The 115343-nt window shown below is 41.7% G+C and carries 93 protein-coding genes, 6 tRNA genes and 3 rRNA genes (2 of these 102 only partly in view); 62 read left to right on the top strand and 40 right to left on the bottom strand.

What is annotated here, in order from left to right:
• From VCASEI_RS12395 to rrf (VCASEI_RS12380), 4 genes are all read left to right on the top strand, one after another.
• Positions 1-942 (top strand): 23S ribosomal RNA (locus VCASEI_RS12395) (it extends 1946 nt beyond the left edge of the window).
• 119 nt (positions 943-1061) lie between these two features.
• Positions 1062-1177, top strand: a 5S ribosomal RNA gene (gene rrf / locus VCASEI_RS12390).
• A 70-nt stretch (positions 1178-1247) separates the two neighbouring features.
• A tRNA-Thr gene (locus tag VCASEI_RS12385) sits at positions 1248-1324 on the top strand.
• A gap of 47 nt (positions 1325-1371) precedes the next feature.
• Positions 1372-1487 (top strand): 5S ribosomal RNA (gene rrf / locus VCASEI_RS12380).
• Positions 1488-1528: 41 nt separating this feature from the next.
• Here rrf (VCASEI_RS12380) and ilvY read toward each other — a convergent pair.
• Positions 1529-2419: an HTH-type transcriptional activator IlvY gene (ilvY, locus tag VCASEI_RS12375; protein WP_086960474.1), complete on the bottom strand. Its 891-nt coding sequence runs from the start codon at positions 2417-2419 to the stop codon at positions 1529-1531.
• A 163-nt stretch (positions 2420-2582) separates the two neighbouring features.
• Between ilvY and ilvC the strand changes: the two genes are divergently transcribed.
• Entirely contained in the window at positions 2583-4067 is a 1485-nt protein-coding gene (gene ilvC, locus VCASEI_RS12370) for a ketol-acid reductoisomerase (protein ID WP_089110600.1), read from the top strand.
• 169 nt (positions 4068-4236) lie between these two features.
• Here ilvC and ubiK read toward each other — a convergent pair whose 3' ends face one another.
• The 4 genes from ubiK to VCASEI_RS12350 form a co-directional block, all read right to left on the bottom strand.
• Positions 4237-4491: a ubiquinone biosynthesis accessory factor UbiK gene (gene ubiK / locus VCASEI_RS12365; RefSeq protein ID WP_086960472.1), complete on the bottom strand. Its 255-nt coding sequence runs from the start codon at positions 4489-4491 to the stop codon at positions 4237-4239.
• 135 nt (positions 4492-4626) lie between these two features.
• Positions 4627-7707: a multidrug efflux RND transporter permease subunit gene (locus tag VCASEI_RS12360; protein ID WP_086960471.1), complete on the bottom strand. Its 3081-nt coding sequence runs from the start codon at positions 7705-7707 to the stop codon at positions 4627-4629.
• Positions 7708-7718: 11 nt separating this feature from the next.
• Positions 7719-8825, bottom strand: coding sequence for an efflux RND transporter periplasmic adaptor subunit (locus VCASEI_RS12355; protein WP_086960470.1), 1107 nt, complete (start codon positions 8823-8825; stop codon positions 7719-7721).
• A gap of 18 nt (positions 8826-8843) precedes the next feature.
• Positions 8844-9473, bottom strand: coding sequence for a TetR/AcrR family transcriptional regulator (locus VCASEI_RS12350; protein WP_086960469.1), 630 nt, complete (start codon positions 9471-9473; stop codon positions 8844-8846).
• A gap of 103 nt (positions 9474-9576) precedes the next feature.
• On the opposite strand from VCASEI_RS12350, the gene rep reads away from it, so the two are divergent.
• The gene (rep, locus tag VCASEI_RS12345) at positions 9577-11598 is read left to right on the top strand and encodes a DNA helicase Rep (protein ID WP_089110601.1); all 2022 of its coding nucleotides are present in this window, start codon (positions 9577-9579) and stop codon (positions 11596-11598) included.
• A gap of 78 nt (positions 11599-11676) precedes the next feature.
• On the opposite strand, the gene VCASEI_RS12340 is transcribed toward rep, so the two are convergent.
• Positions 11677-12090 carry a c-type cytochrome gene (locus tag VCASEI_RS12340; protein ID WP_086960467.1) on the bottom strand — a complete coding sequence of 138 codons (414 nt, stop codon included), beginning with the start codon at positions 12088-12090 and terminating at the stop codon, positions 11677-11679.
• Between the two features lie 288 nt (positions 12091-12378).
• Here VCASEI_RS12340 and VCASEI_RS12335 point away from each other — a divergent pair.
• From VCASEI_RS12335 to VCASEI_RS12290, 10 genes are all read left to right on the top strand, one after another.
• Positions 12379-12455: transfer RNA gene (locus VCASEI_RS12335), tRNA-Arg, on the top strand.
• 44 nt (positions 12456-12499) lie between these two features.
• Positions 12500-12575: transfer RNA gene (locus VCASEI_RS12330), tRNA-His, on the top strand.
• Positions 12576-12671: 96 nt separating this feature from the next.
• Positions 12672-12748, top strand: a tRNA-Pro gene (locus tag VCASEI_RS12325).
• A 38-nt stretch (positions 12749-12786) separates the two neighbouring features.
• Positions 12787-12862 (top strand) — tRNA-His (locus VCASEI_RS12320).
• 197 nt (positions 12863-13059) lie between these two features.
• Positions 13060-13136 (top strand) — tRNA-Pro (locus VCASEI_RS12315).
• Between the two features lie 405 nt (positions 13137-13541).
• Positions 13542-15257, top strand: coding sequence for a dipeptide ABC transporter ATP-binding protein (locus tag VCASEI_RS12310; RefSeq protein WP_086960466.1), 1716 nt, complete (start codon positions 13542-13544; stop codon positions 15255-15257).
• A 128-nt stretch (positions 15258-15385) separates the two neighbouring features.
• A complete protein-coding gene (locus VCASEI_RS12305; RefSeq protein WP_089110602.1) occupies positions 15386-16939 on the top strand; it encodes an ABC transporter substrate-binding protein in 1554 nt (517 codons plus the stop codon).
• 168 nt (positions 16940-17107) lie between these two features.
• Entirely contained in the window at positions 17108-18091 is a 984-nt protein-coding gene (locus VCASEI_RS12300) for an ABC transporter permease (protein WP_089110603.1), read from the top strand.
• Between the two features lie 2 nt (positions 18092-18093).
• Positions 18094-19038 (top strand): ABC transporter permease, encoded by a 945-nt coding sequence (locus VCASEI_RS12295; protein WP_086960463.1) that lies wholly within the window; start codon positions 18094-18096, stop codon positions 19036-19038.
• A gap of 125 nt (positions 19039-19163) precedes the next feature.
• Entirely contained in the window at positions 19164-20144 is a 981-nt protein-coding gene (locus VCASEI_RS12290; protein ID WP_089110604.1) for a Gfo/Idh/MocA family protein, read from the top strand.
• A gap of 102 nt (positions 20145-20246) precedes the next feature.
• On the opposite strand, the gene VCASEI_RS12285 is transcribed toward VCASEI_RS12290, so the two are convergent.
• The 5 genes from VCASEI_RS12285 to VCASEI_RS12265 all read right to left on the bottom strand — a co-directional run bounded on the left by VCASEI_RS12285 (position 20247) and on the right by VCASEI_RS12265 (position 25986).
• The gene (locus tag VCASEI_RS12285) at positions 20247-21344 is read right to left on the bottom strand and encodes a hypothetical protein (RefSeq protein WP_086960461.1); all 1098 of its coding nucleotides are present in this window, start codon (positions 21342-21344) and stop codon (positions 20247-20249) included.
• 213 nt (positions 21345-21557) lie between these two features.
• The gene (locus VCASEI_RS12280) at positions 21558-22199 is read right to left on the bottom strand and encodes a hypothetical protein (protein WP_086960460.1); all 642 of its coding nucleotides are present in this window, start codon (positions 22197-22199) and stop codon (positions 21558-21560) included.
• A gap of 105 nt (positions 22200-22304) precedes the next feature.
• Entirely contained in the window at positions 22305-23507 is a 1203-nt protein-coding gene (locus VCASEI_RS12275; protein WP_086960459.1) for a hypothetical protein, read from the bottom strand.
• A gap of 201 nt (positions 23508-23708) precedes the next feature.
• A complete protein-coding gene (gene gorA / locus VCASEI_RS12270; RefSeq protein WP_086960458.1) occupies positions 23709-25064 on the bottom strand; it encodes a glutathione-disulfide reductase in 1356 nt (451 codons plus the stop codon).
• Positions 25065-25149: 85 nt separating this feature from the next.
• Positions 25150-25986 carry a 23S rRNA (adenine(2030)-N(6))-methyltransferase RlmJ gene (locus VCASEI_RS12265; RefSeq protein WP_086960457.1) on the bottom strand — a complete coding sequence of 279 codons (837 nt, stop codon included), beginning with the start codon at positions 25984-25986 and terminating at the stop codon, positions 25150-25152.
• A 319-nt stretch (positions 25987-26305) separates the two neighbouring features.
• Between VCASEI_RS12265 and prlC the strand changes: the two genes are divergently transcribed.
• The gene (gene prlC, locus VCASEI_RS12255; RefSeq protein WP_086960455.1) at positions 26306-28360 is read left to right on the top strand and encodes an oligopeptidase A; all 2055 of its coding nucleotides are present in this window, start codon (positions 26306-26308) and stop codon (positions 28358-28360) included.
• 94 nt (positions 28361-28454) lie between these two features.
• Here the strand turns inward: prlC and VCASEI_RS12250 are convergent, their stop codons facing one another.
• Entirely contained in the window at positions 28455-29342 is an 888-nt protein-coding gene (locus VCASEI_RS12250) for an ArgP/LysG family DNA-binding transcriptional regulator (protein WP_086960454.1), read from the bottom strand.
• Positions 29343-29480: 138 nt separating this feature from the next.
• Here VCASEI_RS12250 and VCASEI_RS12245 point away from each other — a divergent pair, with 138 nt between their 5' ends.
• Positions 29481-30104, top strand: coding sequence for a LysE/ArgO family amino acid transporter (locus VCASEI_RS12245; RefSeq protein ID WP_086960453.1), 624 nt, complete (start codon positions 29481-29483; stop codon positions 30102-30104).
• A 386-nt stretch (positions 30105-30490) separates the two neighbouring features.
• Here the strand turns inward: VCASEI_RS12245 and VCASEI_RS12240 are convergent, their stop codons facing one another.
• Both VCASEI_RS12240 and VCASEI_RS12235 read right to left on the bottom strand, forming a co-directional pair.
• Positions 30491-32107: an isocitrate lyase gene (locus VCASEI_RS12240; protein ID WP_086960452.1), complete on the bottom strand. Its 1617-nt coding sequence runs from the start codon at positions 32105-32107 to the stop codon at positions 30491-30493.
• A 206-nt stretch (positions 32108-32313) separates the two neighbouring features.
• Entirely contained in the window at positions 32314-34485 is a 2172-nt protein-coding gene (locus VCASEI_RS12235) for a malate synthase G (protein ID WP_197709593.1), read from the bottom strand.
• Between the two features lie 201 nt (positions 34486-34686).
• Here VCASEI_RS12235 and VCASEI_RS12230 point away from each other — a divergent pair, with 201 nt between their 5' ends.
• On the top strand, positions 34687-36246 hold the full coding sequence (locus VCASEI_RS12230) for a DUF3612 domain-containing protein (RefSeq protein WP_086960450.1): 1560 nt from the start codon (positions 34687-34689) through the stop codon (positions 36244-36246).
• A gap of 125 nt (positions 36247-36371) precedes the next feature.
• On the opposite strand, the gene VCASEI_RS12225 is transcribed toward VCASEI_RS12230, so the two are convergent.
• Both VCASEI_RS12225 and asnC read right to left on the bottom strand, forming a co-directional pair.
• Complete coding sequence (locus VCASEI_RS12225) at positions 36372-38258, bottom strand: PhoX family protein (protein ID WP_089110605.1); 1887 nt, start codon at positions 38256-38258, stop codon at positions 36372-36374.
• 142 nt (positions 38259-38400) lie between these two features.
• A complete protein-coding gene (asnC, locus tag VCASEI_RS12220; RefSeq protein ID WP_086960448.1) occupies positions 38401-38865 on the bottom strand; it encodes a transcriptional regulator AsnC in 465 nt (154 codons plus the stop codon).
• Positions 38866-39181: 316 nt separating this feature from the next.
• On the opposite strand from asnC, the gene VCASEI_RS12215 reads away from it, so the two are divergent.
• From VCASEI_RS12215 to VCASEI_RS12200, 4 genes are all read left to right on the top strand, one after another.
• Entirely contained in the window at positions 39182-41509 is a 2328-nt protein-coding gene (locus VCASEI_RS12215) for a putative bifunctional diguanylate cyclase/phosphodiesterase (protein ID WP_162621050.1), read from the top strand.
• A gap of 46 nt (positions 41510-41555) precedes the next feature.
• A complete protein-coding gene (locus VCASEI_RS12210; protein ID WP_086960446.1) occupies positions 41556-42338 on the top strand; it encodes a class I SAM-dependent methyltransferase in 783 nt (260 codons plus the stop codon).
• A 35-nt stretch (positions 42339-42373) separates the two neighbouring features.
• Complete coding sequence (locus tag VCASEI_RS12205) at positions 42374-42883, top strand: ATP-dependent zinc protease family protein (RefSeq protein WP_226983330.1); 510 nt, start codon at positions 42374-42376, stop codon at positions 42881-42883.
• 232 nt (positions 42884-43115) lie between these two features.
• Positions 43116-43826, top strand: a complete 711-nt coding sequence (locus VCASEI_RS12200; RefSeq protein WP_089110607.1) for a hypothetical protein — start codon at positions 43116-43118, stop codon at positions 43824-43826.
• Between the two features lie 107 nt (positions 43827-43933).
• On the opposite strand, the gene VCASEI_RS12195 is transcribed toward VCASEI_RS12200, so the two are convergent.
• The gene (locus VCASEI_RS12195; protein ID WP_089110608.1) at positions 43934-44797 is read right to left on the bottom strand and encodes a carboxylate/amino acid/amine transporter; all 864 of its coding nucleotides are present in this window, start codon (positions 44795-44797) and stop codon (positions 43934-43936) included.
• An 80-nt stretch (positions 44798-44877) separates the two neighbouring features.
• Positions 44878-45303 carry a universal stress protein gene (locus tag VCASEI_RS12190; protein WP_089110609.1) on the bottom strand — a complete coding sequence of 142 codons (426 nt, stop codon included), beginning with the start codon at positions 45301-45303 and terminating at the stop codon, positions 44878-44880.
• Positions 45304-45541: 238 nt separating this feature from the next.
• Here VCASEI_RS12190 and ftnA point away from each other — a divergent pair, with 238 nt between their 5' ends.
• From ftnA to VCASEI_RS12165, 5 genes are all read left to right on the top strand, one after another.
• The gene (gene ftnA / locus VCASEI_RS12185; protein ID WP_089110610.1) at positions 45542-46072 is read left to right on the top strand and encodes a non-heme ferritin; all 531 of its coding nucleotides are present in this window, start codon (positions 45542-45544) and stop codon (positions 46070-46072) included.
• A 74-nt stretch (positions 46073-46146) separates the two neighbouring features.
• Positions 46147-46470, top strand: a complete 324-nt coding sequence (gene uspB, locus VCASEI_RS12180) for a universal stress protein UspB (protein WP_086960437.1) — start codon at positions 46147-46149, stop codon at positions 46468-46470.
• A 158-nt stretch (positions 46471-46628) separates the two neighbouring features.
• Positions 46629-47816, top strand: coding sequence for a BaiN/RdsA family NAD(P)/FAD-dependent oxidoreductase (locus VCASEI_RS12175; RefSeq protein ID WP_089110611.1), 1188 nt, complete (start codon positions 46629-46631; stop codon positions 47814-47816).
• A 157-nt stretch (positions 47817-47973) separates the two neighbouring features.
• Entirely contained in the window at positions 47974-48447 is a 474-nt protein-coding gene (locus VCASEI_RS12170) for a Dps family protein (protein ID WP_197709572.1), read from the top strand.
• Positions 48448-48821: 374 nt separating this feature from the next.
• Positions 48822-50285, top strand: coding sequence for an SLC13 family permease (locus VCASEI_RS12165; RefSeq protein WP_086960434.1), 1464 nt, complete (start codon positions 48822-48824; stop codon positions 50283-50285).
• Positions 50286-50417: 132 nt separating this feature from the next.
• Here VCASEI_RS12165 and VCASEI_RS12160 read toward each other — a convergent pair whose 3' ends face one another.
• The 3 genes from VCASEI_RS12160 to VCASEI_RS12150 all read right to left on the bottom strand — a co-directional run bounded on the left by VCASEI_RS12160 (position 50418) and on the right by VCASEI_RS12150 (position 53151).
• Complete coding sequence (locus tag VCASEI_RS12160; protein ID WP_086960433.1) at positions 50418-52169, bottom strand: lysophospholipid acyltransferase family protein; 1752 nt, start codon at positions 52167-52169, stop codon at positions 50418-50420.
• 35 nt (positions 52170-52204) lie between these two features.
• Positions 52205-52741, bottom strand: coding sequence for a hypothetical protein (locus VCASEI_RS12155; RefSeq protein WP_086960432.1), 537 nt, complete (start codon positions 52739-52741; stop codon positions 52205-52207).
• Positions 52742-52842: 101 nt separating this feature from the next.
• The gene (locus tag VCASEI_RS12150; RefSeq protein ID WP_086960431.1) at positions 52843-53151 is read right to left on the bottom strand and encodes a DUF4870 domain-containing protein; all 309 of its coding nucleotides are present in this window, start codon (positions 53149-53151) and stop codon (positions 52843-52845) included.
• Between the two features lie 163 nt (positions 53152-53314).
• On the opposite strand from VCASEI_RS12150, the gene uvrD reads away from it, so the two are divergent.
• The 3 genes from uvrD (at position 53315) to pfkA (ending at position 57691) form a co-directional block, all read left to right on the top strand.
• Positions 53315-55486 (top strand): DNA helicase II, encoded by a 2172-nt coding sequence (gene uvrD / locus VCASEI_RS12145; RefSeq protein ID WP_089110612.1) that lies wholly within the window; start codon positions 53315-53317, stop codon positions 55484-55486.
• A gap of 37 nt (positions 55487-55523) precedes the next feature.
• Positions 55524-56423, top strand: a complete 900-nt coding sequence (gene fieF, locus VCASEI_RS12140; RefSeq protein ID WP_086960429.1) for a CDF family cation-efflux transporter FieF — start codon at positions 55524-55526, stop codon at positions 56421-56423.
• 305 nt (positions 56424-56728) lie between these two features.
• The gene (gene pfkA / locus VCASEI_RS12135; protein ID WP_086960428.1) at positions 56729-57691 is read left to right on the top strand and encodes a 6-phosphofructokinase; all 963 of its coding nucleotides are present in this window, start codon (positions 56729-56731) and stop codon (positions 57689-57691) included.
• Positions 57692-57867: 176 nt separating this feature from the next.
• Here pfkA and tpiA read toward each other — a convergent pair whose 3' ends face one another.
• A complete protein-coding gene (gene tpiA / locus VCASEI_RS12130; RefSeq protein WP_089110613.1) occupies positions 57868-58641 on the bottom strand; it encodes a triose-phosphate isomerase in 774 nt (257 codons plus the stop codon).
• A 255-nt stretch (positions 58642-58896) separates the two neighbouring features.
• Here tpiA and VCASEI_RS12125 point away from each other — a divergent pair, with 255 nt between their 5' ends.
• Complete coding sequence (locus VCASEI_RS12125) at positions 58897-59247, top strand: 5-carboxymethyl-2-hydroxymuconate Delta-isomerase (protein WP_089110614.1); 351 nt, start codon at positions 58897-58899, stop codon at positions 59245-59247.
• Positions 59248-59359: 112 nt separating this feature from the next.
• Here the strand turns inward: VCASEI_RS12125 and VCASEI_RS12120 are convergent, their stop codons facing one another.
• The 4 genes from VCASEI_RS12120 to glpX form a co-directional block, all read right to left on the bottom strand.
• The gene (locus VCASEI_RS12120) at positions 59360-60685 is read right to left on the bottom strand and encodes an MATE family efflux transporter (RefSeq protein WP_174208760.1); all 1326 of its coding nucleotides are present in this window, start codon (positions 60683-60685) and stop codon (positions 59360-59362) included.
• 152 nt (positions 60686-60837) lie between these two features.
• A protein-coding gene (locus tag VCASEI_RS12115) for an IS3 family transposase (protein WP_110957783.1) occupies positions 60838-61988 on the bottom strand; the annotation gives its coding sequence in 2 pieces (ribosomal slippage) (positions 60838-61745 and positions 61745-61988; 1152 coding nt in all).
• A gap of 33 nt (positions 61989-62021) precedes the next feature.
• The gene (locus VCASEI_RS12110; protein WP_089110410.1) at positions 62022-62645 is read right to left on the bottom strand and encodes a helix-turn-helix transcriptional regulator; all 624 of its coding nucleotides are present in this window, start codon (positions 62643-62645) and stop codon (positions 62022-62024) included.
• Positions 62646-62793: 148 nt separating this feature from the next.
• On the bottom strand, positions 62794-63801 hold the full coding sequence (glpX, locus tag VCASEI_RS12105) for a class II fructose-bisphosphatase (protein WP_086960424.1): 1008 nt from the start codon (positions 63799-63801) through the stop codon (positions 62794-62796).
• A gap of 343 nt (positions 63802-64144) precedes the next feature.
• Here glpX and zapB point away from each other — a divergent pair, with 343 nt between their 5' ends.
• Positions 64145-64387, top strand: a complete 243-nt coding sequence (gene zapB / locus VCASEI_RS12100; RefSeq protein WP_086960423.1) for a cell division protein ZapB — start codon at positions 64145-64147, stop codon at positions 64385-64387.
• Between the two features lie 99 nt (positions 64388-64486).
• Here zapB and rraA read toward each other — a convergent pair whose 3' ends face one another.
• The 7 genes from rraA to priA all read right to left on the bottom strand — a co-directional run bounded on the left by rraA (position 64487) and on the right by priA (position 72528).
• Positions 64487-65011, bottom strand: a complete 525-nt coding sequence (gene rraA / locus VCASEI_RS12095; protein WP_086960422.1) for a ribonuclease E activity regulator RraA — start codon at positions 65009-65011, stop codon at positions 64487-64489.
• A 126-nt stretch (positions 65012-65137) separates the two neighbouring features.
• A complete protein-coding gene (locus VCASEI_RS12090) occupies positions 65138-66049 on the bottom strand; it encodes a 1,4-dihydroxy-2-naphthoate polyprenyltransferase (protein ID WP_086960421.1) in 912 nt (303 codons plus the stop codon).
• Positions 66050-66165: 116 nt separating this feature from the next.
• Positions 66166-67506: an HslU--HslV peptidase ATPase subunit gene (hslU, locus tag VCASEI_RS12085; RefSeq protein ID WP_086960420.1), complete on the bottom strand. Its 1341-nt coding sequence runs from the start codon at positions 67504-67506 to the stop codon at positions 66166-66168.
• A gap of 111 nt (positions 67507-67617) precedes the next feature.
• Positions 67618-68136: an ATP-dependent protease subunit HslV gene (gene hslV / locus VCASEI_RS12080; protein WP_086960419.1), complete on the bottom strand. Its 519-nt coding sequence runs from the start codon at positions 68134-68136 to the stop codon at positions 67618-67620.
• Between the two features lie 207 nt (positions 68137-68343).
• The gene (locus VCASEI_RS12075) at positions 68344-68919 is read right to left on the bottom strand and encodes an SPOR domain-containing protein (protein WP_086960418.1); all 576 of its coding nucleotides are present in this window, start codon (positions 68917-68919) and stop codon (positions 68344-68346) included.
• A gap of 159 nt (positions 68920-69078) precedes the next feature.
• Positions 69079-70083: a DNA-binding transcriptional regulator CytR gene (cytR, locus tag VCASEI_RS12070; protein ID WP_086960417.1), complete on the bottom strand. Its 1005-nt coding sequence runs from the start codon at positions 70081-70083 to the stop codon at positions 69079-69081.
• Positions 70084-70326: 243 nt separating this feature from the next.
• On the bottom strand, positions 70327-72528 hold the full coding sequence (priA, locus tag VCASEI_RS12065; protein WP_086960416.1) for a primosomal protein N': 2202 nt from the start codon (positions 72526-72528) through the stop codon (positions 70327-70329).
• A gap of 275 nt (positions 72529-72803) precedes the next feature.
• Here priA and rpmE point away from each other — a divergent pair, with 275 nt between their 5' ends.
• Together rpmE and VCASEI_RS12055 are read left to right on the top strand one after the other, a co-directional pair.
• A complete protein-coding gene (gene rpmE / locus VCASEI_RS12060; protein ID WP_017025369.1) occupies positions 72804-73022 on the top strand; it encodes a 50S ribosomal protein L31 in 219 nt (72 codons plus the stop codon).
• A gap of 160 nt (positions 73023-73182) precedes the next feature.
• Positions 73183-74439: a malic enzyme-like NAD(P)-binding protein gene (locus VCASEI_RS12055; RefSeq protein WP_089110411.1), complete on the top strand. Its 1257-nt coding sequence runs from the start codon at positions 73183-73185 to the stop codon at positions 74437-74439.
• A 115-nt stretch (positions 74440-74554) separates the two neighbouring features.
• Here VCASEI_RS12055 and metJ read toward each other — a convergent pair whose 3' ends face one another.
• On the bottom strand, positions 74555-74872 hold the full coding sequence (gene metJ, locus VCASEI_RS12050; protein ID WP_086960414.1) for a met regulon transcriptional regulator MetJ: 318 nt from the start codon (positions 74870-74872) through the stop codon (positions 74555-74557).
• A 249-nt stretch (positions 74873-75121) separates the two neighbouring features.
• Between metJ and VCASEI_RS12045 the strand changes: the two genes are divergently transcribed.
• The 3 genes from VCASEI_RS12045 to metF all read left to right on the top strand — a co-directional run bounded on the left by VCASEI_RS12045 (position 75122) and on the right by metF (position 79877).
• Positions 75122-76288, top strand: coding sequence for an O-succinylhomoserine (thiol)-lyase (locus tag VCASEI_RS12045; RefSeq protein ID WP_086960413.1), 1167 nt, complete (start codon positions 75122-75124; stop codon positions 76286-76288).
• Entirely contained in the window at positions 76289-78694 is a 2406-nt protein-coding gene (locus VCASEI_RS12040; protein WP_089110412.1) for a bifunctional aspartate kinase/homoserine dehydrogenase II, read from the top strand.
• Between the two features lie 295 nt (positions 78695-78989).
• A complete protein-coding gene (gene metF / locus VCASEI_RS12035) occupies positions 78990-79877 on the top strand; it encodes a methylenetetrahydrofolate reductase (RefSeq protein ID WP_089110413.1) in 888 nt (295 codons plus the stop codon).
• Positions 79878-79968: 91 nt separating this feature from the next.
• On the opposite strand, the gene VCASEI_RS12030 is transcribed toward metF, so the two are convergent.
• From VCASEI_RS12030 to argE, 3 genes are all read right to left on the bottom strand, one after another.
• Entirely contained in the window at positions 79969-80517 is a 549-nt protein-coding gene (locus VCASEI_RS12030; protein WP_086960410.1) for a PadR family transcriptional regulator, read from the bottom strand.
• Positions 80518-80769: 252 nt separating this feature from the next.
• On the bottom strand, positions 80770-83400 hold the full coding sequence (gene ppc / locus VCASEI_RS12025) for a phosphoenolpyruvate carboxylase (protein ID WP_089110414.1): 2631 nt from the start codon (positions 83398-83400) through the stop codon (positions 80770-80772).
• Between the two features lie 238 nt (positions 83401-83638).
• Positions 83639-84793, bottom strand: coding sequence for an acetylornithine deacetylase (argE, locus tag VCASEI_RS12020; RefSeq protein WP_086960408.1), 1155 nt, complete (start codon positions 84791-84793; stop codon positions 83639-83641).
• Positions 84794-84990: 197 nt separating this feature from the next.
• Here argE and argC point away from each other — a divergent pair, with 197 nt between their 5' ends.
• The 8 genes from argC to oxyR all read left to right on the top strand — a co-directional run bounded on the left by argC (position 84991) and on the right by oxyR (position 94837).
• A complete protein-coding gene (gene argC, locus VCASEI_RS12015; RefSeq protein WP_086960407.1) occupies positions 84991-85992 on the top strand; it encodes an N-acetyl-gamma-glutamyl-phosphate reductase in 1002 nt (333 codons plus the stop codon).
• Between the two features lie 9 nt (positions 85993-86001).
• A complete protein-coding gene (argB, locus tag VCASEI_RS12010; protein WP_086960406.1) occupies positions 86002-86781 on the top strand; it encodes an acetylglutamate kinase in 780 nt (259 codons plus the stop codon).
• A 157-nt stretch (positions 86782-86938) separates the two neighbouring features.
• On the top strand, positions 86939-88174 hold the full coding sequence (locus tag VCASEI_RS12005) for an argininosuccinate synthase (protein WP_086960405.1): 1236 nt from the start codon (positions 86939-86941) through the stop codon (positions 88172-88174).
• A 97-nt stretch (positions 88175-88271) separates the two neighbouring features.
• On the top strand, positions 88272-90146 hold the full coding sequence (argH, locus tag VCASEI_RS12000) for an argininosuccinate lyase (protein ID WP_089110415.1): 1875 nt from the start codon (positions 88272-88274) through the stop codon (positions 90144-90146).
• A gap of 414 nt (positions 90147-90560) precedes the next feature.
• Positions 90561-90797, top strand: a complete 237-nt coding sequence (locus tag VCASEI_RS11995) for a DUF1656 domain-containing protein (protein ID WP_086960403.1) — start codon at positions 90561-90563, stop codon at positions 90795-90797.
• A 1-nt stretch (position 90798) separates the two neighbouring features.
• Complete coding sequence (locus tag VCASEI_RS11990; RefSeq protein ID WP_226983329.1) at positions 90799-91653, top strand: efflux RND transporter periplasmic adaptor subunit; 855 nt, start codon at positions 90799-90801, stop codon at positions 91651-91653.
• Between the two features lie 6 nt (positions 91654-91659).
• Positions 91660-93741: an FUSC family protein gene (locus VCASEI_RS11985; protein ID WP_089110416.1), complete on the top strand. Its 2082-nt coding sequence runs from the start codon at positions 91660-91662 to the stop codon at positions 93739-93741.
• A 208-nt stretch (positions 93742-93949) separates the two neighbouring features.
• A complete protein-coding gene (gene oxyR / locus VCASEI_RS11980) occupies positions 93950-94837 on the top strand; it encodes a DNA-binding transcriptional regulator OxyR (RefSeq protein WP_089110417.1) in 888 nt (295 codons plus the stop codon).
• Between the two features lie 95 nt (positions 94838-94932).
• Here the strand turns inward: oxyR and VCASEI_RS11975 are convergent, their stop codons facing one another.
• Positions 94933-97497 carry a penicillin-binding protein 1A gene (locus VCASEI_RS11975; RefSeq protein ID WP_086960400.1) on the bottom strand — a complete coding sequence of 855 codons (2565 nt, stop codon included), beginning with the start codon at positions 97495-97497 and terminating at the stop codon, positions 94933-94935.
• 171 nt (positions 97498-97668) lie between these two features.
• Here VCASEI_RS11975 and pilM point away from each other — a divergent pair, with 171 nt between their 5' ends.
• From pilM to trpS, 12 genes are all read left to right on the top strand, one after another.
• Positions 97669-98694, top strand: coding sequence for a type IV pilus assembly protein PilM (pilM, locus tag VCASEI_RS11970; RefSeq protein ID WP_086960399.1), 1026 nt, complete (start codon positions 97669-97671; stop codon positions 98692-98694).
• On the top strand, positions 98684-99286 hold the full coding sequence (locus tag VCASEI_RS11965) for a PilN domain-containing protein (protein WP_086960398.1): 603 nt from the start codon (positions 98684-98686) through the stop codon (positions 99284-99286). Before pilM ends, VCASEI_RS11965 begins: the two co-directional genes overlap by 11 nt.
• Complete coding sequence (locus tag VCASEI_RS11960; protein WP_086960397.1) at positions 99286-99870, top strand: type IV pilus inner membrane component PilO; 585 nt, start codon at positions 99286-99288, stop codon at positions 99868-99870. The genes VCASEI_RS11965 and VCASEI_RS11960 overlap by 1 nt, the downstream gene beginning before the upstream one ends.
• Positions 99867-100379 carry a pilus assembly protein PilP gene (locus tag VCASEI_RS11955; RefSeq protein WP_086960396.1) on the top strand — a complete coding sequence of 171 codons (513 nt, stop codon included), beginning with the start codon at positions 99867-99869 and terminating at the stop codon, positions 100377-100379. The genes VCASEI_RS11960 and VCASEI_RS11955 overlap by 4 nt, the downstream gene beginning before the upstream one ends.
• Positions 100380-100415: 36 nt before the next feature.
• A complete protein-coding gene (locus VCASEI_RS11950) occupies positions 100416-102251 on the top strand; it encodes a type IV pilus secretin PilQ (RefSeq protein ID WP_089110418.1) in 1836 nt (611 codons plus the stop codon).
• 250 nt (positions 102252-102501) lie between these two features.
• A complete protein-coding gene (aroK, locus tag VCASEI_RS11945; RefSeq protein ID WP_086960394.1) occupies positions 102502-103020 on the top strand; it encodes a shikimate kinase AroK in 519 nt (172 codons plus the stop codon).
• A 29-nt stretch (positions 103021-103049) separates the two neighbouring features.
• Entirely contained in the window at positions 103050-104135 is a 1086-nt protein-coding gene (aroB, locus tag VCASEI_RS11940; RefSeq protein ID WP_086960393.1) for a 3-dehydroquinate synthase, read from the top strand.
• A 100-nt stretch (positions 104136-104235) separates the two neighbouring features.
• Positions 104236-105645 (top strand): AAA family ATPase, encoded by a 1410-nt coding sequence (locus VCASEI_RS11935; RefSeq protein ID WP_086960392.1) that lies wholly within the window; start codon positions 104236-104238, stop codon positions 105643-105645.
• Between the two features lie 139 nt (positions 105646-105784).
• Positions 105785-106612, top strand: a complete 828-nt coding sequence (locus tag VCASEI_RS11930) for a Dam family site-specific DNA-(adenine-N6)-methyltransferase (RefSeq protein ID WP_086960391.1) — start codon at positions 105785-105787, stop codon at positions 106610-106612.
• 152 nt (positions 106613-106764) lie between these two features.
• Entirely contained in the window at positions 106765-107436 is a 672-nt protein-coding gene (rpe, locus tag VCASEI_RS11925; RefSeq protein ID WP_086960390.1) for a ribulose-phosphate 3-epimerase, read from the top strand.
• 106 nt (positions 107437-107542) lie between these two features.
• A complete protein-coding gene (locus VCASEI_RS11920; RefSeq protein ID WP_086960478.1) occupies positions 107543-108229 on the top strand; it encodes a phosphoglycolate phosphatase in 687 nt (228 codons plus the stop codon).
• Between the two features lie 179 nt (positions 108230-108408).
• Positions 108409-109425, top strand: a complete 1017-nt coding sequence (gene trpS, locus VCASEI_RS11915) for a tryptophan--tRNA ligase (protein ID WP_086960389.1) — start codon at positions 108409-108411, stop codon at positions 109423-109425.
• A gap of 100 nt (positions 109426-109525) precedes the next feature.
• Here the strand turns inward: trpS and VCASEI_RS19890 are convergent, their stop codons facing one another.
• A complete protein-coding gene (locus tag VCASEI_RS19890; protein ID WP_353681905.1) occupies positions 109526-109624 on the bottom strand; it encodes an IS3 family transposase in 99 nt (32 codons plus the stop codon).
• A gap of 142 nt (positions 109625-109766) precedes the next feature.
• On the opposite strand from VCASEI_RS19890, the gene VCASEI_RS11910 reads away from it, so the two are divergent.
• The 4 genes from VCASEI_RS11910 (at position 109767) to VCASEI_RS11895 (ending at position 113919) form a co-directional block, all read left to right on the top strand.
• A complete protein-coding gene (locus VCASEI_RS11910) occupies positions 109767-110345 on the top strand; it encodes an aminodeoxychorismate/anthranilate synthase component II (RefSeq protein WP_086960388.1) in 579 nt (192 codons plus the stop codon).
• A 232-nt stretch (positions 110346-110577) separates the two neighbouring features.
• The gene (locus VCASEI_RS11905) at positions 110578-111789 is read left to right on the top strand and encodes an aspartate aminotransferase family protein (protein WP_089110419.1); all 1212 of its coding nucleotides are present in this window, start codon (positions 110578-110580) and stop codon (positions 111787-111789) included.
• A 190-nt stretch (positions 111790-111979) separates the two neighbouring features.
• A complete protein-coding gene (gene astA / locus VCASEI_RS11900) occupies positions 111980-112996 on the top strand; it encodes an arginine N-succinyltransferase (protein WP_089110420.1) in 1017 nt (338 codons plus the stop codon).
• Positions 112997-113121: 125 nt separating this feature from the next.
• Positions 113122-113919, top strand: a complete 798-nt coding sequence (locus tag VCASEI_RS11895) for a DUF1338 domain-containing protein (RefSeq protein WP_089110421.1) — start codon at positions 113122-113124, stop codon at positions 113917-113919.
• Positions 113920-114069: 150 nt separating this feature from the next.
• Here the strand turns inward: VCASEI_RS11895 and spoT are convergent, their stop codons facing one another.
• Positions 114070-115343 carry the 3' portion of a bifunctional GTP diphosphokinase/guanosine-3',5'-bis pyrophosphate 3'-pyrophosphohydrolase gene (gene spoT, locus VCASEI_RS11890; protein WP_089110422.1) on the bottom strand. 844 nt of this gene lie beyond the right edge of the window, so only the last 1274 of its 2118 coding nucleotides appear in the window; its start codon lies beyond the right edge, outside the window; it ends in the stop codon at positions 114070-114072.

Raw genomic sequence — 115343 nt, 5'->3', positions numbered from 1 at the left:
TGCACGAATGGCGTAATGATGGCCACGCTGTCTCCACCCGAGACTCAGTGAAATTGAAATCGCTGTGAAGATGCAGTGTACCCGCGGCTAGACGGAAAGACCCCGTGAACCTTTACTACAGCTTGGCACTGAACATTGACCCTACATGTGTAGGATAGGTGGGAGACTTTGAAGCATTCACGCCAGTGGATGTGGAGTCAACCTTGAAATACCACCCTTGTAGTGTTGATGTTCTAACTTAGCCCCATTATCTGGGGTGAGGACAGTGCCTGGTGGGTAGTTTGACTGGGGCGGTCTCCTCCCAAAGAGTAACGGAGGAGCACGAAGGTGGGCTAAACACGGTTGGACATCGTGTGGTTAGTGCAATGGCATAAGCCCGCTTGACTGCGAGAATGACAATTCGAGCAGGTGCGAAAGCAGGTCATAGTGATCCGGTGGTTCTGAATGGAAGGGCCATCGCTCAACGGATAAAAGGTACTCCGGGGATAACAGGCTGATACCGCCCAAGAGTTCATATCGACGGCGGTGTTTGGCACCTCGATGTCGGCTCATCACATCCTGGGGCTGAAGTCGGTCCCAAGGGTATGGCTGTTCGCCATTTAAAGTGGTACGCGAGCTGGGTTTAGAACGTCGTGAGACAGTTCGGTCCCTATCTGCCGTGGGCGTTGGAAGATTGAAGGGGGCTGCTCCTAGTACGAGAGGACCGGAGTGGACGAACCTCTGGTGTTCGGGTTGTCATGCCAATGGCATTGCCCGGTAGCTAAGTTCGGAATCGATAAGTGCTGAAAGCATCTAAGCACGAAGCGAGCCCTGAGATGAGTCTTCCCTGGCGCTTTAAGCGTCCTAAAGGGTTGTCGGAGACTACGACGTTGATAGGTTGGGTGTGTAAGCGCTGCGAGGCGTTGAGCTAACCAATACTAATTGCCCGTGAGGCTTAACCATACAACACCTAAAGGGTTTTGGTTGGACTTAATAGATATATAAGACATGCTTGAATGAGTGTGAGAACGAACAGCTTTCCGAATTAAGTTAAACGCTTTTGCGTTTAACCAAAGAATTTGCTTGGCGACCATAGCGCTTTGGACCCACCTGATTCCATGCCGAACTCAGAAGTGAAACGAAGTAGCGCCGATGGTAGTGTGGGGTTTCCCCATGTGAGAGTAGGACATCGCCAGGCTTAATTTTGAAAGAGCCCGTGCTAAACGGGCTTTTTTATGTTCGAAGCAAAATTATTGCTGAGAATATATGCTGATATAGCTCAGCCCGGTAGAGCGCACCCTTGGTAAGGGTGAGGTCCCCAGTTCGAGTCTGGGTATCAGCACCATTATTTAGCATTATAACGGCATCATCAAATTAGCCGTAACAGTTTTGCTTAGCGACAATAGCACTTTGGACCCACCTGATTCCATGCCGAACTCAGAAGTGAAACGAAGTAGCGCCGATGGTAGTGTGGGGTTTCCCCATGTGAGAGTAGGACATTGCTAGGCTTATATTTTAAGGCCTCCCAACATTGGGAGGCCTTTTTCGTTTAAGCTTTAATAAATTTATTTTGCGATACTTGCCATAATGCTTTTATCAACGGATTTTGTAGTTGAGACCGTTGACAACAAATCCCTAATTTAAAAGATTTAATAGGTGCAACTTTCAAGCGTTGAATTTTATCTTTAACCGGACTGTTATTGATCACTACATCAGGTGCAATCCCTACACCTAAGCCTAGTGCCACCATACTGACGACACCTTCATGGCCTGATGTTTGAGCGTAAATATTAGGCTTAAATTTCATATCTCTAAACCAAGTATTGCTTCTATCTCGAGCTGTACCGGCTTCAGGGATGATAAAAGGGATTTGAGTCCAATCTGGCGTTTCTTTTTGTAACTCTGAAGTAAAGCTACTATGAGCATTTGGAGCGATAACTGATAGCGGAATTTCACCTATAGTCTCAAATTTTAATCGAGCAGGTAGCTGCGCAGGTAAAGCACTTATTACAATATCTGCTTCATTATGTAATAGTTTATCAATGGCTTTTGCTGGATCTCCTGTAGATAGTTTAAGCTCGATTTTTGGATAGGCTAGTCGGAAGTCTGTCAAAATTTCAGGTAAATGACTGAAGCTTGCTGTTACTGAGCAAAACAGCCGAATCTCACCACTTAATTGTTGTTTATTACCTTGAATGCTATGACAAAATTCTCTCCATTGCTGAGTCATCTTGGTTGCAATTGGAAGGAGTTTCTTTCCAGCTTCCGTTAACTCAACACTTCGGTTATCTCTAACCAGCAGTGACTGTCCGACCTCTTCTTCTAACTTTTGGATCTGCCTACTTAAAGCGGACGGACTAATATGCATCGCGGATGCCGTCTTACTGAAGTTTTGACTACTGCATAGATGGACAAATAAGTGAAGGCTTCTAATATTCATTGTGATCCTATTAACGTTATTGCATTTTTCGCAATGATTACTTGTGAATATATCACTTTGAGCAATTTGATTCGTGTTTTAATATCAGTTTATCGAGTAACATCATGATTACATCTACGCTTACTCATTTTTATGGATTAATTAAAAACAGGATTTTTAGATTATGGCTAACTATTTCAATACCTTGAATCTACGTGAGCAATTAGACCAACTTGGTCGATGTCGCTTTATGGACCGTGAAGAATTTTCTCAAGAAGCTGATTACTTAAAAGGTAAGAAAGTCGTAATCGTGGGTTGTGGTGCTCAAGGCCTTAACCAAGGCTTAAATATGCGTGATTCCGGTCTAAATGTATCTTATGCGCTTCGTCAGGATGCAATTGATGAGCAGCGCCAATCATTTAAAAATGCTAAAGATAACGGCTTCGATGTAGCGAGTTATGAAGAACTTATTCCTCAAGCGGATCTTGTGGTAAACCTAACTCCAGACAAGCAGCACACTAATGTTGTAGATACAGTTATGCCGCTGATGAAGCAAGGTGCGGCATTAGGTTATTCACATGGTTTCAATATTGTTGAAGAAGGCATGCAAATTCGTAAAGATATCACCGTTGTGATGGTTGCGCCTAAATGTCCAGGAACAGAAGTGCGTGAAGAATATAAGCGTGGCTTTGGTGTGCCAACCTTAATAGCAGTGCACCCTGAAAATGATCCTCAAGGTGATGGTTTAGAAATTGCCAAAGCATGGGCGGCAGCAACAGGGGGCCACCGTGCTGGTGTTCTAGAGTCATCTTTTGTTGCTGAAGTTAAATCTGATCTCATGGGTGAACAAACGATTCTTTGTGGCATGCTACAAGCTGGCTCTATCGTTTGTTATGAAAAAATGATCGCCGATGGTATCGATGCTGGTTACGCAGGTAAATTACTACAATTTGGTTGGGAAACGATTACAGAAGCATTGAAGTTTGGTGGTGTGACTCACATGATGGACCGCCTTTCTAATCCAGCTAAAGTAAAAGCATTCGAACTCTCTGAAGAGCTTAAAGATTTAATGCGTCCACTATATAACAAACACATGGACGACATCATCTGTGGTGAGTTCTCACGCACTATGATGGCAGACTGGGCTAATGATGATAAAAACCTATTTGGTTGGCGTGAAGAGACTGGCCAAACTGCATTTGAAAATTACCCAGAGTCCGATGTTGAGATCACGGAGCAAGAATACTTTGATAACGGTATTTTGATGGTAGCAATGGTTCGAGCTGGAGTTGAGCTTGCATTTGAAGCGATGACTGCATCTGGCATTATTGATGAGTCAGCTTATTATGAATCTCTACATGAACTTCCATTGATTGCGAATACTGTTGCGCGTAAGCGTCTATATGAAATGAACGTGGTTATTTCTGATACGGCTGAATATGGCAACTACCTATTTGCTAATGTAGCAACGCCACTTCTTCGTGAAAAATTTATGCCTAATGTTGGTACTGATGTTATTGGTAAAGGCTTGAAAGAAGAAAGTAATCAAGTTGATAATGGTCAATTGATCGAAATTAATGATGCACTTCGTAACCATCCGGTTGAGTGGATTGGTCAAGAGTTACGTGGGTATATGAAGGATATGAAACGCATTGCCGTTGGAGGCTAAATTTCTTTGTGATAGTGGGACATTCGTTGTCGTAAATACTTATTTGCTCGCGCAAACTCCGTATTTTCTCCTAGAATATCCCATCAATCACTTCGAAATTCTGTTCTAGATAAAACAAAAAGGCTTGCCTATTAACGGGCAAGCCTTTTGTTTTTGTTGGGCTACTAATTTATTTTTTTTCGCTTAATTTACTTTCTAAGTCAGCCAGTTTTGCTTCAAGGTCATTCAGTTTTTGACGGGTACGCAGCAGAACTTGGGTTTGTACATCAAACTCTTCACGTGAAACCACATCTAACTTGTTGAGTTGTCCTTGGATCACTTGGCGAACTTTTTGATCAACGTCGGAACCAAGGTTTTTTACTGGTTGAGGCATTGATTCGTGAATTTGTTTGGCAATTTGCTCAATTTTCTTAGCATCAAACATCGGGTTAGCTCCTAAATAGTATTACTTTATTTTATTCAAATATGGTCGAAATGTCTCGGTTAGTTATCGATAAATATAATAAAGGCCACCAATATGGCAGCCTTTTTTATGCTAAATCGATATTTAGATTTAGATTTAGTTTTTTGGTTCTTCTATTGCAGGAACACTTTCATCAAACTCTGGTAATGGCTTGTGCACACTTGCTAAATAACTATAAATAACTGGCAATACAAATAGAGTAAAGATAGTCCCTATTGCAAGGCCTGAAACAATAACAATACCTATACTAAAACGTTGAGCGGCACCTGCTCCACTGGCGTATAGCAATGGAATCAAACCTGCGATCATGGCAGCAGTAGTCATTAGTATTGGACGTAATCGTATTTTTGCCGACTCCATAACGGCTTCCATACGTGATTTTCCATGATGCAGTTGCTCTTCTTTGGCTACTTCACAAATCAGGATACCGTGCTTAGTAATAAGGCCAACTAAGGTGATTAACCCGACTTGAGAGTATATGTTCATAGTTGCAGCGCCCCAAGCTAAAGCAATTAATGCACCACAAATCGCAAGAGGAACGGAAACCATAATAACCAGTGGATCACGAATTGACTCAAATTGGATCGCTAGCACTAAAAATATAATGGCTAATGCAAGAGCAAAAGTACCATATAAAGCACTGCCTTCGGTTACAAATTGGCGAGCTTCACCAAGATAATCGTGGTTATAACCAAGCGGTAATTTAGTCTCTGCAATATTCTCGAACCAATCAACGGCCTGACCCATTGATGCAGTTGGTGCTGGAACTGCCCCAATCGTTGCAGAATTCAACTGATTTAAGTGAGGGAGAGTTCGAGGTTCTGCAATTACATCAATGGAGACTAATCCACTTAAAGAGATAGCCTCACCACTATCTGAGCGTACATAATAATCATTCATGGATTCAGGATTTAAACGATATTTACGTTCAACTTGAGGAATAACTTCATATGAACGGCCATTAAGATCAATACGGTTTACATAACCATCTGACATCATTGTTCCTAAAGTGACGGCAATATCTTGCATGGTAACGCCGTAAGCTCCAGCTTTATCCTTATCAATATTGATCTTCATAGTGGCAGAATCATAGTTAAGATCTAAGTTTGAATAAACAAACAATGGACTCTTACTTGTTTCAACTAAAACATCGCTCGCGATTTGGAATAAACTTTCAAAGCTATTGGGTGTGGTTATCACAAATTGCATTGGTAAGCCTGAACCCGCCCCCGGAAGCTCGGGCATTTGGAAGGCGGTAACCGCCATTCCTGGGATATCTTTTACCAATGTACCAACACGATTGGTCACCTCTGACTGACTAGCTTCACGCTCACTCCAAGGCTTCATTGATGCAATACCAAAAGCTTGATTAGATGCTGGAATGCCTGTAAATACCTGAGCATATTGAATCTCAGGTTGCTCCGTTAAGACCTCATTGACGTCATTCATAGTGTTTTGTAAGTAATCTAGGTTGGCATTAGATTGACCAGTACCGATCAAAACGACAACACCTTTATCCTCAGATGGAGCTAATTCACTAGGGATAAATTTAAACAGTAAAGGCAAACTTGCAAATACAATGATAGCAAATACGATAAAGACAGGACGATGCTTCATAACGGCATGTAACATTCGATCATAACGGTTGGTCATGCGGTCAAGTATATTATGCACAGCCGTTTCAAATCGGCTTGGCTTAACATGTTCTTTGAGCATTTTTGAACACATCATCGGTGATAGTGTTAATGCAACAATACCAGACACGAATACCGCACCAGCTAAGGTTAAAGCAAACTCTTTGAAGAGTGAGCCGGTGATCCCACCCATCAAGGCTATGGGCGCATATACGGCACCTAACGTTACTGTCATTGCGATTACGGGTAACGCTATTTCACGAGTACCAATAATGGCCGCCCGAAATGGTGTTTCGCCGAGTTTTATATGCCGGTCAACGTTCTCAAGGACAACAATCGCATCATCTACCACCAAACCGATAGCCAAAACCATCGCCAATAGTGTCATTAAGTTCCAAGAAAAACCCATCATTTGCATGACCATTGCAACACCGATAAGCGATAATGGAATAGTAATGATAGGAATTATAACCGCACGGAATGACCCTAAGAATAAGGTAATTACGATGAGTACAATTAACGCCGCTTCTAAAATAGTATGAATTACTTCATTGATAGATTCATTAATTGCGACGGTTGAATCATACATTACCCGCATAGTGATATTGCTAGGAAGGTTCTTTTCTAGTTCAGGTAAAAGTTCTAGGACATCATGTGCAATATTGATGGGGTTAGCGGTTGGTGTCGCATCAATGGCGGCAACAACAGCCTCGTTACCATTGGCGGTTGCACGGTAAGTATCGTGGCTTTTCGCTAATGTTACTTTGGCAATATCACTTAAACGAACGACATGTCCTTTGTCTGATTTAACTATAAGCTTTTCAAGTTCTTCAGTATCTTTTACTTGTGTGTTTGCACTACCATTATAAAGAACAAATTCACCAGTTGATTGACCCGCAGCTGATTGATAGTTATTGCTATTTAAGATCGACATAACATCTGTAGCTGTTAAGTCGAATGCTGCCATTTTGGCCGGATCAAGCCAAATACGCAAAGCGTATTGTAAGCCACCATATAGATTAACTTTAGATACACCATTTACTGTAAATAGCTGAGGATTGATAACACGCTCAAGGTAATCGGTGATTTGACTTGAAGATAGTTCATCAGAAGTAAAGCCAATATAAAGTACCGATGTGGTTGAGCCGGTAGACATTGTTACCGTGGGATCTTCAGCTTCTTTTGGCAGTTGAGAGCGAACAGAGTTCGTCTGAGCTAAAATATCAGCCAAGGCTCCATTGGGATCAGTATTAAGCTTCATATTAACGGTAATGGTTGAAGAACCTAAAACCGAAGAAGAGGTCATGTAATCAATGTTGTCAGCTTGTGCGATAGCTTGCTCCAAAGGCTGAGTAATAAAGCCTTGAATTAAGTTAGCACTTGCTCCGTAATAGCTTGTAGTTACGGTAACAACAGTATTCGTCATTTCAGGGTATTCACGTACTGACATCTTGAAAATTGCCTGGAAACCAAGCAATGCAATCAATAAGCTAATGGATACCGCTAAAACTGGACGTTTAATAAAAACATCAGTAAAGCGCATGGTGCCTCCAGTTACAGCATAGGGGTAGTTTCTGGAGGTGTTGTTGCATCACTCTCCACAACTTTAACTTTTGAGTTATTGCTCAAACGAACTTGACCAGATGTTATGATCGTTTGTCCATCTTCAATTCCTTTTAGAATATGGGCAATGCTGCCCTTACGTTCACCAACTTTAACAACTTGTTGTTTTACACGCTTTACACCATCTTTCTCTTCTATCACATAAATACTATCGCCGTATAATGTGTAAGTAATGGCAGTTTGAGGAACAATAATTTGATCTTTTAGCGTAGGCATAATAATGCTTGCACGAGCGAACATACCGCTGCGTAACTGGCCATCATTATTTGGAATGTCGGCTTGAACTTGGATCAAACCACTTTGGGCATTGACGGCTGGTTCAATCGCACTGATTTTCCCTTCAAACGTTTTACCAGGATAGGAATCAGCAAGAATATTGATCTGTTGATCAACATGGATTTTGGATATGTCTGTTTGAGGCACAGTAAAACGCAGACGCATAATACTGGTGTCTTCCAACCTAACTACTTTATCACCCGTGGCTAAATACTGACCTAAAAATACATTGCGTAAGCCTACTATACCGTCAAAAGGTGCAGTAATAGTGCGTCGTTCAATCGAGGCTTTGCTACTCTCAATATCGGCTGATAAAGAGTAATAGTCGGCTTGTGCATTATCATAAGATTCTTGAGAAATTGAACCTTTTGAATACAAACCTTTGTAACGTAAAAACTTCGCTTTTGCGGCAGGTAGTTTTGCTTGAGAGCTTTTCAGTTCAGCAATTTCTACTTTTGAATCAACTTGGACGAGTACTTGGCCTTTTTTAACCTGATTGCCAGACTCGAAATCAATTTTTTCGATTTGACCGCTGTCTTGAGCCATTAAAGTGACACCTTGGTTTGGTTCAACAAAACCAATTGCATTAATGGTTGGCACCCAGTCTTGCGGCGAGACTTGTACAATCGTAACTGGAAATTCAGGTTCAGGCATATTTGCCATATATTCTGCGATTTTTTTCTGCTTAAACATGTTGAAACCAATGACGCTGCCAAAAAGCAACACAGCGATTAGTAGCATGAAGAAAGTCCACTTTTTCATTCTGTTTTGAACTCCAAATTAATGTTGAATAACGGCATCCCAGCTAGCATCAATAGCTGCCTCTAATGCTGATTCGGTGACAATATAGCAGCCAAGAGCGTGTTTTCTAGCAAGTGCTAGACTAACATCTAAACTCAAACTAACTAATAAGTGATTATCAAGCGGTTTAAATATACCAAGGGCCTTACCTTCATTAAACAACGCTTCAATTTTGTAAAACATTTTACGTTCAAGTTCTAAATTACGAGTACCGGCTATTGGTAAAGACTCGTATTGAATCCGGTTTAAAATCATATCCACTTCAGACTGAGTTGAAGTGAATGTGGAAACATTTTTCCAAATCAATACAAATCTTTCTTTTAAAGACATGTGGTCTTCAACGCCATGTTGTACCATATGGGCAATTCGTTGAAGTACATGCATTCGAACTGCTTCCATCAAATCATTTTTATCTTGGAAGTAGCGGTATATAGTCCCTGCAGCCACTCCAGCTTCTTGGGCGAGTTTAGACATTGATAATCCTTGGAAACCTTTTTGAGCGATTAGGTGCTCAGCGGTATCAAGAATAAGCTGTCTTTTATCCAAGTTTGAATTGTCTTTTAAGTTGACCATATTAAGAAAGACTATCGTGAATGAACGTTCATTCATTATGAGCCTGACTTTATAATTCTCCAACTTAATTCATCAGTATTATTATTTTGTTACATATGTGCAATGTGGCAATACGAACAATAGAAATGTTGAGATCATAATGAAGTTAAATCCAAGGCAAGATGAAGCCGTAAAATTCGTGTCTGGTCCTTGCCTTGTTTTGGCTGGGGCAGGCTCTGGCAAGACGCGTGTGATTACCAATAAAATGGCTTACCTTGTTCAACAGTGTGGTTATAAGGCTCGCCATATTGCAGCTGTAACTTTTACGAATAAAGCGGCTCGAGAGATGAAAGAGCGAGTTGGACAGACTTTAGGTAAAGCTGAATCCCGAGGCTTGATGGTGTCGACGTTTCACACTCTTGGTTTGAATATTATTCGCCGTGAATATAAATCGTTGGGTTTGAAAGCAGGATTTTCTCTTTTTGACGATCAAGACCAACTAGCCTTGCTCAAAGAGCTCACTGAAGAGCAATTAGACGGTGATAAAGATTTATTACGCCAGTTGCTAAGTTGTATTTCAAACTGGAAAAACGACATGTTAACTCCATATCAAGCAGTTGAACTGGCTCAGTCTGAACAAGATCATGTATTTGCACTTTGTTTTGACATGTATCAAAAACAAATGAAAGCATATAATGCGCTAGATTTTGATGATTTGATTGCTATGCCCGTTTTATTGCTTCGTACTAATCAAGAAGTACGTGAGCGTTGGCAGTCGAGAATTCGTTATTTGCTGGTGGATGAATATCAAGATACCAATACAAGTCAGTACGAACTTGTACGCTTAATTGTGGGTGAAAGAGGGCGCTTGACGGTTGTAGGGGATGACGATCAGTCCATTTATTCTTGGCGAGGTGCTAAACCTCAAAATTTGGTGTTGTTAAGCCAAGATTATCCAAGTCTAAAAGTGATTAAGCTTGAGCAAAATTATCGCTCAACTAGTCGAATTTTACGATGCGCTAATATTTTGATTGCGAATAATCCCCATGTATTTGAAAAAACGCTATTCTCTGAAATTCCCGATGGAGAAAAGCTTAAATTGCTTACTGCAAAAAATGAAGATCACGAAGCCGAGAGAATAACTGGGGAAATTATTGCTCATAAGTTTCTAAACCGTACGGATTATAAGCACTACGCTATTTTGTATCGAGGTAATCATCAATCTCGTTTGATTGAAAAATCACTGATGCAAAATAGAGTGCCGTATAAAATCTCTGGTGGTACTTCATTTTTCGCTCGAGCAGAAATTAAAGACATCATGGCTTACTTAAGAGTATTGGTGAATCCTGACGATGATAATGCTTTTTTACGCATAGTGAACACCCCAAAACGTGAAATTGGACCTGTAACCTTAGAGAAGCTTGGTTGTTATGCCAATATGCGCGGTAAGAGTTTATTTGAAGCCAGTTTTGAATTAGGTTTGGAGCAACATCTTTCAGGTAGAGGACTTGAATCCTTGCGTCGATTTACTTCTTGGATTGTGCAGATTTCAGATAATGCTGAGCGAGGCAATACAGTTGAAGCTGTTCGATCGTTAGTCCGTGATATTCATTATGAAGATTGGTTATATGAAACGTCACCAAGTCCCAAAGCGGCCGAAATGAGAATGAAAAATGTCTCGGACCTGTATTCTTGGATCACGGCAGATTTAGAGGGTGATAATTATGACCAAGAGGTGAAAACTTTAAAAGAGGTAGTGCAAAGATTAACGTTGCGAGACATGATGGAACGCGGCGAAGGTGATGATGATGCTGATCAAGTTCAATTGATGACATTGCATGCGTCAAAAGGCCTTGAATTTCGTTATGTTTTTTTGATGGGAGCTGAAGAAGGTATCTTGCCACATCAAACCAGTATTGATGAAGATAATGTCGAAGAAGAACGCCGTTTAATGTACGTAGGCATTACACGAGCTCAAAAAGAACTCACCTTTACCATGTGTCGTGAGCGTCGCCAATATGGTGAATTACTGAAACCCACACAAAGCCGTTTTTTAGATGAACTACCGTTTGATGATGTGGAGTGGGAATTACAGAAAAAATCAGAAAGCCCCGAAGAAAGAATGGAAAAAGGGCAAGCTCATATTGCGAATCTAAGAGCGGCTATGTTTAAGAATAAATAGAAAAATTACTCATGAAATAAAGCCCCAATATATTTATCGGGGCTTTATTACTTTGAGACAATGGTTTGCTAAATCAAATTACAAACCTGCGGCCATGTGTTCGATAGCGGCTTTGATTTCGTCATCAGAACAATCCATGCAAGTTCCTTTAGGTGGCATGGCATTGAATCCTTCGATAGCATGCTTGATTAAAGTTGCTTCTCCTTGAGCGATACGAGGAGCCCAATCACCAGCGTTATCTTTTTTAGGAGCCCCACTGACTCCGGTACCGTGACAAGCAATGCAGAACGTTCCATATACGGTAGCGCCATCTCTTGGTCCAGTTGGTTCTGCTGATACAGGTTCACTACCCGCGAGGTAAACATCACCAACAGGCTTGATACGCTCAGCTATGGCTGAATGTTCACTATCACTTATTCCTGAAGCAAAAGCGAACGATGAAAAGGTTAATGTTGCAGTTAATATCATTAAGGTCTGGCGAATCATATCCATAAACTCACTATATGCTTAGGTAAATATAAAGCGTAATGACTCAGAAGAGCCTGTTTATCTTAAAGAGTTGATAAATCAATAGTTATAAAATTGTAAATAGGACGTGATTATATCCTTTTAATATGTAGCCATAAACCATAAGATCTCTGTGACATGGTTTTCGTCACATCCTAATTGTGTTAATTTAAGCTCAATTGATGAAAAACGCATCAAACAGTAAAAAAAGTTCAAAAAACACTAGACGACATACAGTGATGTACGTATTATTCCACTCCGCCGATAGGGCATGCGCCCGTAGCTCAGCTGGATAGAGCGTTGCCCTCCGGAGGCAAAGGTCGAAGGTTCGAATCCTTTCGGGCGTACCATCTCTGGAATGCTTTTGAAAGGGATTATCGGTAAAGAAACATTGGTGGCTGTAGCTCAGTTGGTAGAGTCCCGGATTGTGATTCCGGTTGTCGCGGGTTCAAGCCCCGTCAGCCACCCCATATTAAGGTAACGATACGTTTCCTGTTTTGATTAAGTCGAAACAAAATGCTTAGGTTAGTTACCCAGCTAACATCAAATAAGCAAATAGAAAATTTCGGTGAATAGCGCAGCTTGGTAGCGCATCTGGTTTGGGACCAGAGGGTCGGGGGTTCGAATCCCTCTTCACCGACCATATTTTAAAGCCTCACACAGAGTGAGGCTTTAACTTTGGTGGCTATAGCTCAGTTGGTAGAGTCCCGGATTGTGATTCCGGTTGTCGCGGGTTCAAGCCCCGTTAGCCACCCCATATAAAGGTAACGATATGTCTCCTGTTTTGATCAAATTCGAAACGAAATGCTTAAGTTAGTTAACTATCTAGCATCAAATAAGCAATAAAGAAATACGGATGATAGCTCAGCTTTTATAGCGCATCTCCGGCTTTTGGAAATAGCGGAACCAGAGGGCGACCCTCTGTACGATAATCTAAAAGTAAACAAAAAATCTCGGTGAATAGCGCAGCTTGGTAGCGCATCTGGTTTGGGACCAGAGGGTCGGGGGTTCGAATCCCTCTTCACCGACCACTTTTAAAAGCTCTGCAGAAATGTAGAGCTTTTTTTATTTATCCTGTCTTTCACCGAGAAACAACACTTACCCGCTCTCTTTATTGCTCTACAAATAACAATCTCACTAGTCTAATAAAAAATAATGACAAATCTATCTTGTTCGGTTTTTAACCATACTCACAATAATAAAGTTTGATTAGTTATACTAATGTTAATCAATTGTTCTTTTTGTTAGTGTTGAAGCCAATTTTTATACTGTAGCAATTGCTTTTTTTTTCTTTTTTTGCCAAATTGGTTCCACTTATGTGTGCTTGTTGAGCATGAGATTGAATGGAATCATTGATATTGGCCTGCTGGAATGGCAGTGATAACCAATATTTTTAAGACAGGGCAGAAAACTGTCACAGCAGTAGAGGTCTGGTAATGCCACTTTTAGAAGTAAGAGATCTTCGGATTGAATATCCGTCGCGACATGGTGTACATGCCGCAGTGAAATCTTTGTCATTTAGTATTGAGCGTGGAGAAATCGTTGGTGTTGTTGGCGAATCTGGCGCAGGTAAATCAACGGTTGGTAATGCAGTTATTGATTTATTAAGTCCTCCAGGGCGAATTGCTGGTGGTGAGGTCTTTCTCGATGATGAGAAAATTTCAGGGTTAACTGCAGAACAAATGCGCTCAGTACGTGGCTCGAAAATTGGATTCATCTTTCAAGATCCAATGACGTCTTTGAACCCTCTTTTTACGGTTGAGCATCAACTTACCGAAACGATTCATGCTAATATGAACGTTTCTGACCAAGAAGCTTATGATCGTGCATTGTCCTTAATGAATCAAGTTGGGATTCCTCAGCCTGAAAATCGATTGAAACAATACCCTCACCAGTTTTCTGGTGGCATGCGTCAACGTGTGGTAATTGCCATTGCGCTTGCAGGTGAACCTGATTTGATCATTGCTGATGAACCGACCACAGCATTAGATGTTTCGATTCAAGATCAGATCTTGACGCTTATTCGTGAGTTATGTATTAAGAATAATGTAGGTTGCATGTTAGTTACTCACGATATGGGTGTGGTTTCGAATGTGACTGATAAAATCGCCGTTATGTATCGCGGTGATTTAGTTGAGTTTGGTGAAACAGCGAAAGTGTTAGGTACGCCTGAACATCCATATACTCACAGTTTAATTTCTGCAGTACCGCGTTCAGATAAAAAGTTCGACCGTTTTCCCTTGGTCAGTTATATCGAAGAAGCGCATGAGCTTGAGCCGTTGGATGTCAAAAATCATTGGCTTGGTCAAAGCCAAGATCAGCGTGACTATACGGGTCCACTATTGAACGTAGAGAATGTCAGCCTTCGCTTTACCACCAAGGATTCTTTTTTTGAGTCTCGTCGTGAATATGTGCAAGCATCAAACAATGTAAGCTTTCAAGTTAACGAAGGTGAAACCTTTGGTTTAGTCGGTGAGTCAGGTTCAGGTAAATCGACCATTGCGCGTGTTATTGCAGGATTGTACGCACCAAATGAAGGCAAAGTCACTTTTGAAGGCATTGATTTAACCGCGATTAAATCTGAGCGTGAACGTCGTCCGTTTAGACGCCAGATGCAAATGGTATTTCAAAATCCTTATACGTCAATGAATCCTCGTATGAAGGTGTTTGATATTATTGCCGAACCGATTCGTTTCCATAAATTAACTCGCAATGAGGCCGAAACCCGCCAGATCGTACATGACCTTTTAGATCACGTTGGTTTAGGGCGTATGGCTGGAGTTAAGTACCCACATGAATTCTCAGGTGGTCAGCGTCAGCGTATCTCTATTGCTCGTGCATTAGCGACTCGTCCACGGCTATTAATTTGTGATGAACCTACTTCAGCGCTCGATGTGTCGGTTCAGGCACAGATCTTGAATCTATTAAAAGATCTACAAGATGAATTAAATCTTACTATGCTGTTTATCAGTCACGATTTGCCGGTTATTCGTCAGATGTGCGATCGCATTGGTGTGATGAAAATGGGAGAGTTACTGGAAGTGTCTCCGACGGAACAATTATTTACCAGCCCCCAACATGCTTATAGTAAACAGCTAATTTCTTTAATGCCTGAATTTACGGGCCTTAGAGAAGAGGCAAAAATAGCGTAATAATTATCTAATTTAGAAGAAGTACACAGAGTCACAGATGCAAATACAACCGCTTATTATCGTTAAGTTAATGAATAAGCAATATAACAATAGATAGGGAGATTAATCCCGCATGAAGGAGTTATGCAATGAAAATTATGAAGACCAAACTGGCTATCGCGTTGATGGCTGCTGGCCTAAGCTTTAATGCACTTGCTGCTGATATTACCGTTGCTTATGATGCCGATCCAGTATCACTTGATCCACAAGAGCAACTATCTGGTGGCACACTTCAACTATCCCACATGGTGTTTGATCCTCTTGTTCGTTATACCCAAAAATTAGAGTTTGAAGCACGTTTAGCCGAGAAATGGGAACGTATTGATGATGAAACAATGCGTTTTCATTTACGTAAAGGCGTGAAGTTTCATTCTGGTAATACCATGATGGCAGATGATGTGGTTTGGACTTTCCATCGTTTACAAAACTCACCAGATTTTAAAGGTATTTTCACACCGTTTACGGATGTCGTTAAGGTTGATGATTACACTATTGATGTTAAAACCGAAAAAGGTTTTCCATTAGTATTGCAAACAGCGACCTACATTTTCCCAATGGACAGTAAGTTCTATTCTGGCAAAGATGAAAATGGTAACGACAAAGGTGCGATTGTTAAACATGGTAATTCATACGCTTCAACTCACCTTTCAGGGACAGGGCCATTTATTGTTACTTCTCGTGAGCAAGGCGTAAAAGTTGAATTTGAACGCTTTAAAGATTACTGGGATAAAAATTCAAAAGGTAATGTTGATCATTTAACACTGAAACCCATTAAAGAAAATGCCACTCGTGTTGCAGCTCTTCTCTCTGGTGGTGTTGATATGATTGCGCCGGTTGCACCCAATGATCAAGCTCGAGTGAAAGAGAATAAAGGTACAACATTAGTTACTTTACCAGGTACTCGTATTATTTCTTTCCAGATGAACCAAGACAGTAACCCAGCGTTAAAAGACAAACGTGTTCGTCAAGCGATCGTTTATGCCATTAATAACGAAGGTATTGCTAAGCGTATTATGAAAGGTTTTGCGACGGCTGCTGGTCAACAAAGCCCTGAAGGTTATGCTGGTTACAATCCTGATCTAAAACCTCGTTATGATCTTGCTAAAGCAAAAGAGCTGATGAAAGAAGCCGGTTATGAGAAAGGTCTGAGCTTGACCATGATCGCGCCAAATAACCGTTATGTAAACGATGCAAAAATTGCACAAGCTGCCGCCGCGATGCTGTCTAAAATTGGTATCAAAGTTGATCTAAAAACCATGCCAAAAGCCCAATACTGGCCTGAGTTTGATAAATGTTCAGCAGACTTGTTGATGATCGGTTGGCACTCAGACACAGAAGATTCAGCGAACTTAACTGAATTCTTAACCATGACGCGTGATGAAAAGACAGGTAAAGGCCAATACAACTGTGGTCATTACTCAAACCCAGAAGTGGATGGTTTGATTGCCAAAGCGAACGTAGAAACTGATCCAAAAACACGTGCTCAAGAGCTGCAAAAAGTTGAGAAGATCTTATACGATGACGCGGCGTTTGTTCCTCTGCATTGGGAAAACCTAGCGTGGGGCGCGAAATCTAATGTGGATATCGCCCCGATTGTTAACGGTATGAACTTCCCATACTTTGGTGACTTAGTGGTTAAGTAAAAGTAACAGAGTGATTTGTTACGACAGTGCTTTTAAAGGTTAAAGGCATAAATATTGGCCGTATCCTTTTCGATATGTGAAAGGCGATACGGCCAAATTGAATTAGCTGGCATTGCTGAAATACAAGTGCGATGTTCAGTATTTATATCGAATTTTAAGGGGCAAGAAATGTTTACGTTTCTGGTCAAGCGCCTGTTTCAGGCACTGATAGTGATGTTTGTGATCAGTTTGGTTGCGTTTTCCATACAGGATAACCTAGGTGACCCGTTGCGTGAGTTAGTGGGGCAGTCTGTCTCTCAAGCTGAGCGTGATCATATGCGTGAAGAGATGGGATTGAATGATCCATTCCCAGTTAAATACCATCGTTTTGTTGTGAATGCGCTTCATGGCGATCTTGGTACATCTTACTTTTTTAAGAAACCCGCAGTCGATATTATTCTTGAAAAGCTTGTTGCGACATTAGAGTTGGTGTTTGGCGCAGCGTTAATTATCGTCTTCTTATCGATCCCGCTTGGGGTATATTCGGCCATCAATCCCAAAAGCTTTTTTACCAAATTGATTATGGCGTTCAGTAGTATTGGCATATCAATTCCGGTGTTCTTAACCGCGATTTTATTGATGTATGTTTTTTCAATTGAGCTTGGCTGGTTGCCTTCTTATGGTCGAGGCGAAACTGTTAATGTACTTGGTAGTGGTTGGCATTCAGGTTTATTTACACTTGATGGGTTAGCCCATTTGGCTTTGCCTTGTATTTCTTTAGCCTCGATTATGCTGCCATTATTTATTCGCCTAGTACGCTCTGAAATGTTGGAAGTATTAAGCTCGGAGTATGTGAAGTTTTGTAAAGCGAAAGGCTTGTCACTCAATAAAATCTACTACCAACATGCACTAAAAAATACTATGTTGCCGGTACTAACCGTTGGTGGTGTTCAAATTGGTACCATGGTGGCGTACACCATTTTGACTGAAACGGTCTTCCAATGGCCAGGCACTGGCTTTTTGTTCCTTGAGGCGATTAACCGTGTCGATACGCCATTGATTACTGCCTATGTTATTTTCGTCGGTTTAATCTTTGTGGTCACTAACACTATCGTCGATTTACTTTATGGTTTGGTTAACCCTACCGTCAATATTACTGGAAAAGGAGCGTAATCATGACGACGAATAATACGACAGCCGCTCCAACTCGTTGGCAGCGCTTCACTGAATCGGACTTTTTGTATTATTTTAAACGCGATAAAGTGGCGATGTTCAGTTTTGCTGTGTTCCTTACATTCTTTATCGCGGCGTTGTTATCACCATGGATTGCACCGACCAATCCATATGATTTGACCTCGATTGATATTATGAATTCTGAGCTACCGCCGTCTTGGATGGATGGAGGTGATACGGCTTTTTGGCTTGGTACTGATGACCAAGGCCGTGATATTTTCTCGACCATTTTATATGGCTCGCGTTTGTCATTAATGATTGGCTTTTGTGCAGTAGCACTGCAGTTATTTTTAGGTATCATTATTGGTTTGTCTGCGGGTTATTTTGGTGGACGTATTGATAGCTTCTTAATGCGTTTTGCCGATGTTCAGTTATCATTTTCTACTATGATGGTGGCGATCATTGTCTCGGCGATTTTCAAGGCTAGTTTTGGTGGTGAGTTCTACGGTGAATATGCCGTTCTTATGCTAATCGTGATCATTGGGATTGCTGAATGGCCGCAATACGCACGTACTATTCGTGCTTCTGTATTGGCTGAAAAGAAAAAAGAGTATGTTGAAGCGGCGCGCGTGATGGGGTTCCGTTCACCGCGTATTATGTTTCGTCATATTCTGCCTAACTGCCTGTCACCAATCTTAGTGATTTCAACGGTTCAAATAGCCAATGCCATTATGTCAGAAGCTGCTCTATCTTTCTTAGGCTTAGGCCTACCGGTTGATCAACCATCACTGGGCTCATTGATTAGTATTGGTTTCAACTACATTTTCTCTGGTTCTTGGTGGATCACTGCCTTCCCTGGCATCGTATTAGTTACTATTGTGTTAGTGATTAACTTGCTGGGTGATTGGCTACGAGATGTGTTTAATCCTAAACTTTATAAAGGGTAAAACAGGCTATTATCAGTTGGGAAACTTAAGTATGATGAAAACCGCTAAGTGAATGCTTGGCGGTTTTTTTTATTTTTTTGAATATGAATTTTATCCGAATAAAACGGATAAACATTGGGGTAAGTATGTTACGTCTAGCAATAATTGGCACCAACTGGATCACAGAGCGCTTTGTTCAAGCAGCATTGGAAGTCAACGAGTTTGAATTAACTGCAGTGTATTCTCGCGATACTGAGCGTGCCCAAGCATTTGCGGCGCCATTCAACACTCAAGCAATATCCTTTACTGATCTAGAATCAATGGCGAAGAGTGATGCCTTTGATGCGGTGTATATCGCGAGCCCAAACTCTCTGCATTATGAGCAAAGTGTACTTATGCTCAATCATGGAAAGCATGTGATTTGTGAAAAACCCGTCGCTTCGAATATCACTCAAGCTGAACACATGTATCAAGTTGCAGAGCACCACAACGTTGTATTATTTGAAGCATTTAAAACTGAATATTTACCAAACTTTTCCTTAATTAGTAAGAATTTAGATAAAATTGGCAAAGTGCATAAAGTTTTTATTAATTATTGCCAGTATTCCTCTCGTTATCAGAAATATTTGAATGGAGAAAACCCAAACACATTTAATCCTGCTTTTTCAAATGGTTCGATTATGGATATTGGTTTTTATTGTGTATCCAGCGCGGTGGCATTATTTGGCGAGCCGGAAAGCATTAAAGCGAGTGCCCACTTACTTGAATCGGGCGTGGATGCACATGGCAGCGCGATTTTGGCTTATCCTGATGTTGAAGTGATCATTTGCCACTCTAAAGTTTCGGAATCTATTTTACCGACGGAAATACAAGGTGAAGAGGGTGTCATGCTTATCCCTCATATTTCAGAATGTGATCACGTTGTGGTGAAACTTCGTGGCGAAGAGGCTGTGACGTATCAAGTACCACAAGTCGACAATACTATGGCGTATGAAGCGCAGTTTTTTGCTGATCAAATTAAACAGGGTAAGCTATGTCAAAAAGCCAAAGCGCGTGCCTTAGGGGTTTCACGTGTAATAACTGAAATTCGTAAGCAAACCGGAGTGGTATTTCCTGCCGATAAGTAAGGCATGTATTCCGGTGTTATCACCGTTAGTTGGTGATGAAGGCGAGCAATAGAGCCCATTTATCGGGCTCTATTAATTTAAAGGTAGTGAAGGGGATTGCAATTAAAAGCGACCATTAACCATCAATATTAATTGTCGGCGATCGCCCACAACTCCCGTATATTCCATTGCTGCGGATAAATGTTTATTGACGGTTAAGTTAAGGCCCATTATTCCCGCCCATTTATCCGCATTTTCTTGATGTACGCTAAAAGCAATAGTATGTGGTGCATCATAATCTTGGGTAGCGGTCATTTCTTCTAGGTTAAATCCACCAGTAATAGTCTGGTCAATATCCATGTAACTGGCACCAGTATACAAAGCCAAATCAATACCATGATTCAGTTCGAAGCTATAACCGACTCGTGGTTGGATATTCAGTGTGCCACCGCTTACATGCGTTTTTTTCATATCGGTTTGCGTGTAAGCAATCGGCATGGTGTAAAACCAGTCGCCGCTTGCACCTGCTAACATGGCTCCAAAAGTATAATTATAACCTTCTACTTCTGCCTCTGCGTTAAGTCGCCAAGGTTCTCCATTAAATAGATCGGGCGGTGTATCTGGCAATAGGGCGTTTCCAGCTTTGCATTTTAAAGGGTTTTTAGCGCAATAAGCATTAATGCCGTTATTGATTGCATTGGTCACAGGATCGCTAGTGACCACACTGCCCTTGGGCATGCTCATTTCAATATCGATGGTGCCTTTAATTCGTCCAACTGTTGCAAATACATTTAAAAAAGGCAGTACCCAAGCATCAATTTTTATTTGTGGGGTATTGGTTTTAGTTCGAAATTTATCAAATGAAATAAAGTCAATTTTTGTATTAGCTGGGCCACCATAGCCCACTTTCATATTGCTAAGGAGTTGATCTTGTTCAACATGAGCAAATAAAAAGCTGATACCAAAAGGAAGAGGTAAATCGTAGCCATTGTATATTGCTACTTGGGCCCCTAAAGGTAGCACTCGATCCCATACTTTATCACTGTGTGTTTGGTTTAAGGGATCTGGAGCGGAAGATAGCGATGATGCTGACTGCTGCTCTGGAACTGTATGGGATTCAGCGGCTTGTGATTGTAAAGATATGCCAGCAGCAATAAAGGTCATTGAAAGAATAAGACTGAAGCGAGAACTTAAAGTGAAGTGGTGGAAAAATGTAGGCATAGAAGGATATCCGTATAATTTCTATTATTATCCATATATACCTAATGTTAATAGGTTTTCAGGCTAAATACATAAAATTTATTGATATTTGGGTTTTTAATTGTCGAATGGTATTTTTCTAAAAAAGAATAGTGGATTTTATTATATTCTGGTTAACGATAATTAAAATCTGACGGTCGTTATATCTGTACGGAGTGAATAGAGACTGGTGGGTTATTGAGTAATTCGAATGTAAAAACCAATATGACCATCATGGTCGTCGTAGCTTGCTTTGCTGCCTAAAGCGATATTTTCTGTGAAGTAATAATTTATTTCAGAGGAGGCTTGTAGATAAGCTTGGTGATACGCGTATTTCATTCCTATATCTGCGCCTAATTCAAGTTTATGAGTAAGGCTGTAGCGCACTCCTGTAAAACTATTGATTCCTATACTTTTATTATCATAATCGAGCCCGACAATTTGATCGGTGGTTGAGCTAGAGTTTCGGTCTTTATACCAATCATAACTGAAGCCGCCGCCCAGGATTACATCTAAAGACGTATTGATAGGCAGGCGGTACATGGATCCTAACGAGAATACACTTTGGTTGAATTTAGAATCATAAGCATTATGGCCATTAGGTAAGTCTCCACCTTGCAGAAATTGGTTCTGATAATGCATCGTTAGTATTAGCTTATCATTAAGCATATAACTACCGCCAAGATCGATATTTTCTCCATCTTGTTGTAACCCAGCACCAATTTGTAAGTAAGTATAATTGTATGGTGAATTATATTCTCGATAGTCGGGGTTCGTTAAGCTGGTTATTGGTGTTCCACTCCAATAGGAGAGCAATGAAAAAAGCAATATAAACATAACAAGCTTGAATCCTAAATAGGTATGAGGTCTGTGTCATCATTGCACGTTATTATAGCCATAAAAAACCTATTGTATGGAAAACGAAGAGAATATTATCCTATGTTAGAATCGCCCGTTGAGCATAATGACATATTGATTACGATTTCCGGCAACCCCTGAGTTTTCAAAAGCCGCTGAAAAATATTGATTAAGATTAATGTTAAATCCAATAACGCCAGCCCAAGGGCTTTCATTTTGCTGAGCGACTTGGAAGGATATGCCATCTGCTTGATTTTGATCGGGAACAGCCGTTTCTCCAGGTTTGTAGCTTCCTGAAATGGTTTGCTTGGTTTGCATATAACTTGCCCCTGTATAAAGCGACAGTTTGTAACCATGAAGTAATTCAAAATTATAACCAATACGAGGTTGTATATTAACGGTTCCACCACTCACACTGGCTTTTTTCATGTGAGTTTGAGTGTAGCTGATAGGGATGGTGTAGAACCAGTTCCCCGTAGCACCTGCAATCATCGCACCGTAAGTATAGCTATAGCCTTGAATATCAATGGTTTTATCATATTCATGATCGCCACCAACTACATTTTTTATTTTTGCTACTGCATTCCTACATTTTTGTCCTATAGCCTCAATATGTTCATTTGAAGGACAATCAGGAAAATGATTGTTTAGCACATTTAATAGCTGATCCCCACCAAGTACCATTCCTAGATCCGTTGTACCTGAAAGAGCTCCCACTGTACCAAAAACATTTAAGAAGGGTAAAACCCAAGCATCAATCTTTAATTGAGGGGTTTGAGTATCCGTTTCAAAGTTATTAAATCGAAACAGGCTTGGATTGATATCTTGAGGCGATATATAGGTGTTAATTTGATTCCCACCAATAGATAAACCACTACCGTTATAGCCTACTTTCATATTACTGATATTTTGTTGCTGCTTTACATGTGAATAAAGAAAGCTGATACCAAATGGTAGAGGTAAGTCATAGCCATTATAGATTGCCGTTTGTCCGCCAAAAGGAAGAATATGATCCCAGACTTCCTTATTGCGCTTTTCACCCGATGACATTTCGGTAGCTTGACGCTTTGGCGTTTTCTGAAAGGTTTGAGAAGGCCGAGAAACCCCTTTATCCGATTGATTGCTTTTACTTATTCTTGAGCTGTCAGTTGAATCTGAAGGACTCAATATGGTGGTGGTATCAGCCATGCTTTGAAAGCTGAGTAAGGTCAATAGACTTAATCCGATAGTGCGGCTTGCATTTTTGATGCTTTGATAAGTAAAAAGGTAAGCAGGAAATAGAGTCATATAAATTCATTAATCTCATATTGGGGATGTGGCATTCATCAACTGCGATTTATTTTCCGTAATCATTTCCCTGGTGTATGAATCCTAGAAAAAGAAAAACCCCAAGTAAGAAAAAACCTTACTTGGGGTTTGCAATTTATGGCTCCTAAATATTACGCGATATATGGGAAACAATCTTTCTTGCGTAATTTGATATAGGTGCTATCTCATAGTAACGAATTCTTCACTGCCGGTTGGGTGAATCGCAACAACCGCATCAAAATCTGCTTTGGTCGCGCCCATTTTCATTGCTACAGCGAAGCCTTGAATCATTTCGTCTACTGTAAATCCGATGCCATGCAAGCCAACCACTTTTTCATCTTCATCTGCACAAACGAGCTTCATTTTACATGGTTGACGATGTTGTGTCACGGCTGTATACATTGCAGTAAAGCCAGATTGATAAATCTTGACGTTATCTTGACCATATTTTTCAATCGCTTGCTGTTCAGTCAAACCAATGGTGCCGATTGGTGGGTGGCTAAATACTACGGTTGGCACTAGGTTGTAATCCATCTTAGCGTCGGTTTTACCGTTAAATAAGCGCTCAGATAATTGACGACCGGCTTTAACGGCTACAGGCGTTAGTTCAATCCCGCCTTCCATTATGTCACCAACACAGTAGATGCCTTTGACGTTGGTTTCTTGGTATTCATCCACTTTGATATAACCGCGATCGTTAGTTGCAACGTCAGTCACATCTAAGTTAATTGCATCGGTTGCTGGATGACGACCAATTGCCCAAATTAGGGTATCAACGTTTTGGCTTTCACCATTTTCTAGGTGAAGAGTAATGCTACCGTCGGCTTCTTTTACCACTTCTTTCGGTACAGAGTTAGTGTGTAGCGTAGGGCCTTCGGTGTTCATCACTTCAACTAAAGTATCGACAATCATAGGATCGAAGCTACGTAGTGGCGATTCTTTACGAACAAATAGGTGAGTTTCTGTGCCGAGTGCGCTCAGTACGCCAGCAATTTCAACCGCAATGTAACCTGCACCAACCACTGCAACACGTTTTGGCTGTTCGTTAATCTCGAAGAAACCGTTTGAATCAATACCGTGTTCTGCACCTGGAATGTTTGGAATGGTTGGACGGCCACCGACAGCGATCAGAATATGATCAGCCGTGTATTGCTCGCCATTAACTTCAACGGTTTTCTCATCGACAAACTTAGCAAAGCCGCGGATAACATTGATTTTGTTATTGCTTAATACGCGGTCGTAAGATTGGTGAATACGGCCAATATAGGCTTGACGGTTTTCTACCATTTTGGCCCAGTTAAAGCTTTTTATCTCAACATCAAAGCCGTAATCTTTTGAGTACAGGTTAATCGCTTCCGCTACTTGCGCGCCGTGCCACATCACTTTCTTAGGTACACAACCTACGTTGACACAAGTACCACCTAGATCTTGAGCTTCAATCAGTGCCACTTTTGCGCCGTACATGGCTGCGCGGTTAGCCGATGCAATACCGCCACTACCGCCACCAATACAAATGTAATCAAAATGCGTTGTCATTCTGTTCTCCGTAACCTGTTATGTCTGTCTTTATTTAATGAGGGTGGCAGATGGATTATGCAACCCTTGTTCAATTTATTGCTGCTTATTCTGGAACAATCCACTCAACTTTATGATGGCCAGTGCTTGGCGCGATCGCCTGTTGTAGCATAGGCAAAATTTCGGTCATTTGGCTTTCTAATTTCCACGGTGGGTTAATTACTATCATGCCTGAAGCCGTCATACCACGCTCAAGACTATCGGCAGAGACGCCTAATTCAATTTGCAAAATGTTACGAATATCGAGTTTTTTAAGATCGGCAATCATGTCATCAATCGTATGACGATAAACCACAGGATACCAAATGGCATAAATACCGGTCGCCCAGCGTTTATGGCTTTGTGCAATGGCTCTCACCACATCTTGATATTCGTGAGCCAATTCATAAGGCGGATCGATGAGCACTAAACCACGACGTTCTTTAGGTGGTAATGTTGCTTTTAAATGTTCAAAACCGTCTTTTTGATGAATGTTAACCTGACGATCGCGATGAAATTCTTGTTCTAAAAGCGGGTGATCACTAGGGTGAAGTTCCGTTAATACCATGCGGTCTTGATTACGTAAGTGAGCACGTGCTACGCGTGGAGAGCCTGGATAATAACGAAGTTCATCACTATCATTTAGAACTTGGATTGAATCTAAGTAGCTAGTCACTTCTTCAGGTAAATCTTGCCCCCAAATACGTGCGATACCTTGTTTGTATTCACCGGTTTTTTCTGACCATTCGTGAGTTAAGTCGTAGCGGCCTACACCAGCATGCGTATCATGGTAAACGAACGGCTTATCTTTTTGCTTTAAGGCATTCAAAATTAAGCTTTGTACTATGTGTTTTACCACATCGGCATGGTTGCCAGCGTGAAAACTATGGCGATAACTCAGCATGGTTTATCTCTTGAAATTGGGTCAATATTACCGTCTATGATACCGAATATTATTGAGCCTTGCCTGATAAAACAGAAAGGAAATTAGTTTTTACTTTCAGCGCCATTGAAATCTAGTGAGTTAGCCTACATTTATATCTAAAGAAAAGTTTCTAAATATAGAAGAATCACTATCCCCAAAGTAATTGGAGTTACAGTGAGGCGACAAGTGAATGAGGCCCCATGAGCTTAGCTTGCCTAAGTGATTGGGGCGAATGAGCGCCGTCAACAAAGCTGCAACTTCAAGTACAAAGGGGATACACGAATTAAGGAAAGCATTCATGTTTAATCCGTTACTCTCGTTCGTCGAATCTAAAGATGGTTTACCCCCGTTTTCTCAAATTAAACCAGAACATGTACAACTTGCGGTAGAACAAGCAATTGCTGATTGCCGCGCTCAAGTTGAAAAAGTACTTGCTGGTGGAGCAGAACCAACGTGGGATAGTCTTTGTGAACCACTAACGGAAACCGATGATCGTTTAAGTCGTCTTTGGTCACCGGTCAGTCACTTAAACTCGGTTCAAAATAGTGAAGAGCTACGTGAAGCCTATGAAGCTTGTTTGCCATTATTGTCCGAGTACAGCACTTGGGTTGGGCAACATAAAGGGCTGTATGAAGCGTATAAAGCACTTAAAGCCAGTGATGAATTTGCTAGCCTCAATACTGCGCAACAAAAATCGATCACCGATGCATTAAAAGATTTTGAATTATCGGGTATTGGTTTACCTGCCGATCAACAAAAGCGTTATGGCGAAATCAGCAAGCGCCTATCTGAGCTGGGCTCTAAGTTCTCGAATAATGTGCTTGATGCGACTATGGGTTGGACTAAGCACATTACCGATGAAAAAGAATTAGCTGGAATGCCAGAGTCGGCAATGGCAGCGGCCAAAGCGAATGCCCAAGCTAAAGAGTTGGACGGTTGGTTGCTAACACTCGAAATGCCATCTTACATTCCAGTGATGACCTATTGCGATAACCAAGTACTCCGTCAAGAGATGTATGAAGCCTTTGTGACTCGCGCTTCCGATCGCGGTCCAAATGCGGGTAAGTGGGATAACACTGAAGTGATGGCGGAAGAATTAAAACTTCGTCATGAAATCGCCCGTCTACTTGGCTTTAGCTCTTATGCTGAGAAATCGCTAGCCACCAAAATGGCAGAAACGCCAGCGCAAGTTTTAGAGTTTCTTAATAACTTGGCCACCAAAGCCAAGCCTCAAGGTGAACGTGAAGTTGAGGAACTACGTCAATTTGCTGAGCAAGAATGTGGCGTCACTGAATTAAACCTGTGGGACATTGCTTACTACAGCGAAAAGCAAAAACACAAACTGTTCCAAATTTCCGATGAAGAATTGCGTCCATACTTCCCAGAATCGAAAGCGGTATCTGGCTTATTTGAAGTATTAAATCGCATCTTCGGCATGACAGTGACTGAAAAAACTGGCGTTGATGTTTGGCATGAGTCGGTACGTTTCTTTGAAATCACCGATAGCCAAGGTCAATTGCGCGGTAGCTTCTACTTAGATTTATATGCTCGTGAACACAAACGTGGTGGCGCTTGGATGGATGAGTGTCGCGTACGTCGCACTCTGGCTGATGGTGCAACTCAATCGCCAGTGGCTTATTTGACCTGTAACTTCAACAAGCCAGTGGGTGATAAACCTGCCTTGTTTACACATGATGAAGTCGTCACTTTATTCCATGAATTTGGTCACGGCATTCACCACATGCTAACTCAAGTTGAAGTGGCAGCGGTATCGGGCATTAACGGCGTACCTTGGGATGCAGTTGAGCTACCAAGTCAGTTCCTAGAAAACTGGTGTTGGGAAGAAGAGGCGCTATCGTTTATTTCTGGTCATTACCAAACCGGTGAAGCGCTACCAAAAGAAATGCTGGATAAAATGCTTGCGGCGAAGAACTTCCAATCGGCAATGTTTATCCTACGCCAGTTAGAATTTGGTCTATTCGACTTCACTCTGCATTCGCAATACGATCCTGAAGTCGGCGCAAAAGTGCTGGAAACGCTAGCAGAAGTAAAAGCTAAAGTGGCGGTACTGCCAAGTTTAGAATGGAACCGTTTCTCACATGCCTTTAGCCATATCTTTGCTGGTGGTTACAGTGCGGGTTACTACAGTTATTTATGGGCGGAAGTACTTTCTAGTGATGCATTCTCACGTTTTGAAGAAGAAGGTATTTTCAATAAAGAAACTGGTCAAAGCTTCTTAAATAACATCCTAGAAATGGGTGGTAGTGAAGAACCTATGGAGCTGTTCAAGCGCTTCCGTGGTCGTGAACCACAAATTGATGCCATGTTGCGTCATGCTGGTATTGAAGGATAAATAATTCTTTTTATTTGAAATGAAAACATAAAGCCCTGAATGAAAATTCGGGGCTTTTTAGTATATCTAATGTACTGCTTATTCAGCTAAATTCTTATCTAATCAATTTTTGCACATTTGATCCGATCAACACATTCGACAGTTTCTCTAACAGCGAGCCGCTTTGTTGCCAGTAATGCCAATAGAGCGGTACCAGTATGCCTTCTCTTTCTGGGAACATATCCATCAGTTTATCGGCGAAAGGGGCCGCTTGTATGATGGGCAAGATTCCATAACCTTGACCATTCACGATCATATCCGCCAATCCTTCACTGGAAGGGCAAATATGATAAGGAAAGTTTTCATTAAAACCCCATTTTTGAAATTGCTGTTTTTGTAATTTGTCATCGGCACCAAAAATTACCGCAGGCGCTTTAGTTAATCTTGCTTGCTGCTCCTCGAGAGAATGCACTTCTGAGAAATAGCGCTGATGAAATGAGGCCGAGCAATAAAATCGGTATTCCATGGTGCCTAAATATTCACAACGGGTGCCGGCCAACGGTTTATCACTGCTACACAAACAGCCCATCGCCAGTCCCTCTTCAAGATGCTTTAAGCCTTCGCTTTGATCTTCAATCAATATATCGAACATTACGTTATGTTGTTGGTAGAAGTGTTCCGTTGCCTTAAACCACCAAGTGGCAAGACTGTCGGCGTTAACCACAATTTTCAATTGATGAGCATATTGGTTGATATTGAGCAGATGATTGACATCTAATTCAAGCTGTTTGACTTTGATCACGTGTTCAGCAAGGGCTTGGCCCGTGGGCGTTAAAGAAAGACTTTTACCTCGACGAACTAAAATGCAGCCAATGCGTTGCTCTAAATGAGTAATACGTTGTGAAATTGCGGACTGAGAAATATTCAATTCTTGCGCTGCCGCTTCAAAGCTTTTCAGTGCGCCAATACGTTCGAGTGATTCTAATAATTTGTAGTCAAACATCACACGCCTTTATCAAATTATATGGTTAAGGAAAACTAATGTTAGATAAGTTTTTTTAATTTTATCTAAAGTGAGTTTACAGGCAATATAGCTTTCAAGTAAGCAGTATTGGTCGGTTGGAACATGAAGGAATAATCAATGTTGAGTGTGGTACTGAAAGGCGCATTTGTATCAGGCAGTTTAATTGTGGCGATTGGTAGCCAAAATGCATTTTTATTGAAGTCGGGTTTAAAAAACAATTATGTAATGCTAGTGGCAACTATTTGTTTTATCGGCGACATTTTATTGATCAGCACAGGTGTGTTGGGCATTGGGGCGTTATTGCAACAAGCGCCGGTGATGACGGAAATTTTGACTTTGTGCGGTATTTTATTTTTATGCTGGTACGGGTGGTTATCGGCTCAATCAGCGTGGCGTGGACAAAGTCATTTGGATATTGATAATAAGGAAGTTAGCCGTAATTGGGTCAAAGTCGCGATGATGACGTTGGCGATGACCTTTCTTAATCCACATGTCTACATTGATACGATTGTGGTGCTTGGCGGCATTACTTCATCATTAAATTTTGAAGAGAAACGTTGGTTCTTAGTAGGCGCGTTATCAGCTTCAGCTATTTGGTTTTATGGCGTGGCCTACATTGCGAAACAACTGATCCCGTTGTTCGCGAGACCTAAAACATGGCGAATATTGGATACGGTAATTGCGGTGATTATGTTTTCTATTGCGGCCGGGTTGCTGAAGACGTTGATCCCTAGTTCCTAGTGTCGAGTTGCTAGGACGCTTCGCTTGAGAGCTGAAAAAAGTGACTCGGTTCTCGGCATTACGTTGCTCGTGTTTCGAAAAAGGCGGAAGAGGTTGAAAAGAGCTGTCATCCCTGAAACGACGAAGGAGTTATCAGGGATCTATATTTAGCGCGCTGTGAATAGATTCCTGTTCTCGCTAGGGCTCGGCGGGAATGACAGAAAAATGGGAGCTTAGGCTACTTTGTACTCCTAGGCTCTTTCATGCTGAGATTTCGAGCTTTGAATAGCCATAAAAAAAACTTCCTACATTCTCATCAATTGAGAAGTAAGAAGCCTTTTGGTTAAGGGAACTAGTTACATCTTTTTCGAGTCACGAGCAGCGTAGCGTCCGAGATTCGAGCTACGTTACGAGAACTGATTCATCGTATTGTTTTCGCCTGAGGCTTTTAATGCTTGATCACCAGAGAAGTATTCTTTGTGATCATCACCGATGTTCGACCCCGACATGTCTTGGTGTTTCACTGAAGCCAAACCTTGACGCAGTTCTTTACGCTGAACGCCTGCTACGTAAGCTAACATGCCTTGTTCACCGAAGTAGTCTTTGGCCAAGTTATCGGTTGAAAGCGCTGCAGTGTGGTAAGTCGGTAGCGTGATCAAGTGGTGGAAAATACCCGCTTGCGCCGCCGCATCACGTTGGAAACTTTGGATTTTCGCATCTGCTTCTAGTGCCAGTTCTGAACCGTCGTACACTTGGCTCATCAATTGCGCGCGGTCATAAGTGCCGACATCTTTGCCTTCTGCTTGCCATGCGTCAAATACTTGCTGACGGAAGTTAAGCGTCCAGTTAAACGATGGGCTGTTGTTGTAAACCAGCTTAGCATTCGGGATCACTTCGCGGATACGATTCACCATGCCAGCGATTTGCTCAACGTGTGGTTTCTCCGTTTCAATCCACAATAGATCCGCACCGTTTTGTAGGGAGGTAATGCAGTCTAGTACTACGCGATCTTCACCTGTGTCAGGCTTGAAGCGAATCAGACCATTTGGCAGACGAGTGGGTTTGATCACTGCATCACCTTGTTTTAATACCATGTCACCAGATTCTAATTCTGATAGTGAGGTAATTTCTACGCCATCAATATACGCGTTATATTGGTCAGAAAGGTCGCCTGCAGTTTGAGACACTGGGATTTTCTGAGTCAGGCCTGCGCCTAATGAATCGGTACGTGCCACGATAACACCATCTTCCACGCCCATTTCTAGGAATGCGTAACGAACTGCATTGATTTTCGCTAAGAAATCTTCGTGTGGTACGGTCACTTTACCGTCTTGGTGACCACATTGTTTCGCGTCCGATACTTGGTTTTCGATTTGGATACAACAGGCACCCGCTTCAATCATTTTCTTCGCCAATAGGTAAGTCGCTTCTTCGTTACCAAAACCGGCATCGATATCGGCAATGATTGGAACAACATGAGTTTCAAAATTGTCGATTTGTTTTTGTACGGCTTGTACTTTTACTTGGTCGCCTGAGGCTTGCGCTGCATCGAGATCTTTAAATAGATGATTGAGCTCGCGTGCATCCGCTTGTTTTAAGAAGGTGTATAGCTCTTCAATTAACATTGGCACCGTCGTTTTCTCATGCATGGATTGGTCGGGCAATGGGCCAAACTCAGAGCGCATTGCCGCTACCATCCAGCCAGAAAGGTACAAGTAACGACCACGAGTGGTTTCAAAATGCTTCTTAATTGAAATCATTTTTTGTTGGCCGATGAAACCATGCCAGCAACCTAAAGATTGGGTGTAATTAGCCGAGTTGTTATCGTAAGCATCCATGTCTTCACGCATGATTTTTGCGGTATAACGTGCAATATCTAACCCGGTTTTGAAGCGATTTTGCAGGCGCATGCGAGCTACGTATTCGGGGGTAATCGCACTCCAGGTGCTACCTTGTTTTTCAATTAGGCTAGTGGCATCAGAAAGCTGTTGTTTGTAGCTATGTTGTTGAGTGGTATTTGGCATAATGATTCCCTTCTTTTCTTATTAGTAATAGTCACGTTATTGGATTTTTTATTAATGTTGCCATCCTGAATAGTGACGAAGGCGTGTAGTTCAGGAGCTCCAACCGGTATTTTAATTTCAACGTGCGGTAAGAGATCCCGGACAACTCGTGCCTCGTTTCCGGGATGACGTTCTTATATATAAGCTATATTTTTGTTTAACGGTCTTTATTGATTTTTCGCCCAGATTCGATACTGATGCAACAAGGGTTCGGTATAACCACTTGGTTGATTGCGGCCTTGAAATATCAGCTCTCTTGCTGCTTGAAACGCTAAACTTTGTTCGGTGTTGGGCTGCATCGCTTTATAGCCTTCAGAGCTTTGGTTTTGGTTATCCACCACTTGCGCCATTTTGTGCATGCTGTCCATCACTTGTTCAGGGCGGCAAATACCGTGCAATAACCAGTTAGCAATGTGCTGGCTGGAAATACGCAGTGTGGCGCGGTCTTCCATCAGCTCAATATTGTTGATATCGGGCACTTTTGAACAACCAATGCCCATTTCAACCCAACGCACCACATAACCCAAAATACCTTGGATGTTGTTATCTAGCTCCGCTTCTACTTGTTGCTCAGTCAGCTCATTTTCATCTAACAATTCAAGCTTTAATAAATCTTCCAACTTGGCAGGTGTGCGGTTGGCAATGGCTTGTTGTTGCTCAAATACATTGACTTGATGGTAATGAATCGCATGCAAAGTGGCAGCGGTAGGCGAAGGAACCCAAGCGGTATTGGCACCGGATTGTGGGTGAGCCACTTTGGCCGACATCATCGCTTTCATTTCTTCTGGCATTGCCCACATGCCTTTGCCGATTTGTGCTTTTCCCGCAAATCCACAGGCTAGGCCAACTTCCACGTTGTTGTTTTCATAAGCGCTGATCCAAGCTTGATGTTTGATCTCGGCTTTGGGCTTGAATGCACCAGCTTGCATGCTGGTATGAATTTCATCGCCGGTGCGGTCAAGGAAACCTGTGTTGATGAATACCACGCGAGATTGTGCCGCGCGGATACATTCTTTTAGGTTTACCGTAGTACGGCGCTCTTCATCCATGATGCCCATTTTGATGGTGTTTGGTGTTAAATCGAGCATGCTCTCCACACGTTCAAAGATTTCGTTGCTGAATGCCACTTCTTCTGGGCCATGCATTTTCGGTTTTACGATATAAATGCTGCCGGTACGGCTATTGGTCACACGACATGCTTGAGGGTTCTTGATTTCAATAGAGGCGATCAGCGCTGTGATCACGGCATCAATCAAACCTTCTGGTAGGTTGTTGCCTTGTGCATCCTGTACTAAGTCACTGGTCATTAAGTGACCAACGTTACGCACCATGAGTAATGAGCGACCATGTAAGTTGTAGTCATCGCCATTTTTATGGGTGTAGCTGCGGTCGCAATTAAGGCGGCGAATTTGAGTTTGGTTTCCTTTGTTGATCGTGGCGGTTAAGTTGCCAGTGATCAGGCCAAACCAATTACGATACGCTTCAAGTTTGTCTTGGCTATCGACGGCGGCGATTGAATCTTCAAAGTCCATGATGGTGCTTAGCGCCGATTCAATTTGAATATCATCTAATCCTGCAATGTCAGTTTTACCAATGTTGCCTTTGCGGTTAATGATGAGTTCAATATGTAGGCCATTGTTTTTTAAAACGATAGATGTTGGTTCAACATCGGGGTTGCTTGAAGCTACAAACTGGCAAGGTTGCGCTAAACCGGATTGGCTTCCATCTGGAAATGTCGCTAAAAGATGGTGGAAATAAACCGAGTAGCTTTGAACGTCGTGATGAGAGCCTTCTTTTAATGGGAAGTTTTCATCTAAAAAGGTTTTACCAAATGCGATGACGTGATTCCCACGAGCAGGGTTGTATTTTTTTCCAGCTTTTAAGCCTTCGCATTGTGGAATCACGTCCGAGCCATATGCCGCATCATACAAACTTCCCCAACGCGCATTAGCCGCATTTAAAGCAAAGCGAGCATTTTTGATTGGCACGACCAATTGCGGTCCAGCCATCATGGCGATTTCTTGATCGACATGTTGAGTGTTGATTTGAAAATCATCACCTTGCTCAACTAAGTAACCAATTTCTTGTAGAAAGGTTTGGTATTGATTGGCACTACATTGAGGATTAGCTTGATGCCAATCATCAATTTTCTGCTGAAAGATCTCACGTTTTTCTAATAACGCTTGGTTTTTCGGCGTTAAATCCGTTAGTAATTGGCTAAATTCTTGCCAAAATATTTCTTGGTTAAGTCTAGTTAATGGCAACACATCTTGGTTGACGAATTGAACTAGGCCAGCGTTGATCTTATGTGCGATCGATGGAGTGATTTTACTATTGATTGTCTGAGCTAAGTTCATAATGTTTCCCTCGTGTTACCTGCTATTAATTTTGTGTTCTAATTGAGCAATTAGTGACGGTTGTCTTAAAACGGAACATCAAATGGTGCTTTTTCATCCTGTGACTAAAAGAATAACGATAAATTAACTAAAATTTCACAAAGAAAATTACACAGTGTAAATTTTACAAAAATGAGGTCATGGATGAAGACGACAAACTCTCTGAATAGGCAGTCGCATTTTTTAGGAACGAAAGTGCGTAACTTACGGAAACGTAATGGGTTAACACTAGAAGACCTATCGTCACGTTGTGTGAAAATTGATCCTGAAGATGCGCCATCGGTGTCGTACCTTTCGATGATCGAGCGTGGTAAGCGAGTACCAAGTGAAGGGATGTTAGAGGTGATCGCGCAAGTATTTCAAAAGCCTTTACACTGGTTTTTGGATGACGCCAACGAAGAAAAAGAAATTACCCCTGAAAAAGGATCGCGTGGTGGTATTAATGGCATGGTGCTTGAACCAAGCTTCTTGTTTTCTAATGATATTTTACAAATAGCTATTCCAGAAATGCTTTCGCAAACGGGCACCACTGGTCATCAATTTGCTCATTTGCTGATTCGGGCACACCAAGAGCACCACCAAAATCATTTTCCCGATCTTGAAAAAGCAGCGGAACAAGTGGGTCAAAAACGCATGCCGTTATCGGTGGAAGATTTACTCGACATCTGTAAAGAGGTCGGCGTTAAAATCAAATGGTTTGATGAGCCTTCGCAAGATGTGATTGACAGCCATGGTGTTCAATCTAAGCATATAGTTCGTTCTTACGCAGAAGCGCCTAGCGTCATTCGGGTAAATCGCGCACTGAAAACCACCCCTGAAAAACTGAAATACGATTTGGCTGTGCACATAGGGCATAAGGTGCTGCACAACAGTGATGGAGAAAAACATGTAATTGCTTCGGACAATCGTAATTTGTCGACGTTAAGGCCAGAGCATAATAAAACTCGTGATATCAGTCATTTAGATTCCAAACATATTCTGCAAGCTTGGCGAGATTTTGAGTGCTCCTTTTTTGCTGGCGCATTATTGTGCCCGAAAGTCCCGTTTCGTCAGTTGCTTGATAGGCACGGTTATGAAATTAGTGTGAGTAAATTGATTGGGGTATCGGAATCGGTGGTAATGCGCCGTATGACAGCGGTGTCTTCTTATCCGCATTGGCATTATTTCGATGCTTATAATCCGGGTAAGTTGAAAGCCGTTTATCGTGGAAATGGTATTCCACTGCCGTGGGGCAATATGAGAATGGTGGAAGACCCATGTCAACACTGGTCGGTTTTTCGTATGATTGGCATTCCGGGTAACACTCCAGTGGCGCAAATTTCAGTGCTTAATCAAGATGGTGTGCCACATATTTATTGTTGCGAGTCAGTGAAAGTGAAAGACATGGCTGGCAATTACCACGTGTTGTGCTCTGGAGTGGATTTAAATCCAGCGTTAGAAGCGCAAGGCGAGGATGCTGTGGAAATTGCAACGGCACTGCAAAAAGAGTGCGTACGAAAAGGAGGGCAATGTGAAATACCCTACACCATTAAACAACAATTGCTGACGGTGGCACGTATTTTAAATATTCATTGGATTGAGCGAGGTATTGAAAATCAAGCACGAGTAATTTGTTCTCGTGGTGGAATGTGTCCAAGGCAACCCAAATGTTATACCGACAAATCGGAATCACGTCATTTGAATGCTCGAAGCTCGGTTGTGTGAAGATCTATTGTGTGAAGAGCTATTGTGTGAAGAGCTATTGTGTTAGCAAGGTTTGTGCTAAAGGCAGGGCGCCAAGTTTGGTAATGTGTCTCTCGAATGGCCGGCACTCGAGAGACAAAAGGCGGTTATGCGCCTATTATGCCACCGTCTTCACGGGTAATTTTCATTACAGTAGAGCGTGGCACGCCATCCATCATCGAGAAACCATCACTTGGGTGTTGGATGCCAACAAACAAGGTACGGTTATCTGGGCTGAATGTTAATCCGGTAATTTCACAGCCATTTGGACCGGTTAAGAAACGTTTGATTTCACCACTATTGGGATCCCCGCACAACATTTGGTTATTGCCCATACCAGAAAAATCGCCCGTATTTGAATAGTCACCATCGGTTTGAATCCATAGACGACCTGCATTATCAAAACCAATACCATCAGGGCTGTTGAACATGTTGGTTTTATTTATATTGTCACTGCCGGAACGAAGATCATTCTCAGCGTATTGCTCAGGATTTCCAGCAAGGACATAAATATCCCAAGTAAACGAATCGGATGAATGTTTACCATTTTTAGGTTGCCAACGGATGATGTGACCATAAATATTATTTTCACGAGGATTCGCGTCGTTCACTTCTTGGCCTTCACGTACGCCACGGTATTTATTATTGGTAAGGGTGCAAAATACTTGTTCAGATTTGGGGTTAATGGCAACCCACTCCGGGCGATCCATGGTGGTTGCACCTACTTGTGTCGCGGCTTGGCGAGTAAAAATCAGCACATCAGCTTGGCTAGTAAAGCCATTTTGTGGCGTGAGACCATTTTTACCGAAGGTTAATTCTATCCATTCCCCTTTTCCTTGGAGTTCGCCACCTTGGGCGTTAAATTTAGCCACATACAAGGTACCTTCATCCAACAAGTCTCGGTTTTTTTCTGGTTTATGCTCATTGTATTTGCTTTTCGAGACAAACTTGTAAATGTGCTCGCCACGTTCATCGTCTCCTAAGTACACAACAACTCGGCCATTTTTATCAATGGTTAATGCTGCATTTTCATGTTTGAAACGACCTAAAGCGGTGCGCTTTTTTGGGGTCGACTGTGGGTTCATTGGGTCAATTTCAACGACCCAACCGTGACGATGGTTTTCATTGGGCTCTTTTTGTATATCAAAACGCTCATCAAATTGATGCCAGTTAAAACCACCATTACCTGATGAAATCCCGTAACGGGCATCTTCGATAGGCACATCGATGGGATTTTGACTACCAAAGAAACCGTTGAAATTTTCTTCACAAGTTAAGTAGGTTCCCCAGGGGGTTGAGCCGTTGGCGCAATTATTGAATGTGCCTAATACTTTGGTACCTGTTGGATCGGCGTTAGTTTTTAACTTGTCATCACCTGCCGCAGGTCCAGTTAATTGCATTTCTGTGTAGGCGGTAATACGGCGATTTAAACGACCATCAACATTGGTTTTCCAACCTTGCTGTCCTTTGGTGAGCTCGACAATAGACACGCCAACCGCGGCTTGTGAACGACGGACCTTTTCTGCGGTTAATGTTTTTCCGTGATCTTCAAATAGGGTTTCGTAATCGGTACTTTCATTGTTAACAGCTAGTACCGCACGGTTGTGGCTGAGCGGTAAAAATGTCATACCGTCATTGTTATCACCAAATTGATTTTCTTGATCCACAGCAGAATTGGTTTGAGAAAAGGCAGCTGCGTTTGGGTGAATGGCATCTCCCCATGTAATCAAAGGTTCGGCTTGGTAGCCTTTAGGCACTATGACCGTATCTTGTGTTGATATTGGGATGGCTTCAAAGCCGAGTAATGCTTGTGATTGCGGTGGGCGAGCCATGGCATTAGCGATAGGTGAGGCAGCAAAGAAAGCAACAGAGCTAGTGGCGGCGCTGGCTTGCAAAAATCGACGACGGCTTAATCCTTTTTCGACAATTTGTGAAAAATCGGAAGGTTGTGAAGGTAAGAGATTAGAGTGTTTATCTTGCTCAAAATGGCTCATGATTGATTCCTTAGTCGGTTTTAGATTTTTATAATCTCAAAAGACTAAGGGGGGAATGTGAAGAGAATATGAACCTAGACTGAAATAAATACGTTTTTAAAAGAATCACTTAGTTCCCATTCATCATGGATGTCAGATGACATCATGGGTTTACATTACGATTGATAGGATTTTGCAACGAAATTAAGGTTTCAGTGGATTGAACTTCATCTATGGCTTGTAACTTATCAATCAAGACGTACTGTAATTCTTCGATGTTTTTACACATTAGTTTCACGAAAATATTGTAAGCACCGGTTGTGTAATACGCTTCAACCACTTCGTCTAACGCATTGAGCTTAGCTATTGCAGAGTGGTAATCACGGGCGGCGTTCAAATTGATGCCAATAAAACAGCAGACATCGTAACCAAGCTTTTTTTCATTGATGATTACTTCGGTACCTTCAATCACATTAGCGGCTTTCATTTTTTCAATGCGAACATGAATCGTAGCTGGACTGACATCAAATTGCTTAGCCATTTCGGCGTAAGGAGTACGAGCGTCACGCATTAAAATTTTCAGAATCGCTTTGTCGAGATCATCTAGACGGCTTGTTGAAAGTTGCATCGTTATTTCCTGTTATATGAACGTTATAAATAGACGTTTTCTTCTGGTTAATGTCAATATAATGGCATGAAAAAAGAGAAAATTTGTAAAATAGTTGGTAAGGCTGACAACATGAGTCATTATTAATGAACGTCTGATTTTTAATACTGCCGATTGGGCGTTAATGTTGGGGTACACGATGTGCCTATTTCTTGTCACACAAACATAGTTAGTGCAAATGCATTCAATATTTCGTTATTTTATATTGGTTCTCTTTTTTAGTTACACATTAGCGTGCTCAGCAAGCCATGAAACTGAAAAAAGTAACGTGTTGGTTATGCATTCCTACCATAAAGGGTTTGCGTGGACAGATGAGCTACTGCAAGGCCTTGATGCGGCTTTGTCTGTAGAGACTGTTACGTTAAATCCTGCACCTAGAATATCTATTTCGAATAACCCCAAATCTTTGTGGATGGGACATGAAAATGAAATTTTGATGTTTGTCATTTATAGCGCTGTTTTTGGCACCATTATTATTCTTTTATTGAAGCATTTGAAGCGGGTGAGTTTAAGTGAAAAGCAATCTCGCCAAAGCCAATATTTACTTGAAACTATTTATGATGTTAGCCATCAGCATATGGCTATTCTGGACTCTGAAGGTCGAATATTATCCAGCAATCAAACGCTGCAAGAACTGGTTTATGATCCTTTATTTAATCGTGATGATCCCATTTGGGAATATTCCGGATGGGCTAAAACGGGCAAGATAAAAATGGAGCAGGGCTTCATTGAGGCTTGTCAAAAAGGCATCGTCCGTTTTGAAGGGGAGGTTAGCCACAGTAACATTGGGCCTGCGGTATTTGATATTACCTTGAAAAAACTGCCCGATTTCATTGGTGATGGCGAGCAGTACTTATTTGAAGCGAAAGATATGACGGCGCGAAAACTCACTGAACGTCGTTTAGTTGAAAGTGAGTCTAGCTTGCGTAATTACTATGAATTACAGCCCGTGATGATGGTGACATTGGACGAACATAATTGCATTCAAGCGGTGAATCAGTTTACTAGTCAATTGCTTGGATATGAGACAAAAGCAATGTTGGGGCATAAGCTAAAAGAGTTTTATTTTGAACCTAATGAGCTTAGTGCTCGTCAGGTATTATTGCAGCCAAAGCAAGGTCAAGCACTCGTGTGGCGTCGAGAAATCCGATATCTTACTCCAGACAATCGCATCGTATGGATCCGTGAAAATATTCGTCAAATAGTAGAGACCAAGCAGCTTTTAATCGTAGGTGAAGATATCTCTGAAACTCATCTTCTCGCGGAAAAACTCGATTACCAAGCACACTATGACACATTAACCAGTTTGTATAACCGCAATCATTTTGAACAAGAGCTGATCATTGCATTACAAGAAGTCAAAGGAAGCTTGCGTTCTCATATTATGTTTTATTTGGATCTGGACCAATTCAAACTGATTAATGATACCGTAGGGCATGAAGCTGGTGATGCCGCCATTGTGTATAGCGCCGAGCTTCTTAGCCAACTAATCCAGCAAGATCGAGGTATTTTAGCGAGGATAGGGGGAGATGAATTTGCGGTGTTATTACGAGATTGTGATGAGTCAGAAATTCATAATGTTTCACAGTGTATTTTAAAAGCCTTTAACAGCAGTGAATTTATTTGGAAGGGTATTCACCTTAATTTGAATTGCTCCATTGGTATACGGATGATTGATTACACGGCAAGCTCTCCTCAAATGGTGCATGCTCAAGCTGATACTGCCTGTAATTTGGCGAAGGAAGAAGGGCGAAATCGCGCGCATTTATACAGAGTCGATGATGAAAATGTCCGCAGACGTGAATTAGAAATGGAATGTGTCAATCAGGTTTACGATGCTCTTGCCAATGGGCGAGTCGATTTGTATGCACAACAGATTTTAGACATTAGTGATAAGCCGATACATAAAATGAACCTTGAAATTTTGGTGCGTTTACGTGATAAAAATAACCAATTGATGTCTCCGGGAATTTTTATGCCCGCGATTGAGCGTTATAATTTAGCACATTTAATAGACCGAGAAGTCTTCCAAAAAACCTTAAGTTGGTTTGAGAAAAATCCCAATGCGGTTGCAAACCTTGGACGGTGTTCGATTAATCTATCAGGCCAATCGATGGGGGATAAAGACTTCATTGATTTCTTAATGGACTTATTGCAAAAAACATCGGTGCCTCGGGATAAAATCTGTATTGAAATTACTGAAACTGCTGCCGTAGGGAATATGCGAGAAGCGACTCTGTTCTTTACCCGCTTAAAAGAACTTGGCTGTATGATCGCATTGGATGACTTTGGCTCCGGTTTGTCTTCTTTTGCTTATTTAAAAACATTGCCGCTGGATATTGTTAAAATCGATGGTTGCTTTGTCCGTGATATGCATGAAGATGAAATGGATTATATTCTCGTTAAATCGATCAATGATTTAGTGAAGAAAATGGGCAAAAAAACCGTAGCTGAATTTGTTGAAAATGAAGCCATTCTTGCGTGTTTGAAAGAATTGAAGATTGATTATGCACAAGGTTATTTAATCTGTGCGCCAACCCCTCTCGAGGCGTTGATTGAACGGTTGATGACAGCTCAGATTACTACCAATAACATACCATCATGATAATGGATGAAATATTTTATCCCTCTACTTTCCTCAGGAGTAATCTGTGCAGCTGAGTTTACGTTGCGATGATCCACAAAGAGAATCTGAACTCGCCAGCATTGCTGAGCGTTGGCATTTAACGCATCAAGAAGACAGTGTATTTGCTTTAATACTCACTGCAGAACGTTTGGAATTACGTAAAACCGATGAACCCAAACTTGGTGCTATTTATGTTGATTTAGCGGGGGGGGCCGTCGCTCATCGTCGCAAATTTGGTGGTGGTAAAGGCCAAGCGATAGCCAAAGCGGCCGGGCTTAATAAAGGCGCGACGCCTACTATTTTAGATGGCACGGCGGGACTAGGGCGCGACGCTTTTGTTTTGGCTTCATTAGGCTGTAAAGTGCAAATGGTTGAGCGAAATCCGGTGGTTGCAGCACTATTGGATGATGGTCTATCACGCGCGAAACAAGATAGTGAAATTGGTGGGTGGGTAACTGAGCGCATGAGTTTATTGCATGCCTCAAGCCATGATGCTTTGACGCAATTAACACAGCAAGCTGACTTTGAGCGACCGGATGTGGTTTACCTTGACCCTATGTATCCACACCCTGAAAACAAAAAAAAATCAGCATTGGTGAAAAAAGAAATGCGAGTGTTTCAGTCTTTAGTTGGCGCGGATAATGATGCCGATGGCTTATTAGCCCCGGCCTTATCTTTAGCGACGAAACGAGTTGTCGTAAAGCGCCCAGACTATGCTCCATGGCTTGATGACAACAAACCGAGTATGGCGATAGAAACGAAAAAAAATCGCTTTGATGTGTATGTGAAAGCGGCCATGTTGGATTGATTTTTGTAGTTCATTTCCAATCTAAGGAATTCATAATGAAAAAAATGATTGTGTTATTGTCTTCGCTATTACTATCGATGAACGTTTTTGCTGCGGGCAACTCAAACGCTGAAATGAGGTGCGCATCGCTGGAAAATAAAATCATTGTTGGTCAAAAAGAGTGGGTAACAGTGATGAATACCGAACAAAGAACAATTGCTAAGGTTGATACTGGCGCCACCACATCTTCTATTAATGCGCTGGATATTAAAGATTTTGAAGAAGACGGCAAAGATATGGTGTCATTTAAACTAAAATCGAAAGATAAAATCAGTAATGCGATCACACTACCGGTTAAACGCTGGGTGAAAATAAAACAATCATCCACCACTAAACTATCTCGGAGACCGATTGTGGATCTCGATATTAAGCTAGGTGATAAGACCTACAAAACACCATTTAACCTTGTTGATCGTGATCACATGACTAGTGATATTTTGCTTGGTCGCTCATTTCTGAATCCGATTGCTTTAGTCGATGTCGAACAGAAATACATCTATAAGTAATGTCTACCGTCACGATGTCAATACCCAATACTCAATTAGGATTTAGGATTTAGGATTTAGGATTCAGGGTTCAGTTTAAGTAACAAAGGCTTATGGTGCTCGCATGAGTTTTTGTTGTAAATGCGAGTTATTTTCACTTGCATCTAGGCGGGTTAGCCTCTATAAATGAAACAAGAATCGTTATTATTAACAATGATAATAATGTGTCATTTCACTTATTAGGTGTGCAGTTATGGCCAAGTCTTTATGCAAGGTATCGCGTCACGACATTAAAGCAGGAAAGATCCATCAATTGGTATCGAACCCTGAATTTGTATGTGGGTCGTGTGCTCGTGTTTCTAGCCAGAAAAGCACTTTGTGTAAGCCTACCGCTTTAGCATTTAGCCCATCGAAAAAAGTTGTTAAGCAGTCTAAAAAAACGAACAAACTGTCTCAAGCGCAAGTGAAACCTGCTGCCTCGAATATCGCGAGTATTATTGCTAAAGCGAAAATACTTAAATTAGAAAGAGAGGCTAGCCAGGTGGTTATTTCTTCGGGTTCTAATGGGGTTAATATTGTTGAACCCAAGCTTTCTGACATTCAAAACGTTGCTGATGTGCAGAATATTTCTCATGTTAAAGCATCGAACACCTTGGACATTGACACCTCTCGCTCATCACTTAAGTCACTTTTGAATAAAAAACAATTAAAGCAGATTAAGAACAGTTTGCAGGCTCAGAAAAAGCAGCAAAAGCGGATTAGTAAGTTACTTCAAAAACAGCGTAAATTGGCGAAAAAACATAATAAAGTGTTGAAAAAAGAAGTAAAGCTAAGCAAACAAGAAGCGAAACTTCATAAAAAAGAAGAAAGAATTGAACAAAAAATCACGGCTATACAAATGCCAATGATTGCCATGATTGATGGCAATAAAAATCGGAAGTCGCTAGGCAAAGCGCTGCATTAATTATTGCTGTACTAACTATTGCTGTATTGATGTTATTTGCAGCGATGAATAGCTTCTTCTTATGGTTTTAATTTATCCATCGTTCGCTTTGTTTTACTTGGTAACGGTTATTGAGCGGCTTTCTTCTTCACCCACGTTTCATTCACCCACAAAGACAGCATGATGACGGCGCCGCCAAGCAGCAAACGAGTTAAATCCACCTCTCGGTTCCAAATCAAAATATTCACTACTAAGCCTGCGGGGACTAATGCATTATTCATGACGGCTAACGCACCAGCATTGGCCATACAAGCCCCTTTATTCCACATGAAATAGCCAAGCCCAGACGCAATGAGCCCTAAGTAAACCAAAATGCTCCATTGCAGCCCAGTGGTGGGGAGTTTGTCGATATTTCCTAACAGACTAAAGGCAATGGTCGCGATCACTAACGCCCCTAAATAGAAGTAACCAAAAACCGTATGCTGGGGTAATTCAATCTTTTCTTTTTCCATTAAATATTTATAGCCAACCTGCCCAATCGCAAAGCAAAGGTTGGCACCTTGTACCACTAAAAAGCCCGTTAAGAAGTGGTCATTCACGCCAGAAAACTTAATGATTGCTGCCCCAATGACCGCAATGAGTGCGGTTACCAAGTACCAAGGCGAAAATCGGCCTTTGAAAAAATCGTAGATTAAGGTGACATAAATGGGTGTGAAGACGGTAAAGAGGAGCACTTCAGGAACAGAAAGCAATAAAAAGGATTGGTAATAAAAACAATACATCAAGCCAAGTTGAATGCCGCCAATGGCCATTAATTTAATAATGAACGTTTTCGGGATGCCCTTAACCTTAATAAAAGGCAGGAAGACGAGACTGGCAAGCGCGATACGGATCCAGACAGAAAACCACGCATCCACTTGACCAGCAAGGTAAACGCCGATCAAGCTAAATGAAAACGCCCACAAAAGCGTGACCGCAGAAAGATAAAACATAACTCACCAATTTAAATTGTAAACCCAAAAATATTTTTGAGTTTACATTAATTCAAATTGAAAACACATCAATCTTCCCATCAATCCGCTAGAGGGACAATCAACATATCGACCGCGGCTTCATTAATGAGCTGGCGTGATGTGGATAATAATTTACTCCAGAAATCTTTGTGATGACCGCAAATGACAAGGTCAATGTTGAGGTTATCAATGGCATGACCAATCTCGTTGCATAAGTCACCACTGGATACGATGGTCTCGGTAATTGGGAAATTAAGGCTTTCGACTAAGGTTTTGATTTTTTTTTGCGCAGATTCCAGCATAGCATTTTGAGTTTCTGCAAAATTAATTTCCATGAAACCTGTGTACATGTCGGTGAAGTTTACATCGATATGAATCAAGGATAATTTCGCGTCACAAGCGCTCGCCAGTGCTGCAGCTTTGTTGACCAGAATGACGCTGTCTTCCGATAAGTCGACTGCGACTAAAATATGTTTGTAAGTCATAATACGCTCTCCAATGGGATCTGTTTGAGACTATTCAATGTAATTCGAGACTATCATTACCATAGCTGAAAAAGTGTTGTCGATCTCTCAATATCTTAGGCTTTTCTTGAATGAGAGTAAGTATTTACCGTTCATTATTGCAATAAATTTAAGCAAACCTAGCCAATCAGATGTACGAGCATGCTATAGTTTATCCATATTAATAAATTGTATTATTTTAAAGCTAAAGGAGCCCCATATGCTTTCCAAACCAATGATTGAGCAATTGAATGAGCAAATAAATCTAGAATTTTTCTCATCCAATCTATACTTACAAATGAGTGCTTGGTGTGAAGACAAAGGCTTTGAAGGTGCCGCTGAGTTTTTACGCAAACATGCCACAGAAGAAATGGAACACATGCAACGTCTTTTTACTTATGTGAGTGAGACTGGCGGGCTGCCGATTTTAGGAGCTATTGATGCGCCTAAACATGAATTCGATAGCTTAGGTGAGGTATTCCGTGAAACCTATGAGCATGAGCAAATGATAACGCAATGCATCAATAAGTTGGCACATTTAGCGTTTACATGCCAAGACTACTCGACCTTTAATTTCTTGCAGTGGTATGTGGCAGAGCAGCACGAAGAAGAGAAGTTGTTTAAAGGGATTTTAGACAAGCTAGAATTGGTTGGTGAAGATGGCAAGGCGCTATTTTTTATCGATAAAGATCTAGCTGACTTAGCAAAACAAGGTACATCTTCAGTGATGGCAGGTTCGATTTCGGTATAAACCGAGAGCGATAGAAAGCATCCGTTTGTGATTGTCTTTTTCCTGCTGCACTTAACGGTGTTTTGGAGGAAAAGATGATCAGTGCCGAGACTTTATTAACCGCGCTCACTTTGGTGACTGCTATCAATCTAGTGCGTTATTTTACCGCACTTCGATCGCTTATCTTTATTATGCGAGAAGCTCATCCTTTGTTGTACCAACAAGTCGATGGACGCGGTTTTTTCAGTACGCATGGTAATATGACTAAACAGGTTCGCCTTTACCATTATTTGAAAGACAAAGAATATCTCCATCACCATGAAGATGTCTTCATTAATAAATGCAGTAAAGTGCGCGAGCTGTTTGTATTAAGTGCAGGCTTAACGTTTGTCACCTTGTTGCTGACCTTTATGGTGTAAATATTGGTCGGTTTTATCAGCCAGTAGGTTTCATGCCATGCCGTCTGGATAGGTATGTATGCGCTTAAAATAGTGACATTTAAAGGATGTGCGTTAAACTCGCACGTCCTTTTTTGTTTTATCAAAGACGTTATTTGCGTTGAAAATGTAGAGTAGTTATGAGTAGTCATTTTGATGTCGTGATCATCGGTGCTGGTGCCGCTGGATTAATGTGCGCTGCAGAAGCGGGTAAACGTGGTCGTAAAACATTAATCATTGAGCACGCTAAGAAACCAGGACGTAAAATTCTCATTTCAGGCGGTGGTCGTTGTAATTTTACCAATTACGATGTCAGTGCTAATAACTACCTATGCCAAAATCCTCATTTTGTGAAATCGGCTTTATCTCAATACACCAATTGGGATTTCATCAGTTTGGTGTCGAAATACGGGATTGAGTTTGAAGAGCGCGAACATGGTCAGCTATTTTGTGTCGACTCAGCAAAGCTCATTGTTGAAATGCTGCTGAAGGAATGTGATTTCCCATGTGTCTCTCAACGTTATCGTTGTGAGGTACAAGACATTGAAAAAACCGATACTGGTTTTCGTTTTAAAGCCAATGCAGATGTGATCACGTGCGAGTCGTTAGTCATCGCAACCGGTGGTTTGTCGATGCCAAAACTCGGCGCGACGCCATTTGGTTATAAAGTGGCTGAGCAGTTTGGTTTACCCGTGATCAGTACGACGGCGGGATTAGTGCCTTTTACGTTGCATAAAGAAGATAAAGAAGACTTTGCAGAATTGTCTGGTATTGCGATCCCAGCTGAAATTACCGCTAAAGATGGCACTACTTTTAAAGAAGCGTTGCTGTTTACCCATCGTGGTTTATCTGGGCCTTCCGTGTTACAAATTTCTTCTTTTTGGAAAGCCGGTCAAACAGTTACAGTAAACCTTATTCCAGAAGCCGACGTTTTAGAGTTATTGACTCAATCTCGTGAAAAACATCCCAATCAAAGTTTAAAAAACACTTTAGCGAAAGTGCTGCCTAAACGCTTAGTTGAAGTGTTGATTGAACGCAAAATGCTAGAAGACAAACCCTTAAAACAATTTAATCAAAACCAACTTCAAGCGATTGATCATCTATTGCAAAATTGGCAAGTACTACCGAATGGCACTGAGGGTTATCGTACTGCGGAAGTGACATTAGGTGGGGTTGATACTGATCATCTATCGTCTAAAACCATGCAATGTAAAAATATAGAAGGTTTGTATTTTGTCGGTGAAGTGATGGACGTCAGTGGCTGGCTTGGAGGTTATAACTTCCAGTGGGCTTGGGCGTCTGGTTTTGTAGCAGGCCAGTGGGTGTAAATGTTTGGAACAATAGCGAAGTCATAAAAATTAAGTCTTTTTAATTGATATTGTCTATTAAAGTAATAGTTTTAATCCGTTTTAAATTTCTTTTGATCACCTTTACTCTATTCCCATAGAAAAATAAATGTTAATCACTTATTTAGTGGAGGAGTCTATGATGAAAAAGAATATGATTGGTTTGAATGAAAAACAAGCACGAGTATTAGCTGATGATCTCAACCATTTATTAGCCGATTATCAAATTCTGTATACCAATGTTCGTGGTTATCATTGGAATATTAAAGGGCGAGATTTTTTCGAGTTACATGCTAAATTTGAAGAAATTTATAATGACCTTGTCCTAAAGGTAGATGAAATTGCCGAGCGTATCCTAACGTTAGGCGCGACGCCTGTGCATGGTTTTTCTCGTTATTTATCGATGTCGGATCTTGAAGAAACGTTACATATTTCTAACGGGACGGAAGCGATTGGGCACATTTTATCGGCTTATCAAGTTCTGCTGAATAAGCAACGTCAAATCTTGAAATCAGCGAGTGAGCTTGATGATGAAGGTACGGTTTCTTTAATGAGCGATTATATTAGCCAGCAAGAAAAAGAAACTTGGATGCTGAATGCATACTTGCAATAATTCAGTCTATATCGTGCATATTCGTTATTATTGAGGCGACTGTTACTGCGTTAAGCCAATGAGGCGAATGTGAGCGAAATAGAGTTCCATTGTGTACGATTTAAGAGCCTGATTCTGGCCTTCCCGAGTCAGGCTTTTTTGTGCCTAATTGATTTTAGATTGTTTTATTTACTTTGCATGCGTTGTTTTGTTTGTCTAGCGAGCAGGTGCGAAAGTGAATGGCTTTAATGTTGCACTATAAATAAGGTTATTTGGATCACGTATTGTAAACAATAAGTTGCGCATTGATCACGAACTGACAACTTATTGATTTATATTTAGTGATAAGCGTATTAAAAATAGAGACATAATTTGCAGTATAGGTATTTTGTGCTATGTCGATGCTAGAGAAAGAGTCTGTTATTCCCAGTGGTTCTCGTTATATAGGGCTACTTCTTGGGCCTTTGGTTTTAATATTAACATTAATCATTTCACCGCCATTTGAAGGTTTGTCTGAACCTGCTTGGCGAATGATTGGTTTAGCCACGTTTATGGCCATTTGGTGGGTCACAGAAGCAGCGCCGATTCCTGTCACTTCATTTCTTCCGATTGTACTGTCTCCTTTATTGGGAACCGCAGACATCAAGACAGCAACGGCAGCTTATGCTAACCCACTGATTTTTCTTTTCCTAGGCGGATTTTTATTGTCAATTGCGATGGAAAAATGGAATTTGCATAAACGTGTGGCATTGATTGCCATGTTGACGGTTGGCAATAAGCCTGCCCATCAAGTTGGTGGATTGATGCTTGTGACGGCTTTTCTTTCTATGTGGATGAGTAATACTGCCACTGCTGTGATGATGCTGCCGATTGGGTTATCGATTATTGGTATCGTGTGTGGTGAAAAACGGGATAAAAACCCACAGTTTGCCAGCGCATTATTATTGGGTATTGCTTATGCCGCAAGTATTGGTGGCTTAGCGACATTGATTGGCACGCCGCCTAATGCGTTGCTGGCGGCTTATCTTTCTAGCGCTTACCAAATGGAGCTTGGATTTGGTCAATGGATGCTAGTGGGTCTGCCTTTAAGCATTATTATGCTTACCTTAACGTGGTTTTGGTTGACTAAAGTGGCGTATAAATTACCAAATACTCAAGAAGGGGATGCAAGACGGTTATTAAAAGATCAACTTCATGCTCTTGGTAAACTGAGTAAAGGTGAAAAATGGGTTGCGATTGTTTTTATTGGCGCGGCGGTGAGTTGGGTGATTCGCCCTCTATTGGTTCAGTGGACAGGTTTACCGATTAACGACACGGGTATTGCCATGTTCGCGGCATTATTGCTTTTCATTATTCCTGTGAACTTAAAGAAACAAGAATTTGTGCTGGATTGGGAAAGCACAAAAGGTTTGCCATGGGGCGTTCTATTGTTATTTGGAGGTGGTTTAAGTTTAGCGGCGCAAATTAAATCTTCTGGTTTGGCGGATTTTATTGGTCAAAGTTTAGGGGAAACTGCAGGAATGCCTATTATTGTGGTGATCTTGATTGTGACGGCAGCCATCATCTTCTTAACTGAAGTCACGAGCAATACGGCGACGGCGGCTGGTTTCTTGCCTTTATTGGGGCCAATTGCGGTGGCAATGGGGGCGCACCCAGCCATGCTTGCTATTCCGGCAGCGTTGGCGGCAAGTTGTGCCTTTATGATGCCAGTGGCAACACCACCAAACAGCATCGTTTTTGCTTCTGGTCAGCTTCGTATTAAAGAAATGGTACGAGCCGGTTTTGCGCTTAATATCATAGGAATTTTTATTATTACCGGATTGAGCTATACCTTAGCGGCGTGGGTGTTTGGATTGTAGAGCCGCATACCATATCGCGGACGCTTCACTTCTCAAAAGAAGCACGGTTGTGAAGCGTCCTTATTTGTTGCAGTATACCCTTCGTACTTGAAGTTACGGTTTTGTTGGCAGCGTTCTACCGTATTACGATGGTTAATTTCGCTCGATACTTTTATGTTTTTTCAAATAGTCGGTGCTTTCCTCTTTTCCCATATATTTTGCTAAAGTTCTCGCTGGGACTTTACGCAAATCCACCACAATTAAGCCATCGAGAGCATCATTAAAGTCTTTATCGACATTAAAACTGATGAGCTTTCCATTGAGATTCAGGTATTGCTTTAACAATACTGGGATGCTTTTTTGACCTAACCGAGTTAATACTTTAGATAATAACTGAATGTCAGCCAGTGATGAGAGCATGTCTGCTCGCCAGAAGTTCTTTTGGCTTTTTTTGAGGGGGTTGGTGGCTTTCACTAAGTTGGCGCTGTCTCTATCAAAATGGTGCATTTCCAGTGTCGACACCATTAATTCTCGAGCCGTTGGGCTGTATTCACTGCTAATGCTTACCGGGCCAAACAAATGGGTGTAATGTGGGTTGCGGTAAGCATATGTGGCTATTCCCTTCCAAAGCAAAAGCAGTGCGGTGAGGCTACGTTGATAAGGAAGATCGATCACTGAGCGGCCCATTTCAATAGCATGGCCGAATTGTTCAATAAGCTTTTTGTCATAGCGAAATAGGGTGCGAGAATAGAGTCCTTTGACGCCTTTCTTAGACATGATCTGATCACTTAACCCCAGTCGATAAGCGCCGACCAAGCGCTGAGCGTCATTATCCCATATGAATAAGTGTTGATAATAGTCATCAAATTCATCCACATCACAGGCTTTGCCGGTGCCTTCATTCACTAAGCGAAAATTGGCCTCTCGGATCCTACCAATTTCTTGCAGCAGCATTGGAATGCGTTCCGCTTGGGTGCAATACACATCAAAGTTTTTAAAGTTGAGTAGGTGAGCCTCGGTCGGTAATGAGGTGATTTCATCGTTCAGGATATTTTGCTGAACCGGCGCCATCATCGGAGTTTGATTGATTAAGGTTTGAGGTTGGTGCTCGGCGTGTGGCGCGAGTAAATACGTGTTTAAACGCAAGTAATCGACAATTTGTTGTTCGCTATTGAGCGACTCTAGCTCTTTGTATTCAATGACATCACCAATGGCTATATCGATGATCTGCTTGCCTTTATTGAGCATTTCACGCCCCAGCATTGCGGTGCGTAAATAGGGGTGCACCATGCCTGCCCAGTAAAAAGGTTTACTGTTACGACCATGAATGTGCATAGCGAGTGCATTGGCATGACTACGCTTAATCAGTTTGGCGACGGAGCGGCTCCATGGTTTATCATTGAGCTGGCCTTGTTTGTCAAATGTTGAGACTTCTCCCGCGGGAAAAACCAGTAACACCCCCCCATTTTGCAAATGCTGTAGCCCTTGGCGTAATGCTTTCATGTTCGCGCTAACGGCACTTTTTCCCTCAAAGACATCAACACTAATGAACAGAGGAGCAAGCTCTGGAAGCCTTTTGAGAAATTGATTGGCGAGTACTTTTACATCCTGACGAACTTGTAGGAGCATTTCTGCCAAAATCACCCCTTCTACTGCGCCTAGAGGATGATTGGCGACGATGATGAGAGGGCCAGCTGCTGGAATGCCACTGAGATGACCGGATGACAAATTATAGTGAATATTGAGTGTTTCTAATGTACGGCGTAAAAAGGCTTTGCTGTTTAAATGCTTGGGTAGTTGTTGATAGTAATTATCCAATGTATGAAGTCCAGTCACTCTTTCCGCCGCTCGTTCAAGTAGGCGAAAAGGGGTAACTTTAGGTAAACGAAAAGGACTGGTTTCCATATCAAGATTCTCCTAGGGTATCTATATTTTGAACCTTATCGATTCAATACTTTTCTTAATGTACTCTGCGGATCTTTCAATTGTCTTACAATCAACACGAATGCACTTATCCAAACAATACAAGCCATAATAAAGAGGGTGCCATGATCAAATTCTATCGGGATGTAGAGTTGGTCACCAATGGTGATGTTGTATTTTACTTCTGTTGTGCTGGCAGCAAGCGCTTGAATGGCCTCATCGCTGCCAGCTAATAATGAGCCGCCATAGGTTGGCATGGCGATACCTAATGGCGTGAAAAGATGAAATACAATGGCGCCAGAAATCACTCCTAGTGAGAGTAATGCACCAAATCCATGCCAACGTGTAAACAATAAAATACTGGCAATCAGCTCAACAATACCCACTAAATAACCACCATATTGACCAAACCAAGAAAGGCCAGCCCACTTACCCAAGGTAGTAAATATATAAACGGTCTCAGGTGCTTCCGCGAATTTAAAAAACATCGACTGAATAAAAATAAAAGCGATCACTACAGATAACGCATTTTTCAGAGTAAAGTAAGGTTTCATAGGCTTTCCTTGCCGTCACTTAGACGTTTTATTTTAGAATTTCAGGCCATTGGGTATCGGCACTTTTGATAAAAGCGTCTTTATTAGGCAACCATTTTTCATCATCGAATGATCCTAAATGAAAAAGGAACCGAATAAGGTTTACCTTGCAGGGATGCCACAATACCTAAACTACAGAAAATTAGATGCACCAAACCCAATAGAGTGAACAATATTCTTATTTCCAAAAAAGACACTATCAAGACGGCGATAAAAAGCGTTATTCCCCAGTTCAAGGATTCTTTCGCTTGGGTGTGGACATAAGGATCATGGCGACGTAATAAGAAAAATAATAAGCCAGATAAAATGCTAAAAAATAAACTTAATCCCCACATGATCATCGCAACAACCTGTGAATTGCCTCTATTCATAGACCTTCCTTCTTGATACGCCTTTTACTAGTGTAGTTGATAATGATTAAGTTCAAATGTTGTTGGTCTTTAAGCGTACGAAGTGTTTGTTAGCATTAGGGCTTATGGTTAAAGAGGGCTTCATGTATACTGGCTGCTATGTATAAATAACCAGTAGATGACGATGGATCCTTCTTTATTACTTGATGGTCTGAACGACAGACAACGTGAAGCAGTGGCAGCCCCACTGGAAAACTTACTTGTGCTTGCCGGTGCTGGCAGCGGTAAAACCCGCGTCTTGGTTCATCGTATTGCGTGGTTATTATCGGTAGAACAAGCGTCACCGTTCTCTATTATGTCGGTCACGTTTACCAATAAAGCGGCAGCGGAAATGCGTGGCCGTATAGAAGAGCTGATGATGGGGACGTCATCGGGCATGTGGAATGGTACGTTCCATGGTATTTGCCATCGTATTTTACGGGCGCATTACATGGATGCAAAACTGCCCGAAGATTTCCAAATTTTAGACTCAGAAGACCAATTACGTTTATTGCGCCGATTGATTAAAGCGCAAAATTTGGATGAAAAACAATGGCCAGCTAAACAAGCGAGCTGGTGGATCAATGGTAAAAAAGATGAAGGATTACGTCCGAGCCACATTGATACCTACCACGATCCGGTGGCTAAAACGTATTTGCAGATTTACCAAGCGTATCAAGAGGCATGTGACCGTGCTGGCTTGGTCGATTTTGCTGAAATTCTCTTACGTTGTCATGAGTTGCTGCGCGATAAAGTGCATGTTCGTGAGCATTACCAAGCGCGTTTTAAGCACATTTTGGTCGACGAATTTCAAGACACCAACAATATTCAATATGCGTGGTTACGCATGATGGCGGGCCCGGATGCGCACGTTATGATTGTGGGTGATGATGACCAGTCTATTTACGGCTGGCGTGGCGCACAAATTGAAAATATTCAAAAATTCCTACGTGAGTTTGTTGGGGCGCGCACTATTCGTTTAGAGCAAAATTATCGCTCAACTAAGAATATTTTGAATGCGGCCAATGAGTTGATCAGTAATAACACAGAACGCATGGGTAAAGATTTATGGACCGATGGCAGTGAAGGCGAAAAGATTTCATTGTATTCAGCCTATAACGATTTGGATGAAGCGCGTTTCTCGGTAAATAAAATCAAAGAATGGCATGAGAAAGGCACACCACTTGCCAATTGCGCCATGCTATATCGTAATAATGCTCAATCGCGAGTATTGGAAGAGGCCTTGATTCAAGCTCGTTTGCCTTATCGTATTTATGGCGGTCAACGTTTCTTCGAGCGTCAAGAAATTAAAGATGCATTAAGCTATTTACGGTTAATGAATAATCGTAATGATGATGCGGCATTTGAGCGTGTGGTCAATACGCCCACGCGTGGTTTGGGGGATAAAACCCTTGAAACGATTCGTATGACCGCTCGCGATCGTGGGGCGACATTATGGCAAGCGGGCGTTCAATTATTAGATGAAAAAGTTTTGTCTGGTCGTGCGGCTACGGCTTTTAATCGTTTTGTGGATCTGGTGAATGCGCTTGAAGATGATACCTATGATTTGGCGTTGCATGAGCAATTTGACCATGCAATTAAACATTCGGGTTTATTCGCCATGTATGAGATGGAAAAAGGTGAAAAATCCAAAGCTCGTATTGAGAACTTGGAAGAATTAGTCACCGCTGCCCGTCAATTTGAAAAGCCGGAAGAAGCCGATGACATGAGTATGCTGTCGGCATTCTTATCTCATGCGGCGCTTGAAGCGGGTGAAGGCCAGGCTGATGAGTTCACCGATGCCGTTCAATTGATGACGCTGCACAGCGCTAAAGGATTAGAGTTTCCATTGGTGTTTATGGTTGGCGTAGAGGAGGGGATGTTCCCCAATCAAATGTCGGCGGAAGATGCGGTACGTTTAGAAGAAGAACGCCGTCTTTGTTATGTCGGCATGACACGTGCCATGGAAAAACTGTACATCACTTATGCTGAAATGCGTCGTGTATATGGGCAAGATAAGTTTCATAAGCCTTCTCGTTTCATTCGTGAGATTCCAGAAAGCTGTGTAGATGAAGTTAGAATGAAAGCACAAGTCAGCCGCCCGGCGACATCAGGTCGTTTTGGTTCCAGTGCAATCAAAGAAACCTTCAATAGTACGGGGTATTCTCTAGGTCAGCGGGTGAAACATCCTAAGTTTGGTGAAGGAACGATCATTAACTTTGAAGGCAGTGGTCAACAAAGCCGTGTGCAAGTGGCCTTTAATGGTGAAGGTATTAAGTGGCTTGTGACGGAATTTGCTAAATTAGAACAATTGTAAATATTCAGCACATATATTCCTTGAAGGTGACCTTTTCATGCAAAAAAATTACGCGAAATTAGTCAATTCTGCGGCCTGGGCGGCAATGATTATTGCGACAATTTTATTGTTAGTAAAATTAGTCGCATGGTGGCAAACCAATTCAGTGAGTCTACTGGCTTCTTTGGTGGATTCTTTTCTTGATATGGCGGCTTCATTAACCAATTTATTGGTGGTGCGGTACGCCTTGCAACCTGCGGATGAAGAGCATCGTTTTGGGCATGGAAAAGCGGAATCGTTAGCGGCTTTGGCGCAGTCGATGTTTATTTCAGGGTCGGCAGTATTCCTTGTACTTAACGGGGTCGAGCGCTATTTCCGCCCGCAAGATCTGGTGTCACCAGAACTGGGCGTATGGGTGAGTGGTTTTGCTATTTTACTCACCTCTGGCTTAGTGCTATTTCAAAAGCACGTAGTGCGAAAAACAGGTAGCCAAGCTATTTCTGCCGATTCTTTGCACTATCAAACTGATTTGTTAATGAATATTGCAATCATGATTGCCTTAGTACTCAGTTGGTATGGGCTAAAGCAAGCGGATGCTATTTTTGCAATTGGCATTGGTATTTATATTCTTTACAGTGCTTATCAAATGGCCAGTGAAGCGGTGCAATCATTGTTAGATAGGCAATTACCAGACGATGAGGTGCAGGCGATACATTCCGCTTGTATCTCTATAGATGGCGTATTGGGCGCACACGATTTACGTACTCGTATGTCTGGGCCTGTCCGGTTTATCCAAGTGCACATTGAGCTGGATGATCATCTACCGCTGTTAGAAGCCCATCGTATTTCAGATGCAGTTGAGAGCAGAATTGATGCTTTATTTCCGCACTCTGACGTGCTGATACATCAAGATCCAATTTCAGTGGTTCCGGCTGAAAAATATCAGCCATTAAATTAGCGACACAGCCCTAGATAGCGTAAAATTATGTGACTTAGCTCAATGATGCTAGAGACAAATAACACGCAATTGTCTATCTTATTGGCAAATACAAAAAGTAGATGAAAGTGACATGAATCAATATGCTGTCATTTGAAGCCTGTATATTGAACACAATTTAAATGCGTTATAAACCGTTATTTGTGAATGTCGAGTATGAATATTTTCATTTCAGTGGTGGATTAAGTTGGGGTCAGAGAATAAGACATGGCCATTAAATCACTGAGTCGTAAAGTTTGGTTTTTTTAAAATTTTAGAGGGTGAGCATGGTTAAGAAAATTGGTGTTTTAACAAGTGGTGGTGATGCACCTGGTATGAACGCAGCGATCCGTGGTGTAGTACGTACCGCACTTAGCGAAGGCCTTGAAGTGTATGGCATCCATGATGGTTATCTTGGTTTGGTTGAAAATCGCATTGAAAAGCTTGACCGTTCAAGCGTATCGGATGTGATTAACCGTGGTGGTACGTTCTTAGGTTCAGCACGTTTCCCTGAATTTAAAGATGAAAAAGTGCGTGAAAAAGGCATCGCTAACCTGAAGGAACATGGCATTGATGCTCTTGTCGTTGTCGGTGGTGATGGTTCGTATATGGGCGCCAAAAAGTTAACTGAAATGGGCTTTCCATGTATTGGCCTTCCGGGCACTATCGATAACGATATCGCGGGCACCGATTACACTATCGGTTACATGACGGCATTAAATACCGTTATTGATGCGATTGACCGCTTACGTGATACTTCTACGTCTCACCAACGTATCTCTATTGTTGAAATCATGGGCCGTCATTGTGGTGACTTAACCTTAATGTCAGCACTCGCTGGTGGTTGTGAGTACATTATTACTCCAGAAAACAATCTTGATAAGGAAGTGTTAATTCAAAATATTCAAGATGGTATTGCGAAAGGTAAAAAGCATGCGATTATCGCGCTGACTGAATTGCAGATGGATGCTTACGATCTTGCTAAAGATATTGAAGCCGCCACGGGGCGTGAAACTCGTGCGACTGTATTAGGGCATATTCAACGTGGTGGTCGTCCAACTGCATTTGACCGCGTATTGGCTTCTCGTATGGGGAATTACGCCGTACATCTATTGGTAGAAGGTCATGGTGGTCGTTGTGTTGGCATTCAAAAAGAAGAGCTAGTGCATCACGATATTATCGATGCGATTGAAAACATGCGTCGTCCAGTACGTAAAGACCTCTACAAAGTAGCAGAAGAATTATTCTAATTCTTTAGTCTTGTTAATACTTTTTTTGATAAGCCGTTGGTGAAAGCCAGCGGTTTTTTTGTGCTCTAATCTTAAGGAGGTAATACGTTAACTTTCGAGGTTAAATGTTCCCATAAAAAAAGGTTGGTGAATAGTCACCAACCTTTATGATATTTCAAATTATGATGATTGAAATATTACGCTTTTTTTGCTTCAGCAGCTGCTTTTGCGATAGCGGCAAAGCTTTTCGCGTCAAGCGCTGCGCCGCCCACTAGAGCACCGTCGATGTCTGGTTGTGCGAAGTAAGCGGCTGCGTTTTCAGGTTTAACAGAACCGCCGTATTGGATTACCACGTTTTTCGCTACCGCTTCAGATTTCTCTGCGATGTGAGCACGGATTTGCGCGTGGATGCGTTGTGCATCATCAGCGGTTGCTGCTTTACCCGTACCGATTGCCCAGATTGGTTCGTAAGCGATGATTGCGCCTTCAAGAGCGTCAACACCTAGAAGGTTGATCACAGCATCGATTTGACGTGCACATACAGCAACGGTTTCGCCCGCTTCGTTTTGAGCTTCAGATTCACCGATACAAAGAACCGGGGTTAGACCATTTTCTTTTAGGAATGCGAATTTTTTAGCCACAAACTCATCTGATTCATTGTGGTACTGGCGACGCTCAGAGTGACCGATGATGATGTGAGTTGCGCCGAATTCTTTTAGCATTTCAGGCGATAAGTCACCTGTGAATGCGCCACTGTTGTTCAGGTCAGTGTTTTGAGCGCCAAGGATGATTGCGCTGCCCGCATTCGTTAGTGTACGTTCTGCTAGATCGATGAATAGTGCCGGTGGTGCGACAGCAACGTCTACGCCTGTTACACCTTCAAGTTCAGCATTAAGACCGTTTAGCAAATCAACAACCATTTCTTTGCTGCCGTTTAGTTTCCAGTTACCCATAACTACAGGATGACGCATAGGATATTCTCCAATTCGATTTAATAAAAAATAGGGTCGGTTGACCTTAAATGTACTACCAAAGAATATAACAGAATAATGTGATGAGATCATGATTCTCATCATGTCAAAACGCATCAATTCAGTGAGTTGATAGACTGTGTTTTTTCCTCGTGAGTTTGTAGGCAAAAATAGGGTGTAATGGTGGGAATATAGTAGAAATGCGTTATGTTGATGAGGTTTTCATTCACTGATAATTTATAAAAGGAAATTACAATGCCACATGTTGTTATGGAATATTCAAATTCGATTGAAGAACGCGTTAATGTTCAAGCTTTGTTAGAAGATTTGCATCAAGTGACGATTCAAAGTGATTTATTTGAGGTGAGTGATATTAAGTCGAGAATGATTAGAATACATCATTGGTTAGTGGGGGATTTAGATGACAGTGCTGATTTTATTCATATTACGTTGGAATTGCTAGAGGGACGAAATGAGGAACAGAAAAACGCACTTGCCCAATTACTGATGTCTGCCTTGCAAGAAAAAGCGGAGTTTGTTGAAAGCTTAACCGTCAATATTCGAGATATGGATCGCAGCTGTTTCCAAAAAGTGACGAACTTTTAATCTAGGGTGTGTGAGTGGGAATAAATGGGCTCCGATTTCTCTTCTTAGTTCGAATAGGAGATAGAAGGGAAACGGAGCCTAGATGTAGGGGTGCCATTTTTTCTGGTAAGGTTCAAGAGGCGAGTTTTTTAGTAAGACGCGCAAAGTTCTTTTTAAAAATAATCCAAGCACTTACGCCGGCTAAAATATTACCAAGTAATGCGCCCATAAATAACCCTTCAATGTCGCCTAATTTTGCGCCTAACCATAAGCAAGGTAAGAAGAAGACAAACAAGCGCAATGCTGAAATTAATAACGCGTAATAAGATTGCCCAATCGCATTGGAAAGCGACACCATGAGCATGCAAATCCCAAGCGTCCCTAAGCTGACGGGCAATAATGTGAGGTGCCAATGAAGGATGATAGAAACGTCTTTATCACTGGTCATTAAATTCGAGAGAAAATTTGCGCCAAAGAAAGTGAGAGCGGCAATCGCAAGTTGGAATAAAAGAATAAATCGAATCGCAATACTGATGAGCTTTTCTATTTGATCGAATTGTTTTGCACCCAGTAATCGACCCACCATGGGAGGCATTGACATGGTTAATGCGAGTACCGCGACAATAGCAAAAAATTCATAACGAGATCCTATCGCCCAGGCTGCCACGGCCGTAGTTCCAAAACTTGCCAGTAATTTTGTTGCGAGCATTGAAGATACTGGAGGAAGTAATTGGCTGATCATGGCGGGGCCCATGATAGAAGCCAATGAAGTGACACTTTTGGGCACATTTAAATTGTGCCAATCAAAAGACATCCAATGCTTAGCAAAGACGGTCGGCATTACCACGGCAATACCTATCGAAAATGAAATAATAGTGGCGATTGCGGCGCCATTTATTCCCATGTTAAATGTAAAAATGAAGAGAGGATCGAGCGCAATATTTAATAAGCTCGTCACCATCATCATGATACCGGGAAGCATGGTGTTACCGTTGGCGCGGCATAAACTATAGAAAAAATACAGCAATGCTCCACACCACGAACTGAATAGCCAATAAATCCAATAACTGTGCACAATAGGCTCAATGGTCTCTGGCGCGCCTAATGCCTCTAAAATTGGATTTTTTAAGCCATAAATAATCAAGGAAAAAAGCGCAATACCGACCGCACCAATAATGACGACTAGCCCCCCGAGTTGCTGGGCATATTGGGTTTTGTTTTCCCCTAAGGCTCTTGAAATGATGGCCGTTGTGGCGATACCCAGTCCAACTTGTAATCCAATGATCACCATTTGTATTGGTTGAGTGAAACCTTGTGCTGCTAAAGGTAGTACACCTAACTGCCCAATAAAGGCACTGTCGACTAATTGGAAGCTCATTAAAGACAATACGCCAAATAGCATCGGCCAAGTTTGGCTAAAGAGTTGATGAGCAGCAGAGGGAGATGTCGTTGAATTCACAGGCAATGACTTTTAGTTAAAGGGTCGATAAAAAGAAGCTGCTCTTCGTGTGTTAAAGCGTAGAGTATTCACAATAGGGCGATTGATTTTCTATTTTATTAACGGTGTTATTTGATAACGGCTGATCTGCTCCAGCCAGACTGGACACTTCATTAAGCGACATTTTGCTGTTCAAAGTTAACAGGGCTTAGATACCCAAGAGCACTGTGCCTTCTTGTCCGATTATAATCAACCTCTATGTACTCGAAGATCGTTTGACGCATCTGGTCTCTCGTCATAATCGGCTCATATTGGATCGCTTCAACTTTCATCGAATGGAAGAAGCTCTCAACACAAGCATTGTCCCAGCAGTTTCCTTTCCTACTCATACTTTGCTTTAGATTATAAACAGTTATGAGGTCTCGATAATCTTTTGAGCAGTACTGACTACCTCGATCACTATGAACGATAACCTGCTCAGGAAATTCGCGACGGAACAAAGCCATTGATAGAGCATCACAGACCAGCGTAGCCGTCATTCTGGTATCCATAGACCATCCGATTACTTGTCTTGAGTAAAGGTCAATAATTACTGCCAAGTACAACCAGCCTTCGCTTGTCGCAACATAGGTGATGTCTCCCGCCCATTTTTCATTCGGAGCCGCTGCGTTAAAGTTCTGAGCCAGCAAGTTTGGAGCAACTGGCATTTGATGCTTGCTGTCTGTCGTGCACTTAAATTTACGTGCCGCTTTCGGCGTTAAATCTTGACGCTTCATACTGGCCGCAATGGTTTTCACATTGTGGTTATCACCGCTCTCAGACAGTTCTTTTTGGATTCGCCTTGAGCCATCTCGGCCTTTGCTGTTATCAAAAGCTTCTTTGACCTTTGTATCAAGCTCTTGGCGAACTGCCTCGCGTTGGCTAGCCTTATGGCGATGTTTAACCCAGTAATAAAACCCACTTCGGGATACCCCGAATACCTTAGCCATACGTACAATATTGAAGTACATCAGGTGTTCGAGCATAAATTCGTAGCAATTTACTTTAGATTTTTCGCGAAGTAGGTGGCGGCCTTTTTTACAATTTCTAGCTCTTCTGCTTGCTCAGCCAACTGCCTTTTGAGCTTGGCAACCTCTGCGGCTAGCTCTTGTTCTCGCTGACTAGTATTGGTGTCTTTCTTCGAGTTCTTCCGCCACCCGTAGATTTGAGATTCATGTAAAGAAAGCTGCCTTGCAGCCGCAGCTACTCCCACTCTCTCTGCTAGTTTTAGGGCTTCTGCTTTAAATTCAGGGGAATGTTTAATTCTAGTTTTCTTAGTTGTCATTGTTCACCTCGTTAGTGATTGTACTCACTTAACTCAGTGTCCAAAACAGCTGGAGCGGATCAGGCAGCGATGAGCACCTTCTATGATGTGTTCTTGTCGCTCAATAATACATTCGTCTTCAAACAATTGTTGAAAAATATTGAGTTCCGACTGACATAAGTTTGGACAATGTTTGGCGGCGTGACAAATAGGGCAGTGATTTTCGGTTAAAATATAGCCTTGTTCATTGCTTTCAAGTTCAGCCATATAACCTTCGGCTTCACGTAAATCGGTTAATTTTTGCAGTTTCTGTTCGATAGTAGGACTGAATGCAAGCTGTTTTTGGTAAGCTTGAAACGTTTTTTTCTCACGTTCTGCGGTGATGATGTCGATTCCTTGTTGACCAAAGGCATGCTGAACGGCCCCGATAATATCTAAAGTGAGATCTTGGTGGCGGTCAACAAAAAGACGATGACCTTTTTTTGTTAAAGACCAGTGGCGAGTTGGGCGGCCCACTTTTACTTTTACATCTGAATACGACAAAAGGCCGTCATCTCTTAAGGCTTGAAGGTGTTGACGCGCTCCCATCGACGTGATCGATAATTCTTCCGCCAATTGGCGAGCAGTGATCTTGCCTTCACGTTTGATTCTGTTAAGGATTTTGTCAGATGTTTTCATTGCATTGCCTTTGATGACCTTGCTATATGATGGATCAAAATAAAAATAATGCAAATATCCTAGGGGTTATTGATAGTTTACGGTACGGCTAAGTAAAAAACGCAACTCGGAAGCTGCGTTTTTAAGACGAATGGTATTGGTTGCAGAACTATAATATGTGCTGTTTTACCGCGTCATCTTTTCGTTCTAAGTAGTGAATCGACTTAATTCTACGAATAGTGCGGCTTTTGCCTCGAATAACTAAGGTTTCCGTGGTGGCAATATTACCTTGGCGAGTAATACCTTCCAGCAAGTCACCTTTGGTAATGCCAGTGGCCGCAAATACCACGTTATCACTACGAGCCATGTCATCCATTTTTAAAATCACATTGGCTTTAACGCCCATTTCGGCACAACGTTGAAGCTCAAGTTCGCCATGTGCACGGTTTTCATCCGAATCCCCTTTCACTTCATGGCGGGGCAGTAAGCGCCCCTGCATATCACCATCGAGCGCACGGATAACTGCGGCAGAAACCACGCCTTCAGGGGCGCCGCCGATGCAATACATCATGTCGACTTCGCTGTCTGGCATGCACGTTAGAATAGAAGCAGCCACATCGCCATCTGGCACGGCGAAAACACGAACACCCATACTCTGCATTTTGGCAATCATGTCATCATGGCGAGGTTTTGCTAAAGTAATCACGGTTAATTCATTTAACGATTTGCCTAAGGCTTTTGCGATATTGTGAATATTTTCTTCTAAAGGTTTAGCAAGATCGATACAACCTTTTGCAGCAGGACCTACGACTAATTTTTCCATGTACATATCGGGTGCTTTTAAGAAACTACCTTTCTCTCCAGCGGCTAATACGGCAAGGGCATTTGACTGGCCCATCGCGGTCATGCGCGTGCCTTCGATAGGATCCACTGCAATATCAACCGCATCACCGCCTAGGCCAACTTGCTCACCGATATAAAGCATAGGTGCTTCATCGATCTCACCTTCACCGATGACTATTTCACCGCTGATTTCCGTATCATTCAGTAGGGTACGCATAACGGCAACTGCAGCGCCATCGGCGGCATTTTTATCGCCACGGCCTAACCATTTATATCCGGCAAGCGCAGCACCTTCTGTAACTCGAGAAAATGCTAATGCTAAATCGCGTTTCATACTGACTCCAAACAAAACAAAGAGGAAAAATTTGTGCGGCCGATTTTATCACAGCCGAAACGGTAACGTTTGCTTTTTTGACGTTATTTGAATATGGGGATTTTTTGAATAGAGATATTCAAATAACACGATGGTTTAAGTGCGAATTAGTCCTGTATTGGAAGGTAAATGTCATAATTTGGTAAGGTTTGTTGTTTTTTTGAGCATATAGGCATAAATAGTTGAATAAGAGTGTGGCGCTTGAAAGTAAGCTGAGTAGAATGTGGGTAACGCTTGTGGTAGCTGTGTCATTGTTAATAACATCCGGCTGCCATTCATCATGATCATTACACAGGTATCCGAGATGTCTTTCGAAGTATTAGAACAGCTAGAAGTTAAAATTCAAACTGCAGTTGACACCATTGCATTACTGCAAATGGAAGTAGAAGAGCTTAAAGAAAGGAACGAGCAGCTTATTGTTGAAGCTGGTGAGTTGAAAGAAGGCCGTGTTGAGCTTGAGCAACAAACTCAAACGTTACGCCAAGAGCAACAAGCATGGCAAGAACGTATTCGTAACTTGCTGGGTAAAATGGATGACGTTGAATAAGATCTTCTTGTTCATTGAGCATAAAAAAACAGAGCTTTGTGCTCTGTTTTTTTATGCGGGTTATTTATCTTACATTTTAATTGTTAGATAAATAGGGCATTAATCGTCGATATTCTCGATGTCTTCATCATTAAGTTCAAGATCAATATCTAAAGGTTCTTGAGATAAAATGACGCCTGTACTGTCTGCATATAAGAAATCTTCAGGCAAGAAAGTCACACCGCCAAAATTAACAGGAACATCAATGTCACCGATATTGGCTTGGTTCGCACCAACAGGAATAGAAGCAATCGCTTGGATGCCAATTTGCATTTCTTCTAGCTCATCGACTTCACGAACGCATCCGTAAACCACGAGGCCTTCCCAATCATTATCTTCTGCAATGGCTGCAATTTCTGCATCGATTAATGCACGACGCAGTGAGCCACCCCCATCAATCAATAACACACGCCCAGTCCCATCTTCTTGCAAAATTGAGCGAATAATGCCGTTGTCTTCAAAGCACTTCACTGTGGTTACTTGTCCAGCGAATGAATTTAACCCACCAAAATTACTGAACATAGGCTCAACAACATCAACTTGGTCTTGGTAAATATCACACAATGCAGAGGTATTATATTCCATAGTGGTTTTTCTCTTTGCGGGGGATGATTAACGAGTATATAGGGTCAATATTGCTTTGCAATGACAAAGCTCACTTTCGTGCCTAGAGTTTGATCTGATTACGAAGCTGAGCAGTCATTATACACCTTAAAAATTGCCGATGACTAATACGATTGAAAACATAATATTGGCGATAAAAGCACACTTAACCATGTCTGGCATCATGGGAATAAATTCTTTCGCTTCTTGAATGTTCCAAATGGCTTTACCGTGTTTAATGATCAATATGAGTGGGAATAACATTAAGAATGCGGGCCATATTGGTTGAATATGCGTAAATAGGTAGCTCGCCAGTGTTAACCAACCAAATGTGAGTAGTGTTAAGTGGTAACACTTAGCTTTATCTGTCCCAATTCTGACGACTAGGGTGCGTTTATTACTGGCAGTATCATTTTCCACATCACGCATGTTATTGATGTTTAATACTCCCATTGAAAATAGCCCAGAGCCGATGGCTGGTAATAATAGTGAAAAATGCACTGTGCCAGTATGTAAGAAATAAGTTCCTAGTACCGCCAATAAACCAAAGAATAAGAAGACCGAAATATCGCCTAGACCCACATATCCGTAAGGTTTGCTGCCCATGGTGTAAGCAATCGAACTGATAATAGAAAGTAAACCTAAGCCAATAAATGCCATGATACTGGTTGGGCTTTGTAGGGCATAAAAGACCAACGCTAAACCGCTGAGAATGATCAGTGCAATATTGGCAGCAATGGCTTTTTTCATCCCAGATTGAGTGATGGCACCCAGCTGTAAACCACGAATGGGACCAAGTCGGTTTTCATTGTCGGTACCTTGAACCGTGTCGCCATAGTCGTTAGCTAGGTTGGATAAAATTTGTAGTAGTGTTGCTGTGAGTAGGGCCAAAAATGAAATAGCAAAGGAAAGATGGCCGTCCGCATAGGCAAGGCTGCTACCTGTCGCAATAGCGGCAATAGCAAGTAATAAGGTTTTAGGTCTGGCGGCATCGAGCCAAATAGCAAATGATGATTTCATATTGTTATACAGTTAAGGTGAATAATCTAAGTATATCAAGTTGTTGTTAATGTGTGATATGTCAGAAATCAAAAAAAGCTCGCTGAAAGCGAGCTTTTATCTGTCATGAGAGAAGATTATAAGATAAAGCGACTTAAATCTTCATCGGCAACAAAGTCACCTAAACGTTGTTTGACATAATCGCCATTAATCGACACTTTCATGCCAGGATTGTCGGTCGCATCAAAAGATATCTCATCCATCAAGCGCTCCATTACGGTATGTAAACGACGAGCACCAATGTTCTCGGTTGTTTCATTAACTTGCCAAGCCGCTTCTGCGATTTGTGTAATGCCATCTTCGGTAAAATCGATGTCTACTTTTTCCGTGGCCATTAATGCGCAGTATTGCTCGGTTAATGATGCATTCGGTTCGGTTAAAATGCGCTTGAAATCATTACTGCTTAAGGCTTCAAGTTCTACACGAATTGGCAGGCGGCCTTGTAGTTCTGGAATTAAGTCAGATGGGCGAGCCACTTGGAATGCACCAGATGCGACAAAGAGAATGTGATCGGTACGAACCATACCATGTTTGGTTGACACGGTGCTGCCTTCAACTAAAGGAAGCAAATCACGCTGAACGCCTTCACGAGAGACCTCGCCACCACCACTATTTTGGTCGGCACGTTTACAGATCTTATCTATTTCATCGATGAAAACGATGCCGTTATTCTCAACATTATAGATAGCTTGTTCTTTAAGATCTTCTTGGTTAACCAACTTGGCCGCTTCTTCTTCGGTTAAGGCCTTGAAAGCATCTTTGATTTTCATCTTACGGCTTTTTTTTGTATCTCCGGCTAGGTTTTGGAACATGCCCTGTAATTGATTGGTCATTTCTTCCATACCTGGAGGGGCCATAATTTCAACGCCCATTTGTGGCGCGGCTACTTCAACATCAATCTCTTTATCGTCTAACGTGCCTTCACGCAATTTTTTACGGAAAACTTGGCGAGTATTCGAGGTGCTGTCTTGGGATGCTTCATCTTGTCCCCAGCCTTCACGAGGTGGTGGCAACAAGGCGTCAAGGATGCGTTCTTCAGCTTGCTCCTCAGCACGAAATTTTACTTTTTCCATTTCTTGCTGATGAGTTAGCTTAATCGAAACATCAGTAAGATCACGAATGATCGATTCAACTTCTTTACCAACATAGCCAATCTCAGTGAATTTTGTTGCTTCCACTTTAATAAAAGGCGCATTGGCCAGTTTTGCTAAACGGCGAGCAATTTCAGTTTTACCCACACCGGTTGGGCCAATCATGAGGATGTTTTTTGGGGTAACTTCCGCGCGCAAACCTTCATCGAGTTGCATTCGACGCCAGCGGTTACGCAAAGCGATGGCAACAGCACGTTTGGCTTTATCTTGACCAATAATATGTTTATTGAGTTCGTGAACAATTTCACGAGGAGTCATCTCAGACATAAATTTATCCTTTTACCTAATCATGGGGAGCCTTTTGGCTCAGGTTAAAGCTTGATATTCAGTGTCTTAGAGACTTAATGCATAAGTTATCAAGCTGATTTAATGATGTGACTATAATTCTTCAATCGTATGGTGGTGATTGGTGAATACGCAAATATCTCCCGCAATATTTAAGGCTTTTTCAGCAATATCACGAGCTTCTAAATCGGTGTTTTCAAGTAATGCGATAGCGGCTGCTTGTGCAAAGTTACCACCAGAACCAATGGCAATTAGATCGTTTTCTGGTTGAACTACATCGCCATTGCCGGTGATGATTAAGGAAGCGGTTTCATCGGCGACGGCAAGTAAAGCTTCTAATTTTCTTAATGCGCGATCGCTACGCCATTCTTTGGCCAATTCAACGGCCGCTTTGGTTAAGTGACCTTGATGCATTTCTAGCTTGCGTTCAAAGCGCTCAAATAAGGTGAAAGCATCAGCAGTACCACCGGCAAAGCCTGCGAGTACTTTATCGTGATACAAACGGCGAACTTTCTTTGCATTGCCTTTCATGACGGTATTGCCAAGTGAGACTTGTCCGTCACCGGCGATGACGACTTTATTATTTCGGCGTACAGATACAATGGTAGTCACGAGAAACCTCTTAGTTATTGTGCTGTTTTAGATCATATGAGGTTGGCGATAAAAGAATTCAAGGGGGCGATATTTAACTCACTTATCTTTACTCAACTTCAGTGGGGTTGAGGATATTGAATGGTGCTGCTATTCAAGGAGAAACGTAGGAATATAAAAAAGAGCCAGAAAATGGCTCTTTTCATTCAGTAAGATGAAATTGATACGTTATTTCAACGTGTTTTTCATAATGATACAAGGTTCAATTTTGGCGCGTTGCAGTACATGTTGATCTTTTACTGCATCACGTTTGAACTTATAAGTGCCTAGGATAATTCGATACCAACTACTGCCTTCTAACTTGACGATTTTACTGCTTAAACCTTGAAAAGCGATATTAGCTTTACGTTGTTCAGCTTGCGCGGAAGTTTTGTAAGCACCACATTGCATAATATATGGAATTTTAGGTACAACGACTTCTTTGGCTTGAACTTCGATTTCACGCTGTGGAAGTGTTTTCATATAATCCCACTGCTCTTTAGGCGCAGGCGGTAAAGAGTTGCTTGGCTTCGGCTTTGGCGCGATAGGGAGCACGCTGATTTCTGGCTGAGTAGGTTCTGGATCATTGCTTAGCATTGATAACAACGCAATCAATCCTGCTAATAATATCACCGCAATGATGGCGGCTTTCCAAGGAATCGCACGAGGTGCTGACTTCTTTTTTTGCGCAGGTCTTCTTTGATTTCTATTGTTATTTTTTTTGCTAGGAGCTGGGGTTTTTCTTACGTAATCTCGATTAGCCACGATATATCAACAACTCAATAGAATAAAAAAGGAGCCATATGGTAATCCAGAATTTTTTTCAATACCACGATTAATGATGGAGTATAGGCACGAATATGCGTAATTTTTCCACAATATTCGTGTCTATACTCACTTACGATTCTATTTATCTAAGACTATTTATGAGTGAGGTGGTGCGGCGCTATTGCGAATGACTAAATTGGCTTCTAACAAACGAGAACCGGCCTGTACTTCTCTGCCTTTCAACATTTCCAATAGCATTAACATAGATTGTTTGCCAATTTCATATCTTGGTTGTGCAATGGTTGTCAAAGGGGGATCGCAATATTGCGAAAACTGAATATCATCAAAGCCGACGATAGATAGGTCTTGAGGAATACGGAAACCTTGTTTTTTCGCCTGTTGAATGGCACCAATAGCCATGCTGTCGTTATGACAAAAAATGGCAGTGGGAGGCTCTGGTTGTGACAGCAATTTAGTGGCGGCTTGAACGCCTGATTCAAACGTAAAATCACCAAAGGCTTGATAAGCTGGGTTCATTTCAATGCCTGCGCGTCTTAGTGCTTGTTGGTAACCTTGGTGACGGAAGTGACACAATGTGGCCTCTGTGGGGCCAGACATTTCCGCAATGCGTTTATGACCCATCTGAGTGAGATAATTAACCACATCAAAAGCAGCGGTTAAGTTATCGATATGCACCGTGGGTAATTCAAGCTCTGGTGCGTATTCACAAGCCATGACAATGGGGGGTAAGTTTTTTTGTTCGGGTTTACTAACATCAAACGGAATATCGGTACCAAGCAGTAACATACCATCAGCTTGCTTGGTAAAAACGAGGTTAACAAAGGTACTTTCACGTTTGAGTTGTTGGCCACTATCACCCAGTAACACTAGGTAATTATACTCGGCGGCGGTGTCTTCAATACCACGAATAATTTCAGTAAAATAAGGATCGCAAATATCAGGTACGATAACAATGATGGTTTTGGATTCATTACGTCGTAAATTACGAGCCAATGAGTTGGGGGAATAGCCCGATTCTAATACCGCATCTTCCACTCGCTTTCGAGTCGAGATCGATACTTTTTCCGGATTCATCAAGGCTCTTGATACCGTTGCCGTTGATACCCCAGCTAATTGGGCAACTTCCTTCATTGTCGCCATAAAATTCCTCTCTATGTATTACATTATTATGCCTAAATAGGCACCGTAGGCTTATATGCAAAAATTACCACGACGATATAAGCAAAATAAAGGATCTGTTATCCCATATGTTAACGACTTCTGGCTGTTATGTTGATATTTTATTCGTTAAATTAAGTAGTTAACACCATGTGCCTGACAAATCTTACATAATAATGGTGATGTGCGTCACATAGAATGGTTTTGTTTTAGGCGTTAAGACGTTTAGCTTAAATCTTGTGGTTCAACATCGAATGACCAGCGAACTTTTTTAGCTGAAGGTAAAAGTTGGACTGCTGGCTTTGAAGAGGCCAGTAATCGTTGCATTAATGTTCGAGTCGAAACTTGCAACATTAACTGCCAGCGAAATTTTCCGGCACGCTTGGCGAGAGGTGCGGGCATTGGCCCTAATACCAAACAGTTGTCATCATAGAGAGGATTGGCTTCTAATGTGTGGCGAACTTGTCGTAAAAAAGCTTCGACGGTATTGTTGTCATTGCCTTCCGCTCGAATCAGTGTAATGAACGTAAAAGGCGGTAATTGCGCTATTTTTCTTTCTACCAACGCAGTTTTGGCAAAATGCTGATAATCTTTATGCAATAGAGATTGCAATAAAGCGTGTTCGGGGTGGTGAGTTTGCAGCAATACTTCTCCGGGTTTACTTGCACGCCCGGCTCTTCCTGCTACTTGAATAAATAATTGTGCGAGCCTTTCGGATGCACGGAAATCACTGCTGTACAATGACCCATCCACATCGAGTAAACCGACGAGTGTCACATTGGGGAAATGGTGTCCCTTAGCGAGCATTTGTGTGCCAATTAAAATTTGGTACTCACCTTTGCGAATAGACTCTAAAGCACTCTCTAAACTGCCTTTACGGCGAGTACTATCACGATCTATTCGAATGGTTTTGTATTCTGGAAAAAGCAGTTCAAGTTGTTTTTCCAGTTGCTCGGTACCCACTCCGACAGAAACAAGTTGCGTGGAACCACAGCCTTGGCATTGATGAATAATCGGTTTTTGTGAACCACAGTGATGGCAGCGTATTTCTTGGCTACCTTGATGAAAGGTATAGTAGGCATCACAGCGTTTACATTCAGCAATCCAACCGCATTCATGGCACATCAACGCAGGCGAAAAACCACGACGATTCAAAAATAGCATGACTTGATTGCCGGCGGTTAAATGACGACGCATTTGCGCAATCAGTGGTGCTGACAATCCACCTTCTAGATATAAGCCTTTAATATCAAGAACATTATGAGTCGCTGCTTGTGCATTTCCAGCACGTTTACTCAAGCTTAAATAATGATACTTCCCGGTTTGTGCATTGTGTAGCGTTTCGAGTGCAGGGGTTGCCGAGCCTAACACGACGGGAATGTTTTCTTTATGGCCTCGCATAACCGCGACATCTCTCGCATGATAGCGCAATGTATCTTGCTGCTTATAAGAGGCATCATGCTCTTCATCAACAATGATGATACCGAGATCGGCAAAAGGAGTAAAAAGGGCCGAGCGAGTACCAATCACAATACCGGCATTTTTATCGCGAGCAGATAACCAGGCATTAAGGCGTTCGGTATCGTTTAATGCCGAATGCATGACCTCTACTGGCACATTAAAGCGGCGTTTAAAGCGATTAATCGTTTGTGGCGTTAAACCAATTTCAGGTACTAAGACTAACGCTTGTTTTCCTTTATCTAGAACGGGTTTTATTAGGTTTAAGTAAACCTCTGTTTTGCCAGAACCGGTTACACCATCCACTAAATAGCAGCCAAAACCTTGATGGTTGTTGATCGTGGCAACGGCAATGGCTTGCTCTTCATTTAATTGTGGCCTGAGCTGGCTGTTCTCAATGTTTGGTGGCCAAGAGGTTTTTTTAGGTTGAGTATGCACTGCCTCAATCCAGCCTTTATCTTGCAATGTTTTCAAAGTGCTGCTGCTAACGTCTTCCTCGATCATGGCTTGATGTGATAGCGGGCCGTTTTCTAACATTCGTACCACTTTAGCTTGCAGGTGTGCTCGACCAAACCCCGCCACTAATTGATTTTTTCCTGATTCGGTAATATGCCATTGTTTTAAGCTGGCAAAGTCGGCAGGTTTCCCTTTTTTGAGTAAAGAGGGTAACGCCATCGCCAGAGTATCTCCTAGTGGATATTGATAAAATTGGCTACACCATTGCAACAGTTGGTATAAAGGTTTTGGCCAAACAGGTTGGCTATCTAAACAGGATTTAATGGGCTTGAGTTGTTCGATCGGGAAGTCTGAAGTGTTTCCCAAAGCAATGACGATGCCAGTTAATGTTTGACGGCCAAAAGGAACCGAAACGCGCCCACCGATGACAGGGAAAAGATAGTTAGGAACTAAATAGTCAAAGCACTTATCTAATGGGATAGGTAAGGCAACTTGAGCGATAGTGGGTTGCATATGGCGAGGGAGGTTCCTTGTAGTACATAAACTGGTGAATCCAAGCTTATGATAAAACACTGCTTAGTGATATAAAACTTAAATATTGTTGGAAAATAGACCAAATGTGTTGATCGATTGATGCGGATTCATTACTATACTGCGCCTCGAACGATACAGATTTCTGTATCATTTTTAAAAACAACGTATGGTGTCTGGCTACTTTTTTGTTTTCTTATTGAAGCGTAAATAGTAAGAACTAGATAGCGATACGGACCAATTATAAGGTTTGTCCTATGAAAACTGGTATCCACCCAGAATACAAAGCAGTAGCAGCAACTTGTTCTTGCGGTAACGCATTTGAGTTCAACACTACTCTAGCTAAAGAATCAATTCACCTAGACGTATGTGACAAATGTCACCCATTCTACACTGGTAAGCAACGTATCGTAGATACTGGCGGCCGTGTTGATCGCTTCAACAAGCGTTTTGGTGCACTTAGCAGCAAAAAATAATCTTACTCTAAAAAATATTTTTAGTGTTCGACAGAATTTGAAAGGGATGCCAATGGCGTCCCTTTTTTCTTGTTGGAAATTAATGGTATTGACTAGGAACTTACTAGGCAATCTATTAATATTCCCCTCTCTATTACCGATACTGCAGGAATACCTAACTATGTCAGATGATCAGCAACAAAATGATTTTCGCCAACAAGCTCTTGATTATCATGCCTTCCCTACGGCAGGAAAGATTGCGATTGCACTCACGAAACCTGCAGATACGGCAGAAGATTTAGCTTTAGCTTACAGCCCGGGTGTGGCTGAGCCTGTTCGTGAAATTGCGCTGAATCCTGATAATGCCTACAAGTACACCGGAAAAGGTAACATGGTTGCCGTGATTTCAAATGGTACCGCTATTTTGGGATTGGGTAATTTAGGCCCACTGGCTTCAAAACCTGTGATGGAAGGGAAGGCCTTATTGTTCAAACGTTTTGCTGGATTAGATTCTATCGATATTCAAGTTAAGCACCGTACCATTGATGAATTTGTCGATACCGTTGCCAATATTGCCGATACATTTGGTGGCATCAACTTAGAAGATATTAAAGCGCCAGATTGTTTTGAAATTGAGCGTCAATTGATTGAACGCTGTGATGTGCCGGTTTTTCATGATGACCAACACGGTACTGCGATTGTTACGGCTGCGGGAATGTTAAACGCGATTGAGCTACAAGGTAAGAAATTATCAGAATGCAAAATAGTGTGTTTAGGTGCGGGTGCGGCGGCAGTAGCGTGCATGGAATTGTTGATTAAGTGTGGAGCCTTGCGCGAGAAAATCTACATGCTTGATCGTAAAGGTGTGATTCATACTCGCCGTGATGATTTGAACGAATACAAATTATTGTTCGCGAATAACACTGACATGCGTACGCTAGAAGACGTGATCGAGGGGGCCGATTTATTCTTAGGGGTTTCAGGCCCTAATCTATTACCACCAGAAGCATTGGCATTAATGGCCGACAAACCTATCGTATTTGCTTGTTCGAATCCTGATCCTGAAATTAAGCCTGAATTAGCGCATAAAGTGCGTAATGACTTAATCATGGGGACGGGGCGCAGTGATTATCCGAACCAAGTGAATAACGTTATTTGTTTCCCATTTATTTTCCGTGGCGCATTAGATGTACGTGCCAGTGAAATAAATACTGAAATGAAGCTGGCCGCAGTGGAAGCGATCCGTCAATTGGCAAAAGAAGCCGTTCCTGCTGAAGTGTTAAAAGCAGCTGGCGTAGATGATTTGTCGTTTGGTATTAACTATATTATTCCAAAACCAATGGATCCTCGATTACTACCACGTGTTGCTGGCGCTGTTGCGCGTGCCGCGGTAGAGTCTGGCGTGGCTAGAATTGAGCTTCCAGAGCAATATAAATAATATGAGTTAAGGCTCTAGAGTTCGGTTTTCCGATTTCGAGCAAAAGAAAACCCGCTCAAAATAAAATGTGAGCGGGTTTATTGTTTTTATCCGTATGATGAATAGGTCGAATTACTTAATCATCGAACGCTTCAAATTCAATCCCCATTTCCGTCATTAGTCTTTTTACTTCTGTTGGAATGTCATCAGGGCGATCTTTTCTTAAATCTTCATCAGTTGGCAGTGGCTGTCCTGTATAAGCATGTAAAAATGCTTCACATAACAATTCGCTGTTGGTGGCATGGCGCAAATTATTAACTTGGCGACGAGTTCGTTCATCCGTTAATATTTTTAGTACTTTAAGCGGAATTGAAACCGTTATTTTTTTGACTTGTTCGTTTTTCTTTCCATGCTCTGCATATGGGCTAATGTATTCACCATTCCAATCTGCCATCACACACCTTCGTTATTTGTTATTTATCAATATTGGCTGAATATGAATTTTAGCGGCATGTACCGCCACAAGTAAAGACGCTTAGATGGCTGGAGGTCTTGACGTCTTGGTTTTCAGGGGATAAAGTAGCGGAAAAGCTCGATACTCGTTGAAAAAGCGCTAAGATTGTTGTTCGCATTTTCGTATTTATGATAAGTGATTGCTGTATTTCTATAATGGAAGGATTCAGCAACTGGAAGGAATAAGCCGATGAGTTCTAAAAAGCCAGCGACTGTTGCGGTTCGCACTGGTATCGAATCCGATACCCAATATCACGCTGTTGTCCCACCGATTTACCTTTCAACCAATTACGGTTTTCCAGCTTTTGGTGAAGTTCCAAAATACGATTATACCCGTTCAGGAAATCCTAACCGTGGTTTACTAGAGCAAGCATTATCAGAATTAGAATCGGGTTCTGGTGCTGTGATCACTAACTGTGGTACTGCGGCCTTAAACCTATGGATATCAGCGTTTTTAGGTCCGGATGATTTGATTGTAGCGCCGCACGATTGTTATGGTGGTACTTATCGTCTGTTTAATACTCGTGCACAAAAAGGCGACTTTAAGGTTCAATTTGTTGATCAATCTAACCAAACTGAATTTGACGCCGCTATTGCTAAAAAGCCTAAGCTAATTTTATTAGAAACCCCATCAAATCCACTGGTACGGGTGGTCGATATTGCCAAAGCATGCCAAAAAGCAAAAGAAGTGGGTGCGTTGGTGGCTGTGGATAATACCTTTTTGACACCCGTGTACCAAAAGCCATTAACCCTTGGTGCTGACTTTGTTATTCATTCCACGACGAAATACATTAATGGTCATTCAGATGTGATTGGTGGAGTTATTATTGCCAAAAGTGAAGCGCACGTGGAATTATTGTCTTGGTGGGGAAATTGCATAGGAGCAACGGGTACACCATTTGACAGTTATATGACGTTGCGTGGCTTGAGAACCATAGCGGTACGTATGAAAATGCACGAAGAAAGTGCTCAGACTTTATTGGCGTACTTACAAACTCAAGCGCTGGTGGGGACCATTTATCACCCAAGTTTACCAACGCATCCTGGTCATGAGATTGCCAAAGCCCAACAACGTGGTTTTGGTTCAATGTTGAGTTTTGAAATAAATGGCAGTATGGATCAACTCAAAGCATTTGTGGGTCATTTAGAATTATTTTCTCTCGCGGAATCACTTGGCGGAGTAGAGAGCTTGATTTGTCATCCTTCTTCGATGACCCATCGAGCTATGTCAGATGAAGCGCAAGAAGAAGCGGGGATTTCACCGTTACTTTTACGTGTTTCGGTTGGATTAGAAGACAGTCAGGACTTAGTGGCTGATTTAGAGCAAGCCTTCATAAAAGCACAAGAGGTAGCGTAAATGACATCCGCTCGTCAGTTACACAAATTTGGTGGTAGTAGTCTAGCTAACCCAGAATGCTACAAACGAGTCGCCAATATTTTAAATGAATATTCAAACCCCGGTGATTTAATTGTGGTTTCTGCCGCCGGCAGTACAACTAATCGTTTGATCGATTGGCTAGCGGCTTTGGAAAAAGATGGCCGTATTGCGCATGAAATTTTGCAGCAGTTGCGCCAGTTTCAGATTGGGTTAATTGAAGAGCTTCTCCCTGAAGAGAAAGCAACGCCGTTACTTGAAACATTGAATCAAGAATTTTTAGTATTAAGTGATTTAAATGGGCCGATTACGAGTGTGGCTTATGCAGCGGTGCTCGGTCATGGTGAGGTGTGGTCTTCACGATTATTAGCATCATTGTTGTGCCATTTAGATATGGAAGCGACACAAATTGATTCTCGTGATTTCTTACGGGCCGAGCGTGGTGCACAGCCTGAAGTCGAGCGTGCTCGTTCATTACCGCTATTGAAAGAAATCTTTGCTCAGCACGGTAAGCGTCGTTTAGTTATTACGGGGTTCATGGCTCGTAATGATGCTGGAGAAACCGTCTTATTAGGCCGTAATGGCTCGGATTATTCTGCAACCGTCATTGGTGCATTATCAGAGTCCGCTCGAGTCACGATTTGGAGTGATGTTGCCGGGGTTTACAGTGCTGATCCGCGTAAAGTAAACGATGCGTGCTTGTTACCTTTGTTACGCTTAGATGAAGCGAGTGAATTGGCTCGTTTAGCGGCCCCAGTACTCCATAGCCGAACTTTGCAGCCTGTGGCACAAAGTGCCATGGACCTGAGCTTACGTTGCAGCTATCAGCCTGAATCGGGCTCCACACGTATTGAGCGTGTACTTGCTTCTGGTCGTGGTGCAAAGATCATTACTTCTCTGGATGAAATCTTATTGGTGCAGATCCATTTTGGGTCAGGGCATGATTTTGCTCGTTTAGAATCGGAAGTGATTCGCTCGTTAACTCGTGCTCAACTTCAGCCATTAGCCATACAATCGCAATCCGATCAAGGCTGCCTTTCACTTGCGTATACGGTTGAGATTGCATCGAGTGCATTAGCGTATCTGCAAGACACTGCGGTGGGCGCTGAAATTAAATTGAAGGAAGGTTATTCCATGGTGGCGGCGGTTGGCGCTGGCGTTATGATTAATCCGAATCATTGCTACGGGTTTTATCAACAACTTAAAAGTGCACCGGTTGAATTTATTTCTGAGTCGAGTTTAAGCCTTGTGGCTGTTTTGCGAAAAACCGACGTAGCAAAGTTGGTGATTGATGTTCATACTCAATTGTTCCAAGCGCAAAAAAGGGTAGCAATTGCTCTGTGTGGTAAAGGAAATATTGGCTCAAGTTGGTTATCGTTATTTGCTGAACAAAAAACGGAATTAGAAAAACGTCGGGGCATGAGCTTTGATTTGGTGGCGATAGTAGATAGTCAAACCTATTGGTTAGATTTAAAAGGTATCGATCCGAAACAAGCCCTTCTTCGTTTTGATGACGAAGGGCTCAGTAATGATGGTAAAACCTGGCTACAAACACTTGCTCATCAGTCTGAATACGATGAAGTGGTGGTCATGGATGTGACTGCCAGCCCTGAGCTTGCGGCGCAATACGCTAAAATAGCAGAACATGGAATGCACTTAATCTGTGCGAATAAAGTAGCTGGCTCTTCCTCCAGTGATGCTTACCAAAGAGTGGTTGATGCATTTGAGAAAACTGGCCGCCATTGGTTATATAACGCTACAGTGGGGGCTGGGTTACCCGTTAACTATGCTATTCGTGATTTACGCAATAGTGGTGATGAAATTACCGCCGTTTCAGGTATTTTTTCAGGTACATTGTCATGGTTATTCCAGCAATTTGATGGCTCAATCCCATTTACCGACTTGGTCGATCTGGCTTGGCAACAAGGCTTAACGGAACCGGATCCGCGCTCTGACTTAGATGGCTCCGATGTCATGAGAAAGCTCGTGATTGTGGCGCGTGAATCAGGATTAGATATTGAACCTGAAAGTGTCAAAGTAGAGTCTTTAGTGCCTGAAGCGCTTCAACATATTTCAACTGATGACTTTTTTGAACATGGCAAAGTGTTGAATGAATTACTGTCTGAGCGCCTCGCTAAAGCACAAAAAGAAGGTAAAGTGCTTCGTTATATTGCTCGCTTAAATCGAAATGGAGAAGCAACGGTCGGCGTGGAAGCGCTGTCACCAGAGCATGCATTAGCCAATTTATTACCGTGTGATAATATTTTTGCCATTGAAAGTAAATGGTACAAAGATAATCCCTTAGTGATTCGTGGCCCAGGTGCCGGTCGAGCAGTCACTGCAGGGGCATTACAGTCAGATTTGAATCGCTTATCTAACTTATTGTAAAATTTTATAAATATATAAAGATCAGTGCATTTTGTATTTAATACCACCTCAGTTTTGAGGTGGTATTTTTTTTGAATGAACCCTTGTTTTTTATCGTCATGAATAAAATTCATGTTTAGATCGTTGACTTCGTATAGTATTCAAGACATTATTTGGACATATAGACGTCTATATGAATTTTCATCTTACGATAAGCACATATTTTGGGTAGAACCCGTTAGTGAAAAGGATCGTTTTCACATTAAGTTGTTTTTAGATTGAGTCGTTAAAGTGGTGATGCCACAGGGAGCAGAACATGAGTTATTCACACGCAGGTCATATTGACGCACTAAACCATAATGTTGCCGATCTGGCTGGTAAAATTAATGTGTCTTTTGAATTTTTTCCGCCAAGTAGCGAAAAAATGGAAGAAACGTTGTGGAGCTCAATTCATCGTCTTAAAACACTTCAACCTAAATTTGTGTCAGTCACTTATGGCGCTAATTCTGGTGAGCGTGACCGTACTCACTCTATTATTAAAGAAATTAAAGATCAGACAGGTTTAATCGCTGCACCACACTTAACGTGTATTGATGCCTCTCGTGATGAATTAAAAGAAATCACAAAAGATTACTGGAATAATGGTATTCGCGATATTGTGGCATTACGTGGTGATTTACCGGTCGGCGGCGGTAAACCAGATATGTATGCATCGGATCTTGTTGAACTGCTAAAAGGCGTGGCAGATTTTGATATTTCGGTGGCGGCTTATCCTGAGGTTCATCCCGAAGCGAAAAATGCTCAAGCCGATTTGATTAACCTAAAACGTAAAGTAGATGCCGGTGCAAATCGTGCAATTACTCAATTTTTCTTCGATGTAGAAAGCTACCTTCGTTTCCGTGATCGCTGTGTGAACGCAGGGATTGATGTTGAAATTATTCCGGGCATTCTTCCAGTGTCTAATTATAAACAAGCAAAGCGCTTTGCTGACATGACCAATGTACGTATTCCAAGCTGGATGGCGAAACAATACGAAGGCTTAGATGAAGATCCAGTGACTCGCCAAATGGTCGGGGCAAGTCAAGCGATTGATATGGTTAGAACACTGAGTCGTGAAGGGGTGAAGGATTTCCATTTCTACACGCTAAATCGCTCAGAAATGACGTATGCACTTTGCCATACTCTTGGTGTACGACCGCGCTAATAGTTTAGGCTATATGGTAGTAAAAGAAGTAAGGCTTACTTAAGAGGTAAGCCTTTTTTAGTGATAAATTGGTCGTTATCCGCAGAACAAGTTAAATAAGAGTGTCTTGCAAGGTGAGTTGTTCTTTGACTTCTACCGCCCATTCTACCCACATTTTCCTTTCTAAAATGTTTCGTCTTAAAATCAAACGTTCTATTCTTGCGGCAATATTGAGCTTTTCTGGGTAAGCATAAAATTGTTTTTCGAGTAGCTGAAATTGTTGGATCATGTGTTCGGCTTGTGGAATTAATTCATTAATTTGCTCAATAAGAAGATCCGAAGATTGAACTGAACATGCCATTAATTTGGCTGAAAACTCATCACGAGTTGGTGTATAAGGCGTGGGTTGTTCAAACCAAGCGGTTAATGCTTTTCTACCAAGTTCGGTAATAGTGTAAATTTTCTTATCAGGCTTGCCTTCTTGTTCGATCAATTCACTCGTGACCCATTCTAACTGTGACATTTTATTTAATTCTCGGTATACCTGCTGGTGGCTGGCTTTCCAAAAATGCCCAATATTTTGTGAAAAGGCTTTGGTAATATCATAGCCTGTCGCTTCATGGCGACTAAGAACGGTTAAAATAACGTGCGGTAACGACATAAACTCTTCCAATTAAACAATAAAGTACTATCGACAGAAAACAAAAAGTGCGAGAGTGGCGAGTAACATAGCCTAAATAGCGAAGATTATGTACTGATGACAAGGTCAGTATTAAAAAAGAAGATCTCACGCATGCCTTTTCAATGATATAAGCTCATTTAATCAATGATATTGTGTGGATGCATTTCTTTTGTGAATAAAAAAGCCGCACAGAGTGCGGCTTTTATAGAATGGAATGGTATCACGATATTATTAACCCGTGTTACGCATGCCTGCGGCAATCCCTGCAATCGTTAACATTAGGGCTTCTTCTAATTCAGGAGAAGGATTAGCTGTTTTACGAGTACGGTACAGCAATTCGGCTTGCAGCATATTTAGTGGCTCTACATAGATATTACGTAAGCGAATAGACTCTAAACCCCACGGGTCGCTTTGCATCAAGTTTTCGTTATTTTCAACATTTAGAACGGTAACAATATCTTTTTGCAATTGCGTACGTAGACGCTCCCCTAGTGGCCATAAAGACTCATCGGTTAATCGTTGGTCGTAATAGCGAGAAATATCGATATTACATTTAGAGTAAACCATTTCTAACATGCCTAGTCGGGTAGAAAAGAAAGGCCATTCACGGCACATTTCTTCAAGCATAGGTTGATGGCCTTGCTCGACCGCATGTTGAATTGCTTCACCGGCTCCCAACCATGCTGGTAGTACCAGACGGTTTTGGCTCCAAGAGAAAATCCAAGGAATCGCGCGTAAGCTTTCGACACCACCATTTGGATTACGCTTGGATGGGCGAGAACCAAGAGGCAGCTTACCTAATTCTAATTCAGGTGTGGCGGCGCGGAAGTAAGGGACGAAATCAGGTTCGCCACGAACAACGGCACGGTAAGCATCACACGAGACATCCGAAATAGTCTTCATGAGATCGCGCCATTCTTTCTTAGGCTCCGGAGGTGGCAGTAAATTTGCTTCTAATATCGCGCTTGCGTATAAATTAAAGCTGTTAACTGCGACATCAGGTAAGCCAAGTTTAAAGCGGATCATTTCACCTTGCTCTGTCACACGTAATCCACCTTTTAAACTGCGAGGTGGTTGAGACAGTAATGCCGCATGGGCAGGCGCGCCACCACGACCAACCGTACCACCACGTCCATGGAATAAGGTAAGTTCAATACCTTCTGCATCGGATACTTTCACTAGTTTATCCATCGCATCGTACTGAGCCCAACCTGCCGCCATAACGCCCGCATCTTTGGCTGAATCGGAATAACCAATCATGACCATTTGGTGGTTGTTGATGAAGTTACGGTACCAATCGAGTGAAAACAGTTGTTTCATGACGGCTTCAGAGTTGTTCAAGTCGTCTAATGTTTCAAATAATGGGCAAACATCCATACGGAACTTGCACCCTGACTCTTGTAAAATCAAGTGTACCGCTAACACATCAGATGCGGTACGAGCCATTGAAATCACATAAGAACCAAAGGCTTCACGCGGATGTTTAGCCATTACGCGACATGTATCTAATACTTCTTGTACTTCAGCAGAAGGCTGCCAGTTTCGAGGAAGTAATGGGCCTTTTGAGCTGAGTTCTTTAATTAAGAATTCAATTTTCTCTTCTTCTGTCCATTGGTCGTATTCGCCAATTTCTAGGAAGCGCGTCATTTCGGTAATGACATCGGAATGGCGGGTACTTTCTTGACGAATATCTAATCGCACAAGGTGGATGCCAAATGCTTTAACTCGACGTAATGTATCTAATAAAGAGCCTTCAGCAATAATGCTCATGCCGCATTCACGAAGTGATTGATAGCAGGCTAGAAGCGGCTCCCACAATTGTTCAACACGTTCTAAAATTGGGAAGTTAGGTACTTCTTCATTATTAATTTTAGCTTCGAGTACTACGCAAGTATTTGACAGTAATGTACGCAAGCGTTTTAGGATGGCGCGATAAGGTTCATGTTGATCGCCAGAAAGATCACGAACAGTATCATTACAAGCCGTCATCGATAATTCAGAAATCAACTCTTGAATATCTGCTAAATACAAATCGGCAGCTTTCCAACGAGACAGCAGTAGTGCTTCATTGGTGATAGGGTGGGTGACATTTGGATTACCATCGCGGTCACCGCCCATCCAAGATGAAAAATGAACGGGACGTGCATCAATTGGTAAGCCTTCTCCAATGTGGCCTTTCAGGCGGTCATCAAATTCACGTAAGAATTCAGGCACGGCAGCCCAAAGGGAATTTTCGACAACGGCAAAGCCCCATTTAGCTTCATCAAGTGGCGTTGGTCGTTGTTGACGAATGACATCAGAATGCCAAGATTGTGCAATTAATCCTTCAAGGCGACGTTCGGTTTTTAGGCGCTCACGAGCAGAAAGGTCATTGTGTTCAAGTTGAGACAAACATTTATTGATTTTGACCAGTTTATTGATCATCGTACGGCGGGCAATCTCGGTAGGATGCGCTGTTAATACGAGCTCAATATTTAACTCTTTGATGGCTTGAGCAGTCTCTGTTTTACTAATATTGTTTTGAGCAAGCTTGCCAAATAAACTATTGATGGCGTCTGGCTCACAGACGTGTTCTTCACAATGACGTGAGATAGTGTGGTATTGCTCCGCAATATTGGTCAAGTTTAAGAACTGACTAAAAGCGTGAGCGACCGGCGTGAGCTGTTCATTTGGGAGATTTTTTATTTCTTCGATTAAGCCTTCACGATCTTCCTGATTACCTGCGCGAGCAGATTTGGAAAGCTTACGAATGGTTTCGACTTTTTCAAGAATAGCATCACCATGTGCTTCTTGAATGGTTGAGCCGAGTAATTCACCGAGCATGCGAACATTGCTCTTTAAAGCGGCATATTTTTCATTCATCGTCGTTTCACCTTGTAATTTTATTACATCCATTTAATTTTTTAACACCACAATCTAGCGAAAATATTTGCACTGAGTCAAATTTTTGAGCGATTAAGATGAAATAATACTGATATTTTTGATGTGCATCAGCAATCGAGTACGTCATCCTTGCAGCGTGAAACTGTGTTTATTTATACCATGCTTTGCCACATCAATCCGTCTTTATCATGATTGATGCGGCATAATTCATTTTTTCTTAATGGAAACAATATTGACGTATTGCTTTAGATAGAATGTTGATGGTGGGGTCGATAAATTCGAATGCTAAGAATTCATCGGGTTGGTGAGCTTGATCGATAGAACCTGGCCCCAAGACTAATGTTGGACATATTTCTTGTAAAAAGGGAGCTTCAGTACAGTAATTGACCGTTTCAGATGGGGTTTCACAGATTTTTTCAACCCCGGCAATAAATGGATGATCATGTTGGCATTCGTAACCTGGGATTGCTTCATGAAGTGGCTGAATATCGATGCGACCTGGCCATTTAGCTTGTACTTCTTTCAATGCGGCACGCAACATATTGTCTAGACCATCTAGGCTGATTCCGGGAAGAGGACGGACATCGTAATGAAGCTCACAACAACCACAGATACGGTTAGCACTGTCGCCGCCATGGATATAGCCAAGGTTGAGTGTTGGAGTCGGAATGTCAAATCCTGGGTGGTGATATTCTTTGATTAATTGATTTCGAAGTTGCATTAACGCAAATAGTACTTCATGCATGATTTCAATTGCATTGACGCCAAGAGCTGGGTTGGAGGAATGCCCTGATTGACCTGTCACCCGAACGGCATTGGCGACATGGCCTTTGTGACCTCGAATAGGCTTTAAGCTTGTCGGCTCACCAATAATGCAATAATCGGGTTTATAAGGTGCATCATCGTTTAAGCATGATTCCGTAAAGTGCCGAGCGCCAAGCATGGTAGTTTCTTCATCGCAAGTGGCCAAAATATACAAAGGTTTGGTTTGTTGTGACCAGTCGATTTTTTTCACGGCTTCTATGATAAACGCAAAGAAACCCTTCATATCGGCTGTCCCTAAACCGTAAAAGCGATTATTGGATTCGGTCAATTCGTGGGGATTAAAATTCCAACGACCCTCATCAAAAGGAACGGTATCGGAGTGACCCGATAAAAGTAAACCACCTTCACCTTGCCCTTTTTTTGCAATTAAATTGTGTTTTCCTTGAGCAACCTCGACGATTTCCACCGTAAAATCGAGATCTTTAAGCCATTGCGCTAGTTTAGCAATAACGTTGGTATTGCCTTCATCCCATTTGGGATCGGTGGAGCTAATTGAAGAGGTTGAAATTAGGCCACGATAGACTTCTAAAAAATTTGGGGTTGTCATAAGTGCTCCAGTTTATATGTCTTTACGATGCTTTCTATTGACAATAACGCAATAAAACGATAAAACACATATTAAATCATTATTTGTGAATAAAAAATCAAATATTGACAAAAAATTAGTGTATATAGTCAAAATAAGATAGCAGAAAAACGCAATTTACACATAAATAAGCGACTCAAACAAACGGATAGGTGAGTATGTTGAAAACAGTGATTATCGGAGCAAGTGGTTATACTGGCGCAGAATTAGCGTTGATGGTTGAAAAGCATCCCGAGCTCACTTTATCCGGGCTGTATGTTTCAGAAAATAGTGTCGATGCGGGTAAGCCTATCTCTCAACTGCATGGGAAATTATTAGGCTTGATTGACCAATCGATTCAAGCACTTGTTTCTCCTAAAGAGGTGGCAAAGGACTGTGATGTGGTATTTCTGGCCACGGCTCATGAAGTCAGCCATGATTTAGCTCCGGTTTTTTTAGAGAATGGTTGTGCTGTATTTGACCTTTCTGGTGCTTATCGTGTGCAAGCGGACGATTTTTATCCTCAATATTACGGCTTTAAACACACCTATTCTCAGTGGCTTGAACAAGCGGTATACGGTTTAGCAGAGTGGAACGCCGAACAAATTAAAACGGCTCAATTGATTGCGGTTCCGGGGTGTTACCCAACCGCTTCCCAGCTTGCAATTAAGCCTTTGATTGAGGCAAACCTTGTTGATGTCAATCAATGGCCTGTTATTAATGCGACAAGTGGTGTGACAGGTGCGGGTCGCAAAGCGACGATGACCAACAGTTTTTGTGAAGTCAGCTTGCAGCCTTATGGGATCTTTACTCATCGTCATCAACCAGAAATTGCCTCTCATTTAGGTTGCGATGTAATTTTCACACCGCACTTAGGGAATTTCAAACGTGGAATTTTAGCCACCATCACCATGAAACTTGCTGATGGTGTTGATGAGCAACACATTCAACAAGCTTTTGAACAAGCCTATCAAGGTAAACCAGCTGTGCGTATTTTAGACACAATTCCACGTTTGCAAAATGTTGAAAATACGCCTTTTTGTGATATCGGATGGCAAGTTCAAGGTCAACATATTATTGTTGTCTCAGTAATTGATAACCTTTTGAAGGGCGCATCAAGCCAAGCAATGCAATGCTTGAATATTCGTTACGGTTTTCCAGTTCTTACTTCGTTAGTGTAGGGTTGTTGAATGAATTTAAATCCGTTAGTGATCAAATTAGGTGGTGCAGTATTATCCGATATGGATACGCTGGCGTTACTTTTTAAAGCCATTGAAACTTATCAACAACAAGCTCAGCGTGAAATAGTGATTGTTCATGGTGGCGGGTACTTAGTGGATGAGTTAATGGACAAGCTGCAACTGGAAACCGTAAAGAAAAACGGTTTACGTGTGACCCCGTTTGAACATATCAACTATATTGCTGGCGCATTAGCGGGAACGGCGAATAAACTGCTGCAAGGTCAAGCGATTAAGCTTGGATTAAATGCCGTAGGACTTAGCCTTGCAGATGGTGGTCTATGCCAAATAACCCAGCTATCTGACGATCTTGGTGCGGTTGGTGAGGCGAAATCCGGTAATGGTGCGGTACTGAATGCCATTTTAAAAACAGGCGCATTGCCGATTATTAGTTCCATTGGTATTACCCCTCAAGGTCAACTAATGAACGTGAATGCTGATCAAGCAGCGGTTGCGGTGGCAACTGCTATTGATGCTGAGCTTGCTTTGTTATCAGATGTGAGTGGTGTATTAGATGGTAATAAACAGTTGATAGCCGAACTTGATCAAGCTGAAGCTGACCGTTTGATTGAACAGCAGGTCATTACCGATGGCATGATTGTTAAAGTGCAGGCCGCATTGGATGCCGCGATCGAGCTAGGCCGCGCGATTGAAGTGGCGGGCTGGAAAAACCCAGAGAAATTAACCGAATTATTTGCTGGTAACAGTATAGGAACCCGCTTCTTACCTTAATTCAATTTAATTGGCGTGTAGGCTTGGTGTCGCAACTGAAAGCTCTATACGACAGATAAATGGGGTAGGGTGAAGAGTAAAATATATTATCCATGAAATAGAGCGTGATAATAAAGCCATTTCAGGGACGGAAATTATAAACTTTTGGAGAAGTAACATGGCGAAATTAAGTGTCGATAAAGCAAGCATTAACAAAGTTGTTGTTGCTTATTCTGGTGGATTAGATACATCTGTGATCATTCCATGGCTTAAAGAAAACTACGACTGTGAAGTGGTCGCTTTTGTAGCCGATGTCGGTCAAGGCGAAGAGGAATTAGTGGGTATTGAAGAAAAAGCCATCGCCTCTGGTGCGTCTGAGTGTTATATCGCAGACCTGAAAGAAGAAATGGTCGCTGATTATATTTATCCAACTCTAAAAACCGGTGCGCTTTATGAAGGTAAATATCTTCTTGGTACCTCAATGGCTCGTCCAATCATAGCCAAAGCGCAAGTTGAAGTTGCACGTAAAGTAGGCGCAGATGCGCTATGTCATGGTTGTACGGGTAAAGGAAACGACCAAGTTCGTTTTGAAGGTGCCTTTGCTGCGCTTGCCCCAGATTTGCATGTGATTGCTCCTTGGCGTGAATGGGATCTTGTGAGCCGTGAAGAGTGTTTAGATTACTTAGCAGAGCGTAATATTCCTTGTACGGCTTCTTTAACCAAGATTTATTCACGTGATGCAAATGCATGGCATATCTCAACGGAAGGTGGTGTATTAGAAGATACATGGAATGCACCGAATGATGATTGCTGGGCGTGGACGGTTGATCCTGAGCAAGCGCCAAATGAAGCGGAATACGTTTCTGTAAAAGTAGAAAAAGGTGCAGTGGTTGCGGTAGATGGTAACGAATTATCACCTTATCAATCGTTAGTTTACTTGAATGAAAAAGGCATTAAGCACGGTGTTGGTCGTATTGATATCGTTGAAAACCGTTTAGTGGGCATGAAATCTCGTGGGTGTTATGAAACACCAGGAGGCACCATCATGATGGAAGCGCTTCGTGCGGTTGAGCAACTAGTTCTCGATAAAGCTTCATTTGAATTTCGTGAAGAGCTCGGCGTGAAAGCATCGCACCTTGTTTACGACGGCCGTTGGTTTACACCACTATGCAAATCACTGCTTGCAGCAACTGAAGAGTTAGCACAAGATGTGAACGGCGAAGTGGTGATTAAATTGTATAAAGGCCAAGCGACCGTAACGCAAAAGCGTTCTGACAACAGCTTGTATTCAGAAGAGTTTGCTACCTTTGGTGATGACACGGTTTATGATCAAAGTCATGCTGGCGGTTTCATTCGTCTTTATTCATTAGCAAGCCGTATTCGTGCGTTAAATGAAGCAAAAAAAAGTAAATAAACGCATTTAAATCGTCATTCTGGAAGCGAAGCACGTGCTCTAGAGTGACGAATAATAATTAAAAACTGAAGCAATGGACTAAGCAGGAGAAGCATCAATGGCATTATGGGGCGGAAGATTTACCCAAGCAGCAGACACTCGGTTTAAGCAGTTTAATGACTCACTGCGATTTGATTACCGATTGGCTGAACAAGACATTGTAGGTTCAATTGCTTGGTCTAAATCTTTGTTGTCAGTTGGTGTATTAACCGAAGAAGAACAACAAAAGTTAGAATTAGCCTTAAATGAATTAAAACTCGCAGTAATGGAAGATCCGGAGCAAATTTTGCAATCGGATGCGGAAGATATTCACAGTTGGGTAGAAACTCAATTGATTAACCGTGTGGGTGATTTGGGGAAAAAATTACACACCGGTCGTTCTCGTAACGACCAAGTGGCGACAGACTTAAAATTATGGTGTCGTCAGCAAGGGCACCAATTATTGATGGCGTTGGATCGTCTACAATCCAAAATGGTATCGGTTGCACGTGAACACCAAGCGACAGTCCTGCCAGGTTATACTCATTTACAACGCGCTCAACCGGTGACATTTGCTCACTGGTGTTTGGCTTATGTTGAAATGCTAGAGCGTGATTATTCTCGCCTTTCTGATGCGATTAAACGTTTGGATACTTGCCCATTAGGTTCAGGGGCATTAGCCGGCACGGCTTATCCGATGGATCGTGAGCAATTGGCGCATAATCTAGGTTTTCAACGCGCAACGCGTAATAGCTTAGATTCGGTGTCTGATCGAGATCATGTGATGGAGCTAATGTCGATTGCTTCTATCTCAATGTTGCATCTTTCTCGCTTGGCAGAAGATATGATCTTCTACAACTCAGGCGAATCCGGTTTTATTGAATTGGCCGATACCGTGACGTCAGGTTCTTCTTTAATGCCACAAAAGAAAAACCCTGATGCGTTAGAGTTGATTCGCGGTAAAACGGGCCGAGTGTATGGTTCATTGGCTGCGATGATGATGACAGTGAAAGCGCTACCGCTTGCTTACAACAAAGATATGCAAGAAGACAAAGAAGGCCTATTTGATGCATTAGACACTTGGAACGACTGCATGGAAATGGCGGCGTTGTGTTTCGAGGGTATTAAGGTTAATGGTGAACGTACACTAGAAGCAGCAAAACAAGGTTATGCTAACTCGACTGAATTGGCCGATTATCTCGTTGCAAAAGGTATTCCTTTCCGTGAAGCACACCATATTGTTGGCGTTGCTGTGGTTGGCGCGATTGCTAAATCTTGTGCATTAGAAGAATTGTCGTTAGAAGAATTAAAAGCATTTTCACCTGTGATTGAATCCGATGTATATGCCATTTTAACCATTGAATCGTGCTTAGAAAAACGTTCAGCCTTAGGTGGCGTTTCACCAAAACAAGTGAAGTATGCGGTGAATCAAGCGCAAAAGCGTTTGGATGAACGTGATAATTCAGGAGTAACCGTTCGAGCTGCTCGTCTAACAGATATTGATTCACTTGAAGGTATGGTGGCCTATTGGGCAAGTTTAGGGGAAAATTTACCCCGAAATCGTAATGAATTGATTCGAGATATTGGTTCGTTTGCGGTCTCAGAACATCATGGAGAAGTGACGGGATGTGCCTCTTTGTATGTGTATGATTCAGGTTTAGCTGAAATTCGCTCATTAGGAATTGAAGCTGGTTGGCAAGGGCAAGGACAAGGGGCGGCAATTATTAAGTATTTGGTGGATAAAGCCCGCCAAATGGCGATTAATAAAGTGTTTGTTCTGACGAGAGTCCCTGAATTCTTTATGAAGCAAGATTTCATTCCGACATCGAAGACTTTGTTACCAGAGAAGGTGCTGAAAGATTGTGATCAATGCCCACGCCAATATGCGTGTGATGAAGTGGCATTGGAAATCAATTTAAATGAACAAGTTATTATACAGGTGAATATGGCCTAGTAAAAAAGTAGCATTGGCTTATATGATTGTAAAAAAGCGCACTGTTAAGTGCGCTTTTGCTTATAAAACCATTTCCTTTATAAGGAAAAAAGCTAAGCATCTTCTAGTGGACAGCGTATAATTTTGTCCGTTTTTGATGGGTATACGCTTGCTTTTTATTCAAACCTTTATGTTGCGTCAGATTGATTTGAAAGGTGCTTACATTTTTTCGTCAATCTTCCTTACCTAAAGGTTTGAATGATAGCTCTGAATTCTGCATCTTGAAGTCACTTGGGTTTAATCCGCCATACTTTCTCTTCTGGCATCAAATCACTGATACGCTAAAATCATACATGGACTCTGTATCTGCTTGTTATTTTCCAAGTGAAATATGAGTTACTATTTATTTAATCAGATTTTCCTAAGGTGCATTATGTGAATATTGATTTTTTTCAGGTTGGATTACCGCTTTCTGATTTGGTTGTTGGGGCTTCCATCTATTTCCCTCCCATGTTTAAGGCCTTTTTATTGGGTTTATTCATTTGGGCTGGAGTCAACCGAATGCTGCGTAGTTGGATGTATTCAGGTGAGATTTGGCATCCGACTTTAATGAATTTATCACTATTTATTCTATCCGTTTTTGTCGCATTACTATTATTGATTGGGTACTAAATTGAAAACATTAAAATATTTCTCAACGTTAATTGTGTTTGCGGTTGCTATTTGTGCGGCTTGGTGGATGTGGAACTATTATATGCAATCGCCTTGGACGCGCGATGGTAAAATTCGTGCAGATGTGGTGGACATTGCTTCTAATGTGAATGGTGTCGTCGTCAATTTACCAGTTGACGATAATCAGTTTGTTAAAAAAGGCGATTTGTTAATGGAAATTGATCCAGTGCCTTTTAAGATTGAAATAGAAGAAGCTAAAGCCAGTTTAGCCACGGCAGAAGCGAGCTTAGAAAAAGCGAATAATGAATATCAGCGTCGCCGTAACATGAGATCGAACGTGATCTCAAAAGAAGAATTAGATGAAGCTCGTATTGCGACCAATTCGGCTCAAGCACAATTAAAGTCCGCACAAGCTGCGTTAGAAAAAGCCAATTGGAAGTTATCCCAGACGAGAGTGTATGCACCGGTAGATGGCTATATTAGCCACCTAAAAGCAAGAGAAGGGCGTTATGCATTGCTTGGTGTGGCAATGATTGGGCTCATTGATGCAAACTCTTTTTATGTACAAGGCTACTTTGAAGAAACCAAATTAAAGCATATTCAGGAAGGCTATAAGGCCGACATTACGCTTTATTCTAACCAACAAAAGCTCTCTGGTGTGGTGGAGAGTATTGGTCGAGGCATTGTTGATCAAAGTGAGGGAACCTCTTCAGAATTACTGTCTAATATCCAACCTAATGTTCCTTGGGTTCGCTTAGCACAACGTATTCCTGTCAGAATCAAATTAACCAATTTACCGGACGACTTACGGTTGATTGCAGGGACCACTTGTACTATTTCTGTTTATTCAGAGTAATTGAGTATGAGCTTTGACTGGTTAGACATACGTCAAACGCCTTGGGGAAAGGCTACGGCACCTCAATGGCGCTATGCTTTGAGAAATTCGATTGCTATTATTCTCGCTTTGTATCTTGGATTTATTCTTGAGCTGGATAAGCCTTATTGGGCGATGACTTCGGCGGCCGTGGTTGGCTTTCCAACATTTGGGGGGGTGATCAGTAAAAGTCTTGGCCGTATTGCTGGTAGCTTTATTGGGGCCTTTGCCTCAATTTTAATTGTGGGCTATTCCATTAATGAACCATGGCTGTTTGTTTTTTATATGGCTATGTGGTTATCAATTTGTACTTATGTTGCCAGTCATTTTGAAAATAATGTTGCTTACGCCTTCGCTCTTAGTGGCTATACCGCGGCAATTATCTCTTATGGTATGGTTAATACCACGGACATCCATTCTCTTTTTAGTGTCGCACAAGCCAGAGTTTGTGAGGTGGTTTTAGGAATTATTTGTGCAGGTGTCATGATGATGATTTTGCCTAGCACATCGGATGGAGAAACATTGCTTTCCACGTTACGTAATACACAAAACCGCTTACTTGAGCATTTTAAGTTACTGTTACAAGATGAAGAGCAGGATCAAGAGCATATTGGCCGGTCCCATCATTCAATGATCAATCAAATTTTGTCGATGAATTTGCTACGAATTCAAGCCTTTTGGGCACATAAACAATTACGAGATCAAGACCCTTATCTTCACCACGTTTTACAGCAACAGCTGAGCATTACAAGTTCGATGTCGAGTTTGCGTCGTATGCTATTAAACTGGCCAGAAGCGCCAAAAGATCTGAAAGACACAATGGCTGAACTACAAGTTTTTTTAGCTTCCTCGAATATTAACCAGTATCAACTTGCAAAAATTCTAGCCAAAATTAAGCCTCAAGATGATCATGATTATAAATATCATGCATTTTGGCTAAGGTTACGTGAGTTCTGTAAAGTGTTTTTGCGTACTGAGAAAATTCTACAAGGTCTAGAGAGTGGATCCGCTACGAACGTTATGCAGTTAGGAGTAACACCAAAGCGTTCACGTGTGCGTAGGCATACCGACAGTATAGAAGCTCTATTGAATGCGACTAGAACTTTTTTGTGCTTAATGTTGGTGAGTGCTTTCTGGATTGAGAGCCATTGGGACATGGGGTACGGAGCGGCGATGCTTGCAGGTGTCGGCTGTGTATTATTTTCGACTTACCCAGTTGCAAAGCCTGCGATACTTGCACAGACTACTGCTTTAATTGTTTTATTTGTGTGCTGCTTTTTTCTGAAATTTGGCCTTATGGTTCAAGTTTCAGAGTTTTTACAGTTTGCCGTTATCCTCTTTGTTTTCCTTATTACGGCCCATTTATTGCGTTTACAGTATCCTCGTCAGGGGGCCTTTTGGGCATTGATGGTTGTCATGCTGGGGTCTTTTATGATGATCACAAACCCACCAAGTTATGATTTCCAGACGTATTTAAACTCAGGTATTGGCATGCTGGTGGGGTCGATCTTACCGATTTTTGCTTTTGGTATTATTAAACCAAGCTCGGATCGTCGTAAAGGATTACGAGTGGCAAAGTTTTTACGTATGTCGATGATTTATCAATTAAACGAGAGAACGAAAATTGATGGCAGAGAGTTTGAAAGCTTAGTGTTTGATGGAATTAACCGATTAAGTCAAAGCCAAGATAGAGACACGAGAATTGGTTTATTACGCTTAGGTATAGTTATTTTAAACTGCCACAGTATTGTGGATCATCTACGTCGATTGTCCACACAAGAAAGCCAATCGGTCTTAGCTGAAGTGACGCATAACTTAACGGCAGTTTTCAACAATATATGTATTCGTCAAGCTTATTTCCAATCGCACAATTGGCACTTCCATTATCAGCAAGATGAAGGTGTGTTAACGGATGCATTAGAGCGTATTCAGGTCTTAGCGGAACAATTGGCTCGTAATGGTGAAATGGCGCTAGCGGGGTTGATATGGCGACTGCACTGTTCTTTATTACCACTGCAGCAAATAAAGTTAAATGAAGACGTTGAAAGCTTGGAACTTTCTCTTAATTAGAGCGTCTTACTAATACACTGCTTTTTCTTAACTTGATCATTCTTACTTTGTGAGAGTGAATCTTTCTTTAAGATAACCCCGCATCTTTCCTGGATAGTGGGGTTTTTTGTGTCTAAATATTTTAGTCGCACGATGAGGGTAAAATGATCTTATAGCCTCAATCATTTGATGTTATGGTATTGATAGTTTTTAACTATGGAGTTTTCTTGTGAATATTCGTGATTTTGAATATCTCGTTGCTTTGGCTGAGCATAAGCATTTTAGAAAAGCAGCAGAAGCTTGCTTTGTTAGCCAGCCAACTCTCAGTGGGCAAATTCGTAAGTTGGAAGATGAATTAGGCACATCTTTACTGGAGCGTAGTAGTCGTCGAGTGTTATTTACCGACTCTGGTTTGCAATTGGTCGCACAAGCCAAACGCATTTTAGGGGAGGTCAAAACATTTACTGAAATGGCTAGTTTGCAGGGCAAGGATATGAGTGGGCCATTACATATTGGTTTTATTCCCACTATTGGGCCTTATTTATTGCCTATGATTATTCAGCCACTCAAAAAAGCTTTTCCTAATTTAGAGCTTTTTTTACATGAAGCTCAAACGAATCAGTTGATTCGTCAACTTGAAGAAGGTCGGCTTGACTGCATTATTTTAGCCTCAGTAGCAGAAACGGAACCCTTTATTGAGTTAGATTTATTTAATGAGCCACTTGTTCTGGCTGTTCCATTGGCACATGAATGGGCGCAATTGGATCAACTTGATATGGATGATCTAAATGGTAAGACGGTTTTATCTTTGGGAGATGGACATTGTTTAAGAGATCAGGCTTTAGGTTTTTGCTTTGCCGCAGGGGCTAAAGATGACGAAAGATTTAAAGCTACCAGTTTAGAAACGTTACGTAATATGGTTGCGGCGGGTGGGGGAATTACTTTATTACCACAACTGTCCGTACCAAAAGAGAAATCGAAGGATGGGGTGAGTTATGTCAAAGCAGTTAATCCAACACCTAGCCGACAAATCGTCTTGGTGTATCGACCAGGCTCACCTTTGAAGAAACGATTTGAAAAACTCGCAAAATTTATCAGTGAAACGGTGATTTTATGATTGACATTAAGTGATTGAATTTATTTAAAATAAAAAGGCCATCATGACGATTAATGATGGCCTTTTTGATTACTTTTCGTTATGAATAAGTGACATTAAAACAAGCTATCACCATCTTCATCTTCGGTATAAAGATCCGTACCGCTATCATCAGAGACATATTCTGTTGGTTGAGTACCGGCTTCAAAATATTCCCACATAGAAGAATCATCATTCTTCTTCGTCAGTAAACCAGAATTACGATCAATACGAACACGAATAATGTTTTCAGGCAGAGTTAGATCTTGTTCTGGTACATCTTTTAATGCGATCTTCATGAAATCGACCCATGCAGGTTGGGCGGTTGTTCCCCCTGCCTCAGAACCATTATATTGTTCTTTACGGCTAAAATTAGCATTGGCAGCGGTATAGCCTAATGGGCGGTTAGCACCATCAAATCCAACCCAAGTCGTCGCTACGATATTAGGACCATAACCATTGTACCAAGCATCAACCGAATCGTTCGTGGTCCCGGTTTTACCTCCAATATCACGGCGTTTTAATACTTGTCCACGCCAACCAGTACCATTCCAACCTGTACCATTACTCCAAACACCTCCGCCCCAAATGTTGCTGTACATCATTTGGCGTACTAGGAATGCAGTTTGAGGTGAAATGACTTTCTCTGCATATTTGGGTGTTTCTTCAGTGCCTTGAACATCCACAACTATTGGTGTGTCTGGGCAGTTTCCACTGCATACTCGGGTTGGGTTTGAGTGGAAAATTAAATCACCATAAGGCCCATCCACATGATCGATGTAGAAAGGTTCAACATAGTAACCACCGTTAGCAAATACTGAAATGCCTTGAGCCATTTTTAGCGGCGTTAAACTACCTGCACCTAAAGCAACGGTTTCAGAGTACGGTAATTTGTCACGATCAAAACCAAAGCGTGGAAGATAATCCAATACTTCATCCAAACCGACACGGCGTAATGTACGCACTGCCATTACGTTTTTGGACTGTGCTAACCCGCGACGTAACATGGTGGGGCCAAGATAAGTTGGCGGTGAGTTTTTCGGTCTCCAGGCGGTTCCTTGCCCTTTATCCCATTGGTTAATTGGCGCATCGTTAATTAAAGTGGCTAATGTTAAACCTTTATCAATCGCAGCCGAATAAATGAAAGGTTTAATGCTTGAACCTACTTGACGGTTTGCCATGGTCGCGCGGTCAAATTTACTATGAACGAAGTTAAACCCACCAACTAATGACAATACCGCGCCATTTTCAGGATTCAATGCAACAAAAGCCGTATTTGCTATCGGTACTTGGCTTAGTTGCCATGTAGCGTTTGCTTGTGCATCGGTCGGGTTAGTTGATTCTTCATTGGTTTTCGCTAGTGCATTTTCGGTTTCTTGTTCGGGTTTTTCTTGTAATACGCCCATAGGACGAACCCAAATTTGTTGACCAATTTCTAGCATATCAGAAGCTTTGCTTGGCGCTCGCCCTTGACTTTTATCATTATAATATTTACGAGCCCATTTCAAACCATCCCATTCAATGGTCTGCTCTCCGCGATTTTTAATATAAACCGTCGCGGATTGCTTGGCGATCCCTGTCACCAATGCTGAACGGATAAGGCCAAAGCTGGGCTGCTTTTTCAAGTAGCTATCCATTTGTTCCTTGGTGAACGCTGTGTCATTTGGTTTCCACGCGATAGCTTCAGGGCCACGGTAACCATGACGTTCATCGTAGGCTAATAAGTTACCAATAGCGGCCTCATTTGCGGCTTCCTGCAAAGTGGATTTTACAGTGGTATAAATTTGCATACCTGAGCTATACGCTTCTTCACCGTAACGTTTTACGGCCCAAGAACGGGCTAATTCAGCAATATAAGGTGCATTTACTTCAATCACTGCACCGTGATATTCGCCATCAATAGGCTCTGCATCTGCAGCATCAAACTCTTCTTTTGTGATGTAATTTTCTTCAAGCATGCGAAGCAGCACAACATGTCGGCGTGTTTTGGCACGATCGATAGAATAAATTGGATTCATGGTGGAGGGGGCTTTAGGTAAACCGGCAATGATCGCCATTTCACCTAAGGTTAAATCTTTAGGTTCTTTACCAAAATAAGTCAACGATGCAGCGCCGACCCCATAAGAACGGTAACCAAGATAAATTTTATTAAGGTATAACTCTAAAATTTCTTGCTTATTCAGAATTTGCTCAATGTGGATAGCAATGAATATTTCTTTAATCTTACGCATAATTTTTTTGTCATTGGACAAGAAAAAGTTACGTGCAAGTTGTTGGGTGATAGTACTTGCCCCTTGTTTTGCCGAACCTGAAATGGCAACGACGACAGCAGCACGAGCAATCCCAATTGGGTCGATACCGTAATGTTGATAAAAACGACTATCTTCTGTTGCAATGAAAGCTTCTTGCATTTGAAGGGGAATATCATCCAACTTCAATGGAATGCGTCGCTTCTCACCAAATTGAGCAATTAATTTATCGTCTTCACTGAAAACCTTCATCGGGGTTTGCAGTTGTACGTCTTTCAAAGTGGCAACGTCTGGGAGCTGAGGTTTCAGGTAATAATAGAACCCAAAAATAGTTGTCACTCCAAGAATCATGCAAATGAATGAAAAAATAAGCAATGGCTTTATGAACTTCACCGGATATTCCCTGATTGAATGAGGATGTGTCGATATAAACACCTGTACAGTAGGTGCACATATTAGCATATCGCTAAAAAATTGCGTTCTTAACTTTTTAATTATTAAGTCAACTTATTTATTAATCCAACCTTTTTAGAGGTTAATTTCTTCTAGCTGGAGCCTAGCAATATGGGTAAATCTTTAGTCACGGGCATCGACATAGGTCACCACAGTATTAAAGCTGTAGTTATGAAACCTGCTGGAGAACTGTTTGAGCTGGTGAGCTACACGGAAGTGTCAACAACCAGTGCTATTTTTTCAGAAAACCATACCTTTGATCATCATAGCATTGTAAAAAAACTTAAAGAGTTGAAAAAACAACTGCCCATAATGGCTCGTAATGTTGTGCTTTCTGTGCCAGATAATGCCGTGATCAGTAAAATGTTGCATATAGATAGCGAACTCGATGAAAGAGAAAAAGAGTTTGCGATATATCAAGTGTTTGGTCAGCAATCGCCATTTCCAGTTGAAGATCTTAGCCTTGATTACGTCAAAGTGGAGCAAGAAACATTGCAAAGAGTTCCCACCTCGACTTATCAAATTTATGCCACTCGTAAAGAGGTAATTGAAAGCCGTGTCGATGTGGTAAAAAAATCAGGCTTTAAACCTTTAGTGATGGATACCCAAGCTCATGGTTTATTACGCATATGGCAATTAGCGACGCAATTGAATGTGGAAAAGAAAAACTGGCTATTGGTTGATATCGGCTTGACTCAAACGTCCATTTGCATCATTCCACAAAGTAGGCCTGCTTATTACAAAGATCTTTCATTTGGCACCCAAAGCATGGATGTAACCTCTAAACCTGAACTTGCCTTAAATCAAAACAACGAGATGAATATCAATGATAAATCTGATGAATTTATTTCTTTGTTAGCAGAAAGACTCACCAGACAAATTAGTTTATATGGTTCGGTTAATCAGCAGCAAAAAATTGAAGGTGTATGGGTGACTGGCGGTGGTGCTTGTTTGTTAGGGATGGACGAAATTCTATCACAAGGACTTGGATTACCTATCGAGGTGCTCGATCCATTGTCGTTATTACAAGGTAAATACAAAAAAAACAAACAGAGTCTTGAAGCATGCACTTTTAGCGTGGCGGCTGGTTTGGCAATTCGTGGCCTTCAATGGCAAAGGGGTGCACATGTTGCATGATATTAATTTATTACCTTGGCGTGAAGAAAAGCGTACGGAATACAAACAACGTTTCTATGGAATGGTCGTGTTGGGGGTTCTGGTTGCGATTAGTTTGCAATGGTTTGGAAGTTTGTACATCGATCATTTAAAAACACAGCAGCAAAGTCGTAATCAAGAGCTGAAAACGTATATTGCCGAGCTTGATAAAAAGCTCGTGAACCTTAAAGAAATTGAAGCGAAACATAAATCGATTCTTACTCGATTAAGGCTCGTTGAATCGTTACAAAATGAGCGTAATAAAACGACGGATTTTATGAATTTGATGCCAGAACTTGTGCCTGAAGGTGTCTATGTCGACAAAATTAAAATGAATGGGCGAGAAATTGAAATGTCGGGTGTCAGTGACAGTACGTCACGTTTAGCAACTATGCTGGATAATTTTGAAAGCTCATCTTGGTTATCCGATGTAGAAATGCATTCGATTATTTCGGGAAAAGTATTGTTCGGTAAAAAATTCCAAAGTTTTAAATTGTCTTTCCGGTTTGAGTCTGAAGAAACGGAGCGTCAACAGAACAAAACAGTGAATACTCAAGCTAAGGGGGCCAAGTAATGGTCGACTTTCGAGATTTAGATTTTGATGACATGCCTGAGTGGCCAGTATTACCACAAGTATTAGCAATTGGTGGGCTTATTATTATTTTGCAATTGGTCGGTATTTGGTTCTATTTGATTCCTCAACATGACGAATTAGAGCAAATTCACCAGCAAGAAGTGACCCTAAAAAGTTCTATACGTATTAAAGCTGCAAAAGTAGCGGCTTTACCTCAGTTACAAGCCCAATTAGATGAGCTGAACACTCGTTATCAGTACTTGCTCAAGCAACTCCCCGTGCAGAAAGAACTGGCGAGCATGCTTTCTTCTGTTAATGATCTTGGTATTAAAAATGACTTGAATTTTACTCGTGTAGATTGGGGGGGAAAACAAGTACAAGAGTTTTTATATCGACTTCCGTTAAATATTGAGCTGACTGGAGCCTATGACAACATAGGTCAGTTTTCGGAAGCTATTGCTAAGTTACCTCGAATCATCAGTCTGCATGATGTCGATTTGCAACGTGTTAGCCAAGAAAGCAGTACTCTTCATTTTCGTGTGAGGGCTTATACCTATCAATTTAAGCCGGAGGAAAGCAAATGATCAAGCATTCTTGGATTATCATTCTACTGGGTTTGATGACGGGGTGTGAACATTCAGATGATTCGATTAACGCCTTTATTACTCAGGTAGAAAATCAATCTCGCAAAGAAATTGCTCAGCTTGCACCTGAACGTCCTTTTTCAGCATCTATTTTTAGAGCGCAAAATGATCGTTCTCCCTTCGTGCTTCCCGCTGTCGCGATGATCGCCAATCAACCACGTTTAAAGCAAGACTGTTGGCAACCTGGTCAACGCAGTAAGACCGGACCTCTGGAAAAATTCCCAATGGATAAACTGCATTTACGTGGGGTAATGGGAAGTAAAGGAAAGGTGTCGGGATTAGTACAAACGCCGGAAGGAACAGTCTTAAAGCTCCAAGAAGGTGAATATATCGGCTTGAATAATGGCAAGGTTGCGCAAGTGACCTCGCAATATATTTTGATAAAAGAAACCTTACCGGATGGTTTGGGGTGTTGGCAGCAGCGAAACGTAAAGTTAGCGCTGAAGTAAAGTACAAACGTGAATATTATAATTGAGTATTAAATTATGCATAAAGGATTAACGCGTACAGGTTTGAGCCGTCCATTCTCTCTGATATCAAGCAGTATCATTGCTTGCTTATTACTGACAGGAAATGCTGCTTTCGCTGCCACAACAACGGAAGATTCACTTCAAACGACTTTGAAATTACAACAAAGTGATCGCTTTACTAATGAGTTTGTTGGGTTGGATTTTCGTTTAAACAAAGAAAAAGAAGGCGTCATCATTGTTAAATTAGCATCTTCGGCTTCTGCGGTTGATATTAAAAAAGACCACAAAGGATTAAACATTGAATTAATTAAAACGAAAGTGAGTGACGATAATTTATACGTTATCGATGTAAAAGATTTTTCAACACCGGTGAGTACTGTTGAAGTGTTTCGTCATGATGAAAACACTCGCTTGCAAGCGTCAATCAGTAATGAGTTTACTTATGACTATCGCTTAAAAGGAAAGCTTTTAGAGATTACGATTACGGAAGTTAAAGAAAAAGAAATCAGCAACACACCTAAACAGCAAAGTGCTTTAGATAAAGAAAATGAACTGATTTCTATTAATTTCCAAGATATTCCCGTGCGTAACGTGTTGCAACTCATTGCCGATTATAATGGTTTCAACTTGGTGGTTTCTGATTCCGTGGTAGGTAATTTAACCTTGCGTTTAGATGGTGTTCCTTGGCAACAAGTATTAGAGATTATTTTACAAGTTAAAGGGTTAGATAAACGGGTTGAAGGTAATGTTGTTTTGGTTGCGCCTAAGAGTGAGTTAGATGAGCAACAGAAGAAACGCTTAGAACAGGCGCGAATGGAAGAAGAGTTAGGTGATTTAAGCTCTGAGTTGTTGCAAATTAATTTTGCTAAAGCGTCGGATATTGCCGCTATGATCGGTGGTGAAGGTGAAATAAGCATGTTATCGAGCCGAGGTAATATTACGGTTGATGAACGTACAAACTCACTATTGATTCGTGATTTGGCCTCTAATATCAATATTATTAAAGGGATAGTTGAATCCTTAGACATCCCTGTTAAACAGGTTCAAATAGAAGCGAGAATCGTTACGGTCAACGAAGGCAACATGCAAGATCTTGGGATTCGTTGGGGGATGTCAAGCACAAATGGATCTTTCTCTGCCGGAGGGAGTATTGAAAATAACCTCGCAAATGCAAATCCTAATGGTGCAAATGGAAAAGGTGGGGTCATTGATGGTGACCAAATTAATTTTGGTGGCGCCACACAAGAGGTTGGTATTGAGGACTTCTTAAACGTGAATTTGGCCGCAACCAGTGCGAATGCATCTAGTATTGCATTCCAAGTAGCAAAGCTTGGTTCAAATACATTATTGGATTTAGAGCTTTCTGCGCTGCAAGCAGAATCAAAAGCGGAAATTATTTCAAGCCCACGTTTAATCACGACAAATAAGCAACCAGCCTATATTGAACAAGGTACGGAGATTCCTTATTTAGAAGCCTCTTCAAGTGGTGCGACGTCGATTAGTTTTAAAAAAGCGGTATTAAGTTTGAAGGTGACACCGCAAATTACACCGGATAACCGATTGGTGCTGGATTTGAGTGTGACTCAAGATAGGCCCGGTGCTGTGGTTAAAACTGGAGATGGTGAAGCTGTCGCTATAGATACTCAACGAATTGGCACACAAGTACTGGTAGATAATGGTGAAACTGTGGTGTTGGGAGGGATTTATCAACATTCAGTACAAACCAGTGTTGATAAGGTGCCATTACTCGGAGATATTCCATATCTTGGAGCTTTATTCCGCCGTAGTTATGAAAATTATGGTAAGAGTGAATTGCTGATTTTTGTTACCCCAAAAGTTGTTTTACAGTAAAAAAGTGGCTTAGAACGTCTTTTTAAATGTGTTTGAATATGCAGAATCAAAGATTAAATACGTTCTAAGTAAAATTAAAGTTGCATTAGTGGCACCATACTTAGATAATTTCAGGTCTGATCACGAATTATCTGTGAGGAATTTGGTGCCACAATGATGTCTGGCTTAGCCTGCGCTTGAATTGAGCGTATAGAGCAATAGAGATATCGGATGGCGATTTCATTAAATTAACGTTGAATTACTGCTAAACATGGCCGAAAAACGCAATATTTTTCTTGTTGGCCCAATGGGCGCTGGCAAAAGTACAATAGGTAGACATCTCGCTCAGCAACTGCATATGGAGTTTTTGGATTCTGATACAGTTATCGAGCACAGAACAGGTGCAGATATCAGCTGGGTATTTGATGTTGAAGGTGAAGAAGGTTTCCGCGTTCGCGAAGAAGCTGTCATTGATGATCTAACACAAGAGCAAGGTATCGTTCTAGCCACTGGCGGTGGCTCAGTCATGAGTAAGGATAGCCGTAATCGTTTATCTGCTCGTGGTGTTGTTGTCTATCTGGAAACAACCATTGAAAAGCAACTTGCTCGTACCAATCGTGATAAAAAACGTCCATTACTTCAAACGGATCAGCCTCGTGATGTGTTAGAAACATTAGCGCAAAATCGTAATCCACTATATGAAGAAATTGCTGATTATACGGTACGTACGGATGATCAAAGCGCTAAAGTTGTCGCGAACCTTATTGTTAAAATGCTAGAAGAGAACTAGCCTTACATACCGCTTAGGAGAACCAAACCATGGAACGGATTAACGTGGATCTCGGTGAGCGCAGTTATCCTATCTCTATTGGCGCTGGGTTACTAAGTAATCCAGCGCTTTTCTCGCATCTAAAAGCCAAGCAAAAAGTGGTTGTGATCAGCAATGAAACAGTCGCGCCACTTTATGCCGAGCGTTTAATGATGACTCTGCAAGCACTAGAGTGCCAAGTGTCTCTGTTGACTTTGCCAGATGGAGAACAATACAAAAGCCTTGAAACGTTTAATACTATTATGAGTTATTTACTGGAAGGTAATTATAGCCGAGATGTTGTATTAGTCGCTCTAGGTGGCGGTGTTATTGGAGATTTAGTCGGGTTTGCTGCTGCTTGCTATCAACGGGGCGTGGATTTTATTCAAGTGCCTACCACATTATTGTCCCAAGTCGATTCTTCTGTAGGGGGAAAAACCGCGGTTAACCATCCTCTTGGTAAGAATATGATTGGTGCATTTTATCAGCCTAAATCGGTTATTATTGATACCGATTGTCTTGATACGCTTCCTGCGCGAGAGTTTTCGGCTGGAATGGCCGAGGTGATCAAGTATGGCATTATTATTGATTCTGAGTTCTTTTCTTGGTTAGAGGCTAACATGGCGGCATTGGCAGAGCTTAATAATGCGGCATTATGTTTTGCTATTGCCCGTTGTTGTCAGATTAAAGCAGACGTGGTTGCAGCTGATGAGAAAGAATCCGGTGTACGAGCTTTGCTTAATTTAGGTCATACCTATGGTCATGCGATTGAAGCTGAAATGGGGTATGGCAATTGGTTGCATGGTGAAGCGGTCGCGGCTGGAATGATGATGGCGGCACACACTTCATTACGACGAGAATTATTAACGAAAGAGCAAGTGGAGCGTATCCAATCTTTATTGATAAGAGCTAACTTACCAATACATACTCCTGAAAGTATGGATTATGATGCCTTTATTAAGCATATGATGCGTGATAAAAAAGTGCTGGCGGGCCAACTGCGTCTAATTTTACCTACGGGTATTGGTCGAGCGGAAGTTATGGCAAATACTTCTGAAGAGATTATTGCTCAATCAATAGAAGCTTGTCGTCAGTAACTTGTTTATTTCTTTGTGTTTTGTTGACATGATGGCAAGTGTGACATGGTAGTGTCAGGCTACTATGTAATAGATTTTTTGGTTAGAATAGAGGCTGAAAATGAGCATGACTCATGATGCAGAATTGGTGCAACTGGAATCGCAAACTGAAATATTGGATGGTTTGCAGCTATTTACTCGTCTTCACTCCAATGTTATTTACGTTGAAGGTGAGAAAGGCTCCGGTAAGTCATGGCTTGCTCAACGTTTCTTGCATACGGATAAAGAAATTCAAACGTTGTCTTTTTTAATCTGTCTACCATCACAAACGGTCAATCAGCAACGCAGTGTGCTAATGAGCCAATTATTATCCGATAGTTTTTGCATTGGAGATGAATCTCTCGTCCAAAGCTTGGAAGCCTATCGAAAAGATCAAAAATGCAACGCTACGTTAATTGTGGACGATGCAGAATTGTTGGTACCTAACTTGTTGCATGAGTTATGTGAACTGGTGTTGGCCGCTCAAAATAATCCACTATGGCAAATTAATGTTATTTTGTTTGCCACCCCGAATTCGATTGATGATGACCTGACAAAAGAAACGCCAAAACCGGAGATTAAATCTCTAGTTATTCAGCCGTTAACGGATGAAGAAGCGCGTATTTTCCTTGATCAATTACTTATGCCCCATATCTCTACAGATAAAGAGCGTGATGCTATTTATCAAGCTGCCAATAAAATTAAAAATTGGCCGGCTGATTTATTGGCACTCATCAGTCATCAAAAACATCATGCGTCCCCTTGGGTTCGAGCCCTCTTAGTGGCTTTAATTGTGTTATTGATATCATTGGGATTTGGTTCTTGGTGGACAAACTACCAAGCTCGAATGCAAGATGAGTTGCTCGATGGTACTGTGATGCAAGAATCACAGGTACAAGCTGAAAATGCTAACCGTAATTTGTCTGAAAGCATTAGTGGATCTGCCTCAGCTATCGTTACCAATGAAAAATCTCAGCAGAATAATGACGCTTCAAACTTCCCTCAGGAAGTCACCAGTGAGACTTTAACGGTAGGTGATTCATCGAGTATCGAACAAAAGCGTGTAATAGTACCGTCAAATGTCGTGGATGCACTGTTGGATGGAAATAAACCTGAAAAGGTTCGATCATCACTGAAAAATACCAAACAATCGACGTCAGAAGGTCAAGAGAAAGTATCCACTTCTAGTTTGGTGCTGGCTCATGATGAGTTAATGGCTGTTTCTGAGAATAGATATACTTTGCAGCTTGGTGCAGTCGAAACGAAGTTAGACGTTTTACGGTTTATTCAAACGTATCATCTGCAAGATCAAGTTCGTGTTTATCAAACTATTCGTAATCAAAAATCTTGGTATATTATTACTTACCAAGATTTTGAAACGATTAAAGAAAGCCGGGAAGCGGCTCAAGAGTTACCTATTGAATTGCAAAAAGCACTCCCATGGCCAAAATCGATGGCGCAAGTCCATCAAGAGATTGAGCGAGTTCAATAACAATCTGACTTGAATGTCGTCAAATATAAATTTCAAGTTAAAAGAACACACACCAGGTGTTGAAATATGTTACATTCCTCAGCCCATCAAATTCTAGGTGGGCTGGTGAAAATAATTGTGTCGGTGAGTAGTCAAATTCATGAAGAAGCAGCGAGCTTTCCTCAAATGGGCGGGCGGTAAATACGGTTTAGTTGAAGATATTCAACGTCATTTGCCTGAAGGCAGAAAGCTAGTCGAACCTTTTGTTGGGGCCGGTTCTGTTTTTTTAAATACCGATTATGATCAATATCTGCTTGCAGACATCAACCCCGATCTTATAAATCTTTATAATCTGCTTAAAGACAAACCTGATTTATTAATCAGTGAAGCACAGCGTTTTTTTACACCTGAATATAATCGCAAAGAAGTTTATTTAGGGGTAAGAGCCGATTTTAATTCCACCGATGATATTCTTTTTCGTTCATTAGCATTTTTATATATGAATCGTTTTGGTTTTAATGGCTTGTGTCGTTATAACAAAAAAGGTGGTTTTAATGTGCCATTTGGTTCGTACAAAAAACCTTACTTTCCTGAAAAAGAGATGTTGAACTTTGCTGACAAGGCTAAGAAAGCGACATTTGTCTGCGAAGGTTATCCACAAACATTTGCTCGCACACGTAAAGGATGTGTTGTGTATTGTGACCCACCTTATGCGCCGTTAGCACAAGCTAGTAATTTTACTTCGTATGCCGGTAATGGTTTTTCACTGGATGATCAGGCTAAATTGGCGAGCATTGCTGAAAATACTGCTCAGCAGCGTGATATTCCGGTACTGATCTCTAACCATGATACGGCTTTAACTCGTCGCTTATATAAAGGTGCGCAATTAAATGTGGTTAAAGTGAAACGCACTATTAGCCGTAATGGCGCTGGACGCAACAAGGTCGATGAATTATTGGCGTTGTTTGAAGCAAACAATCAAAGCTAGACGCTTCGCTTGCTTGCCTTTTTCTTCGTCAAGCGTGATTAACGACTAGAAACTTCTCCCTCATGACACATTCCTATTTGTATATAAACGTTTGCTTGGGTAAACTTGCGCCAATTTCATCTCATTGATTTAGGCCATACTCGGAGTTAGCCATGAAAGACTTTCTGATCGCACCATCCATCCTCTCTGCTGATTTTGCTCGTTTAGGCGAAGATGTCGAAAGAGTATTAGCCGCGGGTGCTGATGTTGTTCACTTTGATGTGATGGACAATCACTATGTGCCTAACCTGACTTTTGGCGCGCCAATCTGTAAAGCGCTGCGTGACTACGGGATTACCGCGCCGATTGATGTTCATTTAATGGTGAAACCGGTTGATAGCATTGTGCCTGAGTTTGCTAAAGCGGGCGCATCGATGATCACTTTCCACATTGAAGCCTCTGAGCACGTTGATCGCACATTGCAATTAATCAAAGAAAATGGTTGTCAGGCGGGGGTAGTCTTTAACCCAGCAACGCCGCTTCATCACCTAGATTACATCATGGATAAAGTGGACATGATTTTGCTGATGTCAGTAAACCCAGGTTTTGGCGGTCAATCTTTCATTCCGTCTACACTGGATAAATTACGTGAAGTGCGTAAACGCATTGATGCGAGTGGCCGTAATATTCGCCTTGAAATTGATGGTGGCGTTAAAGTGGATAATATCCGTGAAATTGCCGAAGCGGGCGCAGATATGTTTGTGGCAGGTTCTGCTATTTTCAATCAACCAGACTACAAACAAGTGGTTGATCAAATGCGAGAAGAACTTGCGAAAACAAAATAACTCTAAATGCCCCTAGGTAACTAGTGGTCGATATCAAAAGAGGCTTGAGATACACTCAAGCCTCTTTTTTGTTGTAAATGGAAGTAGGTTGTAGATGGAAGCCGTAATGACGTTACAAGATATTCAATTAATTGCATTTGATTTAGATGGCACTTTACTTGATAGCGTGCCTGATCTGGCGGTTGCCGCTGATCAAGCAGTACAAAGCTTAGGTTTTCCATCGGTAACCGAAGAACAAGTTCGAGATTGGGTCGGCAATGGCGCAGACATACTGATTGGTCGCGCGTTAAGTCAAAATATTAATGTTGATGAGTCCTTAGATACGGATTTGCTAAAACAAGCTCGTGTGCGCTTTGATGAGTTTTATCATCAAGGTGGTCACCAACTCAGTCATTTATATTCTAATGTGACGTCGACATTGAAGGCCTTGCATCAAGTTGGGTATAAAATGGCGATTGTCACCAATAAGCCTTCCGCTTTTGTGCCAGATATTTTGCAGCAGCATGGCATTGCCGATCTGTTTGTTGATGTGATTGGTGGCGATGACTTCCCCAATAAAAAACCTGATCCGATGGCTCTCAATTGGTTGCTTGATAAGCATCAAGTGAGTGCGCAACAAATGTTGATGGTCGGCGATTCAAAAAATGACGTATTAGCTGCGCAAAATGCTGGTTGTCATAGTTTTGCACTGACTTATGGCTACAACCACGGTGAGCCAATTTCTGACTCAGCACCAGACTACGTCGCGGATAACATTGCTGAGATGCTAGATGTGCTGAGTGTTTCTCAATAATTGCGATGATTCGATCAATTAGCTTGATAAAACGCTAGTCAAACCGAGCTAGATCAGTAAACTGAAATGCCTGTTTATCTTTCATTTAATTTGAATGCAAAGAGACAGGCATTATTTTTAATTTCAGCCCAGTATTCGATGATGAGTATTAATAGGGGCGACAGTAAGGGAAAAGAAACATGAGCAAACCCATAGTATTAAGTGGTGTTCAACCATCTGGTGAACTGAGTATTGGTAACTACTTGGGTGCTCTACGTCAATGGCAACAAATGCAAGATGACTATGATTGCCAGTACTGCGTTGTTGATCTTCATGCAATTACGGTTCGTCAGGATCCTAAAGCATTGTATGAAGCGACATTAGATGCGTTAGCAGTTTGTCTTGCGGTTGGTGTTGATCCTAAGAAGAGCACATTATTCGTTCAGTCACATGTACCGGAACATGCTCAACTAGGTTGGCTTCTTAACTGTTATACCCAAATGGGCGAATTGAATCGTATGACTCAGTTCAAAGATAAATCACAGCGTTACGCCAATGATGTTAATGCTGGGCTTTTTGCTTACCCAGTATTAATGGCGGCGGATATTTTGCTGTATGGCGCTCACCAAGTACCTGTTGGTAACGATCAGAAGCAGCATCTGGAGCTAGCCCGTGATATCGCGACTCGCTTTAATAATGTGTATAGCCCTGAAGATCCAATTTTCCAAATTCCAGAGCCATACATTCCACAAGTCAATGCTCGCGTAATGAGCTTGCAAGATGCGACTAAGAAAATGTCTAAATCGGACGATAACCGTAAAAACGTTATTACGCTTTTAGAAGATCCTAAGTCGATTCTGAAAAAGATCAATAAAGCGCAAACTGATGCTGAAACGCCACCATGCATCGCGCATGATGTGGAAAATAAAGCAGGCATTTCAAACTTGATGGGGCTGTACTCGGCAGCAACCGGTAAAACCTATCAAGAAATTGAAGCGCAATATGCCGGCGTTGAAATGTACGGCCCATTTAAGAAAGATGTGGGTGAAGCGATTGTTGCCATGCTTGAGCCGATCCAAGCTGAATACCAACGTATTCGTGCTGACCGTGTTTATATGAATGATGTAATGAAAGTGGGCGCTGAAAAAGCTTCTGAAAAAGCGGCAGTGACATTAGCAAAAGCATATCAAGCGGTCGGTTTTGTCCCTAGGGGATAATCTCCGTAGTTAAGAAGCTAAGAGTTATCACTAATTTAAGTGATGAACAAAAAACCGCTGAAAGCATAATGAAGTGACCCCTTAAAGTTGGACATTTCTGTTATGCGGCTTCTAAGGCCTGATTTCGGTATTCTACCGGAGTCAGGCCTTTTAATTTAACCTTAACGGAGATTATTAGCTTATGCGTTACGTAATTCACGGCGTAGCACTTAATTGGTTGATGTTTTTATGAATGAACTCATCTTGCCGAAAGAATTTATGCATTTTATATTATTAGAAGCTTGCCTTTATTTGTCGCTATTGCAGAATACAGCCTTCTGATTTGGTATTAAGAACTTACGATGCTACTGATTATTGATAATTATGATTCCTTTACTTACAACCTTTACCAATACTTCTGTGAGTTAGGGGCGAAGGTACAAGTTATTCGTAATGATGAAATCGATATTGCTGGTATCGAAGCACTTAACCCTAGTCATTTAGTCATTTCTCCGGGACCATGCACGCCAAATGAAGCAGGGATATCGTTACAAGCCATTCAACATTTTGCTGGTAAGTTGCCGATATTAGGAGTGTGTTTAGGTCATCAAGCGATCGCGCAAGCGTTTGGTGGACAAGTGATAAGGGCAAGGCAGGTGATGCATGGTAAAACCTCCTCGATTATTCATAACAGTCAAAGTGTGTTTCGTGATTTGCCTAATCCCTTAACCGTAACACGCTATCATTCATTGGTGGTTGAAACCTCGAGCCTACCTGATTGCTTTGAATTGACGGCATGGACAACGTTACCCAATAATGAACTCGATGAAATCATGGGGTATCAGCATAAAACCCTACCGATAGAAGCGGTGCAATTTCACCCAGAATCGATTAAAACGGAATGTGGTCACCAAATCCTAGCTAATTTTCTTCAGCGTTAAATTCTGCTTGAAAGTTGCAGAAACGTTAATTGTTCCACAACCTTGTCATTTACATTTCATCTCGTCCTAAAATTCCACTATCCTCTAAGAATAAACATGAATGCCTAAATGTATTGTTAGGCTCGTCGTTTTTTTGAATAAATATTTATAATAATTAAATAAAAAGTCATTGATGCGTTGCGCCTACTTAGCTAAATTAGTGGTAGGTGTAGGTAAACGAAGAGGATTAAGGATGTCAGTCGATACGCAAGTGCAAAGAAGTTGGTTTGAAGATGTGATGGTACCTTGTTATAGCCCAATGGAGATGATTCCAGTACGAGGTCAAGGCTCTGTAGTTTGGGATCAAGAGGGGAAAGAGTACATTGATTTTGCTGGTGGTATTGCGGTGAGTTGTTTAGGGCATTGCCACCCAGTGATGGTGGAGGCCTTGGTCGAGCAAGCGAATAAGTTGTGGCATTTAAGTAACGTGATGACCAATGAACCCGCGTTACGTCTGGCCAAAAAATTGACGGAAATTAGTTTTGCTGAAAAAGTGTTTTTTGCTAACTCTGGCGCAGAAGCGAATGAGGCAGCATTAAAGCTTGCTCGTCGTTGGGCGAAAGAAACACATGGTGAAGAAAAAAGTGAAATTATCGCTTTCACTCAAGGGTTTCATGGTCGCACTTTTTTTACCGTAACCGTGGGTGGCCAGCCGGCTTATTCAGATGGTTTTGGGCCAAAACCAGGTAACATTACTCACCTGCCTTACAACGATATTGAGGCGTTAAAAACGCATATTTCGGATAACACTTGTGCAGTGATGATGGAGCCATTACAAGGGGAGGGTGGTGTCCTGTCACCATCGATTGAATTTGCCGAAGCAGTACGCTCACTGTGCGATCAGCACAATGCTCTGTTGATTTTTGATGAAGTACAAACGGGTAATGGTAGAACCGGTCACTTCTATGCTTATCAAGAACTTGGCGTGACGCCGGATATTCTATCTACCGCAAAATCGCTTGGTGGTGGTTTCCCAATTGGCGCAATGCTTACCACAACTGAATTGGCGCAACACATGAAAGTGGGAGTACATGGTTCAACTTATGGCGGTAATCCATTAGCGTGCGCAGTGGCAGATGCAGTTGTTAATTACATCAGTCAACCGGTTATTTTAGAAGGGGTCAAGAAAAGAGAACAATGGTTAAAAGAAGGCCTCGCTAAAATTAATGACAAATATGGCCTGTTTGCTGATGTACGTGGTAAAGGGTTATTAATTGGTGCAGAACTCAACCAAGAATGGCAAGGTCGAGCTCGTGATATTTTAGTTGCTTCAGGTAAGAATGGCTTATTGTTGCTTGTGGCTGGCCCGAATGTGGTGCGCTTTACTCCATCACTGGTGATCACGCAAAAAGAGATGGAGCAAGGGTTGGCGAAGCTTGATCAAGCGATTGCCTCTCTTTTGTAATTCGTCTCTTTTATCATGGAGACTTCTATAATAAATAGAAGCCTAAAAGCCAATGCGTACTGATGTATTGGCTTTATGCCTCATGTTTTAATCTTTTATGTGTGATTGCTCAGCAAGGATTAATACCTGATTATAAAAAATGAGAGTGGCAACGATGTCACTCCTATTCCTCAGTTGAGAGGGAAGCATCATGTTAGTAATTCGTCCAATTCAAGATACCGATTACGATGCGCTTTACCAATGTGCAGAAGCATCTGGTCATGGTTTTACATCATTACCGGTTAACCAAGAACTGTTATCGAAGCGTATTGAAGCTTCTATCAGCAGCTTTTCAAAGCATACCGAACATCCTCAAAATGAAAGTTATTTAATGGTGGCAGTGGATACCGATACCAACCAAGTTGTCGGGACAACTGGTATTGAGGCATCGATTGGCTGGGAAGTCCCATCGTATAGTTACCATATTAGTAAAGTGGTACACAGCTCCAACAAATTGAATGTTCGCAATGAAGTTCAAGTCCTCACTCTTGGCAATAATTACACGGGTTGCAGTGAAATTTGTACCTTGTTTTTGTTACCAGAGTATCGAGCAGGGTTAAATGGCCGATTGATGTCTAAGTGCCGATTTTTGATGATGGCACAATTTCCAGAGCGATTTTCTCAAACCGTTATTGCTGAAATGCGTGGTGTGAGTGATGAAAATGGCAACTCACCATTTTGGCAGTGGTTACAGCAGCATTTCTTCTCTATCGATTTTACCTTGGCAGATTATCTCACCGGAACCGGTAATAAAGGGTTTATCGCGGATTTGATGCCAAAGTTGCCGATTTACGTCAATCTGTTAAGCCCAGAAGCCCAAGCGGTGATCGGGCAGGTCCATCAATACACAGCTCCAGCATTAAAATTACTTGAAAAAGAAGGATTTGCTTGCCGAGGGTATGTGGATATTTTTGATGCAGGGCCAACGGTTGAATGCGATAGAAACCATATTAAATCCATTCAGCAATCTTTTGTGGCGAAGGTTGAAGTACGTGAACATTCTTCATCGCATACCTATTTAATGTCCAATACTCAGTTAAGTGATTTTCGGGCATTAGTGGCTAAAGTGGCTTATGACTCTGAGCAAAATACCGCGTTTATTCACCCAGATGTTGCGAAAAATTTATTAGTCAAAAGTGGTGATTCAATCCGGTTGTTATTGAATTAATGTGAAAAATTAACGTATTTTGTCAGGTTCTTGCTAAAAATAAGATGGCTTATCAGCGTTGAACTATAGTCAAAGTGATAATGATAAAGGTCGGCTTTTGAGCGGGCTAAATAGGAGAGTACAACATGGCTAATATTGAGGCGCTTTTTGAACATTTGTGGCAAGATTATACCCAACGTTTGTGTCCATCGGCGATAAAAGTACATAAACTATTAAGTCAGAAAGGCGAGAAATTGAGTAATGATCATATTGCTTTGCGTACATTTTCGGGCGGAAAATTAGGTTTGGTTCAATTGGCTAAGCACTTTCAAGCATTAGGTTATGAACAGGCTGGTGAATATCATTTTGAAGCGAAAAAGTTATACGCCCATCATTACCAGCATCCTGATCCTCGCTACCCTAAAGTTTTTATCAGTGAATTATGTTTGCCTAAATGTTCAGAAAACCTGAATCATATTATCGACTCTCTGATTCATGACTTACCTCAACAATATACAGATAGCAGTCAGTTTTTATATCAAGGGCGGCCTTGGCGTATTACCAAAGAGCAATACCAAATGTTAGCTGAAGAAAGCGAATACGCTGCATGGGTGGCTGCGCATGGTTTTGGAGCGAATCATTTTACGGTCAGTGTGAACGAGCTAGCCGGGTTTATGGACCTAAAGCAAGTGAATGACTTTCTCGTGTGGCATAACTTTGATATGAATAATTCTGGTGGTGATGTGAAAGGGAGTGAAGAGGTTGGTTTACAGCAATCCTCGACACTGGCCGATAAAGTTTCTGTTGAGTGTAGCGATGGCGAGATCGTCATCCCTGGTGGTTTTTACGAGTTTGCTAAGCGTTTTCCTTTGGGTAATGGTGTTTTATATCAAGGGTTTGTTACTGCTTCGGCTGACAAGATTTTTGAAAGCACCAATATTTAGAAAATCATTAATATGTAGAAAAGTACTAACCAAGCAACTAATAAGTGTTAACCTTATTTAGGACAGAACAACAGAATAGACACAAAAAAGCATCAACTTTTGTTGATGCTTTTTAATGTTGAATTGATTCAGTAATGAAAGTTAATTTCTTTAGCGACGCACTTTCAACGCGTGTGGCATGACTCGAATACGTTTCATAATACTGGCTAGATGTACCCGATCTTTGGTCGTCAGTAATAAAGAAATTGTATACAGTCTACCATCGCGTTCTTCGGTCGCAATACCATGAATATTGGAACCGGTAGAGGCGACAACATTGGTTAAATCAGCCAGTGCGCCTTGGTGGTTTTGCATATCAACTTTCAATTCAGTAATGAAGTCTTGATCAAAATCTTTTGACCATTCAACCGCCATATAACGTTCGGGCTCTTTTTGATAACCACGAATATTTGGACAGGTTTCACGGTGAACCACCAAACCTCGACCTGGAGAAACATGAGCAATAATATGATCGCCGGGAATCGGGTGACAACATTTTGCGTAAGTGAGAAGAATCCCCTCTGCACCACGAATAGGCAGTTTTTTCTTAGAGGACTTATCGCTTTCTAATGATTCGATTTCGGTTAGTTCGTCAGCGTCACCGAGTAATCGACGAGCAATAACAATACTCATCAATTCACCTAAACCGATAGCGGCTAGTAGCTCATCAAGCGTTTTTAGTTTCAGATCAGAAATAACGTGTTGAATATTTTCTTTACTGATATCACTGATTGAAAGATCACCAAGCGCATGGTTGAGTAATCGACGACCAAGGGCGACAGATTCATCACGACGCATGGTTTTTAATACTTGACGTATTTTAGTTCGAGCGCGAGAGGTGACAACATAGTTCAGCCATGCTGCATTCGGACGAGCACCCGGAGCACTAATTATCTCAATGGTTTGGCCATTTTTAAGTGCTTTACTTAAAGGGTAAGGATTGCGATCAACCCTAGCCCCTACGCAGGTATTACCAACATCAGTATGCACAGCATAAGCAAAATCAACCGGTGTGGCACCAGCAGGTAATTCAATAATGCGGCCTTTCGGTGTAAAGACGAAGATCTCATCTGGGAAGAGATCCGATTTTACATGTTCGATAAATTCAAAGGAGTTACCTGCACTTTGTTGTAGTTCAAGTAAGCTTTGCATCCAACGTTGGGCTTTAATTTGAGCGGTAGTTCCTGAGCTTTCACCGTTAGCCTTGTAAGACCAGTGTGCTGCCACACCTTTATCCGCCATTTGTTCCATATCTTCGGTACGGATTTGTACTTCAACGGGAACACCATGAGGGCCAACCATTGAGGTGTGTAAAGATTGGTAGCCATTCGCTTTAGGTACCGCAATGTAATCTTTCATTCGTCCCGGGCGAGGTTTATATAGGT

This window comes from Vibrio casei, assembly GCF_002218025.2.
Classification (GTDB): Bacteria; Pseudomonadota; Gammaproteobacteria; order Enterobacterales; family Vibrionaceae; genus Vibrio; species Vibrio casei.
The sequence above is the reverse complement of the archived record's forward strand: the minus strand, read 5'-3'. Positions and strand labels throughout refer to the sequence as shown.

Coding starts and splice junctions, on each gene's coding strand:
- VCASEI_RS11895 (WP_089110421.1), top strand. CDS start 113,122: ATGGCTAATATTGAGGCGCTTTTTGAACATTTGTGGCAAGATTATACC.
- argH (WP_089110415.1), top strand. CDS start 88,272: ATGGCATTATGGGGCGGAAGATTTACCCAAGCAGCAGACACTCGGTTT.
- VCASEI_RS12090 (WP_086960421.1), bottom strand. CDS start 66,049: ATGAAATCATCATTTGCTATTTGGCTCGATGCCGCCAGACCTAAAACC.
- VCASEI_RS11905 (WP_089110419.1), top strand. CDS start 110,578: ATGTCAGTCGATACGCAAGTGCAAAGAAGTTGGTTTGAAGATGTGATG.
- hslU (WP_086960420.1), bottom strand. CDS start 67,506: ATGTCTGAGATGACTCCTCGTGAAATTGTTCACGAACTCAATAAACAT.
- VCASEI_RS11930 (WP_086960391.1), top strand. CDS start 105,785: ATGAAGAAGCAGCGAGCTTTCCTCAAATGGGCGGGCGGTAAATACGGT.
- VCASEI_RS11960 (WP_086960397.1), top strand. CDS start 99,286: ATGGTCGACTTTCGAGATTTAGATTTTGATGACATGCCTGAGTGGCCA.
- metF (WP_089110413.1), top strand. CDS start 78,990: ATGAGTTATTCACACGCAGGTCATATTGACGCACTAAACCATAATGTT.
- VCASEI_RS12250 (WP_086960454.1), bottom strand. CDS start 29,342: ATGTTTGACTACAAATTATTAGAATCACTCGAACGTATTGGCGCACTG.
- VCASEI_RS12350 (WP_086960469.1), bottom strand. CDS start 9,473: ATGAATGAACGTTCATTCACGATAGTCTTTCTTAATATGGTCAACTTA.
- VCASEI_RS12150 (WP_086960431.1), bottom strand. CDS start 53,151: ATGAATAGAGGCAATTCACAGGTTGTTGCGATGATCATGTGGGGATTA.
- ubiK (WP_086960472.1), bottom strand. CDS start 4,491: ATGTTTGATGCTAAGAAAATTGAGCAAATTGCCAAACAAATTCACGAA.
- VCASEI_RS12110 (WP_089110410.1), bottom strand. CDS start 62,645: ATGAAAACATCTGACAAAATCCTTAACAGAATCAAACGTGAAGGCAAG.
- aroK (WP_086960394.1), top strand. CDS start 102,502: ATGGCCGAAAAACGCAATATTTTTCTTGTTGGCCCAATGGGCGCTGGC.
- VCASEI_RS12005 (WP_086960405.1), top strand. CDS start 86,939: ATGGCGAAATTAAGTGTCGATAAAGCAAGCATTAACAAAGTTGTTGTT.
- rep (WP_089110601.1), top strand. CDS start 9,577: ATGAAGTTAAATCCAAGGCAAGATGAAGCCGTAAAATTCGTGTCTGGT.
- VCASEI_RS12175 (WP_089110611.1), top strand. CDS start 46,629: ATGAGTAGTCATTTTGATGTCGTGATCATCGGTGCTGGTGCCGCTGGA.
- VCASEI_RS12360 (WP_086960471.1), bottom strand. CDS start 7,707: ATGCGCTTTACTGATGTTTTTATTAAACGTCCAGTTTTAGCGGTATCC.
- metJ (WP_086960414.1), bottom strand. CDS start 74,872: ATGGCAGATTGGAATGGTGAATACATTAGCCCATATGCAGAGCATGGA.
- VCASEI_RS12170 (WP_197709572.1), top strand. CDS start 47,974: ATGATGAAAAAGAATATGATTGGTTTGAATGAAAAACAAGCACGAGTA.
- VCASEI_RS12310 (WP_086960466.1), top strand. CDS start 13,542: ATGCCACTTTTAGAAGTAAGAGATCTTCGGATTGAATATCCGTCGCGA.
- prlC (WP_086960455.1), top strand. CDS start 26,306: ATGTTTAATCCGTTACTCTCGTTCGTCGAATCTAAAGATGGTTTACCC.
- VCASEI_RS11965 (WP_086960398.1), top strand. CDS start 98,684: ATGTTGCATGATATTAATTTATTACCTTGGCGTGAAGAAAAGCGTACG.
- VCASEI_RS12305 (WP_089110602.1), top strand. CDS start 15,386: ATGAAAATTATGAAGACCAAACTGGCTATCGCGTTGATGGCTGCTGGC.
- VCASEI_RS12195 (WP_089110608.1), bottom strand. CDS start 44,797: ATGTTTTATCTTTCTGCGGTCACGCTTTTGTGGGCGTTTTCATTTAGC.
- VCASEI_RS11920 (WP_086960478.1), top strand. CDS start 107,543: ATGACGTTACAAGATATTCAATTAATTGCATTTGATTTAGATGGCACT.
- VCASEI_RS12245 (WP_086960453.1), top strand. CDS start 29,481: ATGTTGAGTGTGGTACTGAAAGGCGCATTTGTATCAGGCAGTTTAATT.
- uvrD (WP_089110612.1), top strand. CDS start 53,315: ATGGATCCTTCTTTATTACTTGATGGTCTGAACGACAGACAACGTGAA.
- astA (WP_089110420.1), top strand. CDS start 111,980: ATGTTAGTAATTCGTCCAATTCAAGATACCGATTACGATGCGCTTTAC.
- VCASEI_RS12265 (WP_086960457.1), bottom strand. CDS start 25,986: ATGCTGAGTTATCGCCATAGTTTTCACGCTGGCAACCATGCCGATGTG.
- ppc (WP_089110414.1), bottom strand. CDS start 83,400: ATGAATGAAAAATATGCCGCTTTAAAGAGCAATGTTCGCATGCTCGGT.
- VCASEI_RS12190 (WP_089110609.1), bottom strand. CDS start 45,303: ATGACTTACAAACATATTTTAGTCGCAGTCGACTTATCGGAAGACAGC.
- VCASEI_RS12240 (WP_086960452.1), bottom strand. CDS start 32,107: ATGCCAAATACCACTCAACAACATAGCTACAAACAACAGCTTTCTGAT.
- pilM (WP_086960399.1), top strand. CDS start 97,669: ATGGGTAAATCTTTAGTCACGGGCATCGACATAGGTCACCACAGTATT.
- VCASEI_RS12275 (WP_086960459.1), bottom strand. CDS start 23,507: ATGACTCTATTTCCTGCTTACCTTTTTACTTATCAAAGCATCAAAAAT.
- aroB (WP_086960393.1), top strand. CDS start 103,050: ATGGAACGGATTAACGTGGATCTCGGTGAGCGCAGTTATCCTATCTCT.
- VCASEI_RS11935 (WP_086960392.1), top strand. CDS start 104,236: ATGAGCATGACTCATGATGCAGAATTGGTGCAACTGGAATCGCAAACT.
- zapB (WP_086960423.1), top strand. CDS start 64,145: ATGTCTTTCGAAGTATTAGAACAGCTAGAAGTTAAAATTCAAACTGCA.
- ilvC (WP_089110600.1), top strand. CDS start 2,583: ATGGCTAACTATTTCAATACCTTGAATCTACGTGAGCAATTAGACCAA.
- VCASEI_RS12230 (WP_086960450.1), top strand. CDS start 34,687: ATGAAGACGACAAACTCTCTGAATAGGCAGTCGCATTTTTTAGGAACG.
- VCASEI_RS11910 (WP_086960388.1), top strand. CDS start 109,767: ATGCTACTGATTATTGATAATTATGATTCCTTTACTTACAACCTTTAC.
- VCASEI_RS11950 (WP_089110418.1), top strand. CDS start 100,416: ATGCATAAAGGATTAACGCGTACAGGTTTGAGCCGTCCATTCTCTCTG.
- fieF (WP_086960429.1), top strand. CDS start 55,524: ATGCAAAAAAATTACGCGAAATTAGTCAATTCTGCGGCCTGGGCGGCA.
- VCASEI_RS12215 (WP_162621050.1), top strand. CDS start 39,182: ATGCATTCCTACCATAAAGGGTTTGCGTGGACAGATGAGCTACTGCAA.
- argC (WP_086960407.1), top strand. CDS start 84,991: ATGTTGAAAACAGTGATTATCGGAGCAAGTGGTTATACTGGCGCAGAA.
- VCASEI_RS12045 (WP_086960413.1), top strand. CDS start 75,122: ATGAGTTCTAAAAAGCCAGCGACTGTTGCGGTTCGCACTGGTATCGAA.
- VCASEI_RS12280 (WP_086960460.1), bottom strand. CDS start 22,199: ATGTTTATATTGCTTTTTTCATTGCTCTCCTATTGGAGTGGAACACCA.
- VCASEI_RS12285 (WP_086960461.1), bottom strand. CDS start 21,344: ATGCCTACATTTTTCCACCACTTCACTTTAAGTTCTCGCTTCAGTCTT.
- VCASEI_RS12300 (WP_089110603.1), top strand. CDS start 17,108: ATGTTTACGTTTCTGGTCAAGCGCCTGTTTCAGGCACTGATAGTGATG.
- glpX (WP_086960424.1), bottom strand. CDS start 63,801: ATGAAACGCGATTTAGCATTAGCATTTTCTCGAGTTACAGAAGGTGCT.
- VCASEI_RS12295 (WP_086960463.1), top strand. CDS start 18,094: ATGACGACGAATAATACGACAGCCGCTCCAACTCGTTGGCAGCGCTTC.
- VCASEI_RS12290 (WP_089110604.1), top strand. CDS start 19,164: ATGTTACGTCTAGCAATAATTGGCACCAACTGGATCACAGAGCGCTTT.
- argE (WP_086960408.1), bottom strand. CDS start 84,793: ATGACAACCCCAAATTTTTTAGAAGTCTATCGTGGCCTAATTTCAACC.
- cytR (WP_086960417.1), bottom strand. CDS start 70,083: ATGGCGACAATGAAGGAAGTTGCCCAATTAGCTGGGGTATCAACGGCA.
- tpiA (WP_089110613.1), bottom strand. CDS start 58,641: ATGCGTCATCCTGTAGTTATGGGTAACTGGAAACTAAACGGCAGCAAA.
- rpe (WP_086960390.1), top strand. CDS start 106,765: ATGAAAGACTTTCTGATCGCACCATCCATCCTCTCTGCTGATTTTGCT.
- pfkA (WP_086960428.1), top strand. CDS start 56,729: ATGGTTAAGAAAATTGGTGTTTTAACAAGTGGTGGTGATGCACCTGGT.
- rraA (WP_086960422.1), bottom strand. CDS start 65,011: ATGGAATATAATACCTCTGCATTGTGTGATATTTACCAAGACCAAGTT.
- uspB (WP_086960437.1), top strand. CDS start 46,147: ATGATCAGTGCCGAGACTTTATTAACCGCGCTCACTTTGGTGACTGCT.
- VCASEI_RS12165 (WP_086960434.1), top strand. CDS start 48,822: ATGTCGATGCTAGAGAAAGAGTCTGTTATTCCCAGTGGTTCTCGTTAT.
- VCASEI_RS12040 (WP_089110412.1), top strand. CDS start 76,289: ATGACATCCGCTCGTCAGTTACACAAATTTGGTGGTAGTAGTCTAGCT.
- VCASEI_RS11955 (WP_086960396.1), top strand. CDS start 99,867: ATGATCAAGCATTCTTGGATTATCATTCTACTGGGTTTGATGACGGGG.
- argB (WP_086960406.1), top strand. CDS start 86,002: ATGAATTTAAATCCGTTAGTGATCAAATTAGGTGGTGCAGTATTATCC.
- VCASEI_RS11985 (WP_089110416.1), top strand. CDS start 91,660: ATGAGCTTTGACTGGTTAGACATACGTCAAACGCCTTGGGGAAAGGCT.
- priA (WP_086960416.1), bottom strand. CDS start 72,528: ATGCAACCCACTATCGCTCAAGTTGCCTTACCTATCCCATTAGATAAG.
- VCASEI_RS12155 (WP_086960432.1), bottom strand. CDS start 52,741: ATGAAACCTTACTTTACTCTGAAAAATGCGTTATCTGTAGTGATCGCT.
- VCASEI_RS12125 (WP_089110614.1), top strand. CDS start 58,897: ATGCCACATGTTGTTATGGAATATTCAAATTCGATTGAAGAACGCGTT.
- rpmE (WP_017025369.1), top strand. CDS start 72,804: ATGAAAACTGGTATCCACCCAGAATACAAAGCAGTAGCAGCAACTTGT.
- ilvY (WP_086960474.1), bottom strand. CDS start 2,419: ATGAATATTAGAAGCCTTCACTTATTTGTCCATCTATGCAGTAGTCAA.
- VCASEI_RS12160 (WP_086960433.1), bottom strand. CDS start 52,169: ATGGAAACCAGTCCTTTTCGTTTACCTAAAGTTACCCCTTTTCGCCTA.
- VCASEI_RS12030 (WP_086960410.1), bottom strand. CDS start 80,517: ATGTCGTTACCGCACGTTATTTTAACCGTTCTTAGTCGCCATGAAGCG.
- VCASEI_RS12340 (WP_086960467.1), bottom strand. CDS start 12,090: ATGGATATGATTCGCCAGACCTTAATGATATTAACTGCAACATTAACC.
- VCASEI_RS12205 (WP_226983330.1), top strand. CDS start 42,374: ATGAAAAAAATGATTGTGTTATTGTCTTCGCTATTACTATCGATGAAC.
- VCASEI_RS12055 (WP_089110411.1), top strand. CDS start 73,183: ATGTCAGATGATCAGCAACAAAATGATTTTCGCCAACAAGCTCTTGAT.
- trpS (WP_086960389.1), top strand. CDS start 108,409: ATGAGCAAACCCATAGTATTAAGTGGTGTTCAACCATCTGGTGAACTG.
- asnC (WP_086960448.1), bottom strand. CDS start 38,865: ATGCAACTTTCAACAAGCCGTCTAGATGATCTCGACAAAGCGATTCTG.
- ftnA (WP_089110610.1), top strand. CDS start 45,542: ATGCTTTCCAAACCAATGATTGAGCAATTGAATGAGCAAATAAATCTA.
- VCASEI_RS12355 (WP_086960470.1), bottom strand. CDS start 8,825: ATGAAAAAGTGGACTTTCTTCATGCTACTAATCGCTGTGTTGCTTTTT.
- gorA (WP_086960458.1), bottom strand. CDS start 25,064: ATGACAACGCATTTTGATTACATTTGTATTGGTGGCGGTAGTGGCGGT.
- VCASEI_RS12200 (WP_089110607.1), top strand. CDS start 43,116: ATGGCCAAGTCTTTATGCAAGGTATCGCGTCACGACATTAAAGCAGGA.
- VCASEI_RS12225 (WP_089110605.1), bottom strand. CDS start 38,258: ATGAGCCATTTTGAGCAAGATAAACACTCTAATCTCTTACCTTCACAA.